Below are 103,169 nucleotides of genomic sequence, written 5' to 3' on the forward strand. Positions count from 1 at the left end.
CCTGATCGCAGCGCACTCCTAGGACCTTTCGTAACAAACGTGGCTGAGGGCCGGCACCGAAGCACTCCGGCGTCCGGCCCTCAGGCATAAATCACGTAGAATTAAGGCACTATGGCGAATTCCCCTGATTCCAGCAAACCGACTCCGGCAGCCTCCGACGCCCCGAAGCGCGGCCTCTTTTCCCGCAAGCCGAAAGAAGCCAAGGTCAAGAAGCCCAGCCGGCTGAAGCAGATCAACGAAGTCTTCCAGATGACTCGCCGCCACGACCCCATGGTGGTCTGGCTGATGCTGCTGGCGTTCCTCGGAGTCGTAGCCGTCAGCTTCCTGGTGGGCTTCCTCCTCGAAAACTGGATCACGGGCCTGATCATCGGCATTCCGCTGGGACTGCTTGCCGCCACCCTCATCCTTTCGCGCCGCGCTGAGCGCGCTGCCTTCGCCCAGATCGAGAACCAGCCCGGCGCTTCCGGTGCCGCTCTCGGCACGCTGAAGCGCGGCTGGATCACCGAAGACCAGCCGGTCGCCGTCAACCCCCGGACCCAGGACGCCGTTTTCCGCGCCATCGGCCGTCCCGGCGTCGTCCTGGTCAGTGAAGGCCCCACCCACCGTGTCCGGCCGCTCGTTGACGCCGAACGCAAGCGCCTCGCGCGCATCCTGCCCAACGTCACCATCCACGTGATCGAGAGCGGCCGCGGTGAAGGCCAGGTTCCCATCAGCCAGGTTGCCAAGAAGATGAACAAGCTGGACAAGGAACTCACCAAGCTTGAGGTAAGTGCGGTATCGAAGCGCATTTCCTCGCTGGGAACCCGCCTCCCCATTCCGAAGGGAATCGATCCCTACAAGGCACGGCCGGACCGCAAAGCAGCCCGCGGCCGCTAACCGCACCGTCAACGCCCCGGAGACCGGCCATCTGGCCGGCGACCGGGGCGTTTGCTTTGGCCCGTCCGCCTGCACCTTTGGCCTGCCACCACAAACTGCACCGCAATCAGAAACCGGAGTACCGTGAAACTGCCCTCGAAATCCGCCGTCATCCGCCTCTTCCGCGTCCTCGCCATCGCCGAAGCGTTCAGCTGGGCCACCCTGCTGACTGGGATGTACTTCAAATGGGTGGCGCAGACGACGGAGCTCGGTGTGGAGATTGCCGGACCGGTCCACGGTGTGCTGTTCATCGCCTACGGAGTCGTGGCCCTGGCGCTCTGGCGGACGCAGCGCTGGCCGTTCCGTGTGGCACTCTTCGCGGGGCTCGCTGCGGTGTTTCCCTTCGCCACGATCCTGTTCGAGCGCTGGGCAGGGAAGCGCGGCCATCTGACACCGGCCGACGGCGGCATGCGCCGGGCCCGCGAACACGAGACCGCGGGCGTATAGGCCCGCCAACAGCTACATGCGGACGAGGATGGTGTTCATCGCCTTATCGTGCAGGCCGCGGTGATCCGGATCAAAGATGACCGCGGGGATGACCAGGCACAGGAGGAGGGTTCGGATCAGCGCGGCCAGCGGCCCGGCGGGAGCGCCGCCGAGGCGGACCACGTGGATGCCAAGGAGCCGGTGTCCGATGCTGTAGCCGAGGGTTCCGATAAGGAGGATCTGCTCCGCCGCAAAGACAGCCAGCGTTGCCCACGGATCGCCGCCGAACGCGAAGTTGCTGATCAGGAGCGCCAGGCCCCAGTCGATGCAGATCGCAAGGATCCTGCGGCCGGCACGGGCCATCGACCCGCGGCCGGACTCCGGCAGGCCCAGCCGCTCCCCCGGGTACTTGGAAATACCGGACGTGTCCGGTCCGCTGAGCCAGGAGCCTATGTCTTTGCGATCTACCACGGATCAAGACTATCCGCTCCGGATACCCGGCAGTGAAGTCCGGAGAGAACTCCCGGCGTGACGTACAAATCCGGGCCGGAGTTCACACTCTGGATGCGGTTCGACCATCCTGTGGACACGGTATAGCTTTTACATATCAGGCGGTTACGTAACCTGCCGGAAACATAGCGGACATGGACGGGAAATCCCGTGTCCCTAGGGTGGTAACAGTTGCTAGCGAGTTAGGAGCGGGGGCACTTTTGTGTTTTCGCGCCGTCGGATTGCGCTGGACCACATGGCTTTCCAGCCAGTTATTACTTATGCGTAAGGAGCATAGATGTTCAAGACTGCGGACGAAGTCCTCAAGTTCATCAAGGACGAAGATATTAAGTTCGTCGATATCCGCTTCACCGACCTTCCTGGCGTGCAGCAGCACTTCAACGTCCCGGCAAAGAGCGTTGATGCGGACTTCTTCATCAACGGCCAGCTCTTCGACGGTTCGTCCATCCGCGGTTTCCAGGGCATCGCCGAGTCCGACATGCAGCTCATTCCGGATGTCACCACGGCATTCCTGGACACGTTCCGCATGGAGAAGACCCTCGCGCTGAACTTCTCCATCGTGAACCCCCGCACCGGTGACCCCTACCACCGCGACCCCCGCGGCGTAGCCGAGAAGGCAGAGGCCTACCTCGCCTCCACCGGCATCGCCGACACCGCGTTCTTCGCACCCGAGGCCGAGTTCTTCGTGTTCGACAACGTCCAGTACCAGTCTTCCCCGCAGGGCAGCTTCTACAAGATCGACTCTGAAGAAGCCCACTGGAACACCGGCCGTGAAGAAGAAGGCGGAAACCTGGGCTACAAGACCCCCGTCAAGGGCGGTTACTTCCCGGTCTCCCCCACCGACAAGCAGGCCGACCTGCGCGATGCCATGTGTGTCGCCCTGGACGAGGCCGGCCTTGAGGTCGAGCGCAGCCACCACGAAGTAGGCTCCGCCGGCCAGGCTGAGATCAACTACAAGTTCACCACGCTGACGCACGCTGCTGACGACCTGCAGAAGTTCAAGTACGTCATCAAGAACACCGCTGACGCCTGGGGCAAGTCGGTCACCTTTATGCCGAAGCCGGTCTTCGGCGACAACGGCTCGGGCATGCACTGCCACCAGTCGCTGTGGAACGGCGGCGAGCCGCTGTTCTACGACGAGAAGGGCTACGCCGGCCTGTCCGACACCGCCCGCTGGTACATCGGCGGCCTGCTGAAGCACTCCAACGCCGTGCTGGCCTTCACCAACCCGACTGTGAACTCCTACCGCCGCCTGGTCAAGGGCTTCGAAGCCCCGGTCAACATGGTCTACTCCCAGGGCAACCGCTCCGCCGGTATCCGTATCCCCATCACGGGTTCCAACCCGAAGGCGAAGCGCATCGAGTTCCGCGCTCCGGACCCCTCCTCCAACCCGTACCTGGCGTTCGCTGCCCAGCTGATGGCCGGCATTGACGGCATCCGCAACCGCATCGAGCCCCCGGCTCCGATCGACAAGGACCTCTACGAGCTCCCCGCCGAGGAAGCCAAGGACATCCCCAAGGCTCCGGGCAGCCTCGAGGAAGCACTCGAAGCACTGGCCGAGGACAACGAGTTCCTCCAGGCCGGCGGCGTGTTCACCCAGGACCTGATCGATACCTGGATCGAGTACAAGTACGAGTACGAGATCCGTCCGCTGTCCCTGCGCCCGAACCCCTACGAGTTCGAGCTCTACTACGGCGTCTAGTCAGGCACGGGCAGTCCCCGCCTGATCGACCCAAAAGTCCGCTTGTGCTGCTTCGGCAGCGCAGGCGGACTTTTTTGTGCCGGCCGTGCCGCGCCGCCCCGGGAAGGACGCGAAACGGCTTCCGCCCGACACCCCTGGCCTTCCGTACTTTGGGTTCATCGCCGCTTAGAAAGCGCGGTACATGGTCCGCTGCGCTCCGGCTCCGCCGCCAAGGTACTGCCCCCGGTCTTCGAAGCCCGCCTTGCGGTAGGCAGCCTGCCCGGCCGGGTTGCGTTCGTTCACTGAAAGGACGACGCCGGCCTCTTCCCCGCCCAGCCGGGCCGTCAGTTTCGCGGCCTCCCGGACAGCAGCCGCGGCCGCGAGGGTGCCCATTCCCTGGCCCTGGCGGTTCCGGTCAATCAGGAACCCCCGCAGGAGCCACACGGAGTCATCGCCCGTCCACCCCGCAAGCGAAGCCGCGCCGCGTTGCAGGGTGAGCACACCCACCGCGCTTCCGCCGGAGTCCACCACATAGGGAAACCGCGAATCCTCCTGCAATGCCACCAGCATCATGCGCAGGGGATCCCCGGCGAACTCCTGTTGCCCCGGCGCTAGTTCCAGTTCCGCAACTTCGCCGAGTTTGACGGCCCTTGCGTCGTCGTCGAGGCTCTTCAGGGCGATGAGCCACACGGAATCAGGCATGGACTGAGCCTATCCGTAGGTAGCGGGGGCAGGCGCTACTCGGCCTCCGCCGGCGCTCCGGCGGGGTCCATCCAGAAGACCTCCCACAGGTGGCCGTCCGGGTCCTGAAAGCTGTGGTTGTACATAAAGCCGTAGTCCTGGGCTTCCTGTGACGGAGTTCCGCCGGCAGCAAGGGCCTTCCGGACTGTCTGGTCCACGGCCTCCCTGCTGTCAACCGAGAAGGCAACGATGGCTTCGGCGGCGTTGCCGGTGTCGGCTAGGCCCTTGGACATGAAGGTCCTGAAGTAGCCTTCCACCAGCAGCATGACGTACGCGTCGTCGTTGACGATCATGCAGGTGGCGTTTTCATCGGTGAAGTCCGGGTTAAAGGAAAAGCCGAGCGCGGTGAAGAACTCGACTGACCGGTTGAGGTCCCTGACGGGAAGATTCAGAAAGAGTTGGGTGGCCATGCGCTCAAACTAGCATCCGCCCCGTTCCGTGTCAGCCCCTCGGAAGGCGTTCGGCCGGCGTCGAAGCAGACTCTACTGGCCGTAGAATACCCGGTCGAAAACGGCTCGGGTCCGCCGGCTCAGCCTCAGGTAGTCCTCTTCGAGCGTTGCCGCGTTGCCCGGCTTGTAGCCGCACCACCTGGCCACAGCCTCAAGGTCCCTGCGGGAGGAGGGCAGGAGGTCGGAAGCGCGGCCCGTCCAGATAACGTTGGCAGAGCGGATGCGGCTCGCCAGCCGCCACGCCTGGAGCAGCAGCTCAGCCTCGTCCGGCGCCAGGTAACCCAAAGAAGCGGCGGCCTCGAGCGCCGGGACCGTGGACGTGGTCCGGAGCTCCGGGTGCTTTCCCGCATGCTGCAGTTGCAGCAGCTGCACAAGCCACTCGACGTCGCTCAGGCCCCCGCGGCCCAGCTTGAGGTGCCGCGCCGGATCCGCTCCACGGGGCAGCCGCTCCGCTTCGACGCGTGCCTTGATACGGCGGATTTCCCGCACGTCCTTCTCGGACAGTTCGGCCGGATAGCGGATCGGGTCGATCAGCTCCACGAAGTCGGCGGCAAGGTCGTCGTCCCCGGCGATGGGCAAGGCCCGCAGCAGTGCCTGGGCTTCCCAGACCAGCGACCACTGGCGGTAATACTCCGCGTAGGAATCCAGGGACCGGACCATGGCGCCGTTCTTGCCTTCGGGCCGCAGATCGGCATCCACCATCAGCACGCGCTCGGCGAGGATCGCCGGTTTCAGCGGCTGGGTCAGGAGCTTGGAAATGTGGCCCACGATCTGGGCTGCCTGGTGCTGCGCCTCCTCCTCGGGAACGCCGGGCAGGCCGCGGTGCACGTACATCACGTCGGCATCCGAGCCGTAGCCGATTTCCCGGCCGCCCTGCCGGCCCATGGCGATCACGAGGACGCGTGTCTTGAGCGGGCCCGATGCGGAGACGATTCCTTCGGCCACCCGGAGGGCGCCCAGGACTGCCGCGCGATCCGTGTCCGCGAGGGCCGCCCCCACCTGGTCCTGCTCCAGCAGGCCGGCGCTGTCCGCAATGGCCACCCGGAGGATCTCCCGGCGCCGGATCAGCCGGATGAGCCGCATGGCACTTTCCGGGTCCTCGTGCCGCGACATCTTTGAGGTGATCTCCAGCCACTGTGCCTCGAACCCCAGCGGGGCAAGATCCTTGTCCGTCCCCAGCCACGCCACCGATTCCGGGGACACTTCGAGGAGGTCCGCGATCAGCCGGGAGTTGGAGAGCACATGGCACAGCCGCTCGGCGGCCGCCGTCGAGTCCCGCAGCATCCCCAGATACCAATGGGTTGTTCCGAGTGCCTCGCTCACCCGGCGAAAACCCAGCAGTCCGGCGTCGGGGTCCACGCCGTCGGCGAGCCATCCCAACAGGATGGGCAGCAGCTGGCGCTGCAGCGCCGCACGCCGGCTTACTCCGGCGGTGAGCGCCTCGATGTGCCGCATGGCCCCTTGCGGATCCAGATACCCCAAGGCGGCCAGGCGCCCCTGTGCAGCCTCCGGCGTCAGCCGCGCGTCTTCACTGCTCAGTTTGGCGGCAGTGTTCAGCAGCGGACGGTAGAAGATGCGCTCGTGCAGTTCACGGACTGACCGCTTGGTTTTCTGCCAGGCCGCCAGCAGGGCATCGGGGTGCGGGCGTTCACGGGCGAACGGTCCAAGCACGGCCTTGGCGAGGGACCGCAGGGCGTCCTCCCTGACCGGCATGAGGTGAGTGCGCCGCAGCTGGAACAGCTGAATCCGGTGCTCAAGGAGCCGCAGGTACCGGTAGGCATGGTCGAATTCCGCGGCGTCGGTGCGCCCGATGTAGCCGCCGGTCGAGAGCGCAGCGATGGCCGAGGTGGTGTCGCGATGCCGGAGGGATTCATCGGCCTTGCCGTGCACCAACTGCAGCAGTTGGACGGTGAATTCGACGTCCCGCAGTCCGCCGCGCCCGAGTTTAATCTGGCGCTGTTCCTCGTCTGCCGGAATATTGTCCGTAACCCGGCGGCGCATGGCCTGCACGGACTCCACAAAGCCATCCCGGTTCGCCGAACCCCAGATCAGGGGCAGGACAGCCGCCTCATAGCGGGCGCCCAGTTCTGCGTCACCGGCAATGGTCCGGGCTTTCAGGAGTGCCTGGAACTCCCAGCTGTCGGCCCAGCGCGCGTAGTAGGTCTGGTGGGATGCGAGCGTCCGCACCAGCGGTCCGGATTTGCCCTCCGGCCGCAGGTTGGCGTCCACTTCCCAGAGGCCAGGCTCCCGGCCGATCGACATGATGGCGCGCGAGATTCCGGTGGCAAGGGCTGTGCCGATGGTATTTGCGCCTGCTTCGTCCAGCCCGTCTGCTTCAATCACGTAGATGACGTCGACGTCGGAGATGTAGTTGAGTTCACGGGCACCGCATTTGCCCATGCCGATGACCGCCAGCCCGACGTCGGCGACTTCCGCCGCGTCGAACTGCTCACCAGCTTCGGCGCGGGAAACGGCCAGGGCCGCCTCGATGGCGGCACCCGCGAGGTCTGCCAGTTCGGCGCCGGCGGCGGGCATGAAGTCCAGGGGGTCGGCTGCGCAGAGGTCCTTGACGGCAAGGTCGACGACGCCCCGGCGGTACGCCGTCCGGAGCGCGGCGTACGCTTCCGGTCCGGACAGCCCGGCCACCGGCCTGCGCGCCTTCGGGTCCGCCTGCACGGACCGCAGGAGGCCGGCCCGGAGTTCCGCGGCGTCGGCGGGCACCGGCTCGGGACTGGCCACCACGTCAAAGGCCTCAAGGTGCTCCGGGTGGCGGATCAGGAATTCGCCCAGGGCTTCGGAGGCCCCCAGGACCCGGTACAGCGGCTCGCTCGTATCGATGTCCGCCGCGGCGAGTTTCCGGAGGTCCGGATGCTTTTCGATCAGGCGCACCAGGGACTGCAGAGCGGTATCGGGGCTGGCGGCAAGGTGGAAGCCCGCGAACAGGACATCCTGGTCGATGCCTTCCAGCTCCGGGGCAGCCAGGAACCGCTCCCCCTTTTCCAGGTCACTGAAACCGGCGGAGATCAGGCGACGGGCAAGGCTCACCGTGGCCGCCTAGAGGATGCCGAGATTGCGCTGCAGTTCGTAGGGAGTCACCTGGAGACGGTAGTCCTGCCATTCGGCGCGCTTGTTGCGCAGGAAGTACTCGAACACCTGCTCGCCGAGGATCTGCGGCATGAGCTCGGAATCCTCCATTGACCTGATGGCGTCGTGGAGGCTGGCGGGCAGCGGGTCGTGGCCCATTGCCCGGCGCTCGGCCGAGCTCAGCGACCAGATGTCGTCCTCGGCCGCGGCGGGAATGTCGTAGCCCTCTTCGATGCCCTTGAGGCCGGCACCGAGCAGGACGGCGTAGGCGAGGTAGGGGTTGGCTGCGGAGTCGATGCCGCGGTACTCAATGCGCGCGGACTGGCCCTTGCCCGGCTTGTACAGCGGGACACGCACCAGTGCCGAGCGGTTGTTGTGGCCCCAGCTCAGGTAGCTGGGGGCCTCGCCGCCGCCCCAGAGCCGCTTGTAGGAGTTCACGAACTGGTTGGTCACGGCGGTGAACTCGGGCGCGTGCTTCAGGATGCCCGCAATAAACTGTTTGGCTGTCTTGGACAGCTGGAATTCCGCGCCGGCTTCGTAGAAGGCATTGGTGTCGCCTTCGAAGAGGGAAAAGTGCGTGTGCATTCCCGAGCCGGGGTGCGCGGTGAACGGTTTCGGCATAAACGTGGCGTAGGTGCCCTGCTGCAGGGCGACCTCCTTGATGACGGTGCGGAACGTCATGATGTTGTCCGCCGTCTGCAGGGCGTCGGCGTAGCGCAGATCGATCTCGTTCTGGCCGGGACCGGCTTCATGATGGCTGAACTCGACGGAAATGCCCACGGACTCGAGCATGGTGACGGCGGTGCGCCGGAAATCCTGGGCGACGCCGCCCGGGACGTGGTCAAAGTAGCCGCCCTCGTCGACGGGGATGGGCGAACCGTCCGGGCCGGGCTCCTGCGACTTCAACAGGTAGAACTCGATCTCGGGGTGCGTGTAGCAGGTGAAGCCCATGTCCGCGGCTTTGGCGAGGGTGCGCTTGAGGACGTTGCGGGGATCCGCCGCGGAGGGCTCGCCGTCGGGCGTCAGGATGTCGCAGTACATCCGCGAGGTCTGTTCCGTCTCCCCGCGCCACGGCAGGATCTGGAACGTGGACGGGTCCGGCTGCGCCAGCATGTCGGATTCAAAGACGCGGGCCAGGCCCTCGATGGCGGAGCCGTCAAAGCCCAGGCCTTCCTCGAAGGCGCCTTCAACCTCGGCTGGGGCAAGCGCAACAGACTTGAGTGAACCTACGACGTCCGTGAACCAAAGACGCACGAACCGCACGTCGCGCTCTTCGATAGTCCGCAGGACAAACTCTTGCTGGCGGTCCATTATGGCCTCTTCTCCGGATCAACATTTTGATGCCCCGGGTCCGTATTCTTAGAGCCGGCGGCAGCTCAAGATTCACTTTACTAAGCATTCCGGCCGAATGTTGGAGCTGGACCTCCGCGTAACACAGCGTTAACACGCGCACCTGTCCGTTGCGCCGGACAACAGCGCTGCGGTGGGCCCCGGCGGCCGCGTTTTGTGACGCGATTCACCGGCAGGGGCCCGTCGTCCGGTAGCTAGGACGCACGGTACCGCACTACGCTCTAGCCATGGCCACAAGCAACAGCTCCGATTCCAGCATGTCCGCCGAAGTACCTGCTCCCTACGGCACCGGCCCCTCCCGCCCGGGCGTCACGCCGTCGGCGACTACCAGCCAATCGGACACGACAAGCCAAACGGACAGCAAGAAGCCGGTGGGGCGCGTGCGGACGCACCACCTGCAGCAGGCCAAAACCAAGGGTGAGCACTTTGCCATGCTCACGGCCTACGAACAGTACACCGCCGAGATCTTCGACGAAGCGGGCATCGAGGTGCTCCTGGTCGGCGACTCCGCCTCCAACAACGTCTTCGGAAACGAAACCAGCCTCCCCGTCACGGTGGACGAACTGCTTCCGCTGTGCCGTGCCGTTGCACGCTCGGCCAAGCGGGCCCTGGTGGTGGCGGACCTTCCGTTCGGAAGCTACGAGGTTTCAGCAGAGCAAGCCGTGGCCACCGGCGTCCGCTTCCTCAAGGAAGGACTCGCCCATGCCGTGAAGATCGAAGGCGGCAGGTTCTACGCGGACACCGTCCGGGCCATGGTTCAAGCCGGCATTCCGGTCATGGCGCACATCGGCTTCACACCGCAGAGCGAACATTCCCTGGGCGGTTACCGGGTGCAGGGCCGCGGCGATGACGCCCAGCGGCTGATTGACGACGCCGTCGCCCTCGCCGATGCCGGTGCCTTCAGCGTGCTGATGGAAATGGTCCCGGCGGCCACGGCCGCGGCGGTCGACGCCGCCATTGCCGTTCCGACCGTCGGCATCGGTGCCGGCAACGCGACCACCGGCCAGGTGCTGGTCTGGCAGGACATGGCCGGGCTCCGCGGAGGAAAGATGGCCAAGTTCGTCAAGCAGTACGCCGACCTGCGGACGTCCCTCAGCAGCGCGGCAAAGGCTTATGGCGATGACGTACGCACGGGCCAGTTCCCGGGGCCGGAGCACTCGTTCTAAGCAGGCCTAAGCAGGCGCCGGATCATCCATGGATGATTCGGGCCGCACCTAGTCTTCGTCGTCCTTTTCCCATGCCTCGTTGCGTGCTTTGACCTTCTCCAGCGCATGCTCGGCGTCGGTACGTGTTTTGTACGGTCCGATGAGCTGGGTCCAGTCGGACAGGGCGTCTTCTTCAACCTCGTGGGTTTTGACGTTGTACCAATACTCGGTCATTGCTTCTCCTCGCATCGTGGCGGCGCGTGCCCGGGCGGGAGTGATCCACGTAACGTAAAGCTCCATCGGGTTCCGATCCGGCTGTCCGTTACATGGGCTTCCACACCGCCTTATATGATCAATCTATGCCTTCTCTCGCCTCGACTGCACCCACCGGCACACTGGTCCCTGGAACCGTCAGCCCGCGACTGCCCGTTCCGGCATCGGTTCCGCGTCCCGAGTATGTAGGCAAGCCGGGGCCGGAGAAATTCACCGGCTCGGAAGTGAAGTCCGCGGAAACCATCGAGAAGATCAGGATCGCCAGCCAGATCGCGGCGCAGGCCATTGTGGAGGTCGGCAAGCACATCGAGCCGGGCGTCACCACGGACCAGCTCGACAGGATCGGCCACGAGTTCCTTCTGGACCACAACGCCTATCCCTCAACACTGGGCTACCGGGGCTTCCCCAAGTCGCTGTGCTCCTCGCTGAACGAAGTGATCTGTCACGGAATACCGGACAGCACCGTGGTCCAGGACGGTGACATCCTTAATATCGACATCACCGCCTTCATCGGCGGCGTCCACGGTGACACCAACTTCACATTCCTGGTGGGCGACGTCGACGAAGAGTCCCGGCTGCTGGTGGAACGCACCAGGGAATCGCTGAGCCGTGCCATTAAAGCAGTTGCTCCCGGACGCGAAATAAACGTCATCGGCCGCGCCATCCAGTCCTACGCCAAGCGTTTCGGCTACGGTGTTGTCCGGGATTTCACGGGACACGGTGTGGGCGAGGCGTTTCACACCGGCCTGATCATTCCGCATTACGATGCGGCTCCGGCCTACAACACGGTCATGGAGACCGGGATGGTCTTCACCATCGAGCCCATGCTGACGCTGGGCACGGTTGAGTGGGACATGTGGGCCGACGAGTGGACCGTGGTGACACGGGATCGCAAACGCACCGCCCAGTTCGAGCACACCCTGCTGGTCACAGAGTCCGGCGCCGAGATCCTGACGCTTCCCTGATTTCCCGCCCGGCCCCACCGGGATTTTTATCACCCTGCCCATTTCCCGCCCACAGCACGAACGGAATCACATTGGCCAAGAAGGACGACAAGTCAACCAAGAACGCACCGCTGATCGGCATTGATATTGGCGGCACCGGAATCAAGGGCGGCATCGTCGACCTCAAAAAAGGCAAGCTCGTGGGCGACCGCTTCCGCGTTCCCACCCCGCAGCCGGCCACTCCGGAGTCCGTTGCCGAAACGGTGGCCGCTGTCGTCGAGGAGCTCAACGCACGGCCGGACGCTCCAGCCTTCGATTCCCCGATCGGAGTGACCTTCCCGGGCATCATTCAGCACGGTGTGGTTCACTCGGCAGCCAACGTCGACAAGTCCTGGCTCAACACGGACATCGACACCCTCCTGACGAAGCGCCTGGGCCGTCCAGTGGAGGTCATCAACGACGCCGATGCCGCCGGCCTCGCCGAAGCCCGCTACGGCGCCGGTGAGGGAGTCTCCGGGACGGTCCTGGTGATCACGCTCGGCACCGGCATCGGTTCGGCCTTCATCTTCAACGGCAAGCTCGTGCCGAACGCGGAACTCGGGCACCTCGAGATCGACGGCTTCGACGCCGAGAGCAAGGCTTCGGCGGTTGCCCGCGAACGTGACGGCCTGAGCTGGACGGAATACAGCGTGCTCCTGCAGCGCTACTTCTCCCACGTCGAGTTCCTGTTCTCCCCCGAACTGTTCATCGTCGGCGGCGGCATCTCGAAGCGCGCGGACGAGTACCTGCCGCACATGAAGCTGCGTACGCGGATCGTTCCGGCCGAGCTCAAGAACGACGCCGGCATTGTCGGTGCCGCGATCGAGGTCGCGCTGACGCACAAACTGGCCAAGTAGCAGGAACGGCCGGCGGTGACCGCCGGCCGTTCCTCGGACTTGGTGCCGGTGGCGGCCTCGGCTTCCCCTCCGCTGCCACCACCGGAGTCTAGAGCGGGCTCTTCTCGGAGTTCTGGCCCTTGGCCGCTTTGGCTTCCACTTCCGCCTCATGGCGAAGGATGGAAATTGCCGTCTCAAAATCCTCGAGCGACTCGAACGCCTGGTACACGCTTGCGAAGCGCAGGTAAGCCACTTCATCCAGTTTCTGGAGCGGGCTGAGAATGGCAAGGCCCACTTCATGGGCATCGATTTCGGCAGCGCCGGACGCTCGGATTGTTTCCTCGACCTCCTGCGCCAGCATCGCGAGGTCGTCCTCGGTCACAGGGCGGCCCTGGCATGCTTTGCGGACGCCGTTGATTACTTTGCTCCGGCTGAAAGGCTCGCCTACGCCCGACCTCTTAATGACGGAGAGGCTGGTGGTTTCCACGGTCGTGAAGCGGCGGCCGCATTCGGGGCACTGCCGGCGACGGCGGATGGCCGAACCGTCGTCGGCCATCCGGCTGTCCACGACGCGGGAATCAGGGTTGCGGCAGAACGGGCAATGCACGTTGTTTCCTTCCCCTGGCCGGAACACTGGCCGGAATACATTTTTCCAACCTCAGTTTACGACTACATGTAGCCGAATAACAATCCTGTAATTACTACATGTAGTGGTCAGTCGTTTCCGGCGAAGCGGGCCGTCACAGCTTCACCGTGGGCCGGCAGGTCCTCGGCCCCGGCGAGGCTGACGATGTGCCCGCTGACTTTTTCGAGCGCCGGCTTGCTGTAGTTGACCACCTGGATGGCACGAAGGAACGTTGTCACGTTCAAGCCTGACGAGAAGGCGGCCGTGCCGCTGGTGGGCAGCACGTGGTTGGACCCGGCGCAGTAGTCCCCCAGGCTGACGGGGCTGTAGTCACCCACGAAGATCGCCCCCGCGTTGCGGATCCGGGCCGCTACAGCCGGCGCGTCGGCTGTCATGATCTCCAGGTGCTCCGCGGCGTAGGCATCGCACGCTGCGATTCCCTGTTCCAGGTCGTCCACCAGCACCACGCCGGACTGCGGGCCGGACAGCGCCTCCTTCACCCGCGCGGAGTGCTTGGTCAGGCCAGCCTGCACGTCGAGCTCGGCCCGCACGGCCTCGGCGAGGTCCACTGAATCCGTGATGAGAACGGACGCCGCCTTCGGATCGTGTTCAGCCTGGCTGATGAGGTCGGCGGCCACGAGCGACGGGCGGGCGCTGCTGTCCGCAAGGATGGCAATCTCCGTGGTGCCGGCCTCGGAATCGATGCCGACAACACCCTTGACCAGACGCTTCGCGGTGGAGACAAAGATGTTCCCGGGTCCGGTTACGACATCCACCGGTTCCAGGGCTTCATCCGGATCCGCCGCGGGAACACCGTAGGCGAAGGCCGCGATGGCCTGGGCGCCCCCGATGGCGTAGACCTCGTCGATGCCCAGCAGGGCCGCCGCGGCCAGGATGGTGGGGTGCGGAAGTCCCCCAAAGTCTTTTTGGGGCGGCGACGCCAAGGCAATGGAAGCCACGCCGGCGGCCAGCGCCGGGACAACGTTCATGACGACCGACGACGGGTAGACCGCCAGCCCGCCCGGGACGTACAGCCCGACGCGGCTCACGGGCACCCAGTTCTGGCTGACGACGGCGCCCTCGCCGAGTTCGACGTCGATGTTGGCCGGCCGCTGGCCGTCGGCGAACCTGCGCGCGCGGCTGATGGATTCCTCCAAGGCGGCCCGCACCCCGGGATCCAGGTTTTCCAGCGCCGCGCGCAGCGCGTCGCCGGGCACCCTCGGGTGTTCCTGCTCGACGCCGTCGAACGCCCTCGCAAACTCGCTCAGCGCCGCGAAGCCGCGGGAGCGGACGGCCGTGATGATGTCGGTAACCTTCTGCTCGGCATCGGCAACGGTCTGGTGCCGGGCACGGGGCACCGCGGCGCGGAGCCCGGCCAGGGAGAGCCGCTGGCCGCGCAGATCAATGGTGCGGTAGCTGATGGCCGGGTCGGTGTTCTGGGCGGGGCTGTCCGAAGAAATGGTCACCAGCCCATTTTACGTGCCGCACGGAGCGCTTCTTTCCGTGTTAAGCCAGCGCCTGGTCCGCCGGGGCCTAGCCGTCGTGTGACGGCGGCGTGCCCAGGAGGCTGAGCAGGTTCACCACGAAGACCGCTATGGCCACGGCTGCCGGCCAGACCGCCAGCACAGCGAAGGCACGGAGCGAGAACGCAATGCTGGCATTCGGGGCGGTGTCCTCCGCTGCACCCCACCATTGGCCTGCCAGCATGCCGGCCTGCCAAGCAACAACGGCGCCCACGGCTCCGGCAGCCACAGCGAGGACCACCGTTCGGGGCGCCACAGCGCCGCTTCGCTTTCCGTTGAGCAGGAACCCCGTCAGGCATCCCGCCAGCAGGAACAGGCCGGCAAGGACCAGGTCCCGGGGAAGCCAGCCCTCCGGGTTCGTACCGGTAGCCAGGGCGGGGTCGCCGCTTAAAAGGTTCTGTCCGCCCGGGGCAAGCAGCCACCAAAGAAGCCCCACCGGGATCCCTGCCGCGGCAATGACCGCCAGTGCCCGCCACGGTGCCCGGTGGCCGTCCCCGTGGTGTGGTTTGCCCTCCGTCAACGCCTCGGATCGCTGGCTTCCCGGCGCTGTATCCCCGTCAGCGCGGTAAAGTTCACCATAGGCGGGAATGCGTCCGGCGGCCGCGGAAGGCTTCGGATTCTGCGGAACCGGGCCGGCGCCTGATGGCTGTGTCATGAAACAAACATTAACAAACGTTCACCGGCGTCAAACAAATGACGCAGCAGGTAACCATGTCACCGGCAGCGCAGGACGCCCCATACGCTGGCAGGCAGGACCCAACCAGGATCAGGTTTCAGCAGGGAGTTAGAGCACAGTGACCTCAGACAACGCAGCCTTCGAAGGCACGTTCAAGGAGATGTTCCGCCGGCATGCGGCCGGCGTGGCAATTATCACGGTGAACTATAACGGCACCCCGTTCGGATTCACGGCCACGTCGGTGGCCTCATTGTCGGCCCAGCCGCCCCGCTTCACCTTCAACATGGCCCGCAGCTCGAGTTCATGGCCCGCCGTGGCAAACACCACGCACATCGGCGTGCACATGCTGGGGCTGGACAACCAGGAACTCGCTGACCGCTTCGCCCGCACCAAGAACCGTTTCGAGGGCGATCACTGGGCACTCGGACCCCACGACGTGCCCATCCTCAAAGACGTGGCCGGCTGGCTGATCGGCAAAATCCAGATGCGCCTGTCTTTTGAGAACAACGCCGTCGTGGTGGTGGAGGTCGTGGAAGGCGAGGTGGGCGAGGACGGCACGCCGCTCCTGTACCACTCCGGCTCCTACAGCCAGCCCGTCCCCCTCGATTACGAAATCTGAGGACCGGACCCTGCCGGGGCTAGTTGTCCAGGCAGGTCGGGCCCAGGAGCACCTTGAGGTCGCCGAAAAGTGACGGGCTGGGGTTGACCCTCAGGTGCACCGGCAGGCCCATGACCTCCACCCGCGTGTCTCCCTGCAGGTGCAGGCGCACTTCGGAGTTGCCGCGGTGCGTCCGCAGCACGTCGCCGAGCTCCGTGACAACCGCTTCGGTGGCCTTGTGCGTCTGCATGGTGATCACCAACGGACCGTTCAGTCCCTCGCTCAGGTCCGGTACGGAAAGTTCCATGCAGTTCAGGGCAATAGCGCCGTCGTCGCGGCGCTGAAGCCGGCCCTTGACCACTACGATGAGGTCTTCGGCCAGCACGGAGGCAATCGGCCCGTAGACCTGGCCGAAGAACATGACCTCCATGGAGCCGCCGAGGTCTTCGATCTCGGCGCGGGCATAGGCGTTGCCGCTGGCTTTAGCGATCCGCCGGCTCAGCGAAGTGATCATCCCTGCGATGGTGACGATGGCGCCGTCGTGCGGGCCGTCCTCGGCGATGATGGAGGTGATCGACTGGTCGGCATGCTGGCTCAGCAGCCCTTCGAGCCCCTGCAGCGGGTGGTCCGACACGTAGAGGCCCAGCATGTCGCGTTCGAAGGAGAGTTTGTCCTTCTTCTCCCATTCGGGAAGGTCGGGGATCTCGATGCTCAGGGACGCCTCCGATTCCGCCTCTTCGAAGCCGGCAAAGAGGTCGAACTGGCCGATCGCTTCATTGCGCTTGAGCGTAATGACGGAGTCGATGGCTTCTTCGTGGATCATCGCCAGGGCTCGCCGGTGGTGTCCCAGGGAGTCGAAGGCCCCGGCCTTGATGAGGGATTCGATCGTGCGCTTGTTGCACACCACCGCGGGCACCTTCATCAGGTAGTCCTTGAACGAGGTGTAGGAGCCTTCCTTTTCGCGCGCGGCCACCATGGCTTCGACGACGTTGACGCCGACGTTGCGGATCGCGCCCATGCCGAAGCGGATGTCGTTCCCCACGGGAGTGAAGTTGAGCGCAGACTCGTTGACGTCCGGCGGCAGCACGGTGATGCCCATGCGGCGGCATTCGTTGAGGTAGATCGCCGACTTGTCCTTGTCGTCGCCCACGGAGGTCAGCAGGGCGGCCATGTACTCCGGCGCGTAGTGCGCCTTCAGGTAGGCGGTCCAGTAGGAGATGACGCCGTAGGCGGCCGAGTGCGCCTTGTTGAAGGCGTAGTCGGAGAACGGGAGCAGGATGTCCCAGAGGGTCTTGACCGCGGCCATGGAGTAGCCGTTGTCCTGCATGCCCTGGGAGAACCCGGCAAACTGCTTGTCCAGCTCGGATTTCTTCTTTTTGCCCATGGCGCGGCGCAGGATGTCGGCCTGGCCCAGGGTATAGCCGGCCAGTTTCTGCGCCACGGCCATAACCTGTTCCTGGTAGACGATCAGGCCGTAGGTGGTGCCCAGGATCTCCTTCAGCGGCTCCTCGAGCTCGGGATGGATCGGAATGACTTCCTGGATTTTGTTCTTGCGCAGGGCGTAGTCGGTGTGCGCGTTCGCGCCCATCGGTCCCGGCCGGTACAGGGCCAGCACGGCGGAGATGTCTTCGAAGTTGTCAGGCTTCATCAGCTTGAGCAGCGAACGCATGGGGCCGCCGTCGAGCTGGAACACACCAAGGGTGTCGCCGCGGGCCAGCAGTTCATAGGAGGCGGCGTCGTCAAGGGCCAGGGTTTCGAGGTCAAGGTCCACGCCGCGGTTCATCTTGATGTTTTCCAGGGCGTCGGAAATGATCGTCAGGTTCCGCAGGCCCAGGAAGTCCATCTTGATCAGGCCGAGGCCTTCACACGTGGGGTAGTCGAACTGCGTAATGACCTGGCCGTCCTGGATGCGGCGCATGATCGGGATGACATCGATGATCGGGTCCGAGGACATGATCACGCCTGCGGCGTGCACGCCCCACTGCCGCTTCAGGCCTTCAATGCCGAGCGCCGTCTCGAAGACCTTCGCCGCTTCGGGGTCGGTGGCGATGAGCTGGCGGAAGTCCCCTGCCTCGCTGTAACGCTTGGACTCGGGGTTCTGGATGTCAGCTAGCGGAATGTCCTTGGCCATCACGGCCGGCGGCAGGGCCTTGGTCAGCTGTTCACCCATGCTGAAGGGGTATCCCAGCACGCGCGAGGAGTCCTTGAGCGCCTGTTTGGTCTTGATCGTGCCGTAGGTGACGATCATGGCGACGCGTTCGTCGCCGTACTTGCGCGTCACGTAGTCGATCACTTCGGAGCGGCGCCGGTCATCGAAGTCGACGTCGAAGTCAGGCATCGAGACGCGGTCCGGGTTCAGGAAGCGCTCGAAGATGAGGCCGTGCTCCAGCGGGTCCAGGTCGGTGATGCGCATGGCGTATGCCACCATGGAGCCTGCACCGGATCCACGTCCCGGACCCACGCGGATGCCGTTGTTCTTGGCCCAGTTGATGAAGTCGGCCACCACCAGGAAGTAGCCGGGGAAGCCCATGGACGTGATGACGCCGAGCTCGTAGTCCGCCTGCGTCCGCACCTTGTCCGGCACCCCGCCGGGGTAACGGTATTCGAGGCCCTTGGCCACCTCCTTGACCAGCCAGGAGGTCTCGTCCTCACCGGGCGGACAAGGGAAGCGCGGCATGTAGTTGGCGCCGGTGTTGAAGGACACCTCGCAGCGTTCGGCGATCAGGAGGGTGTTGTCGCACGCCTCAGGATGGTCGCGGAAAAGCTCCCGCATTTCCTGCGGCGACTTCAGGTAGTAGCCGCTGCCCGAGAAGGCGAACCGGGAGCCGCCGTTGTCGTAGGTCGGCTCCAGGAGCGTCGAGCCGGACTGGATGGCCAGCAGGGCCTCGTGGGCCTTGGCGTCGTGCTCGTGGGTGTAATGAAGGTCGTTGGTGGCCACCAAGGGCAGGTTGAGTTCCTTGGCCAGGCGCAGCAGGTCGCCGGTGACCCGCCGTTCGATGTCCAGGCCGTGGTCCATGAGTTCGCAGAAGTAGTTTTCCGCGCCGAAGATGTCGCGGAACTCGGCCGCGGCCTCAAGGGCCTCCCGGTACTGCCCCAGCCGGAGCCTGGTCTGGACTTCACCGGACGGGCAGCCCGTGGTGGCTATCAGGCCTGCGGAATAGGTGTTCAGCAGTTCCCGGTCCAGCCGCGGCCACTTGCCGAAGACAGCGTCCAGGGAAGCGATGGAAGAGGCCCGGAAGAGGTTCCGCATGCCCACGTTGTTGTAGCTGAGCAGGGTCATGTGGGTGTAGGAGCCACCGCCGGAGATGTCGTCCTTGCGCTGGTTCTCCTCGCCCCAGCGGACACGGCTCTTGTCGGTGCGGGCCGTTCCGGGGGTTACGTAGGCTTCGACGCCGATGATCGGCTTGATGCCCTGGTCCGTGGCCCGCTTCCAGAAGTCGAAGGCGCCAAAGAGGTAACCGTGGTCGGTGGTGGCCAGTGCGGGCATGCCCAGCCGCTCGGTTTCCTGGAACAGCTCGCCGAGCCGGGCGGCGCCGTCCAGCATCGAGTACTCGGTGTGGTTGTGGAGATGGACAAACGAGTCGTTGCTGGAAGTCACCGGACCATTCTAGTGCCGCCCGCCGACAGTTCAGGCTCAGGCCTGCCCGGAGCCGAGGATTTCCAATGCGTACGCCAGGTCCTGCGGGTACTCGCTGGTCACGGTCACGCGCTCCCCCGTGCGGGGGTTGTCGAACGCGAGCTGCCGGGCGTGGAGCCACTGCCGGGTGAGGCCCAGCGTTGCGGCCAGGCGGGGGTCCGCACCGTAGGTCAGGTCTCCGGCGCACGGGTGCCGCAGCGCGGAAAAGTGGACGCGGATCTGGTGGGTGCGGCCCGTTTCCAGGTGCACTTCCACGAGCGACGCCTTGCCGAAGGCCTCCAGGACCTCGTAGTGGGTCACCGAGTCGCGGCCGTCCTCCAGGACAGCGAAGCGCCAGTCGTGGCCCGGGTGTCGGCCGATGGGGGCGTCAATGGTGCCCGCGAGCGGATCCGGCAGTCCCTGCACCACTGCGTGGTAGACCTTGTCCACCGTGCGGTCCTTGAAGGCACGTTTGAGGGCCGTATAGGCACGTTCCGACTTGGCCACCACCATCACTCCGGAGGTGCCGACGTCGAGCCGGTGCACGATTCCGGCACGTTCGGGGGCACCCGACGTCGAAATCCGGTAGCCCAAGCCGGCCAGGCCGCCTACGACGGTGGGCCCCACCCAGCCCGGGGACGGGTGGGCGGCGACACCGACCGGCTTGTCGATGACCACAAAGTCTTCGTCGTCCAGCAGTACCTTCAGGCCTTCCACAACTTCCTCCACGACTTCCAGGGGGTCCCGCCGTTCGGGAACAACAACATCCAGCACGGCGCCGGAGGCAAGCTTCAAGGATTTCCCCACGGCCTTGCCCGCGGAACTGACGTTGCCTTCGGCGATCAGCGTGGCCGCCTGGGAGCGCGATATTCCCATCAGCCTGGCGAGCCCGGCGTCCACGCGCAAACCTGCCAGTTCTTCCGGGACGGTGAGTCTCTCAGGCATCCTGGCCCCCCGCCTGCTTCTGGAGGCGTGAACCGTCGAGGGAGATGCCTCGCAGGGTCAGCAGGCAAATGATCGCGACGGCGCAGACCACAGCCGAATCGGCAATGTTGAAGATGGCAAAATTGGGCAGCTGGATGAAGTCCACCACGTGGCCCTGGGCGAAGGACGGCTCGCGGAACAGCCGGTCGGTAAGGTTGCCCAGCGCACCGCCCAGGAGCAGGCCAAGCGCCAGCGCCCACCAGGCCGACCCAAGCTTGCGCAGCTGGAGGAGAATGGCGATCGAGACGCCGGCCATGATGATGGTGAACACCCAGGTCACGTTTTCGCCGATGGAAAACGCCGCTCCCGAGTTCCGGATGTAGTACCAGTGCAGCAGCGGCGGCAGCACCGGGATCCGCTCCCCCTCAACCATGGTACTGGTGACCCACAGTTTGGTGAGCTGGTCGAAGACGTAGGCGAACACCGCGAAGCCTGTGAAGAGCGTCAGCAGGAACGCCTTTCGCGGCAGGGCTTGCGTCGGTGCTGGCTGCGCTGCGGCAGGTGCTGAGTCGTCAGTCATAAAGCTTTCATTCAGGAGCCAGTCCCGGGACTGGAAGGAAGTTGCTCTTGCCGGCCACTAACCGCGCGGGCGGCTGGTCCCGCCGGCGGCTGTTAATGGCAAAAGCCGGCGGCCGAGGAGTCCTCAGCCACCGGCTTTCAGAATACTTGCTAAACGGCGGGGCTGCCGTCGGTAACCTCCGGCGCAGCCACGGAACCGCGTGCATCCAGGTCGCGGAGCTGGCCTTCGATGTAGGCCTTCAGGCGCGAACGGTAGTCGCGCTCGAAGCCGCGCAGTTGCTCTACCTTGCGCTCCAGCACGGACCGCTGCTGCTCCAGGGCGCCCAGGATCTTGCGGGACTTCTCCTGCGCGTCGTTGACAAGGCTGCTGGCTTCGATCTGCGCCTCGGCGATGATCTTGTCCTTTTGCTGCTGGCCGTCGGCCACGTGCTTGTCGTGCATCTGCTGTGCCATGGCCAGAAGGCCGGCAGCGGACTCGGCGGTCGGGTTGACCGCGGCAGGTGAAGCCGGTGCGGGAACAGCTGCAACCGCGGTTGCCGGCTCAGCAGCCTTCTTCTTCGCTTCAGCGGCCTTGGCCTCGGCTTCCGCCGCCTTGGCGCGGGACTCGTCCTTTTCAGCCTTGACCGGCGCGGGGACCTTTTCCACTACCGGCGCCGCTACTGCGGAGCTGGCAGGCGTACCTGAGCCGCTCTCGGCAAGCTTCTTGCGAAGCTCATCGTTCTCCTGGTTCAGGCGGCGCAGTTCAACGACGATTTCGTCCAGGAAGTCGTCAACTTCGTCCTGGTCGTAGCCTTCGCGGAACTTGGTCGGCTGAAAGCGCTTGTTGACAACGTCTTCTGGCGTCAAAGCCATCTGGTCACCTCGTTGGTCTAGTTAGTCAGTAGGCCTTCCGGCCGTCAAAACTACGGTACCTAAATATGGTCTGGTTCCTCTAATTCAACACTGAGGTGTCAAACCGAGTTTCTGCGCGACGCCTCGGGTGGCGGTTCCCCGCCCCGCTGCTGCCCCGCAAGCTCTAATGCAAGTTACGCGAAGGACCTCACGATTGTCATTGCCACGCTGATAGCGATGAACAACAGCAAAAACCCGAGATCCAGCGAAACCCCGCCCAGCCGAAGCGGCGGGATCCGGCGCCTCAGCACCTTCAGGGGCGGATCCGTGACGGAGTAGACAGCGTGCGCGGTCACGAGTGCGGCCCCCCTGGGCCTCCACTCATGGGCAAACATCTGCACCCAGTCGAAGACCAAACGGATGATCAGGGCCACAAATACAAACAATAAAGCCAAATAGATGAGTCCGAAAACAATTCCCATGAGTTATCTCATATCTCCATGTTCATTCCGGATACCGCAGTGTCCTGTTGCCGTTCTCATCTATTTCAGCACAGATGCCAGACAGGTGTCCTGCCTGGCATTTGGGGTCCCGGGCTAGCTCTGGTTGAAGAAGCTTGCCTGGGTCTCGCTGGCCTTCTTGTCATCGCCGATGACCTCAACATAGGACGGCGAGAGCAGGAACACTTTGTTCGTCACCCGCTCGATGCTGCCGCGGAGGCCAAACACCAGTCCGGCCGAGAAATCCACCAAGCGTTTGGCGTCGGCTTCACCCATGTCCGTGACGTTCATGATGACGGGGATGCCGTCACGGAAGCTCTCGCCGATCAGCTTGGCATCGTTGTAGGACCGCGGATGGATCGTGGTGATCTGGCGGAGTCCGGTGGTCTCTTCGCGGCTCGAGGCCGCGCGCTTGATAGGTGTCACAGGTGCGCGATATTCCTCTTCGGCGGCGTGTGGAGTCGGTGTCTCCCGGCTGACCTCGCGGACGGGCGCCGGCGCCCGGCGTTCCTCGCGGTCATGCTCCATTGAATCGTCCTCGTCCTTGTGCGGTGTGTGGTGCTCAGACTCGTAATGTTCATCGCCGTCGGCGAGCCCAAGATAGATCATTGTCTTGCGCAGAGCGCCAGCCATGGTCGACTCCCTAATCGTGTCCGTAAGCGGGCCGCTGAGTTGACTTGACAGCATTGGAATCCCCGCCATTCTCTTCCAATGCTTTGACGCTACCGCAACGCAGGACGCGATCCCAATATATCGGAGCCAATTCTCAGGTGTGTCGCACCCGCCATAATGGCGGATTCCAGGTCCTGGCTCATTCCCGCGGAGATCGCCGAAGCGGACGGGTGGTCCTTGAGCAACTGCGCCGAAATTTCCGCCAGCCTGCCAAAGGCGGCATCGGGATCGGAACCGAGCGGAGCCACCGCCATCAGGCCGGCAAGGAGCAGTCCGGGCGATCCGGCCAGCTGGTCAGCCAGGGCCGGCACATCCAGCCGGCTGGCGCCGCCCCGGTGGCTGCCGGCGTCGTCGTCCAGGCTCACCTGGATGAAGCATTCCAGCGGGCCCCGCCCTGTCTTCTCTTGCTCGGCCGCGATTGACCGGGCGAGTGCTGCTGCCAGCTGCGGCCGGTCCACGGAGTGGATGGCTTGGGCGTACCGGACCACCGACTTTGCCTTGTTGCTCTGCAGCTGACCGACAAAGTGCCAGCGAAGTCCGAGTTCGCTGAGCTTGGCGGCCTTGTCCGAAGCTTCCTGGTCCCTGTTCTCACCCACATCGGTGATGCCGAGCGTTGCCAGCCGACGCACGTCATCGGCAGGGTGGAATTTGGTCACCACGATCAGCTCCGGCGGGGTGCCTTGACGGCCGGCGGCTTCCGTAGCGGCCGCAATCCTGCTCCGGACGGCACTGAGGCGCTGCTGCATTTCCTGCAGACGAGGGTCATCCGCCCCGGTTGCGTTGTGGTGCTCACTCATTGGTCCACACCAGCCCGGCGAACCTGCCCGTGTCCGGGTTGCGGCGGTAGGAGAACAGATCCTGGCTTTCAAGCGTGCAGGGCCCGGAATACTCCACTGTGGCGCCGCCTGCTTCAAGCTGGCTGCGGGCGCCGGCCGGAAGGTCAAGGCCGGGGGTGCCCCTGGATGTAGTGGACCAGGTTGCCGGCACCGCTTCCGCCACCTCAGCCCGCATGCCCTCGGGCACCTCGTAGCAGGCTCCGCAGATCGACGGGCCGATCCAGGCACGGATGTCTTCCGCACCGTCGCCGCGCATGCGCTCCAGCGTCGCGGGGATGACCCCGCCGGCCACTCCCGGCCGGCCGGCATGCGCCACCCCCAGGACAGGACAACCCGCGCGCGTTGACCCCGCCAGCACCACGGGAACGCAGTCCGCCACCATCACGGCAAGCGGACGCCCCGAGGAAACCATGGCGTCCGCCGTGGGGCCGCCGGCAGCACTTTCAGCGGCATCACCGATGTAGGCCACGGCGTTGCCGTGAACCTGGCTCATGTACTGGAAGCTGCCCGCCGCGAGGCCGGCTTCGGCTTCAACGAGCTGCCGCCGGCGTCGCACTTCGGCCGGATCGTCCCCCACGTGGAGGGCGAGGTTTCCAGCCCGGGCATCAGTGAATGCCACCCAGACGCCAGGACGGACCTCGGTTCGCCACCAAAACAATCAAAACACCGCTAACTGACTAGCTGACAAAAAGCCGGGCCGATCCCTACTTCAGGAAGTCGGGGACATCCAGGTCGTCCGAGCGGCTGCCGGACAGGTCCGGCTCCACCACGGACGGAAGGTCGACGTCGAATCCCGAGTCGGCGGGAACGGCGGAGGGGCGCTGCTGTCCCCAGTTGCTCAGGCCCGAAGCACCGATGCCGGCGTGCACGGGCTGAACGTGCTGGGCGGGCGCCTGCGCGGGGGCCGGAACTGCGGCGGGCGCGGCAGGACGCTGCGGGGCAGCCTGCGGCTGGGACTGGTCCATGGACGGAGACGTTGCTTTGACGTCGTCGAAGCCGGCAGCGATCACTGTTACGCGGGCTTCGTCGCCGAGGGCGTCGTCGATGACGGCACCGAAGATGATGTTGGCCTCGGGGTGGGCGACTTCCTGGACCAGGCGGGCTGCCTCGTTGATCTCGAAGAGGCCGAGGTCCGAACCGCCCTGGATCGAGAGGAGTACGCCGTGGGCGCCGTCGATCGACGCTTCCAGCAGCGGCGAAGCGATGGCCAGTTCGGCGGCCTTGACCGCACGGTCTTCACCGCGTGCCGAGCCGATGCCCATCAGCGCCGAGCCCGCACCCTGCATGACGGACTTAACATCCGCGAAGTCGAGGTTGATCAGGCCCGGAGTGGTGATGAGGTCGGTGATGCCCTGGACACCGGACAGCAGCACCTGGTCGGCGGAGCGGAAGGCGTCCAACACTGAGACGTTGCGGTCGCTGATGGACAGCAGCCGGTCGTTGGGGATCACGATCAGGGTGTCCACTTCGTCGCGGAGGGCGTCGATGCCGGCCTCCGCGGAGCCGGCGCGGCGGCGGCCCTCGAACGTGAACGGACGGGTGACGACGCCGATGGTCAGGGCGCCGAGTGAACGGGCAATGCGGGCCACCACAGGGGCGCCGCCGGTGCCGGTGCCGCCACCTTCGCCGGCGGTCACGAAGACCATGTCAGCGCCGCGCAGAACCTCTTCGATTTCGTCGGCGTGGTCTTCGGCGGCCTGCTTTCCGACTTCCGGGTTTGCACCGGCGCCAAGGCCACGGGTCAGCTCACGGCCAACGTCAAGTTTGACGTCGGCGTCGCTCATGAGCAGAGCCTGGGCATCGGTGTTGATTGCGATGAATTCGACACCGCGGAGACCGACTTCGATCATGCGGTTGACTGCGTTCACGCCACCGCCGCCGATGCCGACGACCTTGATGACGGCCAAGTAATTCTGCGGAGCTGCCACGTTACGTGTCCCTTGTTCGTGTCCTATTGCGAAAACTGATGGAGTCGCGCTTGAAAGTTGCAACCTTAACCCTCGACTTGAGGGTTACAGTTATGTCAAGTAACTCATGCTGTGACGCTATTTCCTATGCCTGAGACATTCAACGACCTGCTCCGCGTGTCGTGCGAATACCCGCTAAATGGAGCGGAAATCATCTTACAAGACGGCCGTCGGCCCACCGGATTGACGGCGTGCCTGAATGTCTGTCCCGGGGCCGGCAGTGATGCCCATCCGGGTGCCCGTCCACTATCGTGTCACGGGATGCCGCGGCACGCTGACATCGTAGACCTGGACGGGGTTTTTCGGGTCGGCCGGCGCCTTGAGCAGGGCCGCGAGCACCCGGGCTTTGAGCTCCTTCTCCCCCGCGTTGCCCCACACGATGGTCTGTCCGTCCACCAGCTTGAGTTCGACGGCGTCGACCGACTTAGCGGAGGCGTCGGACAGTTTGGCGAGGACGTCGGCCGGCAACGCCGCCAGCACCGAAGTGATTGCTTTGAAGAGATCCTTGCCCACTACCCCTGCCCCGCCGTCGATCACCGGCAGCTGGACGCTGGCGGCATCCTCGGTGGTGCCAAGCTGCACGCCGTCGACGTCAACCAGTTGGAAGACTTCCCCCTGCTTCACCAGTGCGACGGGTGTGCGTTCGTGAATGTGGACCACAAGTACTGATGGCGGCCGTGCCTCGGTGGTGACTTCCTTGATCTGGACGAGGGGTTCAAGCAGCTGCTTTACCTCGTCGTCATTCACCTGGGGCAGGGGTTTGCCGTGTACCGGTTCCAGGGCGTCCTGGACCTGCCCGGGCGTCAGCATTTTCGTGCCGTCCACCGCAACCGTCCGGACCGCGAACAGTGGCGAGTAGACAACCGCCGCCAGCAGCCCGGCGACCAGCGCCGCTATTATGCAGGCCGCCAGGATGAGGTTCCGCCGGGTCCGCCTGCCCTTGGGCTCCGGAAAGGACAGCACATTGTCGGGGGCGCCCCCGGCAGGATTGGGGGGTCCGGCGGGCGCGGCCTTGGAAGCGGAGATGACGTCCGTGCTGCCGTTGCCCGGCCCGGGCCTCCTTTTGGCGGCAGGGGCGCTCGTCCTGTAGCTCGGCCGGCGTGTACTAGCCACTTGGCGCCTCTGCCTGCAGTGCCTCCACAATCAGGGGACCGTAGGCAGTGACGTCGCCCGCGCCCGCCGTGAGCACAATGTCGCCCGCTGCCGCATTGGCCACCACGGCCTGCACTGCTTCGCCGGCCGGAACAAGCCGCCCGCCGCCGGAGAGGCGGTCCCCGATCAATTGGCTTGTGACTCCCGGAATGGGATCTTCCCGGGCCGGGTAGATGTCCAGGACCAGGGCGGTATCTGCGGTGTTGAGTGCATCGGCGAACTCAGCCGCGAACTCGCGGGTGCGGGAGAACAGGTGCGGCTGGAACAGCACGTGCACCTTATGGTTTCCGGCCACGGAGCGAGCGGCAGCCAAGGCGGCCCGCACTTCGGTGGGGTGGTGCGCATAGTCGTCGTAAACCCGCACGCCGCGGCCGGCCCCTTTGAATTCAAAACGGCGCGAGGCTCCGGAGAAGTTGGCCAGGGCCGCGGCCGCCGCTTCAGGCGCAACGCCGAGCTCCAGGGCCACGGCAACGGCTGCGGCCGCGTTGAGCGCATTGTGCCGGCCGGGCACCTGGAGTTCCAGTGCGAACTTCCCGGCGGATGTGGACACCCACACGTCACCGGGTCCGCCGTCGTGCAGCCGCAGCTGCGAGTCCTCGGCGGTGCCGTAGAGGACCACCCTGGTGTTGCCCCGGGCGCCGGTGCGCTCAGCCAGGGCACGCGCGCCGGGGTCGTCCGCGCAGGCGACCAGGACGCCATCGGCCGGGAGGAGTTCGGTGAAGCGGTCAAATGACTGGTAGACGGCTTCTGCGGTGCCGTAGTAGTCAAGGTGGTCGGGTTCAACGTTGGTGACGACGGCGATCCGCGGACGGTAATTGAGGAAGGACCCGTCGGACTCGTCGGCCTCTGCCACAAAGACATCGGAGGTGCCGCTGGCCGCATTGACGCCGAGGGCCGGCACGTTGGCCCCGATGGCAAAAGTGGGATCCAGGCCGGCGCCTTGCAGCAGCACGGTGATCATCGACGTCGTGGTCGATTTTCCGTGCGTTCCGGCCACGGTGACCACCCGGTCGCCGGCCATGGTGGCGGCCAGCGCCTCCGAGCGGTGCAGCACGGGCAGCCCGGCCGCGCGGGCTTCCTCAAGTTCCGGATTGTCGGCGCGGATGGCCGAGCCTGCCACCACCGTCTGGGCATCTCCCAGGTTGCCGGCCGCATAGCCAACCGAGATGCCCGCACCGGCGGCCGCCAGGTCTGCCATCACGGGCAGGTCCTTGGCGTCCGATCCGGTCACCGGGACACCGCGGGCCACCATGATACGGGCCACCGCGGACATGCCCACGCCGCCTATGCCGATGAAGTGCACACGGCCCAGGGACTCCTGGCTCCGCACGCCGTTTCCTGCTGCAGACGTGGTCATTTGCAGACCGCTTCCAGGACAAGATCGGCCATTCGGCGATCGGCGTTTCGGATACCCAGGGCTTCGGCGCTCGACGCCATCTTCGCCAGCCGGGCCGGATCGGACAGCAGCGGAATGATTTCCCTGCCGACCCATCCGGGCGTGAAGGCGGCGTCGTCCACGGTCAGCGCCCCTCCCGCTGCCACCTGGCCGGCGGCATTCAGGGCCTGTTCGCCGTTGCCGATCGGAAGCGGTACGAACACGGCCGGAACGCCCACTGCCGCGGTCTCGCAGACCGTGGCTGCTCCGGCGCGCCCCAGCAGAAGGTCGGCAGCGGCGTAGATGGTCTCCATGCCGTCGACGTACTCCACCTGGCGGTAGCCGTCCGCGGCGAGGGGCTTGCCATCGGCGCCGAGGACGGATTTGCCTCTGCCGGTGATGTGAAGGGTTTGGATGCCGGCCTGGGCCAGCGCTTCCAGGGAAGCCGCAATGGTCCGGTTGATGCTCTGCGCCCCGGATGAACCGCCGGTGACGATCAGCGTGGGCCTGTCCTGGTCAAGGCCCAGCAGCTCGCGCGCCGCACGGCGGGAGCCGGGGCGGTCCAGCCCGGATACTTCCTTGCGCATCGGCATGCCGACGTGCCGCGCCCCGCGGAGCTTTGTGCCGGCGAAGGCCACGGCAACGTGGCGGCTGAACCGGGCGCCCACCTTGTTGGCCAGGCCCGCCCGCGTGTTGGCTTCGTGGATCACGATGGGGATTTTCCGTTGCCAGGCGGCCAGGTACAGCGGAGTGCAGACGTAGCCGCCAACTCCCACCAGGACGTCCGCCTGTGCGTCCTCGAGAATTTTTCCGGCCTGCTTGACCGCGCCGGCCAGCCGGACCGGGAGCCGGAGCAGGTCCAGGGAAGGCTTGCGCGGAAACGGCACACGGCTGATGGTTGCCAGCTCAAGGCCGGCCGCCGGTACGAGCCGGGTCTCCATTCCGGCCGGCGTCCCCACGGCGAGGAGCCTGGCGTCCGGGCGGACGTCCCGCACGGCCGCGGCGATGGCGAGCAGGGGGCTGATGTGCCCGGCCGTTCCGCCGCCGGCAAGGACTACTGACAAAGACTCGGCATTCATTAAGTGCTATTTACGCTTTCGTGTGGAGGTTGGGCGCCCGCCCTTGGTGCGGAACTTGGGCAGCCGTTTGGGCTGGACGCTTGGCGCAATCTGTTCCCGTGCCAACGACAACACTACGCCGACGGCACACAGGGACATCAGCAGCGCGGAACCGCCATAGGAAATGAACGGCAGCGGGACGCCGATGACCGGCACGAGGCCCGTGACCACGGACATGTTGACGGTGGCCTGGCCGAGCAACCACACCATGATGGTGCCTGCGAGGACACGGTGGAAAAGGTCCTCCTGGGCCACCACCACCCGGTAGATGGCGGCACCGAGGATGGCGAAGAGGATGAGTACGACGACGGTGCCCACCAGTCCGAGTTCCTCGCCGATGATCGCGAAGATGAAGTCGTTGTGGGCTTCCGGGATCCAGCTGTACTTCTGCCGGCTTTGACCCAGGCCTACCCCGAACCAGCCGCCCGACGCCAGGCCGTACAAACCGTTCGTCGCCTGGTAGTTGGCGTCGGTGCCGTTGGCGCAGGACTCGCCCGTCCACCAGGAGGTGATGCGGCACATCCGGTTTGAACTGGTCACGGCCATTACGGCGGTTCCAGCCGCAGCCACCAGTCCCGCGATGCCGAAGAAGTAGAGGGGAACACCGGCGAAGAACAGCGCTGCGGCGGTGATCATCATGATGATCATGGCGGTGCCAAGGTCGTTGCCGATCAGGACCAGCCCAATGACCACTGCCGCCATGGGTATGACCGGAACGAACACGTGCTGCCACCGGTGGAGCAGCTTTCCCTTCACGGCAAGGACCGTTGCCATCCAGAGCGCCAAGGCAAGCTTTGAAGCCTCGGACGGCTGGAAGGTGATGCCGCCCAGGTCGATCCAGTTCTTGTTGCCGTTGACCTCGTCGCCCACCACCTGCACGAGGACCAGGAGGACCACCGCCGCGCCAATGAGCGGCCAGGCGAGGCGCTTCAGCCACACCACGTTGACCCGTGACAGCACGAACATGGTGAAGATGCCCATGCCGGCAAAGACGCCCTGCTTAAGTGCCGCCGTGTAGGGCGACTCCCCCGCGGCAATGGCTTCAACGCTGGACGCCGAGAGCACCATCATGATGCCGATGGCGGTGAGCGCGAGGGTGGAGCCCAGGATCAGGTAGTAGGTGGAACCGTTGCGGGATTTCCCGGTTCCCTCCAGCTTGGCCCAAAAAGTGCGGTACCAGACCCGAAGCCCGGCCAGCGGAGGCACGTGGCCCGTCCGGGCACGTGTGGGCGTGCTGACCATTGTTACTCCTCGCCGGTCTGAGCCTGCCCTTCCACGAGCCCCCGGACAGCTTCAATGAAGGCGTCGCCACGGTGAGCATAGGAAGAGAACTGATCCATGGATGCAGCCGCCGGGGCCATGAGCACAGTGTCCCCGGGAGAGGCCAGCTGTGCGGCTGCGGCAACGGCCTGCGCCATCACAGTTTCACCGTAGATCGGCGAGGGCACTGCGTCGGCACCGCCCGTTTCTGCGGACTGCACCGTTTCAGTGTCGCCCTTGGTGGGTCCGATAACGGGGACATCCGGCGCGTGTCGCCGAAGGGCGTCCGAGAGCGCCGTGGGGTCCGTTCCGATCAGGACTACGGCTTTGAGCCGCGGAGCCTGTGCCTGGACCAGTTCGTCGTAGCTGACGCCCTTGGAGAGGCCGCCCGCAATCCAGATGACGTTGCTGAAGGCGGACAGCGACGCGGCCGCAGCGTGGGGGTTGGTGGCCTTCGAGTCGTTGATCCACAGCACATCGTTGTGGCGGGCCACGAGCTGGATGCGGTGCTCGCCGGGGATGTAGGTCTTGAGCCCCTGGCGTACAGCCTGCGGTTCCACGCCGTATGCACGCACCAGTGCTGCTGCGGCAAGGGCGTTGGCCACCATATGGCGAGGTGCCACCGGGCCCAGGTCAGCCATGGCGGCAAGTTCCGCTGCGCTGTCCTTGCGTTCGGCGATAAAGGCACGGTCCACCAGGAGGCCTTCGACTACCCCGAGCATGCTGACGGCGGGAGTCACCGTCGTGAAACCCACCGCGCGGCAACCTTCCACCACGTCCGCGTTCTCCACCATGCGTTCGGTTTCAATCTGCTCGGCATTATAGATGCAGGCTTTCTGCGTCTGTTCGTAGATCTTCGCCTTGTCCGCCAGGTAGGAGGCGTAGGATCCGTGCCAGTCCACGTGGTCTTCGGCGACATTGAGGCAGACGCTGGCGACCGGCGAGACAGAATGGCTCCAGTGCAGCTGGAAGCTCGACAGCTCGACGGCAAGGACGTCGTACTCCACCGGGTCCCGCAGGGCGTCGAGGATGGGTGTTCCCACGTTCCCGACCGCAATGGCCTTGAGCCCGGCAGCCTGCAGCATGGATTCGGTCAGGCCCACCGTTGTGGTCTTCCCGTTCGTTCCGGTGATGGTCAGCCAGTCCGCGGTCTTGCGGCCCTCGCGCTCACGGACCCGCCAGGCAAGCTCCACATCGCCCCAGACCGGAATGTGCGTCCGTGCGGCCAAGGCGAGCAGGGCCTGGTCCGGGCGCCACCCCGGAGAGGTGACAATCAGTTCCGGCTTCTGGCCGTCGATTTTCGGCATGGTGTGCACGGCATCCTCGCCAAGGAGGACGTCCACGGCACCGACGATTTTCAGGGTGTCGGCCTGCGCACGGGCTTTCGGACTCGTGGCTGCGTCAACCACCACCACGCGGGCGCCGAGCTCGATCAGGGTGTCTGCAGCGGCGAAGCCGGACACTCCGATTCCCGTGACCACCACCCGGAGTCCGGCCCACTCGGAGTCCCAGCTCACCAGGTTCTCGAGCCGGGGCGATGTTGCCAATGGCGAAGGTATAGGGCTGCTCACAGCAGGACCACCCATTCTGCGTAGAAGATACCCAGACCCGCGGCGACGAAGAGTCCGCCGAGGATCCAGAAACGGACCACTACGGTGACTTCCGCCCAGCCTTTGAGTTCAAAGTGGTGCTGGAGCGGGGCCATCTTGAAGAAACGCTTGCCCCGGGTGACCTTGAAGTAGCCCACCTGGATGATCACCGAGAGGGTGATCAGGACAAAGAGGCCGCCGATGAAAGCCAGCAGTAGCTCGGTCCGGGACAGGATGGCGAAACCGGCCACGGCACCGCCGATGGCGAGCGAGCCGGTGTCCCCCATGAAGATCTTTGCCGGGGAGGTGTTCCACCACAGGAACCCGACCAGGGCTGCGCTCAGGATCGCGGCCAGGAGTGCGAGGTCCAGCGGGTCGCGGACGGAGTAGCAGCCTCCGCCTGCCTGCCGCGGCGAGCCGCAGGCCTGGTTGTTCTGCCAGATTCCCATCAGCGTGTACGCGCCGAACACCATGACCGAGGCGCCGGCCGCGAGCCCGTCCAGGCCGTCAGTCAGGTTCACGCCATTGGTGGCAGCCGTCACGATCAGGTTGGACCACAGCACGAACAGTATGGCGCCGAGCACGGTGCCGCCGAAGGCGAGGTTCAGCCACGGGATGTCCCGCACCAGGGAGATCTGCGTGGATGCGGGCGTTACGCCGTCCGAATTGGGAAAGTTCAAGGCCAGGATGGCGAAAATAACGCCGACGGCGCCCTGGAGTATCAGCTTGGCCTTGGCGTTCAGGCCAAGGCTGCGCTGCTTGGAGATCTTGATGAAGTCGTCCAGGAATCCCACCAGGCCCATTCCCACCATCAGGAAGAGCAGCAGGAGGGCGGAGACCGATGGCCCGGCCGACCCCGGATTCATCATCCACATGATCAGGTGGGTCAGCGCATAGCTCATCAGCACCGCGAAAACCACCACGGTGCCGCCCATGGTCGGCGTGCCGCGCTTCGTGTGGTGGGACGTGGGGCCGTCATCCCGGATGAACTGGCCGTAGCTCTTCCGTACAAGCAAACGGATGAACAACGGGGTTCCCACCAATGCAAACAGCAGGGCCAGGCCAGCGCCGATCAGCAGTGCAATCACAGCGACTCGCTCCCTTCATTGGCGCTTGCTCCGGTTTGTGGGGGTAATGCTATCCGATCCCCTAAGTGCCTCAGTCCCACGCTGTTGGAGGACTTGAACAGCACCAGGTCGCCGGGTTCCAGCTCGTTTTGGAGGAGGTCGTAGGCTTCTTCCGCTGTCTCCGTGAAGACGCATTCCTCCCCCCAGGAGCCTTCCTGGATGGCGGACACATAAAGCGAACGGGCCTCGCGGCCGACCACCACCAGGCGGGAAATGTTGAGGCGCACCACCTGGGTGCCGACGGCGGTGTGCTCGCGGATGGAATCGGGACCGAGCTCCAGCATGGCGCCAAGGACGGCCCAGGTGCGGCGGCCGCGGCCGAGGTCAGCCAGCGTCCGCAGCGCTGCGCGCATTGATTCAGGGTTGGCGTTGTAGGCGTCGTTGATGACCGTCACGCCGTCCGGCCGTTCGGTGCGCTCCATCCGCCAGCGGCTGGCGGCAGTTTGCGCGCTGAGCGACGCGGCGATCCGTTCACCGGGCACTCCCGCGGCGTGTGCGGCTGCGGCTGCTGCCAGGAGGTTGGCCACGTGGTGGGCACCGATGAGCTGGCTGCTGACCCGGTGTCCCGTGGTCCCGCCGGGAAGGAAGAGCTCAAACTCGGGGTTGCCGGCCGGATTGGTTTCCACGTTGACGGCGAGTACATCGGCCGCCGCGCCGTCGTCCGCAGCCTGTGCGGAGAAGCCGAGGATGTTGGCCGTTGTCCTGCTCCGCATCGCGGCTACGCGGCCGTCATCGAGATTGATCACGGCTGTTCCGTTGTCAGGGAGTGCTTCAAGCAGCTCCCCCTTCGCTACGGCGATGTTGTCAACCCCGCCGAATTCACCGGCATGGGCCGTTCCGATCCCCAGGACCACTCCGATCGTGGGCCGGACCATGTCCGCGAGGTAGCGGATGTGGCCGATTCCGGTGGCACCCATCTCGATCACCAGGTAGCGGGTGTCGAAGCCTGCCTTAAAAACGGTCAGCGGTACGCCCACTTCACCGTTGTAGGAGCCTTGGGGAGAGATGGTGCTGCCTTCGGTGGAGAGGATACCGGCGAGCAGGTCCTTGGTGGTGGTTTTGCCGGCGGAGCCGGTGATGCCGATCACCGTCAGGTCCGAGCCCTCGGCCTCCCGGCGGGCGCGGATGCGGCGCACGGATTCCGCTGCCAGGGCACCCATGGCGAGCACGGCGTCCTCCACCACGATGACGGGATGGGGAAGGCCGGAGCCGTTCGGGACATCACGTTCCACCAGGGCCAGGACGGCACCCCGTTCGAAGGCGGAGCCGATGAAGTCGTGGCCGTCAGCGGTTTCGCCGGGCTTGGCCACGTAGAGGGACCCCTCCGTGGCCTCCCGGGAATCCGTGACCACCGCCGAGGGGGTAATGGTCGGATCGGCGGCAAGGCGGCCATTAGTAATTTCGGCAATTTCCGCCGCAGTAAATGCAATCATCTCGGTCTAGGACTCTATCCGCTGCTCAGTCAGAACGGTGAATCCGCGTGCTGTCAAGGCCTCGCGGAGCTCCACCCTGTCATCAAGCGCCAGGTTGACGCCTTTGACTTCCTGCCACACCTCGTGGCCGCGCCCGGCAACCAGGATCGTGTCCTGCGGGTTTGCCATGTCCACAGCCTGCCGGATGGCTGCGTCGCGCGGGTACGACTCCAGGATCTCGCAGCCGAGGCCGCCGGTTTCCTTGGCCTCGCGTGCGCCGGCCAGGACGTCGGCGCGGATGGCAGCGGCGTCCTCGTCATGGGGGTCGTCGTCGCTGATAATGACCACGTCTGCCAGGCGCGCGGCAATGGCACCCATGGCCGGCCGTTTGCCCTGATCCCTCTGCCCTGTCGCACCGAACACCACGATCACCCTCGAGCCCGGCTCGGGTGAACGCACCGCTTCCAGCGCCCGCTGGAGGGCATCGGGGTTGTGCGCAAAGTCGACGACGGCGGCCGGCGCCGTGGAGACCAGCTGCATCCGCCCCGGTACGGCGACGGTGAACGGGTCTGCCGCGTCAAGGGCAGACTGCAGCGTTGCCGCGTCCACTCCGCTCGCCAGCACCATGATGGTCGCCAGGGCGGCATTGGACACGTTGAAGCTTCCGGGAAGACCCGTGTGGATGCACAGTTCGGTGCCGTCGCGGTGCAGCAGCCGGAATTCCGTGCCAAGGCCCCGCGGGGCGGGGGACGTGACGGTCCAGTCCGCTCCGGAAGCGCCCGGAACATTGCCTGGGTCACTGCCCGTGTCATTGCTTGCAGCTGTCGCCAAGGTGGTAACAGGAATGTCGACGCCGGCAGCGAGGCGCCGGCCCCAAAAGTCGTCGACCGTGACCACCGCTGATTTGGCCCGCGGTGGAGTAAAGAGCTCCGCCTTGGTCTGGAAATATTCGTCCATGGTGCCGTGCAGGTCCAGATGATCCTGCGTCAGGTTGGTGAACCCGGCAACATCAAACTGCACGCCGTCCACACGGTGGAACGATACGGCGTGCGAGGAAACCTCCATGGAGGCGGCATCCAGGCCGCGTTCGCGCATCAGTGCCAGCAGTGCGTGGATGTCGGTCGATTCGGGCGTTGTCAGCAGGCTGGGAATCGGATCACCGCCGGCCACGATCTCGATTGTTCCGATCAGTCCGGTCCGGCGGCCCAATGCCTGCAGGAGCGCGTTGATGAAGTAGGTGGTGGTCGTCTTGCCGTTCGTGCCGGTGACGCCGAACAGCGCGGGAGCTGCACCCTCGTCCGGCCGGCTCCGGTAGATCAGCGCGGCGAGTCCGCCCACAACACTGCGGGGCTCGTCAATCACCAGCACGGGCACGGCACTGTCGGCGGACAGCGCAAGGAGCCTGGCGCCGTCGTCGTCGGTCAGCACCGCAACAGCCCCTGCGGCGACCGCCTGCGGCACGAAGTCAGCGCCGTGCCGTGCGGCACCCGGCAGGGCGACGTAGAGGTCGCCTGGCTGGACGGTCCGTGAATTGAGTGAAATCCCGGTGACGGCGACGGCACCGGATGCCGCGGGAATTACGACGCCGACCGCCTCGCCGATGGTGCTGAGCGGCACCGCGGCAACGGCAGTCGGCCGGAACCCGGTACCGGAAACCGCGGCGTTTGCTGCGTCTGTACTGCCGGGGGCATAGTGCTCTGACAAGTGGATCTCCGTTGGCGCTAGTGGATCACACCGGGCGTAGAGGTAGCTTCCCTGCTGCGTTCGGTGTTGTGGACGTGCTACTTGGCGTACTGGGGCAGCCTGACCGGCTCGCCCGTTGACGGCGGGACGTTGTATGTCCGCAGGGTCTGGCTCATCACGGAACGGAACACCGGACCATTGGTGATTCCGTAGATGCTGCCTTTGGGACGCTGCAGGACAACTTCCACAATAAACCGCGGATCGTCCATCGGCGCCATTCCCACCATGGACGCCGTGTACCCGCAGTACCCCGACTTGCCGTCGTCGCAGGGTGATTCGGACGTTCCGGTCTTGGCTCCGACCCGGTAGCCGTCAATGGCGGCGTCCTTGATCTGGCCTTCGGTCACGGCGCTCTCGAGGATGTCCTGCACCTGCTGGGCGGTCTCCTTTGAGACAACCTGCCGGTTTTCCTTCGCCGGAACCTTTTCTTCGGTCCCGTCCGGGCTGATGTAGCTGTCGATCAGGCGCGGCTGGAGCATCACACCGTCGTTGGCAATCGACTGATAGGCGCGGACAGTCTGCAGGGTGGATTGCGAAACGCCCTGCCCGAAGAGCACCGTGTACTCCTGGCGGCCGTCCCACTGATCGGCCGGCGTGAGGATTCCGCTTGCTTCAGCCGGCAGCCCGATGTCCGGGGCTTCGCCAATGCCGAACTTCTCCAGCCAGTCGTGGCGCTGGTCCTTGCTGAGGCGCTGGCCGGCCATTACGGTTCCGGTGTTCATGGACCAGCCCAGGATCCCGGCCAGGGTCCGTTCTTCGGTTCCGTGGTCGAAGGAATCCGTAAAGACCTGGCCGTCCACCACGTAGGACGGCGGGATGGTGAACTTGTCCAGCGGGCTGGATTTGCCTTCCTGGATGACGGCGGCGGCGGTGATCATTTTCTCCACGGAACCCGGCTCGTAGGCTGCCGTTACGGAACGTACGCCGCGGTCCTTGGCGTCCACTTTGCCGGGATCGTTGGGGTCCGGGGCGTTGGTGTCCGCCATAGCGATGATGTTGCCGGTTTTGATGTCCTGGACGATGATGACGCCCCACTCGGCGCTCAGCTTGTCCGCCTGGCTCTGGATGGCCTGCTGGGCGAAATACTGGAGGTCGGAGTTGAGGGTCAGCCGGATGTCCTTGCCATCCACTGCGGGGGTCAGTTCGTCCACGCCTACGGGGATGCGCAGGCCGTCGGCACCGATTTCGAAGACCCGCTTGCCCGGGGTGCCCCTCAGGACCTCATCCTGGGTCTGTTCCAACCCTGCCTGGCCGGTGGTCCCGTCCTGCAGGAAGCCGACAATCCCGCCCGCCACCGAGCCGTTGGGGTAAACGCGCTTGCTGGTGCCGACGGTGACTATTCCCGGAATCTGCAGTTTGGAGATCCGGTCCTCCATGTCCGGTTTGAGGTCCTTCGCCACGATGTAGTAGGGCTTCTCCCCCGTCAGGGCGTCCTTGACGTCCTCGAAGTCCTGTCCCAGCAACGCGGCGAGCTCCTCGATGCCTTTGTCCCTCGAAACCGTGACAAGCTCTTCCTTGTCCCCGACGGTGTCCAGCCGCCTGAACGATTCCGTCTTGGTGTTGACGCGCTGATCCACCACCACGTTGTAGCGGATGACACTGTTGGCCAGCACCGTCCCGTCCGAATCCAGGATGCTGCCGCGCTCGGCAGGAAGCTCAATCGGGGTCAGGCGGTTGTTCAGCGCAGCCTCGGCCATGCCGCCGATATCCAGCCCCTGGACCATAAACAGCTTGCCGCCGACCACCAGCAGCAAAGCCAGCATCATGCCCAGACCCAGGCGGAGCCTTCTTGTGGCGTTCGGCACTTTTGCGGTCGTCTTCTTGCCGGTGCTCTGCGCCACGGTGAGTCCTTGCTGCTTGCGATCTGGTGGTCAGTCCTGCCGATTACTGTCCCGGCGTCTTTTGCTTCGGCGCCGGAACGGATCCTCCGTGCAGATCCACCGCCGGCTTCGGAGCAGCCGCGGCCGGCGCCGGTGCTGCTGCAGCAGGTGCCGCTGCGGCTTCGGCGGGCTTACGGACGGCCAGCGGTTCCTTGGTGGTGGCGGGGGGAACCACCGTCAACTGTCCGGCAACGGCCGGTGCCGCGATGACAGCACCGGGCTTGTCACCCTTGACTGCCGGCTTCGGGGTGCCGCTGACCGTCAAGGTGGACAAATCGATCTGGCCCTTGCCGGTGGAAGCCACCATGCCCAGCTCCATGGCCTTGGCGGCCAGGTTCTGCGGAGCATCATAGTTTTGGACCTGCTGCGTCAGATCTTGGTTCTGCTTCGTCAGCGTGGACTGGTCGCTGCGCAGCTGAACCAGCTGGTACTGGGCCGTGGAAACCGAAATATTCAGGACCAGGACGGCCATCAGCGCGAGGGCCAGCATGGCGAAGCAGAGCACCACGAAGGGAGCCCTGCGCTTGCGGGGAGTGGAGCGGACCACCGACAGCGGGGTCCGCAGCTTCCGCTCCGAACCGCCGGACGGCTTGAGCCCCGTCAAGGCACGGGCTGCCGTGCCGGACACGACTGGGAAGTTCTTGGCAGCGGCGGTGCTCATGCGGCCCTCCTGGCTCTGATTCGTTCGACTGCGCGCAACCGGGCGGACGCTGCGCGTGGGTTTTCGGCGATTTCATCGGCAGTAGGCACCTCAGTGCCTTTGGTCAGGGTCTTGAGATCGGGTTTGTGTTCTTCCAGTTCCACCGGGAAGCCCAGCGGCGCGGAGGACTTCGAGCCTGCCTGGAAGACCTTCTTGACGATCTTGTCTTCCAGCGAGTGATAGGACATCACCACAACGCGGCCACCCATGGCCAAGGCATCCACCGCAGCCGGCACCGCGCGTTCCAGGACGTCGAGTTCCTCGTTGACTTCGATCCGGAGGGCCTGGAACGTCCGCTTGGCCGGATGCCCGCCGGTCTTGGCAGCCCCGGCCGGAACCACGGCCCGGATCGTGTCCACCAGTTCACCCGTGGTGGTGAACGGCCTGGCTTCGCGCGCGGCCACGATGCGGTTGGCGATTCTGCCGGCGAACTTCTCCTCGCCCCATTTGCGGATAATGCGGACCAGGTCTTCTTCGCTGTAGTTGTTCACAACATCCGCGGCCGTTTGACCCCGGCTGGTGTCCATCCGCATGTCCAGGGGTGCATCGAAGGAGTAGGCGAACCCGCGGTCGCGCTCGTCGAGCTGCAGGGAGGAAACCCCGAGGTCCATGAGGACGCCGTGCACCTCCGTTACGCCAAGGTCCTCGAGGACGTCGGGGATCTCGTCGTAGACAGCATGGACCAGGTCCGTCCGGTCCTCGAACGGCTTCAGACGCTCGCCGGCGAGGGCGAGCGCTTCTTCGTCGCGGTCGATGCCGATCAGGTGGAGGTCCGGAAAACGCTGGAGCAGCGCTTCGGAATGGCCGCCCATGCCGAGGGTGGAGTCGATGACCACCGGGGTCTCGCCGCGGCGGCGGGCTGCCTCAATACCCGGGGCCAACAAATTGATGCACCGGTCCTTGAGAACCGGTACATGGCGTTCGGACGTGGGTTTTGGCTGGTTGGGATCGCTCATACCTTCGTCCTTTCGTGCCTGTTTGTGCCTCGGTAGGCAACGGTGGTCCTCGGTGCGCTTCTTGAGCCAGATCCCCATCCGCGCCTATCCGGGCGTCCGCCTGGCTCCGGGGAAGTGAGTCAGGAAAACGTTCGGATGGGCGGCTGGAGATCTCGTTCAAGAAGCCCTTCCGCCGTCGCCTCCGGGATTCAGAAGATTCCCGGGATGGCGTCGTCGGTTTCAGAGAAGGAGGTTTCCTTCTCTGCCAGGTACTCATTCCAGGCCTGGGCATCCCAGATCTCCGCCCGGGAACCGGCGCCGATGACGGCGAGTTCCCTGCCGAGACCTGCGTAAGCCCGGAGTGCGGGAGGAATAGTCACGCGCCCCTGCTTGTCAGGTACCTCGTCCGAGGCTCCAGAGAGGAAAACCCGGATGTAGTCACGAGTCTGCTTGGAGGAAATGGGCGCCTCCCGCATTTGCTCGTGAATCCTTTCGAATTCCCGCTCACTGAAGACGTAGATGCAGCGTTCCTGGCCCCTTGTGAGTACCAAGCCGCTGGCAAGTTCCTCACGGAACTTCGCTGGGAGGATGATCCGCCCCTTTTCGTCCAAACGCGGCGAGTGAGTGCCAAGAAACATGGCCACCCGCCTGTCTGTCGTCAGGAGCTGCACGTCCCCTGTGCTGCCACTACCCTCTTACTCGCTCCACTTTACTCCACATCGCTCCACAGTCAACGCGACACGGGCTATTCCTCCCGGGATTGGACGAACAGTCCCGCGGAAATGCGCGGATCCGGCCCGGTGGTGGAAAGTGGAGGAGTTTTCGCGGCAGGTGGGGCCCCGGCGGCCAGCAGAAAAAGTACGACGCCGGGCGGGCGGACCGCCGTGCTGTCGCGGGCCCGGAATGTCGGGGTTTTAAACGCAAAAAGACCCGCCGGCAGCGGGTCTTCGTGCAGGCCTGCCCAGGGCAGGTGGTGCAAAGTGGAGCGTTAGCGTGCGGCTGTTACGGTTCGCCGCGGCGGCGTTCGTCCCAGCGCTCTTCCAGGCCGCTCATGAATGAACTGCGCTTGCCGGTTTTCCTGCCGCCGGCCGCCGAGCTGCGCATAGTCGCGAAATATACTCCGGCTCCCATGACGATAAAGCCAAGAACCCCGACGAAAATGCTCTGAAGGGACACTCCCACCAGCAGGAGGAGGACACCGGCCAACGTGGCCAGCACGCCGATAACGATGTGGCGCGTGGACCAGTTGCGGCCCGGGTCCGATCCCATGGAATTGGCAAACTTAGGATCGTCCTCGTGCAGCTGCTTCTCCAACTGCTCAAGCAACTTCTGTTCGTGCTCCGAGAGCGGCATCACGACCTCCTTAAGTCGGCCAACGTCCTGACCTGCCGTGGCCTCTGTTCTCAATCCCCTAACGTCCGGCATGCGTGGGAGGTTCCCGTCCTCCGAATATCGGAGAATCGTGGTACCACGCATTCAGACGACGGGCTGATCCAGCTGCCATTTCAGTGCTTGCTTTGAAGCATGCCCAGACGTTCGAAATCTATGTATATCTAAGGATAGTTTGTTGCGCCCTGTTCTGAAAGACACTCCGGCGCCGCCCGGCAGGGCAGAAACGCAGCCATTCCAAGAGCCGTCAGTCGGCGTCCTGGTGCGGGTCCAGCAGCCTGGCCGGGAGCACCGACTTCGAGCCAAATTTCTCCGCCACCCTGTCCAGGGCTTGTTCAGCAGCCCGCCAGTTATCGTCGCGGCGGTCCAGGCTCAGCTGCAGCGAGGTCTGGGCCGCATCCTCAAGTTGTTCGGCCCGGACGCCAACAAGCCGCACCGTCATGGCACGCGGCCCCAGCGATTCGAGAAGCTGGACGGCAACGCCGTAGATAAGCTGTGCACTGTCGACCGGCGCATGCACGGTCCTGCTGCGGGTGATGGTCGAGAAGTCGGTGTAACGGAGTTTGAGGGAGACAGTCCTGGTAACCAGCCCGGCGCTGCGTAGCCGCTCCGCCGTCCGGTGGGAAAGACGCAGGAGCTCCCGGTGGAGTAACGCGTCGTCTGCCGTATCCACCGCGAATGTTTCCTCGGCCCCAATGCTTTTCTCAACGCGGACCGGAGTCACCGGCCGTGGATCAATCCCCCAGGACAGCCTGTAGACGTGCTCCCCCGACGCACCAAGCAACTTCTTGAGCGAGGAAAGCGGCGTCGCGGCAACATCCGCGACCGTCCGGATGCCCATCCGGGCCAGGACCTCGCCAGTCTTGGCCCCCACGCCCCACAGTGCGTTGACCGGAAGGCTGTGCAGATAGGGCACAGTCTCATCCGGACCGATCAGCAGGAGGCCGTCCGGCTTGCAGCGGGTGGAGGCTATCTTGGCCACAAACTTGCTCGCAGCGATGCCGACGGAGGCGGTAATGCCGAGTTCGTCCCGCACGCGCCGGCGGATGATCCCGCCGATCTCCTCCGGACTTCCGAGCCGCCGGATGGCTCCGCCGACGTCAAGGAAGGCCTCGTCAACGCTCAGCGGTTCCACCAGGTCCGTGATCGAACCGAAGATGGCCATCAGCTGGGCGGAAACTTCGTAGTAGAGCTTGTGCCGGGGTTCGATTATCACTGCCGAGGGGCACATCCGCGCCGCAATCGCCATGGGCATGGCGGACTTGACCCCGAATTTCCGGGCCTCGTAGGAAGCGGACAGCACCACCGAACGGTCGGCAGGGTAGCCCACGATCACAGGCTTGCCACGAAGCCCGGGCCGGCTCCGGAGCTCAACGGAGACGAAAAAAGCGTCCATGTCCACATGCATGATGCTGCTTCGGCGGAGCTCCCTGAGGGTCGCTTCGAGCTGCTGTTTATCCTGTTCCGACCCCACGCCTTCAATCCTATGCCGCGGTACTGACTAAACTGGAGGCTGAATCCGGCATCAACACCAGGAGGACTGTCCCTGTGAAGGTAATTGGAAAGCTCAAGCCTGCGGGCTGCGCTGCAATCGTGGCTGGCGCCGTGCTGGCCCTGGCGGCATGCACCCCGTCCGCTCCCGGCCCCACGGCTTCCGGGACCGCAAGCGCTTCAGCTTCCGCCACTGAGCAGGCTTCCGCATCCGGGCAGGCATCCTCCGGGCAGCCGTCCACCACCGCACCGGCCAGCCCTTCGGCTTCGCCCGGAACCACGGCGACCGTCGGGGCACTCGTTCCCGGCTTCCCGGAAAAGCTGCTGCCCGTCATGCCGGGGGCCAAGGTGGTTTCAAGCAGTTTTGACAAGACGTCCACTCCGGCGACCGCAGCAATGGTGGGAAGCATCACCTCCCCGGCCGCCGCCGTCGTCGACTTCTACACAAAACAGCTGGAGGCCCAGGGCTTCAAGGTAGTACCCGGGGACAACGTGGGCGGCGTTGCGTCAAAGGACTTCCTCCGCGGCGATAACGAGACAGTGAACATAGCGGTGGTGGAAGCCGGCGGCGTCTCCACCTTCACTATCGGAGCCAACGTCGCAGCTGAGTCTGCGAAGTGACGGTCGCAGAGCAGCTGCGCCTGGAACAGACGGCCTTCGTCGCCGCCGTCGCCGGCAGGCTCAATGACTTCCTGGCTACCCGCCAGTCCGTCATGTCCGCCATTTCCCAGGACATCGATCCGCTGATGGGCTCCATCTCCAACTTGGTCACGGGCGGCAAACGGCTGCGGGCACTGATGTGCTACTGGGGCTGGCGCGGCGCCGGCGGCGAGGCCGCAGCCGCTGAGGTGGTGACCGCCGGATCGGCACTGGAGCTTTTCCAGGCCGCGGCACTGATCCACGACGACATCATCGACCGTTCCGATACACGGCGCGGCGGCCCCAGCGTGCACCGCCGGTTCAGCCAGCTGCATGAAGACCAGGGCTGGGCGCTGGACAGTGAGCGCTTCGGCCATGCGGCCGCCATCCTCACCGGCGACCTGTGCCTCTCCTTCAGCGAGGAAACGTTCACCGACATCGGCCAGGCGGCGGCGTCGGGAAGCCAGGCGCGGCTGATCTTCAACCTGATGCGGGCCGAAGTAATGGCAGGCCAGTACCTTGACATCCTCGAAGAAGTGGCGGGGCCGATGCGTGACCGTGCGGGGGCAGTAAGCCGGGCCCAGTCGATCATCAGGTTCAAGTCGGCGAAGTATTCCACCGAGCACCCGCTTGCCCTGGGCGGCGCCCTGGCAGGAGCTTCAGATGAACTGCTCCGGGGTTATTCCGCTTTTGCCCTGCCGCTCGGCGAAGCCTTCCAGCTCCGGGACGACGTGCTTGGAGTCTTCGGAGATCCGGTGGCCACCGGAAAGCCCGCGGGCGACGACCTTAAGGAAGGAAAGCGGACGGTCCTGGTGGCGTTCGCCCTCGACCAGGCGCCGCCGGACGAATCGCAGTTCCTTGACGCTAAACTCGGAAGCCCTGATCTGTCCGACGCCGACGTGGAAGAGATCCGGCGCATCATTGTGGATTGCGGCGCACTCCAGGCCACCGAAGTCCTGATTGAAGAGTTCGGCCGCGCCGCGTTCACCGAACTTGACCTGCTGCCACTGGAAGATCTTCCCAAGACGGCCTTGCGGAAATTGGCCGAGGCAACCGTCAGCCGCGCCGCCTGAGTCCGGCGGCGCGGCCCGGCGCTTGCAAAGGGAATGGACTACCGGGGAATCCCGCAAGTCCTAAGCCTGCAAAGTACTACCAGGCGAGGGATTGTGCCCTGCGGCGGATCTCCGTCTTCCGGCCCTCGCGCAGTGCGTCGATCGGGCGGCCCCGCAGTGATTCGTCCGGGGTGAAAAGCCACGAAATCAATTCCTCATCCGAGTAGCCCGCATCGGCCAGGACCACGATGGTCCCTTTCAGGCTCTCTACCGGATGGCCGTCCTGCATAAAGTCGGCGGGCACCGACCTGATTCGACGGTCGCCTACCCGGAGGGCAACCAGGGCCTTTTCGTCCAGCAGCCCGTGGACTTTGGTGATGGAAACGTTCATCATTTCTGCGACGTCGGGCAGCGGCAGCCATTCGCCAACGAGGCTCTCTACATTACTCACGGATCAAGATTGCCACGGCGGGCGCTATTGCGCCTAGTCAGCACCATGCTGCGTCAGGAAACCGTCAATCGACACTCCGAAAGAAGGCATTTCTACATTCCCGAACATTTCTTGTGCTATTCCGCAAATCGTGAGAGATTCACATAGATCACATTTGCACCAGCACCAACTTTAGTAACACTAGTACCAGACGTAACAACGGCTTGACCGACAGCATTCGCCGCTGAGAAGAGGATCACTCCCATGACGACGCCCCGATCGCCTAAGCAGCACCCCAGGCCGAGCCTGCCCTTGATTGCGGCCACAACCGCCGCCCTTCCGGCAGTCGTCCTGTCCTCCTTGGCCATCGCTGAGCCTGCCGCGGCAGAAAGCCGCCCGCGGACGCTGCCGGCCACCCTTGCCGCTGCAATGCAGGCCCAGGAAGCGTCGCTGAGGTCCGGTGTCATTCCTGCCGGATCGGTCTCCACCGCCCTCCCCAGCTCCTTCCGCCCGGCCCAGCCCGCCGCTCCGGCCGAGTACACCATTGCGCGCGGCGACACCATCAGCGGCATCGCGCGCCGCTTCGGCCTCGACACCAACACGGTCCTGAAGCTGAACAACCTGCAGCCGAATACCGTCATCTACCCCGGACAGAAGATCAAGCTGACCGGCTCTGCCGCGGCACCTTCCGCCCCTGCAGCCAAGCAAGAGGCTCCTGCCCCCTCCAACTCCGGGGGCAGCACCTACACGGTCAAGGCCGGTGACACGCTTGGCGCCATTGCAGCACGGCACGGCGTCAAGCTCTCCGAGGTACTGGGCTGGAACGGGCTCAACATGAGCTCCATCATCTATCCCGGCCAGAAAATCAAGATCGGCGGCGGGCAGGCCTCCGCTCCGGCGCCGGCGTCAGCGCCCTCGCCGGCACCTGCTGCGACCGCAAACACCGGTTCGGGCTCGTACACGGTCAAGGCAGGCGACACCTTGTCCGGCATCGCCGCAAAGCACGGGGTCAAGCTGTCGGACATCCTGTCGGCGAACAAGCTGAGCATGACCAGCGTGATCTACCCCGGGAACAAGCTGGCGATCCCGGGAGGCTCGATCCAGCCGGCCGCCAGCGTCACTCCCCTGGTGCCCAGCTCGTTCCTCGGCTTCACGTACCCCTCAGCAGTGGTGTCCTCTGCCAACCAGAACAAGGCCCTCCTCAACGCGTCGCCAGTGCCCAGCAGGGAACAGATGAAGTCGATCGTCGCGGACACGGCGCGGCGGATGGGTGTCGATCCCTCCCTCGCGCTGGCTTTCGCCTACCAGGAGTCCGGCTTCGACCAGCGGGCCGTCTCGCCGGCGAATGCCATCGGCACCATGCAGGTGATCCCCACGTCGGGCGAATGGGCTTCGGACCTTGTGGGACGCAAGCTGAACCTGCTCGATCCCTATGACAATGCAACGGCCGGTGTGGCCATCATCCGCCAGCTGATCAACACCAGCAAGGACCTGGACCACGCCATCGCCGGCTACTACCAGGGCCAGTACTCCGTCAGCAAAAACGGCATGTTCGACGACACCAAGGCGTATGTAGCTGCTATCAAGGCGCACAAGAAGAATTTCGGCTAAAGCCGTCGCCTCGCCCGCTGTACGGTGGAGGTCCCGCTGTACGGTGGAGGTGAGGGTGCCGATGCGCGCAGCGCAAGGGTAACGATACGGGTCCGGATTGCATGTCGATTCGGACCCGTTTCCGTGTAGCACTTAGGATCGTAGGGTGCAGGAAAAAGTGTCGGACTCCCTTGTTGGAACCCTGGTGGACAACCGGTACCTGGTCCAGTCCAGGCTGGCGCGCGGCGGAATGTCCACCGTCTACTTGGCAACGGATCAGCGGCTCGAACGTGAGGTGGCACTCAAGGTCCTCCACCCGCACCTCGCCAATGACGAACACTTCCTGGACAGGCTGGGCCGGGAAGCCAAGGCCGCGGCCAGGCTGTCCCACCCGCATGTCGTAGGCGTCCTGGACCAGGGCATCGACGGGCACACAGCCTATCTGGTGATGGAATACATCAAGGGCCACACCCTGCGGGACGTTCTCAAGGAGAAGGGGGCGTTGTCCCCCCGGCTTGCCCTGGCGTTGATCGACCCCGTGGTCGAAGGGCTGGGCGCGGCACACGCCGCCGGCCTGATCCACCGGGACATCAAGCCTGAGAACGTCCTGATCGCCGACGACGGACGGATCAAGGTGGGTGACTTCGGCCTGGCGCGGGCTGTCACCACGTCAACGAGCACCGGCGCACTGATCGGCACGGTGGCCTACCTGTCACCTGAACTGGTGCTCGGCAGGCAGGCGGATGCACGCAGTGATATCTACTCGGTAGGCATCATGCTGTATGAGATGATCACCGGCAAGCAGCCTTTCGACGGCGAAGTCCCCATCCAGGTGGCCTATCAGCATGTGAATTCCGCCGTGGAAGCCCCTTCGGCCGAGGTGCCCGGGCTTGCTGCGGAAGTTGATGAACTGGTGCAGTGGTGCACCGCCCGGGACCCGGAGCAGCGTCCCGTTGACGGCAATGCCCTCCTTTCGGAGCTCAGGCACATCCGCACCAACCTGACCGACCCCGAACTGGATCTCCAGCCCCCCGCGGCGATTGCCGCCGTCGCCCATTCCCCGGCCGGACTGCGCCCACCCGCGCAGCCGCCCGCCTCCCCGCCTTTCGGGCCGCCGACCCCTGCCGGGCAGGAACAAACGGAGATCCTGAATCCTGCCGGACAGCATCCGACGGAGGTCATCTCCAGGGAAAGCAATCCCACTACGGTCCTCTCGGCCTCACCGCGGCGCCCCGGGCAGTTCGGAGCCCTGGCACCCCCGCCGGAACCGGATGCCGCTTTCGGCGACGGGGATGACGACGACGCAGTTCCCTTGAGTAAAAGGGCGCAGCGCAAACAGGACCGCGATGCCGCCAGGGCACAGTCCAAGGCAGCCTCAACACCCGTCCGCTCGCTGCGTGAAGGGAACTCCCGCCGCCGCGGCCTACTCTGGATCATCGTCCTGGTGATCGCGGCGCTGCTTGCCACGGGTGCGGGCTGGTTCTTCGGCATGGGCCCCGGCTCCCCCGGGACCATTCCAAGGGTGGCCAACAAGACGGTGGCCGAGGCACAGCAGCTGCTTGCCACCGCGGGGTTCCAATCCAGCACGAAGGACGTTTTCGATGACGACATCCAGGCCGGCCTGGTGGTGGGCACCGAACCTGAAGCGGGGCGCGAGATCCGCAAGTTCCAGCCGGTATCGCTGTTTGTTTCCAAGGGTCCACAGCTATTTCCTTTGCCGTCCCTAAGCGGCCTGATGCTGGATGAAGCGAAGAACGAACTCAACGGCGCCGAGATGGCCCTGGGCCCCGTCATCGAGACGTTCAGCGAAACCGAGCCGGCAGGTACGGTGCTCGCGCAGGATCCGCCGGCGGGCACCGCCGCCAGGCGCGGCACGCCAGTCGGCCTTACTGTCTCCAAGGGACCTGAACCGATTCCGGTTCCGGACGTTCGCGGGCAGGAACAGGGGGCGGCGGTCAAGGCGCTTGAGGCCGCAGGCCTCAAGGCCGTGATCTCACCGGAAACTGTCAACGACAAGAAGGTCCCCAAGGGTGCGGTCGTGGCCCAGGAGCCGTCGTCCGGGACGCTTACGCGGGGCGAATCTGTCACCCTCACGGTGTCCAAGGGACCCAAGCTCGTGAACGTGCCGAGCTATATCGGCAAGCAGGCGGACGATGCCCGCAAAGCGCTGGAGAAGCTTGGCTTCGAGGTCCGGGTCAACAACGTCCTTGGCGGCTTCTTTGGAACGGTCCGGGACCAGGACCCGGTAAACACCCAGGTGCCTGAAGGTTCCGTCATCACCCTCACCGTCGTCTAGGAAACCGTCGTTCAGGAAACTGTCGTCCAGGAATACGAGGCCCCTTTAGGAATATGCGGCCTTTGAAACGGCCGCCATCGAAAAGCTCCGCCCGGCCAGAAAAGCTCCGCCCGGCTGATCCAGCCGGGCGGAGCTTTTCTGTTGATCTTTTCTGTCAGTGGACCGGGTCAGCGCTTGGCAAGTGCCCCTGCGACGAGGAAGGCCATTTCGAGCGACTGCATGTGGTTCAGACGGGGATCACAGACCGACTCGTAGCGGTCAAGGAAGGCTTCCTGGTCGATCGGGTCGGCGCCGCCAAGGCATTCCGCGACGTCATCACCCGTCATCTCGACGTGCAGGCCGCCCGGAACGGTTCCCAGAGAGTGGTGGACTTCGAAGAAGCCACGCACTTCGTCGATGACGTCGTCGAAGTTGCGCGTCTTGTAGCCGTTGGGCGAAGTGACCGTGTTCCCGTGCATGGGGTCGGTAACCCAAAGAACCTGGGCGCCGGAAGCCGTGACCTTCTCAACGATGGCGGGCAGCTTCTCGCGGATGTTGCCTGCGCCCATCCTGGTGATGAAGGTCAGGCGGCCGGGCTCGCGGTCCGGATCCAGCCTGTCGATAAGCCGCAGCGCGTCGTCGCCTGACGTCGAGGGTCCCAGCTTCACGCCAATAGGGTTGCGGACCCGTGACAGGAAATCGACGTGGGCGTGATCCAGCTCGCGGGTGCGTTCGCCGATCCAGAGGAAATGTGCCGAGGTGTCGTACGGCAGCCCGGTGCGGGAATCGATGCGGGTCAGCGCGCGCTCGTAGTCGAGCAGCAGCGCCTCGTGGCTCGCGAAGAACTCCACGCGCTTCAAGGCTTCGAAGTCGGCCCCGCAGGAAGCCATGAACTGGATGGCACGGTCAATGTCGCGGGCAAGCGACTCGTAGCGGGCATGCGCCGGGTTCTCGGTAAAGCCCTTGTTCCAGTGGTGCACCAGCCGGAGGTCGGCGAAACCGCCCTGGGTGAAGGCACGGATAAGGTTCAGCGTGGAAGCGGACGTGTGGTAGGCCTTCAGCATCCGGCCGGCGTCGTGGCCGCGGGACTCGGGGGTGAAGTCGTAGCCGTTCACGATGTCGCCGCGGTAGGCCGGGAGCGTCACGCCGTCGCGCGTTTCGTCGTTGGAGGAGCGCGGCTTGGCGAACTGGCCGGCCATGCGGCCCATCTTGATGACCGGCATGGCAGCACCATAAGTCAGGACGACGGCCATCTGCAGGATGGTCTTGACCCTGGCGCTGATCTTGTCCGCGGTTGCCGCCTCAAACGTCTCCGCACAGTCACCGCCCTGGAGCAGGAAGGCCTTTCCCTGGGCGGCGGCGGCGAGCCGTTCGCGCAGGATGTCCACTTCGCCGGCGAACACCAGCGGCGGCAGGACGGACAGTTCCTTCACCGACGCGTCAAAAACTTCTTTGTCTTGCCAGCTGGGCTGCTGCGAAACGGGAAGTTCCCGCCAGCGGTCCAGTCCCGGATAGTTGGCGGCACCGCTCTGGGCAGTACTGGTCAGCAGGGAGGCGGGTTTTGCAGATAGCTCAGTCACACTACAAGACTAGTTCCCGAAACCGGGTTTCCGCACCGCAACCGTCATTCGAACCAAACCGCCGTCACACTTTTCCCGGCTCCGCCGGACCGCCGCCGGCGGAGCCGTCCGAGCCGTCAGTGGGTATGCCCGCCAGCCGCAGTTTGACCACCGCGGCGTATTCGTCAACGTACTCCTGTCCGGACAGGCGCATGAGTTCGTACATGATTTCGTCGGTCACCGCCCGCTGGATCTCGCGGTCCTCCTCCATCCCGTAGTAGCGGCTGAAGTCCATCGGTTCGCCGAAGATCATCCCGATGCGCCTGATGTTCGGCATCCGTTTGCCGATGGGCTGAACTTTGTCCGTTCCGATCATGGCCACGGGAATGACCGGGACCCTTGCCTGCAGGGCCAGTTTCGCGACGCCTACTTTTCCGCGGTAAAGCCGGGAATCGGGGCTCCTGGTTCCTTCGGGATAGATGCCCAGCAGCGAGCCATGGGTGAGGACGTCCATTCCGGCGCCAAGCGAGGCCGCCGAGGCCGCTCCCCCGGACCGGTCCATGGGCAACTGGTTTGTCAGCCGGAAGAAGAGGGCCGTCAGCCTGCCTTTGACTCCCTTGCCCGTGAAATACTCGGACTTCGCCAAAAAGATCACCGGGCGCGGAACCATCAGGGGCATAAAGATGGAATCGGAGAACGACAGATGGTTCGAAGCCAGGATGGCGGCGCCTTCGGCCGGGACGTTGTCGAGCCCCTTGACCCATGGGCGGAACAGAAGCTTCAGCACCGGTCCCAGAACGAACGTCTTCATGAACCAATAAAACACGTGGTGTCCCTCTCCGGACGGCGTCTGACCGGCCCTTCCCCCGGGCCCGGCCAGGACTTCAATGCAACCCTACTCTAGTGAGATTTGTGCCGAATGGTGACACGATGAGCACATGAGAGAAAGCAGCAAACGGACTGTGCCTGCCGCTTTCAGCTACCCCGGCCACGGCAGGAATGCCGTGATCGGGATTGCCATTTGCCACGGCTTCACCGGGAGTCCCCTGAGCGTCATGCCGTGGGCCCTGCACTTGGCCGAGCAGGGGTTCGCCGTCACCGTCCCGCTGCTGCCCGGACACGGTACCGACTGGCGTCAGCTCGCCCGTTCCGGCTGGCGTGAATGGGCCGGCGCGTTCGAGACCGCCTACCTGGAACTCGCGGCCAGGACTGACACCTGCTACGTGGCCGGCCTCTCCATGGGCGGGGCCGTCGCGCTGCGCACCGCGTCCCGACACCAGGTTGCCGGTGTGGCAATGGTCAACCCCGGACTCAGCTTCTACGACCCCAGGATACGGATCGTCGGCATCCTGAAGTACTTGCAGCCGACCACGCTGCCCATTGTGGAGACCAACCCCACAGCAGCCACCACCGACGATGGCGACTATACGCAGACACCGCTTGCCGCGGTTCACCAGCTGAAAAAGCTGTTTGCCGCGGCCCGCCGCCACCTGCCCCGCGTGACTGCCCCGGTGCTCGTCTTCAAGTCGGCCAGGGACGACGTGGTGCCGCCGTCGTCCCTAGCAATGATCCGGCGGCGGCTGGGGTCTGCGGACCTTAAGGTCGTACCCCTGCCCAACAGCGGCCACGTGGCTACGCTGGACAACGACGCGCCCCTGATCTTCGAGCTTTCAAGCCGCTTTTTTCATGAGCACGCGCCGCACCGCGTATCCTCGGAGACATCATGAGCATCGCCGCCGACCACAGCCCCCTGAGCAGTCCCTTTTCCGGCGACGGCCCGTCGATAGGCGTTGCTGTTTCCCATGGCTTCACCGGCAGCCCGCACGGCGTCCGGGCGTGGGCCCAGTCGCTGGCCGATGCCGGTTTGGCCGTGCGGATGCCCCTTCTGCCGGGGCACGGCACCAGCTGGCAGGAACTCGCGAGGACCCGGTGGCAGGAGTGGCACGCCGCTTATGACGCGGCGTACCTGGAGCTTGAGGCCGAATGCGACCACGTCTTCACCGCCGGCATCTCGATGGGAGGCGCCCTGGCCCTGAGGGTGGCCGCCCTGCGTCCGGTGGCGGGAACAATTGTGGTCAATCCGGGACTTGTCATCGATGATCGCCGCGCGCCGCTCGCCGGCATCCTGAAGCTGGTCCTCAAAAGCACGCCGGCGATTGCCAATGACATCCTGAAGCCGGACATTGACGAGGGCGCCTACTCGCGCACGCCGGTGGCCGCGGCCCACGAGCTCAACAGGATGTTCAGGGACACCCTGCGGCTGCTGCCGCGGATCACAGCGCCCGTGCGGGTGTTCCGCTCAACTGTGGACCACGTGGTGTCCGATTCGAGCATCGAGGCGCTGCGCCGGGGCCTCACCAACGCCCCGCTCCAGCTGAGCGCCTTGGAAAACAGCTACCATGTAGCCACCCTGGACAATGATGCCGAGGCGATTTTCAGCGGGACCGCGGACTTCATCCGCGCCGTGGTTCCGGGTCATGTGAACGCTTCGCCCGCCAGCCCTGAAGGAGACGGCCGATGACCAGATCCGACTCCAATTCCTCGGATCAAAGCGCGAACCAGGACGACGCCGTGTGGCTCGACCTGGTCTCCCGGCTCGAGGGCCGCGACACCCAGGCTGCTGCCGGGGAAGGCAGTGAACCGTCCCGGCGGCCCTTCCGCGACTTCGATCCGCTGGGCCTTGCCGGCGCCGCTCCGACTGAGCCTTCGGCATCGGAACGCCAGGGCATTGCGCATAACCGGGGGAACGCCGAGACCCAGGGCAGCGCAGAGACAGGCACCGGGCCCCGGGACTACGAGGCCGACGACGACGAGCCGTTCGTTCCCGAGGAACCTCCGAGCCTGGCCGGCACCGATCCGCTGACCATGCTGGCATGGCTGGGCGCAGTCGGCGGGCCCGTGGCCCTGGTGCTGTCCGCCATGTTCTGGCGTTCGGCTCCGCTGCTGGCCATCCTGGGGATTGTCGCCGCCTTCGTGCTGTCCGTAATCTACCTGATCATGCAGCTGCCGCAGGAAAAGGACGAGCACGACGACGGCGCCCGGGTTTAGCGCCCGGCCCCGGTCTGGCGTTCGGCCCCGGCATGCCCCCCCCGCGGCCGTTCTTCGCTGAATTCCCGTTAGCCGTGCATCCGGCTGCTGACCCGGGACAGGTCGGCGGCGCCGATCAGGCCGGCGTTGGGCCCCAGTGCTGCCAGTGCGATCTCTGCTGCCGGCCGGAATCCGCGGCCGGTCAGGTTCCGGGCAAAAGCCTTCCGGGCCGGAGCCACCAGCAGCTCGCCGGCATCGCACAGGCCTCCGCCGATCACGAACTTGCCGGGATCCAGTGCGGCAGCCAGGTTGGCCAGTCCAAGTCCCAGCCACTCCCCGACGTCCTCCAGCAGTTCCCGCGACGTCGCATCCCCGGCCTCCGCCAGTTCCGTCACGATGACGCCGGTGATCCGGTCCGGCTTCCCGTCCACCGCTTTGAGGATCTCCTGTGCCACCGGGGAATTGGCGGCGGCCAGTTCCCGGGCTTCCCGGCCCAGGGCATTTCCGGAGGCGTACTGTTCCCAGCAGCCGCGGTTGCCGCATTCGCACCGGTGGCCGCCGGGCATGATGATCTGGTGGCCGAATTCGCCTGCAACGCCAAAGCGTCCGCGTTCCAGCCGGCCATCCATCACCATGGCACCGCCGATCCCCGTGCCCAGGGTGATGCAGACGAGCCTGTTCTGGCCCTGGCCCGCGCCGAAGCGCCATTCCGCCCAGGCGGCGGCATCGGCGTCGTTCGTCAGCAGGACAGGCCGGCGCAGCAGGCGCTGGAGGTTGTCCCGCAGCGGTTCGTTGCGCCAGGCGAGGTGCGGGCTGAAGAGCACCGTCCCGCCGTCGAGGTCCATCCAGCCGGCGGCGCCGATTCCCACTGACCAGATGCGGTGGCCGTGGCTCAGCTCTTCCACGAGTTCCACGATCACCTGTTCCACCGCGCGGGGGTCATTTCCCGGGGTGGAGCGCCTGGCCTGGCTGAGGATCCGGCCTTCGGCGTCGACTACGCCGGCCGCGACTTTTGTACCCCCGATGTCCACACCGATGGCGAGGCCTTTGCGCCCCAGCCGGAGGTGCTCGCGAAAGTTCTGGCTTGCGGCCAGCGCGTCCTGCGCGGCGGTCCTCCTGCGCCGCCAGGCCGCCTGCCGTCGGTAGGGTGCGGGCAGGTCGCCGGGCGAAGGTGTATGCATGGTTCCTCATTCTATTGCCCGGCCCCTTTTCCGGCGCCGCAGGCCCTCCAGGACGCGGCTGCCGAGGGGCCCTGGTGGCGGTTACGGGCATTCGACCCGTAAAGTTACTCGCCAGTAGGTTTATCACGAGACACCTGTGCAAAGAGCGTACTAGTGTTAGCAGTACCCCCCTGTGGGTCTATGGATAACAAAGGAGCTATCGTGCGCGAATTCAATGTTCCGCCGTTGGTCAACGTACCCCCGGAAACCAACATCACCGACCTGGTGCTGCGGCAGGCCGCCAAGGCCTCGAACCCTGCCCTGTATTCGCGCCTGGATGGCTCCGGACAATGGCAGGACGTTTCGGCCTCCGATTTCCTTGCCGACGTCCGGACCCTGGCCAAGGGCCTCATCGCCAGCGGCGTGGCTGCAGGCGACCGCGTCGGCATCATGTCGCGCACGCGGTACGAGTGGGCCTTGGTGGACTTTGCCATCTGGTTCGCGGGCGGCATCTCTGTCCCGATCTACGAAACGTCCTCCCCTTCCCAGGTGGCCTGGAACCTGGGCGACTCAGGGGCAGTTGCGGCGTTTGGCGAGGCCGCGCACCACGAGGACATCATCCGGCAGGCCGCCGCGTCCGAAGGCCTCTCCGCCCTCGCCCACGTCTGGCAGCTTGAAGGGCCGGGGCTTGACGAGCTCCGGGCCGGAGGCATCGCCGTCACCGATGAAGAACTGGAAGCCCGCAGGAGCCAGGCTTCCCTGACTGACGTCGCAACGATCATCTACACCTCCGGGACCACGGGCAGGCCCAAAGGCTGCGAACTGACCCACGGCAACTTCGTGGAGCTTTCCGAGAATGCGCTGGCCACGTCACTGTCCGGCATCGTGAACGAGAACGCCAGGACCATCATGTTCCTGCCGCTGGCCCATGTGTTTGCCCGGTTCATCTCCGTCCTTGCGGTGGCGGCCGGCGTCACCGTGGCGCATACCCCGGACATCAAACACCTCCTGCCGGACCTGCAGAGCTACAAGCCCACGTTTATCCTCGCCGTGCCGCGCGTGTTCGAGAAGGTGTACAACTCCGCGCTCACCAAGGCCGAAGACGGCGGCAAGGGTGCCATCTTCCACAAGGCAGCCGAAACCGCCATCGCCTACTCCCGGGCGCGGCAGGCAGGTTCTGTCGGCTTGGGCCTCAAAGTCCGCCACGCCCTCTTCGACAAGCTTGTCTACGGCAAACTCCGCGCGGCCATGGGCGGCCAGGTGGCCCACGCCGTCTCCGGCGGAGGCCCGCTGGGCGAACGGCTGGGGCACTTTTTCCAGGGCATCGGCCTGCAGATCCTCGAAGGCTACGGCCTGACCGAGACCACCGCCCCCATTACCGTCAACACGCCTTCGCTGATTCGGATCGGCACGGTGGGCGCACCCCTGCCGGGGAATGCGGTACGGATAGCGGACGACGGCGAGATCCTCACCAAGGGCGTCTGCGTGATGCGCGGCTACTACAAGCGCGACGACCTGGCGGCGGACACCTTCGTGGACGGCTGGCTGCGGACCGGCGACGTCGGGCAGATGGACGAGGACGGATTCCTCACTATCACCGGCCGGAAGAAGGAAATCATCGTGACCGCGGGCGGCAAGAACGTGGTGCCGGCACTGCTCGAAGACCAGATCCGCGCTGACGCCCTCGTCTCCCAGGTCCTGGTGGTCGGTGACAACCGGCCGTTCATCGGTGCGCTGGTCACTGTTGATGAGGAGGCCCTGCCGGGATGGCTGCAGCGCCACGGACTGCCGGCTTCGATCACTGTTGCCGAGGCGGCGGAGCATCCGGTGGTCAAGGCAGCCGTCCAGGACCTGATTACGCACGCGAACCAGTCCGTGTCCCAGGCGGAAGCCATCAAGTCGTTCCGGATCGTGCCGTCCGACTTCACTGAGGCATCCGGCCACCTCACGCCGTCGATGAAGGTCAAGCGGGCCCAGGTGATGAAGGACTTCGAATCCGTCATCGAGGAAATGTATGCCGCGCCGCGCCAGGCCCGCAGCACGGCGTCCGGACAGCACTAGCTACTTGCAGGCTAAGGGTTAAAACGAAAGGGGGGCTTCCCGGCGAATTGCCGGGAAGCCCCCTTTCATGTGTGTCCTATTACGCCGTGTCCTACTCGATGACCAGCAGCAGGTCTCCGCCCTGGACCTGTTCCACTGCGCCCACGGCGAGCCGTGCAACAGTGCCGGCCACCGGCGTCGTGATTGACGCCTCCATCTTCATGGCCTCAATGGTGGCAACGGTGTCACCGGCGTTGACAGCGTCGCCCACCTTGGCGGTGAGGGTGACGGCCCCGGCGAAGGGTGCGGCCACCTGGCCCGGCTGGCCGGGATCCGCTTTTTCCGCTGCCTTGACATTGCTGACCACGGCGCGGTCGCGGACCACTACCGGCCTGGACTGCCCGTTGAGCGTGCACATGACGGTGCGCATGCCCTTCTCGTCGGGCTCCGAAACGGCTTCGAGGGACGCGATCAGGCGGACGCCCTTCTCGAGTTCGATCTCGTGTTCCGCGCCGCGCTGGAGACCGAAGAGGTAGTCGCGGGTGTCCAGGACCGAGAGGTTTCCGTAGGTCTCCACACTCTTCTGGTAGTCCTTGGTGGGACCTTCGAACAGCAGGCGGTTGAGCGTCTGCTGGCGGGTCTTGGAATCGCCCTTGAGTGCAGCGCTGTCTTCGGCGCTCAGTTCCGCGTCCCGCACCTTGATGCTGCGGCCCTGCAGGGCCTTGGTGCGGAACGGCTCCGGCCATCCTCCGGGAGGATCACCCAACTCGCCGGACAGGAAGCCGATGACCGAGTCCGGAACGTCGTAGTTCTGCGGGTTTTCGTTGAAGTCGGCGGGGTCGGCATTCAGGCCTACCAGGTGCAGGGCAAGATCGCCCACCACCTTGGAGGACGGAGTGACCTTTACAAGGCGGCCCAGGATGCGGTCGGCCGCCGTGTACATGTCCTCGATGGCCTCGAACCGCTCGCCGAGTCCGAGGGCCATGGCCTGCTGGCGCAGGTTGGAGAGCTGGCCGCCTGGAATCTCGTGCTGGTAGACGCGGCCGGTGGGGCCCGGAAGGCCCGACTCGAACGGCGCGTAGACACGGCGAACTGCTTCCCAGTACGGTTCCAGCGAGCTGACCTTGGCCAGTCCCAGGCCGGTGTCGCGCGGGGTGTTTTCCAATGCGGCCACCAGGGCGGAGGCCGAAGGCTGGCTGGTGGTTCCGGCGAGGGAAGCCGAGGCGACGTCCACTGCGTCCACTCCTGCGTCCACCGCGGCCAGCAGGGTGGCCAGCTGCCCGCCTGCGGTGTCGTGGGTGTGCAGATGGACCGGAAGGTCGAAGCGTTCCCGCAGGGCCGCCACAAGCTTCGCGGCGGCTGCAGGCCGCAACAGTCCCGCCATGTCCTTGATGGCCAGGATATGGGCACCGGCGTCGACGATCTTCTGCGCCAGCTCCAGGTAGTAGTCCAGGGTGTAGAGCTTTTCGTCGGGATTGAGCATGTCGCCGGTGTAACAAAGGGCGACTTCAGCGACGGCGGTGCCCGTGGCCCGGACAGCGCGGATGGCCGGGGCCATCTGGTTGACGTCGTTGAGGGCGTCGAAAATCCGGAAGATGTCTATTCCGGTGGCTGCAGCCTCGTTGACGAAGGCTTCAGTGACTTCCTCCGGGTACGGCGTGTAGCCCACGGTGTTCCGGCCGCGGAGCAGCATCTGCAGGCAGATGTTCGGCAGTGCCTTCCGCAGCGCCGCCAGCCTGTCCCAGGGGTCTTCGCCGAGGAACCGCAGGGCAACGTCGTAGGTGGCACCGCCCCAGGCTTCCACGGACAGCAGTTCGGGAAGCAGCTGGGACACGGCCGGCCCGGCAGCCACGAGGTCGCGGGTGCGGACACGGGTGGCCAGCAGTGACTGGTGGGCGTCACGGAACGTGGTGTCGGTGACTGCAACGGCGTCCTGGGCGCGCAGGGCCCTGGCGAAGCCTTCAGGGCCCAGCTCCAGCAACCGCTGGCGTGAACCACTGGCCGCCGGAGCATCCCCCACTGCGGGAAGCTTTGCTGCCGGGTCCGAGTGGACCGTGAGTTCGCCATTGGGCTTGTTCACGGTGACCTCGGCCAGCCAGGTCAGCAGCTTGGTGCCGCGGTCCGCGGAGACGCGGGCCCTGAGCAGCTCCGGGCGCTGGTCGATGAAGTTGGTGGCCACATCGCCCGCAACGAAGTCCTTGTCGTCCAGCACGGCCTGGAGGAAGGAGATGTTGGTGGAGACACCGCGGATGCGGAATTCCGCCAGGGCGCGGCGGGCGCGGGCAACGGCTGCGGGGTAGTCGCGGCCGCGGCAGGTCAGCTTGACGAGCATGGAATCGAAGTGCGGGCTGATCTCGGCACCTGAGTAGACGGTGCCGCCGTCGAGCCGGACGCCGGCGCCGCCGGCGGAGCGGTAGCCGGTGATCTTTCCGACGTCGGGCCGGAAGCCGTTGGCCGGATCCTCGGTGGTGATGCGGCACTGCAGGGCTGCGCCCTTGAGCTGGACGGTTTCCTGGGACAGGCCAAGGTCGGCCAGGGTCTCGCCGGAAGCGATGCGCAGCTGCGCCTGGACCAGGTCCACGTCCGTGACTTCCTCGGTGACTGTGTGCTCCACCTGGATGCGCGGGTTCATCTCGATGAAGACGTGCTGGCCCGCGCGCTCACCGACGGTGTCCACGAGGAACTCGACGGTGCCGGCGTTAACGTAGTTGAGCGCCTTGGCGAACTTAACGGCATCGCGGTAGAGCGCCTGCCGGATGCCTTCATCCAGGTTCGGGGCCGGCGCGATCTCGATGACCTTCTGGTGGCGGCGCTGGATGGAGCAGTCGCGTTCGAAGAGGTGCATGATGTTGCCCTCGGCGTCGGCGAGGATCTGGACCTCGATGTGGCGGGGGCGCAGTACTGCCTGTTCCAGGAACATGGTGGGGTCGCCGAAGGCTGCGTCTGCTTCGCGCATGGCGGCCTGCAGCGCCTCGGGCAGGGCCTCCCGGGTGTCAACGCGGCGCATGCCGCGTCCGCCGCCGCCGGCGACGGCCTTGGCGAAGATGGGAAAGCCGATTTCGTCCGCGGCAGCGATCAGCTCATCCAGGTCCTTGGAGGGCTGGCTCGACTTGAGGACGGGAACGCCCGCGGCACGCGCCGCTTCGAGGGCGGCAACCTTGTTGCCGGCCAGTTCGAGGACCTCCGCCGGCGGCCCGACGAAGGTGATGCCGGCCTCCTTTGCTGCCCGGGCCAGGCGCGGGTTCTCGGAGAGGAACCCGTAGCCGGGGTAGATGGCGTCGGCCCCGGCCTCCTTGGCGACCCGCACGACTTCGTCCACGTCGAGATAAGCGCGGACGGGATGCCCCTCTTCGCCGATCAGGTACGCTTCATCAGCCTTCTGGCGGTGGATGGAGTTACGGTCCTCGTTGGGGAACACAGCTACAGTCTTGGCGCCCAGCTCGTAGCCGGCACGGAAGGCGCGGATCGCGATTTCGCCGCGGTTAGCCACCAGAATCTTGGAAAACATACTTCTCCTGCATCATTGCGGGTATATCGGTAAGTGGTCACAGTGTGTAAGACAGGCGCGGGGAAACACAAATCATTGTGTCGACCATCACAGAATTATCCGTCATGTCGGAGGTAATAGGCAGGGCAATTAGGGAATGCCCCCTGCAGCAGAGTGGCCTGCATCGCACACACGCCCGATGAAACGGGATTCATCAGCCCGGCAACATATGATGAGGTGGGTGGCGTTCGCGCGCCCTCCGCTCCGGGGAGCCGGAGCCGGCACTACCCCAACACGGCAACCGGCGTTAGGTATTGGTCTTTCAAGTGCAAGTAGTCAGCATCAGCAGCCTCAAAGGCGGGGTCGGCAAAACTTCCGTCACCACCGGATTGGCATCTGCGGCCCTGGCCGCCGGCATCCCCACCCTTGTGGTGGATCTCGATCCGCACGCGGATGCCAGCACCGCACTGGGCGTCCAGCCGGATGACCAGCTGGATATCGGAAGGATGCTCAAGAATCCCCGCCGTGCCCGCCTGGCCGAAAACGTCGTCACCAGCGGCTGGGTTGCTCGCGAAAACTACAACGGTGCGCGCCCGGCTGTCCTGGACGTGGCGGTCGGTTCGGCCTACACGGGTATTTACGACCGCCCGGACCTCGGCCGCAGGGACCTGCGCCGGCTGTCGGCAGTCCTGGCCGGCACGGATAAGTACCAGCTGATCCTGGTGGACTGCCCGCCGTCGCTGAACGGCCTGACCCGGATGGCGTGGTCCGCCAGCGGCAAGGTTGCCCTCGTGGCGGAACCGGGGCTGTTCTCGGTGGCAGGGACGGAGCGCACCTTGCGCGCCATCCAGCTCTTCCGCCAGGAGTTCGCCCCGAACCTCTCCCCTGCGGGCATCATTGCAAACCGGGTCCGCACCGGCTCGTCCGAGCATGCCTTCCGCCTCGCCGAGATGCAGGCGATGTTCGGCGATCTGCTGCTGAACCCGCACATCCCGGAGCAGGCCAACTGGCAGCAGATCCAGGGCGCCGCCCACTCGGTGCACCATTGGCCGGGCGATTCGGCGAAGCATGCCGCCAGCCTCTTCAACACGCTGCTTGACAACCTCCTGGCTTCCAACGGCGCGGAGTTCGCCGGGGCTATCCGGGAACGCAGCCTGCGGTAGCGCGCCCCGGCCGCCACCGCGGCCACCCACCCACGGAACCTCCCGTGCCGCCGTCGTTACCAGGCAACCCGCGGTAACCGGCAAAAAGGTATTGAATGCAGAAAGGCCGCCTTCCTGATGGAAGGCGGCCTTTCTGTTGGTGTGTTGGTGCTCTCAGCCGGTCTTGCGTGCGGCCCGGCGCTTGCTGAGTTCGTCATCCGGAAACGACTGCTCGATGGCGTGCTCGCTGGGAAGCGCTGCCAGGCTGCCTTCCACTTCGCGCCACACGCGGCCGACGGCGATCCCGAAGACGCCCTGGCCGCCCTGGACGAGATCAATGACTTCGTCCGCGGACGTGCACTCGTAGACGCTGGCGCCGTCGCTCATCAGGGTGATCTGTGCCAGGTCTTCCACGCCGCGTTCCCGCAAATGCTCGACGGCGGAACGGATCTGCTGCAAGGAGACGCCTGTGTCCAGCAGCCTCTTGACCACTTTTAGCACCAGGATGTCGCGGAAGCCATAGAGCCGCTGCGAGCCGGAGCCGGCGGCACCCCGCACGGCAGGCTCGACCAAGCCGGTGCGTGCCCAGTAGTCGAGCTGGCGGTAAGTGATGCCGGCCGCCTTGCAGGCAGTCGGTCCGCGGTAGCCTGCGTCCTCATCCAGGACGGGTAGGTCTTCCGTGAAGAGGAGGCCCTGAGCACCGCTCGCAGGCAGGGCGACGCCTGCCGTTGAAGCCTGCTTTAGCTCGCCTGCTTCGCCTTTCGGACTCACGTGGACCCTCCTCGTCGTATGCTCCCCTAAGGAAGTTGCAGCATCAGCGAACACAGACGAGAAATTCATCCGTGTAATTCAGCCGGGGCTGCACATTCCAGTGTGACTTGCGCCGCTGTCGTATGCAATGGGAACTTGATATCTTCGACGTTAGGCCTGCCGCGCCCCAAGGTCAAAGACGTTGGCCCATTTCAGGGGCGTGTCGAAACTTTCAGGCTCGACTTTAACCTTAACGTGACCTCAGCCGTCGAAGTCTTCGGGCTCCACGTCGTCCAGGAACTCCCGGAAGCGCCGGAGTTCGCGCTCCTCATCGACTGTGGGACCCGGCTCGGTGTCCTCACCCTCGTCGTGCTCGGTGATCCGGACGCCGGCCTCATCCATGACCGAATCGGCGCACCAGATCCGGCATTTGGCGCGCAGAGCCAGCGCAAGGGCGTCCGAAGCCCTGGAACTCACGGTGGTGCCATTATCGAACTGCAGCTGCCCGTAGAAAATGTTGTCCTCGACGGCGACGATGTTGACGCTGACGATGGAGTGGCCCAGCGACTCCACGACATCGATCAACAGGTCATGGGTCATGGGACGGGGCGGCACGACACCCTGCTGGGCGAGGGCAATGGCACTTGCTTCCGGTGTACCGATCCAGATGGGCACGTGCCGTTCGCCATGGATCTCCCGGAGCAGGACCAGCGGCTGGTTCGAGGGCAGTTCAATCCTCACACCCACGATCTCGACTTCAATCATCAGATGTCCATTCGCGATATACGGTCCTGCACCAGGGCGCGGTGAAGGGTCAGGCAGAGATCACTGATTTCGCGGGCTGCCTCCGCGGCCCGCGCGTGGGATGCAGCGTCCTTGCGGGAGGTCAACGGCGCCACGGCACGCTCCACCAGCCCGAACTCCCGATCCGCCGCGGCTTGGAACGGCCGCAGGTGCCGCGGCTCGAGGCCGTGGCTTTCCAGCTGCACGCACGCACGGGCCACCTGCAGGGCGTGTTCGTCGAACTGCCCGTTGACGTGGCCGATCAGGCCGAAATCGAGGAGGGACTGCAGCAGCGGGACGCTGGCGCCGGACTCGGCGCGCAGTTGATCCTCGCTGAGCCTGCGCACTTTGTTCTGCAGTTCAGCGGCGAGGTCCTCCGAGACGATCCGCGGCGACACGGTGACGCCAGGCGGGAGGTTTTCGGGGCGTTCGCCGCGGTCAATGGCGTCGAGGTAGTCCTTGATGACCTTCAAGGGAAGGTACTGGTCGCGCTGGAGGGCCAGCACGAACCGCAGCCGCTCCACATCGGTGTCGGCGTACTGCCGGTAGCCGGCAGGAGTGCGCCGCGGGTTGATCAGGCCCTTTTCTTCGAGGAACCTGATTTTGGACGCAGTCATTCCAGGAAAGTCGTCGCTCAACTGCGCCAGTACTTCCCCGATGTTCAGGACCTGGGGTCCGCGCCGTTCCGGTTGGGCCAGTGCCACAGGCAACTACCCCGGGATCAGACGTTGCCTGCTGCGCGGGCAGGACTGAGGTAGAAAGTGAGGCGGAACTTGCCGATCTGGACTTCGTTTCCGGACCTGAGCTCCACGCTGTCCACGCGGTCGTGGTTTACGTAGGTTCCGTTGAGGCTGCCGGTGTCAACGACTTCGAAGCTCCGTGCGGTCCGGCGGAACTCGACGTGACGGCGGGACACCGTGACGTCGTCAAGGAAGATGTCCGCGTCCGGGTGCCGGCCGGCAGTGGTGACGTCCGAATCCAGCAGGAAGCGCGCTCCCGTGTTGGGACCGCTGTGGGCAACCAGGAGTGCAGAACCGAACGGGAGGGCCTCGACAGCAACCCGCTCCTCAGGAGAGAGCTTGGGAGCGATCGTCGGCTCGTCACGGATTGGCGTGAGGTGGATCGAGGTGGTCTCCGAAGACTTCGATCCGCCCGTGCCGTAATCACCACCGCTGCGGCTATTTTCGTGACCAACCATGGATTCCTCCTGTTCCGTTGCAGATGTCCCCCTGCAAACAACGCGTACCTCCGGAAAAGCCTGGCAGATCCGGTTCTGCGGCTTGTCGTCCGGCTGTCGATTCCTCAACAGCCGGACCGCCATGCCGGTTGTCTTTAGCCTACCTGTTGTTCGTACTCCGATGCACTGAGCAGGGACTCCACTGCATCTGCCTCTGCAAGCTTGACTTCAATCAGCCAGCCGTCGCCGTAAGGATCGCTGTTAATCAGCGCCGAATCTGTGTCCAGGGCTTCGTTCCGGGCAACAATTTCGCCGCTCACGGGAGCGTAAATGTCACTCACGCTCTTGGTGGACTCAACTTCGCCCACAACCTCGTTCGCGCTCACTTTGGTGCCGACCTCGGGCATCTGTGCGTAAACGACGTCGCCGAGGGCGTCCTGGGCAAAATCGGTGATGCCCACCCGCACCACGCCGTCGGCGCTCGGGGCGGACACCCACTCGTGTTCGGCAGTATAGGACAGGTCTTCGGGAATGTTGCTCATCAGGGGCCTTTCATCGGGTCAACCAGCAGTGTCGGTCAATCAGCAATGTCAACGGAGGTCTGCAGAACAAGCCGCCGCTGAAAGTATATGCATATCAACTGCCGCGGCAGCGAGCACCTTGTCGGGCCCTTGTGGCACAGTGGTGACATGCCAGAACTTCCCGAAGTGGCCGGGCTGAGCGCTTTCCTGGGCACCCAGCTTCGCGGAGCCGTGCTGACGAAAATCGAGATCGTCTCGTTTGCGGTGCTCAAGACCGCAGTCCCGCCGTATACGGCTTTGGAGGGCCGGACTGTCACCGGCGTGGAGCGGCGGGGCAAGTTCATCATCGTGGATGCCGACGGACTTTACCTGGGGTTCCATCTGGCCAAGGCCGGCTGGGTACGCTACACGGAATCGCCGTCGAACGCTGTTCTGGCGCGCGGCAAGGGGTATATCGCTGCCAGGCTGGAATTCGCCAGGCGCCAGCCGGAGTCCGACGGCGGCGAGACGCATCTGGGGATTGACCTGACAGAGGCAGGGACGAAGAAAAGCCTCGCCCTCTATGTGGTCAGGGATCCGCAGGAGATCCCCGGTGTCGCCTCGCTGGGTCCCGAGCCGCTGAGCGAGTCCTTCGGCCCGGAGGCGTTCGCCGGGATACTTTCCGGCAGCAGCCAGCAGATTAAGGGACTGTTACGCAATCAGGGCGTGATCGCCGGCATCGGCAACGCCTACAGCGACGAAATCCTCCATGCAGCCCGCATCTCCCCGTTCGCCATCGCGAAGTCCCTCGATCCGCAGGCGGTCCGCGTGCTCTATCACGCCGTCCACAGTGTTCTGGGGGCAGCGGTGGAAGAAGCCGTGGGCAAGGCGCCGAATGAACTGAAGGACGCGAAGCGGAGCACCATGCGGGTCCACGGCCGGACCGGGCAGCCCTGCCCGGTCTGCGGGGACACCGTCCGGGAAGTGTCCTTTGCCGACCGTGCGCTCCAGTACTGCCCGGCGTGCCAGACCGGCGGCAAGATCCTCGCCGACCGGCGGACGTCCCGCTTCCTTAAGTAGGCGCTGTCCTTAAGTAGGGGCGGCCCGGAGTAGGGGCGCAAGAAGCGCGGCCGGATCCAGCCCCGGCAGGAAAAATAACCAGCAAAAGAAAAACCGCCCCTCCCCCGGGATATTTCCCGGAGAAGGAGCGGTTTCTTTGGTCGGGCTGACAGGATTTGAACCTGCGACCCCTTGACCCCCAGTCAAGTGCGCTACCAAGCTGCGCTACAGCCCGTTAGTTCCGCCGTTCTCCGCCTCGGTGTGTTCCAGGTTTCCCTGGCTTTTCACCTCAGCAGTCCGGCCGAACCACCTCCAAAAGCTTACACGACTTCGGAGGGTGCTTGTGACACTTTGCGGGTGTCACGGGCAAGGTGTGTCGGAATTAACGCTTCTTGCCCCGCTTTTCGCGGACGCGCATGTTGACCTCGATGGGTGTGCCCTCGAAGCCGAAAGTTTCGCGGAGCCGCCGGGTGATGAAGCGGCGGTATCCGGGGTCCAGGAAGCCGGTGGTGAACAGCACGAACTTCGGCGGACGGCTGGAGGCCTGGGTGCCGAACAGGATGCGGGGCTGCTTGCCGCCGCGGACCGGGTGCGGGTGAGCTGCGACGAGTTCGCCGAGGAAGGCGTTGAGGCGGCCGGTGGGGATGCGCTTGTCCCAGCTTTCCAGTGCCGTATCCAGGGCAGGAACCAAACGGTCCTTGTGCCAGCCGGTCAGCGCCGAAATGTTGACCCGCGGTGCCCAGGCCACGTGGGCCAGGTCCTGCTCGATTTCACGTTCCAGGTAGGTGCGGCGCTCATCGTCCAGCAGGTCCCACTTGTTGAAGGCGAGAACCAGGGCGCGGCCCGATTCGATGGCCAGTTGCAGGATGCGGACGTCCTGCTCGCTGAGCACCTCGTCCACGGCAAGGAGCACGACGGCGACCTCCGCCTTTTCGAGGGCGCTCTGCGTCCGCAGGGACGCATAGAAGTCGGCGCCCTGTGCCATGTGCTGGCGGCGTCGGATGCCGGCGGTGTCCACGAACCGCCAGGTGCGTCCGCCGAGCTCGATGAACTCGTCGACGGGGTCGCGGGTGGTGCCGGCGGTGTTGTCCACCACTACCCGCTCGGAGCCGGCCAACTTGTTCAGCAGCGAGGATTTGCCGACGTTTGGGCGTCCGATCAGGGCGATACGGCGCGGACCGCCGGACCTTTCCAGGCCTTCGATGGTGGAGAACTCAGGCAGGGTGTCAATGACGTGGTCGAGCAGGTCCGCCACGCCGCGGCCGTGGAGGGCGGACACGGGGTACGGCTCGCCGAAGCCGAGGCCCCAGAGGGTGGCCGAATCAGCTTCCTGGGCGAAGTCGTCTACCTTGTTGGCCACCATGATGACCGGTTTCTTGCTCTTGCGCAGCATTTTGACGACTGCTTCGTCCGTGGCGGTGGCGCCGACGGCGGAGTCGACGACGAACAGCACGGCGTCGGCAAGTTCCACGGCCATCTCGGCCTGTTCGGCTACGCGGAGGTGGATGCCGCGGGCATCGTGCTCCCAGCCGCCGGTGTCTACAACGGTGAAGTTCCGGCCGTTCCAGGTGGCCGAGTACATCACACGGTCCCGGGTCACGCCGGGGGTGTCTTCCACCACGGCTTCGCGGCGGCCGAGGATACGGTTCACCAGCGTCGATTTGCCCACGTTGGGCCGGCCGATGATGGCCAGGACCGGGTCCAGTTTGACCGGGCCGTCGTAATCCTCGTCGTCGTAATGCCCGCTCAGGAGGGCGGCGTCGTCCTCGTCCAGTTCGTAGTCATCCAGGCCTGCCCGGAGGGAGGCAGCACGAAGCTCGGCCTCGTCATCGTCCAGGGCAGCAAGGTGCTCCGCCACCTGGTCCGTGCCGGTGGGCGTGTATTCGTCTTCGCCGGCGCCGAATTTGCCGGAGGTTTGAGTCGTATCGCTCATTGCACTTTCCTTAGTGGTGATCTGCCGGCGTCCCGGCTACTTCTTCATGACGTTCTTGCGGCGAATCCGCGCCGGGCAAAGGCTGCCCGCTAAGTTGAATGGTTTGCTGGACATGCCGTGCCAGTGCAGCGCGGATCTCATTTCCCGCCCTGTCCATTGAAACACGCCCGGTCTCGCCGGGCCTGCGGCTGACAGAAACGGCTTCGCCGAAGCTGACGTGCAGCTTACGGCCCGGCCTGGGGACGGCGTCGAGGTGCTCACCGGCGATCCTGGTGCCCAGGATCGCGACCGGAACAACCGCCGCGGCTGAGTTCAGCGCGAGCCAGGCCACCCCGTTGTTGATGGTGCCTGCGTCGCCGCTCCCCCGTGTTCCTTCGGGCAGGATACCGACGCACCGGCCGGCGTCGAGCGCGGCTTTGCTGAGCTGCAACGCGGCCCGGTCCCCGGACCGGTCAACGGGCAGCTGGCCGGATGCCTTCAGCACGCGTCCGAGGAACCCCTTGAACATCTCCTTCTTCACGAGGATGTGCATGGGCCGCGGGGACGCCCCGAACAGGACCGGCCCGTCCAGGAAGCTGATGTGGTTCCCGGCGAAGATCACGGGGCCGTTGGCCGGAACGTTCCCGCGTCCGTGGACAGTTGTCCGGTAGACAACGTGGTCCAGGATCCAGCCGACCGGCCTGCTCCAGGCCATGGTCCAGGTTCCGGGCACGGCGGGGCTGCCGGGCTGCCGTGCCTGAAGTGGTGGGTGGCCTCCGGCGTCAGGCACGGTTGACGACCTTGTTGACAATGCCCAGTGCCGCGTCAACGGTGCGGTCGAAGTCCAAATCGGAAGAATCCAAAGTGACAACGCCGTCGGCGGCCGTCGTGAAGTTCACAACGGTGGAATCCTTGGCATCGCGCTGCGTGACCTGGGCCGCGAGCTGTTCAGCGCTCTGCGTCCCGCCCAGCTGGACACCGCGGCGGCGAAGCCGGGCCTCCTCGCTGGCGGTCAGCAGCATGCGGACTTCTGCGCCGGGCGCGACGACGGTGGTGATGTCGCGGCCTTCCACCACAATGCGGCGGTGGTGGGTTTCGATCAGCTCACGCTGCCGGCGCACCAGCTCGCGACGGGCACCGAGTGTGGTGGCGATGGCACTGACAGCAGAAGAAATGGCCGGCTCCCGGATTTCCTGTGTCACGTCCGTCCCGCCGACCCGCACGTATTCCTCGTGCGGGGTGGTGCTGATCTCCAGCGGAAGGTCCTCGGCGGCCTGTTCGATGGCTGCGGCATCCCCCAGGTCAATGCCCTGGTCGAGGCAGTACCAGGTAAGCGCGCGGTACATGGCGCCGGTGTCCAGATAGGCGAGGCGCAGGCGCCGTGCCACTTCCCTGCTCACGCTGGACTTTCCCGAACCGGAAGGCCCGTCGATGGCGACGACCAGCGGCCGGCCCTGGCGGAGCATGGGCATGGTTTCGATGAGTTCCTGTGTCATTACTGCAGTACCCGCCATCCACGGTCGTTGAGTGCTTCGATCAGCAGATCGTGCTTGTTGGGCAGAACGGACAGTTCCACCATGCCTACATTCTGCCCGGAAGAGTGATCCAGCCGCAGGTCTTCGAGGTTGACCCCGATTTCGCCGATCTCGGTGAGGAGCCGGGCGATCTGCCCCGGCCGGTCGTCCACCAGGACGGTCAGCCAGGAATAGGCCTGCGGAGGTCCGCCGTGCTTGCCCGGAATCCGGGACTGCCCGGCATTTCCTTCGCTCATCAGCTGGGCCAGATCGAGGCGGGCACCGGGGGCGGTGGGGTCCTCCAGGGTACCGATGAGGCGGTTCAGGTCCTCGCGCACCCCGTGCAGGATGTCAACCACCTGCCCGGCGTTGGCGCCCAGGATCTGCACCCACAGGGTGGGGTCGCTGGCGGCGATCCGCGTGACGTCGCGGAGGCCGTTGCCGGCAAGCGACAACGCATGCATCTGCGTACCCTGCAGCCGGCTGGCAACCAGGGAAGACATCACCTGGGGCAAATGCGAAACCAGGGCAACTGCCTGGTCGTGTTCCTCGGCGTTGAACTGCGTTACCAGGGCGCCGAGATCCGTTGCCAGGGCGCGGGCGGCCTGCAAGGCGCCGGGCGACGTTTCCTCGGACGGGCAAACCACCCACGGCATGGAGGTGAACAGCTCACCGCGGGCCGCAACGGGGCCGGACTTTTCCCGGCCTGCCATCGGATGTGTCCCCACGTAGCGGGCAAGGTCCACGCCGCGCCGGCGAAGGTCAGCCAGGATGCCGGCCTTGACGCTGGCGATGTCCACCACGGTTGCGGCGGGGTAATCGGCCAGCGACCGTTCCACCACGTCTGCCGTTACGTCCGGCGGCGCAGCCACCACAACGAGTTCAGGCTGCTCGCCGCCAAGGCGCGCCAACGGAAGGCCTGCCCCGATATCGACGGCGACGGCCTGGTTGGTGGGTGACGGATCGGACAGGAACACGGACACGCCGCGGCCCCGGAGCCCGAGGCCGATGCTGGTGCCCAGCAGTCCTGTTCCGATAACAACCACCGGGCCGTTAAGGTGCCCGCGGCCGTGGGTGCGAAAGGCAGACATGCCCTACAGCCCTACGGATGCCAGCAGGTGGCCGACTTCCTGCTTGCCGAGGTTGCGGATGCTGCCCTGGCGCTGGTCTCCCAGTCCGATGGGGCCCACCTTGACGCGCACGAGCCGCAGGACGGGGAAGCCCACGGCGTCGAAGAGCCGGCGGACGATGCGGTTCTTCCCGGAGTGCAGCACCACCTCAATCAGCACGTGGCCAGGCGTGGAGTCGACCAGCTTGAAGGAGTCCACCGACGCGAATCCGTCCTCGAGTTCCACACCGGCCTTGAGCTGCGCGCCGATTCCCTGCGGGAACGGGCCGCGCACCTGGACCAGGTAAGTTTTGGGGACTTCGTAGGAAGGGTGCGTCAGTCGGTTGGCGAGTTCGCCGTCGTTGGTCAGCAGGAGCAGCCCCTCGGTGGCGACATCGAGCCGGCCCACGTGGAAGAGGCGTTCGCCGTGCGTGTTCCGGACGAAGTCGCTGATGCACGGACGTCCGTCCGGATCCTCCATGGTGGACACCACGCCCTTGGGCTTGTTGAACACCATGTAGACCATGTTTTCGTCCAGCTGGATGCGCAGGCCGTCGACGTGGATCACTGCGGTCTTGGGATCGACGCGGACGCCGAGCTCGGTGACAACCTTGCCGTCGACCTCAACGCGGCCTTCAGAGATCATTTCCTCGCAAACACGCCGTGAAGCGACGCCGGCCGAGGCCATGACCTTCTGCAGGCGGACGCCGTCCGCGTCGTGAAGCTCGGACTGAGGAACGTCTTCGCGGGGACCGCGCTTGCGCGAAGGCCTGCGGACGGCGCCGAGGTTCTGGCCGAACCGCTCGCCGCCGAAGGCGCGGGTGCCGAAGGTCTTCGCTGCAGCGGCCCGCGGCTTGGGCTTGAGGGCGCCGGGTGTTCCGGGCGCCTTGCCGGCGCCGGGCTTGCGTGAACCGGGCTTTCGGGCGGCCGGCCTTCCCTGCTTCCAGTCACCGGACTGCCGCTCAGACGGCGCGCCGCCGGGACCCTGCAGGTCCGGATCGACGAAGGCCTCTTCGCGGGGCTTGGGGCGCTTGAAGGGACGGTCGCCACCGCCTTGGTGACCGGCCCCGCCGGCACCCTTGAAGCCCGCGCCACTGGCCCCGCCTGCACGACTGCTGCCGCCCTGTGCCGGATTGCGTCCGGCCCTGCCTTGTCCGGCGCTGTTGCCTCCGGCGCTGTTGCGTCCGGCACTGTTGCGTCCCGAACTGTTACGTGGTGAACCCTGGCGTCCCGCCTGTGTCATGACCCGTCCTTCGTTATGTTGGCTGGCGATCGCTGTCTCCCGACAACGCCGGCCAGCCGGGCAGATAGGTTCCGCCCTGGTGGATACTCGTGCGCAGGCAGGGATACTGCCTACATTCTTCCGGCGTCGTAAAACTCTTCGATGCCTTCAAGCCCCGGAAGATGGGGTGAAAGCTGCGGCAACTCAGCCACCGAGCCGATTCCCATGCGCTCCAGGAAATACGACGTCGTGCGGTAAAGGATGGCTCCGGACTCGGGATCGGTACCCGAATCTTCGATCAGTCCCCGCTGCATAAGCGTCCGCACGACAGAGTCAACATTAACCCCTCGAATTGCAGACACCCTGGCCCTTGATACGGGCTGGCGGTATGCGATGACGGCGAGCGTTTCGAGCGCCGCCTGCGTCAGCCTGGCTGTCTGTCCTTCCAGCACGAACCCGCCGACGATTTCGGCAAAGTCCGCACGGGAATAGATGCGCCAGCCTCCGGCGATATTCCGCAATTCAAAACCCCGGGGGCTGGATCCGTGGCCGGTTTTGCTGGCAACGTCCGTGTCCGGGGCATTAACAGTATAACCGTTATAATCCTGCTGAAGTTCCGCCAGCAGCTGCTCGACGGCGTCGACCGTCAGGTTCAGCCCGGCCGCCAGTTCCATGGCGGTGGCCGGCTGGTCGATCACCATCAGCACTGCTTCAAGGGCGGCGCGCGCGCCGCCGGGAAGTTCCGCTACGTTCAGGCCGCCCCCGGTGTCCTGATCGGGGGCTGGTTCCGGTACGCTTCCGCTCAATGCTGCTCCTCATATTCCTCACTGAGATGTTCGCTGCTCCAGTCATCGTCTCCTGCGGTCCAGCGCACCGTGAGATCGCCCAGCGGCTGGAGCTGGTCGAACCCCACTGCCTTGTCGCGGAACATTTCCAGGAGCGCCAGGAAGCGCACCACCACCACCAGGGTGGACTCGGCGTCGGCGATGAGCGTCCGGAACGACATCGGCCGTCCATGCTGCAGCTTCCGCCCCAGGATTTCGGCCTGCTCCTTGACGGTGACCGCGCTGCCGTGAAGGTGGGCCAGGCCGACCTCGTTCGAGGGTGCTTCCTTGGGCTTCAGGGCCGATTCCGCCAGGGCCGCGAACTGCTCAGGAGTGTGACGCCACACCAGTTCCGGGAGAAGCGCGGCGAAATGGCCCTCAAGGGCAACCTGCCGCGGGAAGCTGCGGGCTTCGAGTTCCAGGGTGGTGTTGATCAGGCCGGCCACCTGCTTGAAGGCCTTGTACTGAAGCAGCCGTGCAAAAAGGAGGTCGCGCGCTTCGAGGAGCGCGATGTCTTCGTCGTCCTCCACCTCGCCTGCCGGCAGGAGGCGGGCGGCTTTGAGGTCCAGGAGCGTGGCTGCGATCACCAGGAATTCGCTGGCCTCATCAAGTGCCCATTCCTCGCCGAGCTGCTGGAGGTTCTTGATGTACTTGATGAATTCGTCGGTCACGGTAGCCAGGGCCACCTCCGTGATGTCCAGCTGGTGTTTGGTGATCAGGCCGAGCAGCAGGTCGAACGGACCGGTGAAGTTGGCAAGCCGTACTTCGAAGCCGGTCTTTTTAGCCGGTTCCGCCGCCGTGCCTGCCGGCCGGAGGGCTGGTGCGAGCGGAGTGCCTGCCAATGCCACGATGCTGGTTACGGCGCGCCGCCGCGCGAGATCAGCTCCTTGGCCAGGCGGCGGTAGGCGTCAGCCCCGATGTGGGTGGCAGCGAAGCTGGTGATGGGCTCAGCGGCAACGGTGGCGTCGGCAAACTTGATGGACCGCTTGATGACGGTCTCGAAGACCTTGTCACCGAAGGCCTCCACAAGCCTGCTGATGACCTCGCGGCTGTGCAGGGTTCGGGCGTCGTACATCGTGGCCAGCACGCCGTCCACCTGGAGCCTGGGATTCAGGCGGTCCTGGACTTTGTCGATGGTCTCCACCAGCAGCGCCACCGCACGGAGCGCGAAGAACTCGCAGATCAGCGGGATGATGACGCCGTGGGCGGCCGTAAGGGCGTTGACGGTGAGCAGGCCAAGCGACGGCTGGCAGTCGATGAGGACGACGTCGTACTCGTCCTCGACCTTCTTCAGCGCCCGGTCCAGCACCTGTTCCCGGGCAACCTCGTTGACCAGCTGGACTTCGGCAGCCGAGAGGTCGATGTTCGCCGGCAGCAGGTCCACGTTCTCGACGCCTGTCTGCTGGATGGCATCCCGGATGTCCACTTTGCGGTCCATCAGGACGTTGTAGACGGTGAGGTCCAGTTCATGGGGATTGGCACCAAGGCCCGCGGACAGCGCGCCCTGGGGATCGAAGTCCACCAGCAGGACCCGGCGCCCGTATTCGGCGAGCGCGGCGGCGAGATTGATGGTGGAAGTCGTCTTACCGACGCCGCCCTTCTGGTTCACCATGGCGATCACGCGGGCAGGGCCGTGGGAAGACAGCGGCGCAGGCTCGGGGAATTCGCGGTAGGGACGCCCGGTGGGACCCATAACGGCGTCTTCCAGGTCAAGTTCGGTGCCTTCCAGAGTTGCTGAACCGTACTCGCTGCTCACGTATCTATCCACACTTTCGATGACGTTGATGTCCTGCCGCTGAATGTTCAGCGCCGATCCTTCTTCCCACCAAGGTTACAGCGCACTTTCCGCGATTCAACGGAACTTGACACGCGCCCTTGCCTGAGCCTTTACCTTCTGGTAAAGGTCGAAGGTTAGCCCCGGAGGAACGAAAAAACCGCCCGTGCAGGATGATCCTGCACGGGCGGTTTTTTGCGCTGCTGTACTGGGGTGGAGCCTCGGGTTAGGCGCGTGCGGGCGCCGCCTGGGCCGGGGCTTCCTGCTCCACATGGTGGTGGGCGACCATGGTCTGCTCGTCGAAGGGCTCTTCGCCGGACAGTACGCGTTCCACCTGTCCGCCGTCGATCTCCTTGACCCAGGTGCCGATCAGGACCGTTGCCACGGCGTTGCCGGTGAAGTTGGTCAGGGCACGGGCCTCCGACATGAAGCGGTCGATGCCGACGATCATGCCGACGCCGCCGAGCAGTTCGGGCTTGTGGGCCTGCAGGCCGGCAGCGAGCGTGGCCAGGCCGGCGCCGGTGACGCCCGCGGCGCCCTTGGAGGCAATGATCATGAAGATCAGGAGTGATACCTGCGCGCCCAGGTCGAGCGGAGTGCCCATGGCGTTGGCCACGAACAGGGACGCCATGGTCAGGTAGATGGCCGTGCCGTCCAGGTTGAAGGAGTAACCGGTGGGAACCGTGACGCCGACAACCGGCTTTGAGACACCCAGGTGCTCCATCTTGGCGATCAGTCGCGGCAGGGCTGCTTCGGAGGAAGACGTGGAGAAGATCAGGAGGTATTCGCGGGCCAGGTACCTCATGAGCCGGAAGATGTTGACGCCGGCCACAACCTGCAGCAGACCGCCCAGGATGACCACGATGAACAGGGCGCAGGTGATGTAGAAGGCAATCATCAGGGTGAACATGCTCACGATTGCGGCGAAACCGGTGGCGCCTACGACCGCTGCGATGGCACCGAATGCACCCACCGGAGCCAGCCACATGATCATGATGAGGATCCTGAACACAACTGCCTGGCCGTAACCGATGGCCTTGAGGATGGGAGCACCCTGGGTGCCCATCTTCTGCAGCGCGAAACCGACGAGGATGGCGGCAAGGAGCGTGGGCAGGACGGGAATGTCCCCGGGAATGATTCCCAGCAGGAAGTCAACGGTGCTGTCCGTGGCAGCCTTCTTGTTGGGATCGTACGGCGCCAGCTTCAGGCCCTCGCCCGGGTGGATGATGTTACCGACCACAAGGCCGATGGCCAGGGCGAAAGTTGACATGATCACGAAGTAGCCGAGAGCCAGGCCGCCCACTTTGCCGACCGTTGCTGCCTTCGCAATGGAACCGATGCCCAACACGATGGTGCAGAAGATGATGGGTGCGATCATCATCTTGATCAGCTTGATGAATCCGTCGCCGAGGGGCTTGAGCGATTTGCCGACCTCAGGGAACAGCAGTCCTACTGCTGCGCCCAGGATGACGGCGACGATGACGGCGATGTAGAGGTAGTGGGATTTGTCCAGCCCTTTGCGTGCGGCCTTGGCCGGCGCGGCTGACTCTCCTCGTTGAGAAGCCATGATGTGTCTCCTTATGGATAATCTGGAAGACGTTGCGGCACAGTCTCTGGGCTCTTCACGTCCGTCCGGTGTGATATCCATCATTGGGCATGGCGTGACCTGGCTCACCGTTGCGTTCATATTGGTCACGGGAGGTAGGAATGATCCACCGCTGGAGCATCGCCCGCAGGCTGTTCGTGGCCAACCTGCTGATAGTGGTGGCCTTCATTGCGATCGTCGGAACTGCCACCTTCATCGACGCCCGGGACCGCGCCTACGAAGAAGCGGGACGGCGGATGGCCGGAGTGGCTGCTGCCATCGCCGCCAATCCCCTGGTGCTCCAGGCGGCCGGGGGGCCGGACCCGTCGGCCGTGCTGCAGCCGTATGCCCTTCGGGTGATGGCGGGAGCCGGCGCGGACTTTGTGACCATCATGGCGCCGGACCGGACCCGGTGGACGCACCCGCGGAACGAGGAACTCGGCAAGCCCTATATCGGCACGATCGAACCGGCGCTCCGCGGCGAGGTGTTCACCGAAGTCACGGCCGGGACCCTGGGGCCCTCCGTGCGTACCATCGCACCGGTCAAGGACGCGGGCGGCAACGTCAAGGCGCTGGTAGCCGCCGGGGTCACCGTGAGGACACTTGATGTGGCCTTTTCGGGCCGCTTGCCGGCTTTGCTGGCCATCGGCATGGCATTGTTGGTCGGCGGGTCCACGGCTTCATGGCTGCTGGGCCGCTACCTCCGCAGGGTCACCAGGGGCTGGGGCCCGGAGCAGCTCGCGCAGCTTTTTGCCTACTACGAGTCCGTCCTGCATTCCGTCCGCGAGGGTGTCATCCTCATCGATCCGAAGGGCCGGGTGGTGATGTACAACGACCAGGCCGCTGAACTCCTGGAGCTGACGCCGCGCGTTGCCGGAGGCGGCCCCGGCGACGCCGCCCTGCTGGGCGACCTGGCCCTGGCGCCCAGCCTGAAGGAGCTGTTTATCTCGGGCCGGACCGCCCACGATGAAATCCATGTGGCCGGGCCCAGGGTCCTGGTGATTAATCAGGGGCCCGCGGTGGGTCCGCAATCGTCAGCCGGGCGGCAGCGCCCGGCGGTGTTCGGCACGGTGGCAACCATCCGTGACCGGACGGAGATCGAGTCCCTGGGCAGCGAGCTGGAAACGATGCGCACTCTTTCGGACGCTTTACGGGCCCAGACCCATGAGCACGCAAACCGGCTTCACACCATCGTTTCGCTGATGGAACTGGGCCGGGCGGACGAAGCCCTGGACTTCGCCACCAAGGACCTGGAGCTCAGCCAGCAGTTCACGGATGAAATGGTGGGCTCCCTGGAAGAACCTGTTCTCAGTGCGCTCCTGATGGGCAAGGCAGCGGAAGCCCATGAGCGCGGCGTTGAACTGGGCCTGCAGGCGAGCAGCACAGCCGGCACGGCCGGGGTGGCGGTCCAGGACCTGGTGACCATTGTTGGCAACCTGCTGGACAATGCCATTGACGCAGCAGCTGACGCGCCGGCCCCCAAGTGGGTCGAACTGTCGGTTGAATCCACTGCCCGGGGCGTGGACATCACCGTGGAGGACTCCGGACGGGGAATCGATCCCGACGCGGTGGAGGACGTGTTCCGGTACGGTTTCAGCACCAAGACTGCCGGGCCGCATGGACGGGGGCTTGGCCTGGCACTGGTGCGGCAGGCCGTCCACCGGCTCGGCGGGACCATGACCATTACCAATCCCCGGGGGGCGCATTTCCACGTTTTCCTCCCTGCCGCGAGCGCGTCGGGCGCGCCCGACGCGCCACGCGCAGCCACCGGCACCACTACAGGCACGGCCCCCGGCACCACCAAGGAGACTTCATGAGCGATATCCGGGTCCTCGTCGTCGAGGACGAACCTGTAGCCGCGGCAGCGCACGGCGCCTATGTGGGCAGGCTCCCGGGATTCTCCCTGGCAGGCACAGCTCCTGACGGCCAGTCCGCGCTGCGCCTGCTGACGGAATTCGCGGCTGCCGGAAAACCCGTGGAGCTGGTCCTGCTGGACATGAACCTCCCCGACCTCCACGGCCTGGACATTGCCCGGCGGATGCGGGCCTCAGGCCTGCTGGCGGACATCATTGCCATTACCGCCGTGCGGGAGCTGACCATCGTGCGCAGCGCGGTGTCCATCGGGGTTGTCCAGTACCTCATCAAGCCCTTCACCTACGCCAGCTTTGCCGACAAGCTGACCAGCTACCGGCAGTTCCGTGACCAGCTCGCCGCCGGATCGGGCGGGACAAAGTCAGGGGCGTCGCAGAGCGACGTCGATCAGGCTTTTGCCAGCCTGCGGGCACCCACCGAGCTGCCGCTTCCCAAGGGCCTGTCGACGTCGACCCTCGACGCCGTGCAGGAGTTTATGAAGCAGCAGGCCGACGCAGTTTCCGCCACGGAGGTGATGGACGCGCTCGGGATGTCCCGCGTGACGGCCCGGCGGTACCTCGAGTACCTGGCCGACGCCGGTACCGTCTCCCGGACGGCCCGCTACGGCGCGCCGGGCAGGCCGGAGAACGAATACCGCTGGAGCCGGAGCTGACTACCGCCGGTCGACCGGGCGAAGGGTCCCGATCAGCTGGTCGATCACACCGGCGTCCTCGATCGTTGACGGCACCGTGTACTCCTCGCCGTCGGCAATCTGCCGCATCGTCTTGCGGAGGATCTTTCCCGAACGTGTCTTGGGCAGGGCCTCCACCACTGCGACGTGCTTGAAGTCCGCAACGGCTCCGATGTCCCGCCGGACCAGCGCGACCAACTCCTTCACCAGAGTCTCCTCCGGCACCTCCACTCCCGACTTGAGCACCACGTAGCCGCTTGGCCGCTGGCCCTTCAGCGGATCCGCGAGGCCGATCACCGCGCACTCGGCAACCGCCGGGTGCTGTCCGATGACCTGCTCCATCGCACCGGTCGAGAGCCGGTGCCCCGCCACGTTGATGATGTCGTCCGTCCGGCCCATGACGAACACGTAGCCGTCTTCGTCGCGGTAGCCGGAATCGCCGGTGGCGTAGCAGCCCTCGAATGCCTGCAGGTAGGAGGAGATATAGCGCTCGTCATTGCCCCAGAGGGTGGTCAGCGTTCCGGGCGGCAACGGCAGCCCGAGCACAATGTTTCCTTCGGTCCCGGTTTCGACGTCCTGCCCTAGGCCGTCAACGATCCTCAGCTTGAACCCCGGCATCGGAACGCTCGGGGAGCCCGCCTTGATGGGCAGCTCCTCGAGTCCGCGCGGGTTGGCGCAGATGGCCCAGCCCGTTTCCGTCTGCCACCAGTGGTCCACCACGGGAACGTTCAAGGCCTGCGACGCCCAATGGAAAGTATCAGTGTCCAGCCGCTCCCCCGCGGCGAACAAGGAGCGCAGGCTGGAGATGTCGTATTCCGCCAGGAGTTTCGCCTCCGGGTCGGCCTTCCGGATCGCGCGCAGCGCGGTGGGCGCGGTGAACAGGACGTTGACGCGGTGATCCTGGATCACGCGCCAGAACGCGCCGGCGTCCGGAGTGCCGACAGGCTTGCCCTCATAGAGGACGGTGGTGGCGCCGGCCAGCAGCGGGCCGTAAACGATGTAGGAGTGGCCCACCACCCAGCCGACGTCGGAGGCGGTCCACATGACATCCCCCGGACCGATGTCGTAGACGTTTTCCAGGGTCCAGCTGAGCGCCACCGCATGACCGCCGTTGTCCCGCACCACTCCCTTGGGAGTCCCTGTGGTCCCGGAGGTGTAGAGGATGTACAGCGGGTCCGTGGCTTTGACGTCGACGGGCGCTGCCGGCGCCGCGCCAGCCATCTCGGTTTCCCAGTCCAGCCACCCTGGGGCTGCAGGGGAAAACCCGTCCCGGGCCCTGACAATCACCGGGAGCTCCGGAGTGCCGGCCAGGCGGAGGGCTTCCTCAACGGCGGGAAGGTATTCTATCCGGCGCGAGGGCTCGAGTCCGCCTGATGCCGTGACGACTACGGCGGGATCAGCGTCACGGATGCGGGCAGCCAGCTCCTTGGGCGCGAATCCGCCGAAGACCACCGAATGGACAGCGCCAAGCCGTGCCGTCGCCAGCATCGCGATGGCGGCTTCGGGGATCATGGGCATATAGATCACCACCCGGTCTCCCTTACCCACGCCGCGCCCGCGGAGCACTCCTGCAAAGCGTGCCACGAGCCCTGTGAGCTCCGCGTAGCTGAACCGCTGCTGGACCCCGAGCATGGCGGAATCGTAGATCAGCGCGTCCTGGTCTCCCCGCCCCGCCTCCACATGGCGGTCGAGGGCGTTGTAGGAAGTGTTCAGGACGCCGTCCGGAAACCAGCCGTAAAGCGGTGCCCTGCCTGCATCCAGGGCCTGACGCGGCGGCTCCGTCCAGGAGATCTTTGCGGCAGCGCCGAGCCAGAAGTCATCGGGCTCTGCCAGGCTCCGGGCGTAGTTGTCCTGATAGCTCTTACCAACCATGAAATGCATCCCGTCCACGACGTTGTGATGGTGCCCATGGTAGTCCGGGCCGGACAGGACGCACAAGGAGCGTGTATACAAATCCAGAACATTTTTCGCCGGTTCTCCTCACATGCTGGGCAGATTGGTGCTCTGTGTATACACTGAAGGAGGTCAACCACCGAAAGGAGGTGTGGATGCGCGCCAGCGACAGAGCCTATGCGGCGTTGCGCGATGACATTATCGAATGGCGGCTGCTGCCCGGCACGGTACTCGCCGAAGTCGAGCAATCCGAGCGCCTTGGCGTCTCACGCACTCCCCTCCGGGAGGCGCTGGGCCGGCTCACGGCGGAAGGCCTGACGACGACGGCGGGCAGCCGCGGCGTCGTCGTCACCGATATTTCACTCGACGATATTGACGAGCTCTTCGAACTCCGTGAAACCCTCGAAGGCAAGGCGGCCGCGCTGGCCGCCGAACGCGGCGACGCGGCAACGTTTGAGCATCTGCTGACCGAACTGCTGCATGCCCCGGAGTTGATCAACGGCAGCGCTCCCGGCCGGCACGCCTACTACGAGCTCGCCGGCCGCCTCGACGCAGCGATCGACGCGGCGATCTCAAACTCCTACCTGGCCCAGGCAATGCGCGGCCTGCGCGTGCACCTGGTCCGGATCCGCCGACTGGCCGCCGACGACGCCCAGCGGCTCACTGCCGCGGCGGCCGAGCACGCCGCGATTGCCGAAGCGATCGCCGCCGGCAATCCCAGGCTGGCCGAAGCGGCCACCATCCTGCATCTGCACCGAAGTCTCTCCCACGTCAAAGCCACGCATACACCTCATCACAAGGAGCACCATGGTTAAGGAACACCACGTCCGCGTTTACAAGAGCGAGGAAAACCTGCCCCGCGAGGACCAGCTCGCCTTCAAGATCGCCAAGGTTGCCACGGATCCCGTCGCCGTCACGGACGAGGTCACGGACATGGTGATCAACCGCGTGATCGACAACGCCTCGGTGGCCATCGCCTCGCTGAACCGCGCCCCCATCGTAGCGGCCCGCGCCCAGGCCCTCACTCACGGACCCACCACGGGCGGAAAGGGATCGAAGGTCTTCGGCATCGGCGAACGCGTCTCCCCGGAGTGGGCGGCGTGGGCCAACGGTGTGGCGGTCCGTGAACTGGACTACCACGACACGTTCCTCGCTGCCGATTACTCCCACCCGGGCGACAATATCCCGCCGATCCTGGCCGTTGCCCAGCACGCCGGTTCCAGCGGGCAGGACCTGATCCGAGGCATCGCCACGGGCTACGAGATCCAGGTGAACCTGGTCAAGGCCATCTGCCTGCACAAGCACAAGATCGACCACGTGGCCCACCTCGGCCCCTCCGCCGCAGCCGGGATCGGCACGCTGCTGGGGCTCGACGCCGAGACCATCTTCCAGTCCGTCGGCCAGGCCCTGCACACCACCACCGCCACCCGGCAGTCGCGCAAGGGCGAGATCTCCACCTGGAAGGCGCACGCCCCGGCGTTCGCCGGCAAGATGGCCGTCGAAGCCGTGGACCGTGCCATGCGCGGACAGACCTCCCCGGTACCGATCTACGAAGGCGAAGACGGCGTGATCGCCTGGATGCTGGACGGCCCGGACGCGTCCTACATGGTTCCGCTGCCCACGCCCGGTGAGGCCAAGCGCGCCATCCTGGACACCTACACCAAGGAACACTCCGCCGAATACCAGGCGCAGGCCTGGATCGACCTCGCCCGCAAGCTCCACGGCGCGCACCCCGAGGTCACCGATCCGGCCAACGTGAAATCGGTGCTGATCAAGACCAGCCACCACACGCACTACGTGATCGGCTCGGGCGCGAACGACCCCCAGAAGTACAGCCCCACCGCCAGCCGTGAAACCCTGGACCACTCCATCCCGTACATCTTCACCGTCGCGCTGCAGGACGGCGCCTGGCACCACGTGGACTCCTACTCCCCCGAGCGCGCCGCACGGCCGGACACCGTGGAACTCTGGCACAAGGTCAGCACGGTCGAGGACCCGGAATGGACCCGGCGCTACCACTCCCTCGACATCGCCGAGAAGGCCTTCGGCGGCTCCGTGGAAATCACGCTCACCGACGGCACCGTCATCACCGACGAAATCGCCGTAGCCGATGCCCACCCCCTCGGCGCCCGGCCGTTCGCCCGCGAACAATATGTGAACAAGTTCCGCACCCTGGCCGCCGGACTGGTCGAAGAAGCCGAGATCGAACGGTTCCTCGACGCCGCGGCCCGTCTCCCCGAACTTGCCGCCGGCGAGCTGGACCAGCTCAACATCACCGCCGCTCCCGGCGTCATCGACTTCGGCGCCGCACCCAAGGGGCTGTTCTAGATGCTGTACTCCAAGGTCACGCCGGAACAAAAGCGGATCCGGTTCCGCGAGCTCCTGGCCTCCGGGACCATCGCCCAGTTCCCCGGCGCGTTCAACCCCCTCTCGGCGCGGCTCATCGAAGAAAAGGGCTTCGCCGGCGTCTACATTTCCGGCGCCGTCCTCGCCAACGACCTCGGCCTGCCGGACATCGGCCTGACCACACTCACCGAGGTGGCCACCCGGGCCGGGCAGATCGCCCGCATGACCGACCTGCCGGCGATCGTCGACGCCGACACGGGCTTCGGCGAGCCGATGAACGTGGCGCGCAGCGTCCAGGAAATCGAAAACGCCGGCCTGGCCGGGCTCCACATCGAGGACCAGTTCAACCCCAAACGCTGCGGCCACCTGGACGGCAAAAACGTGGTGGACCTGGACACTGCCACCAAACGCATCCGGGCCGCAGCCGACGCCCGCCGTGACCCCAACTTCCTGATCATGGCCCGCACCGACATCCGCGCCACCGAGGGGCTCGAAGCGGCGCAGGAACGTGCCAGGGCGCTGGTTGAGGCCGGGGCCGACGCGATTTTCCCGGAAGCCATGAAGGACCTCAGCGAGTTCCAGGCTATCCGCGACGCCGTGGACGTGCCGATCCTGGCCAACATGACTGAATTCGGGAAGAGCGACCTCTTCACCGTGGACCAGCTCCAGGCAGTCGGCGTGAACATGGTCATCTACCCCGTCACGCTGCTCCGTAGTGCCATGGGCGCCGCGGAGCGTACTCTGGAATCGATTAGGTCCGACGGCACCCAGGAGGCACAGGTAAGGAGCATGCTGACCCGTGCGCGGCTGTACGACCTCGTGGACTACGAAGCCTACAACCGCTTCGACACCGGAGTCTTCAATTTCAAGATTCCCGGCACCAACTGACCGTCCAACCATCCAGGATTTCCGGCCTCGGCCGGCACGCAGCATAAGGAACGAAGGAGTTTCAGCATGGCTGAAAATGAGATCAAAAAGGGCCTCGCCGGCGTCGTGGTGGACTACACCGCGGTGTCCAAGGTCAATTCCGACACCAACTCTCTGCTGTACCGCGGCTACCCTGTCCAGGAACTCGCCGCCCGGTGCAGTTTCGAGGAAGTGGCCTACCTGCTCTGGAACGGCGAGCTGCCCACCGCGGAGCAGCTGGCCGCGTTCACGGCACGGGAACGGGCGGGCCGGCCGCTGGATCCGGTGGTCAAGCAGGTCATCGACGCGCTGCCCACCAGCGCCCATCCCATGGATGTGTGCCGGACGGCGGCCTCGGTCATGGGGGCACGGCACGAGCTTGCCGAGGATTCATCGCGCGAGGCCAACATGAAGAAGGCCATTGATCTCTTCGCGGCCATGCCGGCAGTGGTGGCGTACGACCAGCGCCGCCGGCGGGGCCAGGAGCCCGTGCAGCCCCGCGAGGATCTGGACTATTCGGCCAACTTCCTCTGGATGACTTTTGGCGAGGAGCAGGTTCCGGAAGTCGTCGAGGCTTTCAACGTGTCCATGATTCTGTACGCTGAGCACTCCTTCAACGCTTCGACTTTCACGGCCCGTGTGATCACGTCCACGCTCGCGGACCTGCATTCGGCCGTGACCGGTGCCATCGGCGCGCTCAAGGGTGCGCTCCATGGCGGTGCCAACGAGGCAGTGATGCACACCTTCGATGAGATCGGCATCCGTCCCGAAGAGTCCCTCGAGGACGCGGCAGCGCGGGCGAAGACCTGGATGGAAGACGCCCTGGCCCAGAAGAAGAAGGTCATGGGCTTCGGCCACCGGGTTTACAAGCACGGCGACTCGCGGGTCCCCACCATGAAGGCCGCGCTGGACAAGATGATCGCGCACTACGGCCGTCCCGAGCTACTGGGTCTGTACAGCGGGCTGGAGACCGCCATGGACGAGGCCAAGGGCATCAAGCCGAACCTCGACTACCCCACCGGCCCCACCTACCACCTCATGGGCTTCGACACAGCAACGTTCACTCCCCTGTTCGTCGCCAGCCGCATCACCGGCTGGACCGCGCACATCATGGAGCAGTTGGACTCGAACTCCCTGATCCGTCCGTTGAGCGAATACAACGGCGAGGAGGAACGGCACCTTTCATAGTCCTTGCGTTCCCGGAACTACGACGGCGGGGCCGGCCACCTTAGGTGACCGGCCCCGCCGTCGTACTCGGGCCTCTTAGCCGTGGATCTTCAGGGACATGACGATGCGCTTGAGCGTCTTGAATTCTTCGGATTCCATGTAGGCCCGCGCCTCGTCCATTGAATAGAACTTCAGGTCCGTCGCGGCGCCGCTGTTGTAGTTCTGGGCGAAGAAGTACTCTCCTGATGGGAGACCGCTCACCACATTCTGCGGGTCGCAGGTGGTGCCGTCCACGCCCCAGCTCTCATCAGCAATGCCGAGGTTGGCGACGAAGGGCGCTGAGTCACGGGCGAAATATGTCACATCCCAAACCCGGAAAATGAACTGCGGCGGGATGGCGCGCTCACCTTGGCGGTTGCTCGGGAAGGACATCGGTGCGCTGTCCAGGACAGTGAAGGGCGTGCACGGAGAAATGAGGTTCGGCATGTTCCGGGTCTGGTTGAAGCCGAGGGTGAGCAGCGTCCGGCCCTGGTCGTTGACGACATCCGAGTAGCGGCCATCTTCCCGGCCTGCGATGGTCCAGTTGTCGGGGTACTCAAAACTGCCCAGTCCGTTGCCGCTGGTGTAGCTCTTCCACTCCACCGGCTTCTTGACGGGCCGCAGTTCCAGGGAGATCAGCATCCGCTTCATGTCCCGGTACTCCTGGGTCTGCATGTAGGCCTCGGCTTCGGCCACGGAGCCGAACGTCAGTGGAGCGTCCTTGCCATCCTGTTGCAGGGACCAGGTATCCCCGAAGCTGACAGTGGGAGTGTCTTCGGGTCCCAGGATGCTGTTGTAGAGGACACAGGTCGTGGTTCCGGGAGCCAGTTCAGCGTCATTCAAGGCCATGCTTCCGTAAACTTTGTCGGACTGAATGACCCGGAACACGAACTCTGATGGACCACGTGGAAGTTCCTTCAGCTTCGCCGCCTTTTGGGGAATGTCCAAGGCCACCGCGTCGAGGGTGTTGTAGGGCTTGGGGACGGGGCAGGTGTAGCCAGCCGCACGGTCGTAAATCAGGTCCAGGGTCGCTACCTTCTTGCCAGCAGAATTGTTGACGCCAATAACGTTGTAGCCGGCCCCTTGGATGGTCTGGGGTTCCTCCGTCACGGTCCAGCCCACAGGGTGCTCGAACGTCGCCTGGCCGGTGGCGTCGGTAAATTTCGTCCAGGCGGCAGGCGCCGCACTGGGTGTGGCAGTGGGCGTAGGAGTCGGCGTGGGCGTGGCGGTGGCAGATGTCGTCGGCGTCGCAGTGGCGGTTTCCGTGGCCGCCGCCACTGTGCTGGCGGGTTCGGGGGCCGAAGTCAGTGCGCCGAGGTTTCCGGCCACCAGGACGCCGGCGGCGACGGCCGCCACCGCGATCGTCAGCAGTGCTGCAACCTTGGCGCGGCGCCGCCGTCGGGCGTCATCCAGGGAAGCCACCCCGGTGGCGACGTTGTCGCTAAAGGCGGCCGGTTCAGACAGCATCCGGCGCAGCTCGGTTTCACCGTCGGGGACACCGAAAGGATCGGAGTGGAGCGGGTCCGTGCCTGCGATCAGGTTCTTGATCGGATCCATGGTTATGCACCCATTTTCTGTGTGATCGATTCAGAGTGGGCCGGCAGATGCTTTCGGAAGGCCGCCCGTGCCCGGTGCAGCCGGACTTTGGCGGCCGATTCGCTGCATTGCAGCACGCCGGCTATTTCTGCCATGGTCAGCCCGTCCCAGTACGCCAGCTGCAGGATGTCCCGGTCCTTGTCGCGGAGTGCCGCCATGGCATCGTCCACGGTGGAGCCCTCGTCGCTGCTGTTCGACGGCGACGCCCCGGTCAGGCGGAGCTTCTCATGGAGCGCCTGCTGCCGGTCCCTGGCCCGGTAGGCGTTGCCCACCAGGTTGCGGGCGATCGTCAGCAGCCGGGCAATTTCCACCGGACCTGTGGCCTGCGGTTTCTGCCAGACCACCCGAAAGACATCGGCCGCCAGCTCCTGGGCGAGCTCGCGATCATTGACTCGGCGCTGGATGTACGAGTACACGCGCGGATAGTTGTCTTTGTGAAGGGCGATGAACGCCAGTTCGCGCTCAGAAAGCACGATGTCCCCCTAGTAAGTAGTGCCCTGATCTGCAGGCTAACTGTGTAGTTTCCGGCAGGCGGTGGTGCCGTTACATCCGGTTCAAAAATCTTTATGCAGGCGGAGTGAGACGAAAGCAGTCTCATCGAACACCTGCCTACGGCAACCGGGACCATGCCTCGCTGTGGACCTCTGCGACGTTCTCGTTGTCCGCGGCGAGGACGACCCTCACAGCGATGCGCTCGCCGGAAATCATGGCCGGGAGCCAGTGTTCGGCGTCTGCCCACATGTGCTGCACCGGAAGTTTCTGCACGGGATACCATTGCGGAGCGATCTCCTCGCTCTCACGCGGTTCCCCGGCCCAGCGTTCGCTGAGGTAGACGGTGGTGAACATATTCCATTCCGGTCTCGCCGGAAACACAAAGTCCACGGTGCCGGCAGTGACCAGGTCGTGCTCGGCCACATGGACATGGATTTCTTCCTGGACCTCCCGGCAGGCGGCTTCCGGAGCCCGTTCCCCCGCTTCGACGTGTCCGCCCACGCCAACGACCTTTCCGACGCCGAACCCCGTCTTCTTCCGGCCAAGCAAGACTTCCTGCCCCGCGACGCCGTCGCGGAGCAGGAAGCAAAGGGTAACGAGGGCTGCGCTCATTGACTCAGCCTAACGGGAGGACACCCGCTGTGCTGTCAGCTTTGCCCCGGTGCTACCTGCAGGGTCGCCAGCACGGTGGCAATCTGGTGGTACTCCGCGCTGGCAATCCAACCTCTTGCCACTTCAAGGTTGTCGAACCTCAAGTCAATCGCGCCGGCTTCACTCGGCTGGGCAAGACCGGTATCAAAATTCAGCGCCAGACCGTCCACCCGGACCGGAGTGAGGGCGCATGTTTGCTCACCCGCGGCTTGGACATGGGCCACCAGCAGCGCCCCGTGCAACTGTTCGCCCTTGAAGACCCCGTAGACCATCCTGGCCGACGGATCGGGAATTCCTTGAAGGGGGACCGATTCAAGGATTTCAAACCCGCCCTGCGGTCCGCAGGAGATTTCAAAGTCAGCAGCCGCCGGCGCGCCAAATGCCAGGCTCGCAACACGCGTCCCAAAGCCGTCCTCGACCATCAGGGCCAGCGATCCGTCAGCCGGGCCGGCAGTTCCGGGCCGGACCGCGAAGGCGGCAGGATGCTCGAATGTCACAACATGCCCCTGGGAGGCCTGCTGGAAAGTCGTGCCTCCGGTGTCGGCAGAAGTCGGACCCTCGCCCACCAGCTGCGGACGCAGTTCAACCGGAATTCCCTTGTCCGTGAACTCCTTGTCCATGGCCTGCTGCGGGGTGACCTGCTGGCCGTTCTGCGCGACGTCGTTGTTCAGCGTCTGGAACTTCCAGTTGAAGACGCTGGACCACTGCTGCTTGAAGTCCGTGAGGAAGCGGCCATTCTCAAGCTTGGCAATCAGGAACCAGGCGTTGCCGCCGTCAAGCTGCAGAGCACGGACTCCGTCATCGGAGATGGCGTACGCGAGCCAGCCGTCCGCGCAACCCAGCACCGTGTAGTACTTCTGCTCGTCGGCGGGAATCGGTTTGATGGCGTGTTCCTGGTCGTTGCGCTGCTGGTCGATGTTGGCGAGCGTGCACTCCACTCCGTTGCTGCTCAGCGCGGCCGGTGCGCTTCCGGTCGCAGTCGGAACGGCGGAGGATGTCGGAGTCGGGGCCGCCGTCACCGTCGGAGTGCCAGTCTGAGCAGGAGCAGGCACCGGTTGCGGTACGAGGTTGCCGCCGACAATCACGGCACCAGCGACGGCTGCGGCGGCCAGGACGGTGGCGGCAGCTGCCCGAACGGCGGTGCGGCGTGCAGGCTTGCGCCCCGCCAAGGAGACGACGTTCGGATCCGTGGAGAACACGGCCGAACCTGCCGCGTCGAATCCCTGAGTTGCCTTGGGGTCTCCTACGCGTGGTTTGGCATCCTTCATGAGCTGCTCGATGCGGTCCATGGTTAGCCCTTCCGTTCTGTCATGAGGTGCGCGGGTGCGGCTTTCGCGAAGGCCTTCCTGGCCCGGTGCAGCCTGACGGCGGCGGCCGAAGGAGAGCATTCCAGGCTCTCGGATAATTCGCCGGTGGTGAGGTCGTCCCAGTAGCTGAGCATGAGGACCTCCCGGTCCCGGTCATTGAGGCTCATGAGCACTTCGGCAACGGCGGCGCGCTGCCCGTCGTCCGCAGCAGTTCCCCGCGTACGGGCTTCCTCTTCCAGCCGTTCGATCAGTTGCTGCCGACGGCGGCGGCCCTTGTACTCGTTGCCGAGAACATTCCTGGCCGTGGCGATCAGCCAGCCGATGCCGGGCGGCTCGTCGGACCGTTTTTCCCAGGCAATCCGGAAAACGTCGGCGGCAAGCTCTTCCGCGCGGGTCTGGTCGTTAATGCGGTATGCGATGTAGTGATAAACGCGAGTGAAATGCTGAGTGTGCAAGGCAATGAACTCGTGTTCCCTGGCAGCCAACATAGTGCCTCCCCCGGCCTCGGATGACTTTGGACTTTAATCACTAAGTGTCCTGGGTGAGGCCGTTTCTTACACCGCCGGAAAAATTCTTTCCGGCTTTGAGCCGGTCACTTTCTTGAGCCGGAAACTTGCCAGGTTAGGCGGCGCTTAGCCGAGTGCCCGGGGATGCGCGGCGGCATAGATCTCCCGCAGGGTGTCTGCGGTGACCAGGGTGTAGACCTGCGTAGTGGTGACTGACGCGTGGCCGAGGAGTTCCTGGACCACCCGCACGTCGGCGCCGCCTTCGAGCAAGTGCGTTGCAAAGGAATGCCGCAGCGTGTGCGGGGAGACGTCCTTGGTGATGTTCGCTTTGTCCGCCGCGGCCTTGAGGATGGTCCAGGCGCTCTGCCGGCTGATCCTGCCCCCGCGGGCGTTAAGGAAGAGCGCCGGGGTGCCCTTGCCCTTGGCCGCAAGCAGGGGTCGCCCGCGCACCAGGTACGCATCCAGGGCCCGGGCGCCATAGGATCCGAGGGGCACCAGCCGCTCCTTGGACCCCTTGCCGAACAGCCTGACGATTGCCGGGCCGGCCAGCTCTGTCTGCAGCGAAATATCGTCGACGTCCAAGCCAACTGCCTCGCTGATGCGGGCACCGGTGGAATACAGGAATTCCAGCAGGGCGCGGTCCCTCAGGCCTGTTGCCGTGTCAGTGCCGGCCGCTTCGAGGATCCTGGTGACCTCATCGACGCTGATGGCCTTGGGCAGCCGCTTGCCGGGCATCGGCGGGTGGACGTCGCCGGCGGGGTCCGCCGTCGTAATTCCCTCCAGCGCCCAGAACTTATGCAGGCCGCGGACGGCCACCACGGTCCTGGCGGCGGACCGGACACCGAGTGCCGTGCCGCCGTCCGAACCGTCTGAGAGCGCCTGCACAAACCCGGTCACGTGACGGCGGGTGACGTCAGCGGGATGCGCCGGGCCTGACGCCGCGAGGTAGTTTGCGTACCGGGCGAGGTCCCGGCGGTAGGCCGAGAGTGTGTTGGCCGCGAGGCCCCGTTCAACCCCCATGTGCTGGAGGTAGTCGTTGACGGCACGGTCGATGGCGTTCCGCGGCCGCTCCGGTGGGGCTTCCTTTGCCGGGGCGTCCTCTGCCGGTGCCTCCTGTACCGTGGCCTCCCGGGCGGGGACGGGCGCAGCACCGGCGCGTTCCGGCGCGGGAGTGGCCGTGCTGCCCATCAGCGCTGACTGGGATGGGCCGGCCAGGGAGCGTTTGCCGGACGAAGGTGCTCGAATCCGTCTGCGCGGGCCGCAGCGGCGGCAAGAATTCCGACGACGGCGGATGGGTTGTGCAGCCGGCCTTCCAGCACGGCAGCCACGGCGTCCTCCAACGGCGTCCAGTGCAGTTCGATCTCCGCTTCCTCGTCGGTGCGTGTGTGGAGCTCGTGGTGCGGGACGGCGGTGAGGTCCCGCGCGAGATAGATGCGGATGGCCTCGCTGGAGGATCCCGGTGAGTTGAAGAAGTCGGCCAGCACATTCCAGGTCCCGGCAATAAGGTCCGCTTCCTCGGCGAGCTCGCGGGCAGCGCCTACGACGAAGTCCTCGCCTTCAATGTCCAGCAGCCCGGCGGGGATCTCCCACAGGTCCATGCCCACCGGGTGCCGGTACTGCTTGACCAGCAGCACTTCGCCCGCGTCATTCATCGGCAGAACCGCCACCGCCCCCGGGTGGTCGATGTAGTCCCGGACCAGCTCGTCCCCGTGATCGCTGAGCTGGAAGCTGTCACTGACAACGTCCCAGATCCGGCCTTCGTACACCTTCCGGGACGACAAAAGACGGCGCGGGCTCGGCGCATCCGAAACCTGCCGTGCAGCATTGGGGGTTTCAGGAATACCGGGCATCGCGCCGTCCTTTAATTTAGTTTTGGTTACTTTGCCGAAACCGTGCGGGCGGACCCGCTGGCGTCGGCCGGTGCTTCGGCACCGTTGGCTACTTCGGCGGCAGGAACGGGGTCCCCGCCCTTCTGGTGGTCCAGGGCAGCCTTGACCAGGCCTGCGAACAGCGGGTGCGGGCGCGTGGGCCGGGAGCTCAGCTCGGGGTGTGCCTGGGTGGCCACGTAGTACGGGTGGACTTCGCGGGGAAGCTCCACGTACTCCACGAGCTTGCCGTCGGGGGACGTTCCGGAGAACACGAGCCCCTTCGAGGCAATCTGGTCACGGTATTTGTTGTTGACCTCGTAGCGGTGACGGTGCCGTTCGCTGACCGTGGTCTTTCCGTAGGTTTCAGCGATGACGGAACCTTCGTCCAGCCTGGCCTCGTAGAGGCCCAAGCGCATGGTGCCGCCAAGGTCGCCGCGGCCCTCCACGAATTCGAGCTGCTCCTCCATGGTGGCGATCACCGGGTACTTGGACTCCGGCTCGAACTCGCTGGACGATGCGCCTTCGAGGCCCACCACGTTGCGCGCGTATTCGATGACCATGCACTGAAGGCCAAGGCAGAGCCCCAGGACCGGCATCCGGGTTTCGCGGGCATACTTCAGTGCGCCCAGCTTGCCTTCCAGGCCGCGGATGCCGAAGCCGCCGGGCACGCAGATGGCGTCCACCCCGGAGAGCGAGTTGAGCGCGCCCTCGAGGGTTTCGCACTCGTCCGAGGGGACCCAGCGGATCTTGACCTTGGTGTCGTTGGCGAAGCCGCCGGCACGCAGCGCCTCGGTGACGGAGAGGTAGGCGTCCGGCAGGTCGATGTACTTGCCGACCAGGGCGATTTCAACCTCGTGCTTGGGGTTGTGGACCGCTTCGAGCAGCTTGTCCCAGCTGGTCCAGTCAACGTCCTTGAACGGCAGGTCCAGGGCGCGGACAATGTAGGAATCCAGGCCCTGGCTGTGCAGGGTCTTCGGGATGTCGTAGATGCTTGGCGCGTCGGGGCACCCGATGACGGCTTCGATGTCGACGTCGCACATGCGGCCGATCTTGGCGCGCATGGCTTCGGGGACTTCACGGTCCGAGCGGATCACGATTGCCTCGGGCTGGATGCCGATGGAGCGCAGGGCGGCTACGGAGTGCTGGGTCGGCTTGGTCTTCAGTTCCTGCGAGGGTCCGATGTACGGCACCAGGGAAACGTGGACGAAGAACACGTTTCCGCGGCCGACGTCCTGGCGGACCTGCCGTGCTGATTCCAGGAAGGGCTGCGACTCGATGTCGCCGACAGTGCCGCCGATCTCGGTGATGATGACGTCCGGCGCGTTCTTGCCCTCGGCCGGAAGACGCATCCGGCGCTTGATCTCATCGGTGATGTGCGGGATGACCTGGACGGTGTCGCCGAGGTACTCGCCGCGGCGTTCCTTCGCGATGACAGTGGAATAGACTTGGCCGGTGGTGACGTTGGCTGAACCCTCGAGATTTTCGTCGAGGAAGCGCTCGTAGTGGCCGATGTCCAGGTCGGTTTCGGCGCCGTCGTCAGTGACGAAGACTTCGCCGTGCTGGAAGGGGTTCATCGTGCCCGGATCCACGTTCAGGTAGGGATCGAGCTTCTGCATAGTTACAGACAAACCGCGTGCCCGCAGCAGGTGGCCGAGGCTCGAAGCCGTCAGTCCCTTGCCTAGCGAGGACGCCACACCGCCGGTGACGAAGATGTGTTTGGTCGTCTTGGACGAGCCCGGGAACCGGGAATTTACACGGGAATTTGATCGCTGCACCACGGAATTCGAGCCTATCATCAAATGAGCCTTCCACGGGTCGAAAATCGGATTCCCCAAATGACTCAGTCTCCCCCGCCGCGCGGCCCTGATCAAGGGATGGAGGCCCCCAACAGCTTTGCGGGCCGCCGGGATGTGATGGTTCTCGCAGTCCCGGTCCTCAAGGCGCGGGCGAACCTAAGCCCGCTGGGGCAGCAGCTTGGCGTCGTCCAGCAGCTCCTGGGCGTGCGCCTGCGCCGATTCCGAGTCCTCCTGACCGGCCAGCATCCGGGCGAGTTCCCGCACCCTCTCCGGGCCGTCAAGCAGCCGGACGTCGCTGGACGTGAAGCCTGTGGCGGTGCCGCCGTCGGCTCCCCGGACTGAAGTCTTGGTCACCGTGATGTGCTGGTCCGCGAAGGCTGCCACCTGCGGCAGGTGGGTGACCACAAGCACCTGGACGTGGCGTGCCAGCATGGCCAGCCGGCGGCCGATCTCCACGGCGGCGCGCCCGCCGACGCCCGCGTCGACCTCGTCGAAGACGAAGGTCGGTACCGGATCGACTGCTGCCAGCACCACTTCGATGGCCAGCATGACGCGGGAAAGCTCACCGCCGGAAGCTCCCTTGCCCAGCGGACGGGCGGGTGCGCCGGAGTGCGGCTGGAGCAGGAAGGAAATTTCGTCAGCGCCGTACGGCATGAGCTGCTCGGCGGGATCGACGGTGATCACCAGCGTGGCGTCTGCCATGGCAAGGGCCTTGAGCTCGGCGCTGACCCGCGCGGAAAGATCCTTGGCGGCCTTGGCCCGGATTTTGCTGATGGCGGCGGCCAGCTTCCTCAGCTCCGCTTCGGTCCGGGCCACGTCCGCTTCCAGCGCCTCGATCCGGGTGGAGTCGTCCTGCAGCTCGTCGAAGCGGACGCGCGCATTCTCCGCCCACTCCAGCACTTCGTCGATGCTGGGAGCGTATTTGCGGACGAGTTTGGCTAAAGCAGCCCGCCGGTCCTCGATTTCAGCAAGCCGCTCCGGGCCCTCCGAATCGAGCCCGGCCTGATAGCTGGCGAGTTCCGTGGCGATGTCGTTGAGCAGGAAGCCGACTTCGGCCAGGCGTGCGGCGGCGGCTCCGAGTTCGGCGTCATGCTCGGCCACGTGCTCCAGGGTCCGCCTGGCCGCATCGACCAGGGTGGTGGCGTCGCCGGCGTCGCCGTAGTCTTCCGCGATGAGCGCCTGGTGTGCCGTGTTGGCCGCAATCCTGAGCTCTTCGACGTTGGCGAGCTTGACTGCCTCCGCCTTCAGGGATTCGTCCTCCCCCGGCTGCGGATCAACGTCGTCGATCTCGGCCAGCGCGGTCTCCAGCGACTCTGCCTCCCGCAACCGGTCCCGTGCCGCGCCGCGCAGGCTGGCCAGCTCACTCTGGCTGGCTTTCCAGTGCGAATACAGCGCCTGGTACGTTTCCAGTTGCCCTGCCAAGGCGTCGCCGGCGAATTTGTCCAGGGCGCCGCGCTGGGCTACGGCCCCTTTCAGCCTGATCTGGTCCGACTGGCCGTGGACCACGACCAGGGTCTCGCCGATCTCCGCGAGGACCCCTACGGGGGCTGCCCGGCCGCCAAGGTAGGCGCGGCTGCGTCCGTCTGCCCCCAGGCGACGGGCGAGGATGAGCTCGGCACCGCCGTCGAACTCCTCCACCTCGGCGCCGGCCTCCAGCGCCCGCCCGACCGCGGCATGGCCGGAATCGAGTTTCAGGACGGCCTCCGCGGAGGCACTCTTAGCGCCGCTCCGAACCGCGCCTGCGTCGGAACGGGCACCCAGCAGGAGCCCGACGGCGGTGACCACCATGGTTTTGCCGGCACCGGTTTCGCCGGTCACCACGCTGAGGCCCGGGCCTAGCGGCAGGGTTGCGTCGGTGATGACGCCGAGGTCGCGGATTCTCAGTTCTTCAAGCATGGTTCACTTCGCAGTCGTCGGGTCAGTCTCGGACGTCCCGGGGTGCCGGGGACCCGCAGGCGGCGCAATGGGCCTGGGGGTACGGATGATGGGGATCGGCCCCGTGTGCACGGATTCGGACTGGGGCATGGGGCCGCGCCAGCCATGGATCGGGAGCTGGAATTTGCGGACCAGCCGGCCTGAAAACGGGGTCAGATGCGTCCGGGCGAGCCGCACCGGCGTGGCCGAGCGCGTCACTTCCACGCGGGCGCCCGGCGGCAGGTCCACCGAGCGTCGGCCGTCGCACCACAGCACTCCCCGGGCATCGGTCCGGTTCAGGACTTCCACGGCCAGCCTGGACCGGGGCGACACCACCAGCGGCTTGGCGAACAGCGCGTGGGCGCTGATGGGAACAATAACCAGGGCTTCGACTTCCGGCCACACCACCGGGCCGCCCGCCGAGAAGGCGTACGCCGTTGAGCCTGTAGGCGTCGCCATCACCACGCCGTCGCAGCCGAACGATGTCAGCGGACGCTCATCCACCTCGGTGACCACCTCAAGCATCCGTTCCCGGTTGCCTTTTTCGATGGCGGCCTCGTTCAGTGCCCACGTATGCCAGATCTTCTGTCCCCGGACCCAGACCTGGACGTCGATGGTCATCCGTTCTTCCACGACGTAGTCGCGGCTCGCAATCCATTCGACGGTCTGCGCCAAGTCCGCCCGCTCGCTTTCGGCTAGGAATCCGACGTGGCCAAGATTGACCCCCAGCAGCGGGACATCAACGTCCCTGACAAGTTCAGCCGCGCGAAGGATGGTCCCGTCACCGCCGAGGACCATGACCAGTTCAACGTCGGGGAGCTGGATGTGGTCGTGGAGGATTTCCACGGGGTCTTCGAGCCGGCCGAAAAAGCCTTCCATGTCTTCGAGTTCGGACTTCTGCATCACCGGGACTATGCCTGAGGCGTGCAGTTGGATGCACGCCTCCCAGGCAGCCTTTAGTGATTCCTCGCGGCCGGTGTGGGCAAGGACCAGTACACGCCTGCTCATCGGGTTCCGCTTTCTAGTGGTTCGGCCAGATTGTTCCGAGCAACGCAGCAACGGCTGCGTCCCGCTCTTCGATCTTAGGCAAGTCTGTGGTGATCCTGCGCTTTATCCACAGGAAGTATTCAACGTTTCCGTCCTGGCCGGGCAGCGGGCTGGCCGCAAGGCCGTGCAGTTCGAGCCCTGCAACCACGGCGGCGGCGGCCACTTTGCCCACTGCCTTGCGCCGTTCCAGTTCGGAACTGACGACGCCGGTGCGGCCAAGCCGGTCTTTGCCGATCTCGAACTGCGGTTTCACCATCAGGACGAGGTCGCCGCCGGGATCCGTGCACGCCGCCAGCGGCTCCAGGACCAGGGTCAGCGAGATGAACGACAGGTCAGCGACTGTCAGCGCTGCTGGGCCGCCGATCTCATCCGGCGTCATGTAACGCACGTTGAGGCCTTCGTGCACGGACACGCGTGCGTGGTTCCGCAGCTGGGGGACCAACTGGCCGTGCCCGACGTCGACCGCCACCACATGTTCCGCTCCTCGCCTCAGCAGGACTTCCGTGAATCCGCCGGTGGAAGCGCCGGCGTCCAGGCAGCGCTTTCCGTCCGCACTGACTTCCGGAAAAGCGTCGAGTGCGCCGGCCAGTTTATGGCCGGCCCGGCTGACGTAGGTGTCCTGCCCGTCGTCGGCAACGTCCAGTGGTGTGAGGTCGTCCACCTGGCTGGAGGCCTTGGCCAAAACTGCGCCGTCCGAGCTGACTTTGCCGTCGGCAATCAGCCGCGCGGCATGGGTGCGTGATCTCGCCAGTCCCCTGGTGACGAGCATCTGGTCAAGCCTGGCCATTCTCAGGCGTCACCCGCAGTCGACGGGTCCTCTTCGTTCAGGGCGTGGAGAAGTGCATCGTGAAGGGCTGAGTAGGCGTCCGCATGGCCGGCAACGGGAAGCCCCGGAATGTCTGCGAGACGTTCCAGCACGGCTGCGACGGAAGCGTCCGCGACGGCGGAGCCGGCGGCGGGAGCGGCGGGCCAGCCGGCCCCGGGCCGACCTGAGCCCGTTTCCAGGAAAGTGTTCAGCTCGGTCATGTTCCCAGTCTAGTGACCGCGGGTCAGCCACTCGACGGCGGGCGCCGCGGCGGTGTCTGCCTGCGGGTTGGCCGTCCACCACGCCGAGCAAGCCGCACGCCATGAATCCAGGTCGCCCTCACCGCCGCTGATGTGGACCGTGTCTCCCCGCACAACCGCGGAGGCAGCACCGCAGCGGAACGTGCCGCCGTCGTGCTTCTCTACCGTCGGGTACGGGCGGTACAGATCGCTGAGGTCATTGATGAGGTAGTCCGGGCGCTCGTCGGTACGGGCAGCGAGGATCGATTCCCGCGTGTCGACGCCGGTGAGCACCGCCACCGTGGCGAATCCCGCGTTGTTCCCGCCGAGGATGTCCGTGTCCAGCCTGTCGCCCACCACGAGGGGCCGTTCTGAGGAAAGCCGCTTGGCCGCGGTGCGGAACAGCGGCGCCTCGGGCTTGCCGGCGACCAGGGGCCGCTGGCCGGTGGCCGCCGCAACGGCAGCTACCAGCGTTCCGTTGCCGGGAGCAATGCCGCGGGCCTGCGGGATGGACATGTCCGTGTTCGTGGCTACCCAGAGGGCGCCGGCGGCAATCACGTACGAGGCTTCGGCGAGATCCTTCCAGCCGATCTCCGGATTGAATCCCTGGACCACTGCCACCGGATTGTCCGCGGCGCTGTGGACCGGGGTCAGTCCCACCAGCTCCACTTCGTGCGCCAGCGCGGGGCTGCCCGTCACCAGGACGCGGGCCCCGGCAGGAAGAAGGCCGGCCAGCAGCTCGCCGGCAGCCTGCGAGGAGCTGACCACCTGCTCGTCGGCGGCGGGCGCGCCAATATCGCGCAAGTGCGCGGCGACCTGGGCGGGAGTCCGCGACGCGTTATTGGTCACGTAGCCCAGCCCGACGTCGATGCCCGCCAGCTCCCGGAGCGCCTCAACGGCACCCGGAATGGCATGCGGCCCGGCGTAGACAACGCCGTCGAGGTCCGACAGCAGGGCGTCGAATCGTGAGATCAGTGAGGCACCGGTCATGCGCAGTTATTCCCTCTCGCGGTCCGGCTGACCGGAATCAGCATCGCCGGTTTCAGGTGAGTCAATGTCCGCGGAATCGAATTCCTCGGCAGCGCCGTCTTCAAGAGCGCCGTCTTCGAGTTCGTCCACTTCGACGGAGTCTTCGTCGGATTCAGCGTCGTCGGACTCAAAGTAGTCCGACTCCACGTCGTCGGTGCCTTCGACCAGGGCGGCTGCATCGGACGCGGCGGCTTCCACCACGGGCGATTGGCGATCCTCCTGGACATCAGGAGACGTAGGCGCGCTGTCAGCCTTCTGCTTGGCAAGCACGCGGCGCCGCGCTTCCTCTTCGCGGGCTTCCTCTTCCTCGTCCCAGCCGAGGTCGATGATGTCAGGTTCCTCGTCTTCTCCGAGGCCGAGGGCGTTCTCGGCTACAACGGCCTGGCGCTGCCATTTGTCGGCTTCCTCGGTCCTTCCTACGGCTGCCAGGGCATCTGCGTAGGCACGGAAGAGGCGGGGGCTGTACGAGAAGGCCCGGTTCATGTCCAGCTGGGCGATTTCCAGTTCGGCAACTGCCGCGTCCAGCTGGCCCAAATCGGTGCGGGCTCCGGCGGCGACGATGGCCAGTTCTACCTTGCCGGGTGCGTCGAGGTCATTGGCCTCCTCTGAGCGTGCGACGTCGAGGGCGCGGTCGGGCCGTCCCAGTCCGCGTTCGCAGTCGGCCATGACGGGCAGGTGCACGTTGGACCCGCTGATCCGGCGGTACGTGCGGAACTCGCGCAGGGCTTCGCCGTAGTGGCCAGCGGCGTAGGCTGTCAGGCCCACGGCCTCGCGCACCGCGGAGAGGCGTCCGCCGCGGCGGCTGGCAGCAAGCGCGTGCTGGAAGGCCAGTTCCGGTTCTTCGTCGATGAGGCGGCCGGCCATCACCAGGTGGCGGGAAACCCACTCTGCGCTCTTGGCCTCGAGGGTCTTGATCTCGTGCTTGGTGGCGCGGTCCAGTTCCTGGCCTGTGACGTCTTCGTCGATCTCGGGAGATCGCTCACGGTCCGGGCGGTTGGCGCTGCGCAGGTCACGCGCGTTCGGGACACGTGCGGGACGGTCCTCGGGGCGGTCGCGGCCGAAGTCCCGGGGGCCGGAGTCGCCGCGGTCAAAGCTGCGGGGTGCGCGCTCCGGGCGGTCACCGAACGGCTTGCGGTTGTCTCCGCCGCCGAAGGTGCGGCGTTCGCCGTCGCCTTCACGGCGCGGACGGTCGCCGTAGGGCTTGCGGTCACGATCGCGGTCACCAAACGGCTTGCGGTCACGGTCGCGGTCGCCGCCGAAGGTGCGGCGTTCGCCGTCGCCCTCGCGGCGCGGACGGTCACCAAACGGCTTCCGGTCACGATCGCCGAACGGCTTCCTGTCGCGGTCGCCGGCTCCGGCACCAAAAAGCTTTCGGTCGCGCTCCCGGCCAGCGCCTTCCCGCGAGGGACGGTCGCCGTACGGCTTCCGGTCGCGGTCGCCGCCGAAGGTGCGGCGTTCGCCGTCGCCCTCGCGGCGCGGACGGTCACCAAACGGCTTACGATCACGGTCACCGGCGCCGAAAGGCTTCCGGTCGCGGTCAGCGAACGGCTTCCGGTCGCGATCGCCGGCACCGGCACCAAACGGCTTACGGTCGCGGTCTCCGCCAGCGCCTTCCCGCGAGGGACGGTCGCCGTACGGCTTGCGGTCACGGTCACCGCCAAAGGTGCGGCGTTCGCCGTCGCCCTCACGGCGCGGACGGTCACCAAACGGCTTACGGTCACGGTCACCGGCACCAAAAGGCTTACGGTCACGGTCACCGCCGAAGGTGCGGCGTTCGCCGTCGCCCTCCCGCGACGGACGCTCGCCGCGGTCATCCCTGGCGCGGAATCCGCGGGGATCACCGCCTGAATTATTCGACGCGCGGTACGGACCGCCGCCTGACGGCCGGCCCCCTCCGTAACTGCCGCGGTCCTTGCCGCTTCGACTTCCGCCGTTGTGCTCAGCCATGTTGGATTCCTCCCGTTATGAGCTGACCACTGGCGCGATTGCAGCCGCTCTTATTCGTGCTTCGTTATGCCACGCAACCCGAAATCAAGCGCTTCAGAGTCCGTACATCTCACTCAATTCTAGGCGAGGCACAGCACAGCAGGCACCGGCCCGGCGGCACGGGGCGGCAACAGTGACCATCATCATAGGCGCAGCGTCAGAGGCCGGCTTTCTTGCCCAGTGCCAAAAGCTTCTGCTTGACGTTTGCGTAGTCCGGGGTCTCCGGGCCGGACGGAAGAGAGACGAGCAACTTCGTGGAAACCGTATCCTGCACTGAAACAAGCACGTACTCGGTGCTGCCGGTCAGCGAGTTCATCCCGTACTTCGCGTCACCGCGAAAGTCAGTTACCGGTTCCGCCGACATCAGCAGGCCAAAGGGGTCGCTGTCGGCCAGCTTTTGCGCTGTTTCGAATCTTCGCTGTTCGACGACCACGCTGTGGTCGGTTCCGGCCCCTGATTCAAGCGCATAAACGCACGAATCGACAGCCGTGCCGTCACGGTCCGTCGACACCACTCCCTGCCCTGATTGGAGTCCCTCGGCCCATTCGCCAAGTTCCGCCTTGATATCCGATTCAGGCAGCAGGGAGCAGGATTCAGCCTTGGCGGTGGGATCGATCGTCCGCCCGTCCCGGCCCACTTGCGGTGTGTTCGCGCTTTGGCTCGGGCTGGACGATGATTCCGACGGACTGGTCTGGGTGCCGGACGGGGAACTTCCCCCGTCCGGTGATGAGCCTTGCGGGGTGCAGCCCATGAGCACGGAGCTGCCAAGGACCAAGGCTGTCAGGGTGGCTAGCGCATTTCTGCGGACATGTGACCTATTCGAATACATCGTTGCTCACACCCATGATGAGTCGGTCCCCATAGCTGGCTGACTGGAGGTATCTGATCACGTTGGCCTCGCTCAGGGAAATGCATCCCCAGGTGGGAACGGGATTTGCGTGAAGGAAAATAGCGAATCCTGCGTCCATCACAATATTGGAATCCGGGGGCCTGTTGTAGTTGATGACAGCACCTTGGCGGTAATCGCCGGACGGCCGCGTGGCGTAGTACCACATGTTTTCATCCGGGAAGATGTCCGCGCTTGACTCGAAGTATTTGTTGTAGTTCGAGTTGAGGCGGCCGCCCCAGCGCGAATAGGCGTTGAGTGTCTGGTAGGGCAGCGACGTTCCGGGATTGGAGAGGCCGAAAGCCAACGTGATCGAATAGGACCCGGTCGGTGAGTATTTGCCGGTGGTCGGGCCAGTTGCCACGCCCGGCCGTGCGAAACCGCTCTCGCCGGCGTATCCTCCCGCTGTCCACTCGTGAACGTACCTGCCGTCACGCTTGACGCAGTTGGTAAAGGTCACGGGGGTGGTGCCGTATGCCTGGGATACCGCGAAGGACACCCGAGCCGCGCCGGCCCCTGAGTATTTGGTGGCTCCCACGTTCAAGGCCCGGCAGTATCCCCACTCCGAATAGCGAAGTGAAGTTCCCTGGCCCGCTGTCCATTGGATGTAGCCGCCTTCGAACCGCTGGACACAGGTGCTGCTCTGGCAGGACTCCTCGGTAACGGGGTAGCCCAAGGCCCCATCCTGCGCCCTCTTGGAGCCCCACATTTGCGCGTAGACGCCATAGACGGCATGGAACCCAATTCCTTGGGCCCAATAGACGTATCCGCCTTGGAATACCTGGACGCACCCCGAACCGGACAGGCCGCACTGCTCGTTGGACAGCGGATAACCCAGTCGGCCTGCTTCCTTGCCGTACTGGCTCCACATCTGCGCATAACCGCTATACACCGCGTACGCGCCGTTGCCTGCACTCCAGTAAATGGAGCCGCCACTAAACTGCTGGAAGCATCCGCGGTTCACGAGCCCGCAAACTTCCGGCGCGGTGGGGAGACCCAGGCGGCCGGACTCGCCACCGTAGTTTGTCCAGACTGACGCGTAGATCCCGGCCACCAGGGTAGTGCCGACGCCGGGGGTCCATGCGACGTATCCGCGCTGGAACTGCTGCACACAGCCGGTGCCGCTGGCCGTGCAGCGTTCGTTGGAAATCGGGTAGCCGAGCTTCCCGGCTCCCATGCCGGTCGCGGCCCACATGCTGTAGTACGGATCGTAGAGTGCAACAGTTCCGTGGCCAGCCGCCCATACAATCGAGCCGCCCTGGAACCTCTGCGTACAGCCGCCACCTCCGGCGTCGCACTTTTCGGCCGCCGAAGGTAGGCCCAACCTCCCGGCTGCAGCGCCGTACGCAGTCCACACCGAAGAATACGGTGCATAGACAGCGAAGGTTCCAACGTTGGTGGCCGAAGCGATAAAGCCTCCTTGGAAGCTCTGCTGGCAGGTGGAGGCATTCTGGTTGCAGGAGACGCTTCCCACGGGGTAACCAAGTCGGCCAGCCTCTTCTTTGTGGCTTGCCCAGACAGTTCCGATGTTTCCGGACGTGGCGACCGCTCCGGTGGACGCCGTCCAGTGAATCTTTCCATTCTGGAAGAGACGCCGGCAGCCGTCCTGGCTGAGTCCGCATTCAGCGGCGCTCAGCGCATTGCCCAGTGCGCCCCCGGCTCCGCCGAGTCGCTGCCATTCCGCTTCAATTGCGTCCGGCCCTGGAGCAGACGCTTCAACAACAGCGGTTCCCGATGCTGCCGGAGATTCCTGAGCGGTCGTCGCGGAGGTCGTAGGAGCCTCAGTGCTATCAGGAGATGCGCTCGACGGCGAGGGAGTCGCAGTCACCGTGGCCGGAGCGCTGGAAGAATCAACCGGGGCGGTGGACTCCGCAGGCTGCATTGTGGAGGGGGCTGCAGATTCAGACGGCGACTCAGTCGGATCCGCTTTCTGGCTCCAGCTGTTCCCGCCAAACGACGCCGGACCAGCCCCCGAGGCTGCCGGCGGAACCGCCAGCGCTAAAGCCAGCGCAAATGTTGCCGCCGTAGACCAAATAACCCGACGTTTCATCGAACCACATCCCCCATTTGTAGTCAGGATCCCTGGCCGGCGCAATTAAAGCCGGTCAGCATTCCGAACCTGAGGATACCTTAAACATCCCTATTACGGCGCTAAATATTGGGCCTGAAAGTTCCGCGTCGTTCTCTCATTACCTGCCGGCTTTTCCGGGACGCTCTCTCACTACCTACGGTTTTTTCACGACGCTCCCTCAGTAGCCCGGATTGTTGGCGACGGCGGTGTGCCCGGGTCCGGGGGCAGGGCACCATTCCAGGAGGTGCGTGAGGATCCGAAAAAAGGGGGGCCGTTAGTGAAAGATGGTTTGGTCAAAAGCGGCATGAAGTGGGAGAGCGTTGTTGCCTTGCTGCAGGTAGTGCGGGAGGTTTTGGGTTTTGTGGTTTTAAATGCGGGAGGCCCCGAACCGTTGTCTGGTTCGGGGCCTCGACCTAATGTGTGTCCGGCGGTGACCTACTCTCCCACACCCTCCCGGGTGCAGTACCATCGGCGCTGTGGGTCTTAGCTTCCGGGTTCGGAATGGGACCGGGCGTTTCCCCCACGCTATGACCGCCGTAACCCTTTTTACCCGTTCCTCCGGG

Annotated in this window: 92 protein-coding genes, 1 tRNA gene and 1 rRNA gene; 24 read left to right on the forward strand and 70 right to left on the reverse strand. The window is 65.3% G+C overall.

Annotated elements, in window-relative coordinates:
• Positions 1–111: 111 nt before the first annotated feature.
• Positions 112–876, forward strand: a complete 765-nt coding sequence (locus tag J7I92_RS21175; protein ID WP_214843721.1) for a DUF4191 domain-containing protein — start codon at positions 112–114, stop codon at positions 874–876.
• A gap of 123 nt (positions 877–999) precedes the next feature.
• Complete coding sequence (locus J7I92_RS21180) at positions 1,000–1,362, forward strand: DUF3817 domain-containing protein (protein WP_396020439.1); 363 nt, start codon at positions 1,000–1,002, stop codon at positions 1,360–1,362.
• Between the two features lie 12 nt (positions 1,363–1,374).
• On the opposite strand, the gene J7I92_RS21185 is transcribed toward J7I92_RS21180, so the two are convergent.
• Positions 1,375–1,812, reverse strand: coding sequence for an RDD family protein (locus J7I92_RS21185; protein WP_214843722.1), 438 nt, complete (start codon positions 1,810–1,812; stop codon positions 1,375–1,377).
• 316 nt (positions 1,813–2,128) lie between these two features.
• Between J7I92_RS21185 and glnA (J7I92_RS21190) the strand changes: the two genes are divergently transcribed.
• The gene (gene glnA, locus J7I92_RS21190; protein ID WP_214843723.1) at positions 2,129–3,553 is read left to right on the forward strand and encodes a type I glutamate--ammonia ligase; all 1,425 of its coding nucleotides are present in this window, start codon (positions 2,129–2,131) and stop codon (positions 3,551–3,553) included.
• 165 nt (positions 3,554–3,718) lie between these two features.
• Here glnA (J7I92_RS21190) and J7I92_RS21195 read toward each other — a convergent pair whose 3' ends face one another.
• From J7I92_RS21195 to glnA (J7I92_RS21210), 4 genes are all read right to left on the reverse strand, one after another.
• Positions 3,719–4,234 carry a GNAT family N-acetyltransferase gene (locus J7I92_RS21195; protein WP_214843725.1) on the reverse strand — a complete coding sequence of 172 codons (516 nt, stop codon included), beginning with the start codon at positions 4,232–4,234 and terminating at the stop codon, positions 3,719–3,721.
• A gap of 35 nt (positions 4,235–4,269) precedes the next feature.
• Positions 4,270–4,683 (reverse strand): VOC family protein, encoded by a 414-nt coding sequence (locus J7I92_RS21200; protein ID WP_214843727.1) that lies wholly within the window; start codon positions 4,681–4,683, stop codon positions 4,270–4,272.
• 72 nt (positions 4,684–4,755) lie between these two features.
• Positions 4,756–7,767, reverse strand: coding sequence for a bifunctional [glutamine synthetase] adenylyltransferase/[glutamine synthetase]-adenylyl-L-tyrosine phosphorylase (locus tag J7I92_RS21205; RefSeq protein WP_214843729.1), 3,012 nt, complete (start codon positions 7,765–7,767; stop codon positions 4,756–4,758).
• Between the two features lie 9 nt (positions 7,768–7,776).
• Positions 7,777–9,117, reverse strand: coding sequence for a type I glutamate--ammonia ligase (glnA, locus tag J7I92_RS21210; protein WP_214843731.1), 1,341 nt, complete (start codon positions 9,115–9,117; stop codon positions 7,777–7,779).
• A gap of 266 nt (positions 9,118–9,383) precedes the next feature.
• On the opposite strand from glnA (J7I92_RS21210), the gene panB reads away from it, so the two are divergent.
• Positions 9,384–10,322: a 3-methyl-2-oxobutanoate hydroxymethyltransferase gene (gene panB / locus J7I92_RS21215; protein WP_214843733.1), complete on the forward strand. Its 939-nt coding sequence runs from the start codon at positions 9,384–9,386 to the stop codon at positions 10,320–10,322.
• A 48-nt stretch (positions 10,323–10,370) separates the two neighbouring features.
• Here panB and J7I92_RS21220 read toward each other — a convergent pair whose 3' ends face one another.
• The gene (locus J7I92_RS21220) at positions 10,371–10,535 is read right to left on the reverse strand and encodes an SPOR domain-containing protein (RefSeq protein ID WP_214843735.1); all 165 of its coding nucleotides are present in this window, start codon (positions 10,533–10,535) and stop codon (positions 10,371–10,373) included.
• A 125-nt stretch (positions 10,536–10,660) separates the two neighbouring features.
• On the opposite strand from J7I92_RS21220, the gene map reads away from it, so the two are divergent.
• Both map and ppgK read left to right on the forward strand, forming a co-directional pair.
• Positions 10,661–11,539: a type I methionyl aminopeptidase gene (map, locus tag J7I92_RS21225; protein WP_214843737.1), complete on the forward strand. Its 879-nt coding sequence runs from the start codon at positions 10,661–10,663 to the stop codon at positions 11,537–11,539.
• 71 nt (positions 11,540–11,610) lie between these two features.
• Entirely contained in the window at positions 11,611–12,414 is an 804-nt protein-coding gene (gene ppgK, locus J7I92_RS21230; RefSeq protein ID WP_214843739.1) for a polyphosphate--glucose phosphotransferase, read from the forward strand.
• Positions 12,415–12,502: 88 nt separating this feature from the next.
• Here ppgK and nrdR read toward each other — a convergent pair whose 3' ends face one another.
• The 3 genes from nrdR to J7I92_RS21245 form a co-directional block, all read right to left on the reverse strand.
• The gene (gene nrdR, locus J7I92_RS21235; RefSeq protein ID WP_214843741.1) at positions 12,503–13,000 is read right to left on the reverse strand and encodes a transcriptional regulator NrdR; all 498 of its coding nucleotides are present in this window, start codon (positions 12,998–13,000) and stop codon (positions 12,503–12,505) included.
• A 107-nt stretch (positions 13,001–13,107) separates the two neighbouring features.
• Complete coding sequence (hisD, locus tag J7I92_RS21240) at positions 13,108–14,484, reverse strand: histidinol dehydrogenase (protein WP_214843743.1); 1,377 nt, start codon at positions 14,482–14,484, stop codon at positions 13,108–13,110.
• A 67-nt stretch (positions 14,485–14,551) separates the two neighbouring features.
• Positions 14,552–15,196, reverse strand: a complete 645-nt coding sequence (locus J7I92_RS21245) for a hypothetical protein (protein WP_214843745.1) — start codon at positions 15,194–15,196, stop codon at positions 14,552–14,554.
• Between the two features lie 181 nt (positions 15,197–15,377).
• Between J7I92_RS21245 and J7I92_RS21250 the strand changes: the two genes are divergently transcribed.
• Positions 15,378–15,836, forward strand: coding sequence for a flavin reductase family protein (locus J7I92_RS21250; RefSeq protein ID WP_251040287.1), 459 nt, complete (start codon positions 15,378–15,380; stop codon positions 15,834–15,836).
• A 19-nt stretch (positions 15,837–15,855) separates the two neighbouring features.
• On the opposite strand, the gene dnaE is transcribed toward J7I92_RS21250, so the two are convergent.
• The 23 genes from dnaE to dinB form a co-directional block, all read right to left on the reverse strand.
• Positions 15,856–19,413, reverse strand: a complete 3,558-nt coding sequence (gene dnaE, locus J7I92_RS21255; RefSeq protein ID WP_214843749.1) for a DNA polymerase III subunit alpha — start codon at positions 19,411–19,413, stop codon at positions 15,856–15,858.
• A 36-nt stretch (positions 19,414–19,449) separates the two neighbouring features.
• Entirely contained in the window at positions 19,450–20,376 is a 927-nt protein-coding gene (locus tag J7I92_RS21260; RefSeq protein ID WP_214843751.1) for an RluA family pseudouridine synthase, read from the reverse strand.
• A complete protein-coding gene (gene lspA / locus J7I92_RS21265; RefSeq protein WP_214843753.1) occupies positions 20,369–20,935 on the reverse strand; it encodes a signal peptidase II in 567 nt (188 codons plus the stop codon). Before lspA ends, J7I92_RS21260 begins: the two co-directional genes overlap by 8 nt.
• A gap of 149 nt (positions 20,936–21,084) precedes the next feature.
• Complete coding sequence (locus J7I92_RS21270) at positions 21,085–21,786, reverse strand: DivIVA domain-containing protein (RefSeq protein ID WP_214843755.1); 702 nt, start codon at positions 21,784–21,786, stop codon at positions 21,085–21,087.
• Positions 21,787–21,959: 173 nt separating this feature from the next.
• Positions 21,960–22,247, reverse strand: coding sequence for a YggT family protein (locus J7I92_RS21275; protein ID WP_214843756.1), 288 nt, complete (start codon positions 22,245–22,247; stop codon positions 21,960–21,962).
• A gap of 114 nt (positions 22,248–22,361) precedes the next feature.
• Positions 22,362–22,898, reverse strand: coding sequence for a cell division protein SepF (locus J7I92_RS21280; protein WP_214843758.1), 537 nt, complete (start codon positions 22,896–22,898; stop codon positions 22,362–22,364).
• Positions 22,899–22,987: 89 nt separating this feature from the next.
• Complete coding sequence (locus tag J7I92_RS21285; protein WP_214843760.1) at positions 22,988–23,734, reverse strand: YggS family pyridoxal phosphate-dependent enzyme; 747 nt, start codon at positions 23,732–23,734, stop codon at positions 22,988–22,990.
• Positions 23,727–24,431 (reverse strand): polyphenol oxidase family protein, encoded by a 705-nt coding sequence (locus J7I92_RS21290; protein WP_214843762.1) that lies wholly within the window; start codon positions 24,429–24,431, stop codon positions 23,727–23,729. The genes J7I92_RS21285 and J7I92_RS21290 overlap by 8 nt, the downstream gene beginning before the upstream one ends.
• A gap of 46 nt (positions 24,432–24,477) precedes the next feature.
• Positions 24,478–25,701: a cell division protein FtsZ gene (gene ftsZ, locus J7I92_RS21295; protein WP_214843764.1), complete on the reverse strand. Its 1,224-nt coding sequence runs from the start codon at positions 25,699–25,701 to the stop codon at positions 24,478–24,480.
• A 285-nt stretch (positions 25,702–25,986) separates the two neighbouring features.
• The gene (locus J7I92_RS21300; RefSeq protein WP_214843766.1) at positions 25,987–26,853 is read right to left on the reverse strand and encodes an FtsQ-type POTRA domain-containing protein; all 867 of its coding nucleotides are present in this window, start codon (positions 26,851–26,853) and stop codon (positions 25,987–25,989) included.
• A complete protein-coding gene (gene murC / locus J7I92_RS21305) occupies positions 26,846–28,249 on the reverse strand; it encodes a UDP-N-acetylmuramate--L-alanine ligase (RefSeq protein WP_214843768.1) in 1,404 nt (467 codons plus the stop codon). The genes J7I92_RS21300 and murC overlap by 8 nt, the downstream gene beginning before the upstream one ends.
• The gene (gene murG / locus J7I92_RS21310) at positions 28,246–29,346 is read right to left on the reverse strand and encodes an undecaprenyldiphospho-muramoylpentapeptide beta-N-acetylglucosaminyltransferase (protein WP_214843770.1); all 1,101 of its coding nucleotides are present in this window, start codon (positions 29,344–29,346) and stop codon (positions 28,246–28,248) included. The genes murC and murG overlap by 4 nt, the downstream gene beginning before the upstream one ends.
• A gap of 6 nt (positions 29,347–29,352) precedes the next feature.
• The gene (gene ftsW, locus J7I92_RS21315) at positions 29,353–30,627 is read right to left on the reverse strand and encodes a putative lipid II flippase FtsW (RefSeq protein ID WP_214843772.1); all 1,275 of its coding nucleotides are present in this window, start codon (positions 30,625–30,627) and stop codon (positions 29,353–29,355) included.
• 2 nt (positions 30,628–30,629) lie between these two features.
• Positions 30,630–32,231, reverse strand: coding sequence for a UDP-N-acetylmuramoyl-L-alanine--D-glutamate ligase (gene murD, locus J7I92_RS21320; RefSeq protein WP_214843774.1), 1,602 nt, complete (start codon positions 32,229–32,231; stop codon positions 30,630–30,632).
• Positions 32,213–33,322: a phospho-N-acetylmuramoyl-pentapeptide-transferase gene (mraY, locus tag J7I92_RS21325; RefSeq protein WP_214843776.1), complete on the reverse strand. Its 1,110-nt coding sequence runs from the start codon at positions 33,320–33,322 to the stop codon at positions 32,213–32,215. Before mraY ends, murD begins: the two co-directional genes overlap by 19 nt.
• Entirely contained in the window at positions 33,319–34,794 is a 1,476-nt protein-coding gene (murF, locus tag J7I92_RS21330; RefSeq protein ID WP_214843778.1) for a UDP-N-acetylmuramoyl-tripeptide--D-alanyl-D-alanine ligase, read from the reverse strand. The genes mraY and murF overlap by 4 nt, the downstream gene beginning before the upstream one ends.
• 6 nt (positions 34,795–34,800) lie before the next feature.
• Complete coding sequence (locus tag J7I92_RS21335; RefSeq protein WP_214843780.1) at positions 34,801–36,477, reverse strand: UDP-N-acetylmuramoyl-L-alanyl-D-glutamate--2,6-diaminopimelate ligase; 1,677 nt, start codon at positions 36,475–36,477, stop codon at positions 34,801–34,803.
• 77 nt (positions 36,478–36,554) lie between these two features.
• Positions 36,555–38,357 carry a penicillin-binding protein 2 gene (locus J7I92_RS21340; protein WP_214843782.1) on the reverse strand — a complete coding sequence of 601 codons (1,803 nt, stop codon included), beginning with the start codon at positions 38,355–38,357 and terminating at the stop codon, positions 36,555–36,557.
• Positions 38,358–38,400: 43 nt separating this feature from the next.
• Entirely contained in the window at positions 38,401–39,057 is a 657-nt protein-coding gene (locus tag J7I92_RS21345) for a hypothetical protein (RefSeq protein WP_214843784.1), read from the reverse strand.
• On the reverse strand, positions 39,054–40,052 hold the full coding sequence (gene rsmH, locus J7I92_RS21350; protein ID WP_214843786.1) for a 16S rRNA (cytosine(1402)-N(4))-methyltransferase RsmH: 999 nt from the start codon (positions 40,050–40,052) through the stop codon (positions 39,054–39,056). The genes J7I92_RS21345 and rsmH overlap by 4 nt, the downstream gene beginning before the upstream one ends.
• Positions 40,053–40,240: 188 nt before the next feature.
• On the reverse strand, positions 40,241–40,669 hold the full coding sequence (gene mraZ, locus J7I92_RS21355) for a division/cell wall cluster transcriptional repressor MraZ (protein WP_028271726.1): 429 nt from the start codon (positions 40,667–40,669) through the stop codon (positions 40,241–40,243).
• A gap of 364 nt (positions 40,670–41,033) precedes the next feature.
• Positions 41,034–41,384: a DUF3040 domain-containing protein gene (locus J7I92_RS21360; protein WP_214843787.1), complete on the reverse strand. Its 351-nt coding sequence runs from the start codon at positions 41,382–41,384 to the stop codon at positions 41,034–41,036.
• Between the two features lie 283 nt (positions 41,385–41,667).
• Positions 41,668–42,828 carry a DNA polymerase IV gene (gene dinB, locus J7I92_RS21365; protein WP_214843848.1) on the reverse strand — a complete coding sequence of 387 codons (1,161 nt, stop codon included), beginning with the start codon at positions 42,826–42,828 and terminating at the stop codon, positions 41,668–41,670.
• A 140-nt stretch (positions 42,829–42,968) separates the two neighbouring features.
• Between dinB and J7I92_RS21370 the strand changes: the two genes are divergently transcribed.
• Positions 42,969–43,532, forward strand: coding sequence for a hypothetical protein (locus tag J7I92_RS21370; RefSeq protein ID WP_214843788.1), 564 nt, complete (start codon positions 42,969–42,971; stop codon positions 43,530–43,532).
• A complete protein-coding gene (locus tag J7I92_RS21375; RefSeq protein ID WP_214843789.1) occupies positions 43,529–44,623 on the forward strand; it encodes a polyprenyl synthetase family protein in 1,095 nt (364 codons plus the stop codon). The genes J7I92_RS21370 and J7I92_RS21375 overlap by 4 nt, the downstream gene beginning before the upstream one ends.
• Positions 44,624–44,699: 76 nt before the next feature.
• On the opposite strand, the gene J7I92_RS21380 is transcribed toward J7I92_RS21375, so the two are convergent.
• The gene (locus tag J7I92_RS21380) at positions 44,700–45,053 is read right to left on the reverse strand and encodes an Rv2175c family DNA-binding protein (protein ID WP_214843790.1); all 354 of its coding nucleotides are present in this window, start codon (positions 45,051–45,053) and stop codon (positions 44,700–44,702) included.
• Positions 45,054–45,296: 243 nt separating this feature from the next.
• Here J7I92_RS21380 and J7I92_RS21385 point away from each other — a divergent pair, with 243 nt between their 5' ends.
• Together J7I92_RS21385 and J7I92_RS21390 are read left to right on the forward strand one after the other, a co-directional pair.
• The gene (locus tag J7I92_RS21385) at positions 45,297–46,643 is read left to right on the forward strand and encodes a LysM peptidoglycan-binding domain-containing protein (RefSeq protein WP_214843791.1); all 1,347 of its coding nucleotides are present in this window, start codon (positions 45,297–45,299) and stop codon (positions 46,641–46,643) included.
• A 145-nt stretch (positions 46,644–46,788) separates the two neighbouring features.
• The gene (locus tag J7I92_RS21390; protein ID WP_214843792.1) at positions 46,789–48,918 is read left to right on the forward strand and encodes a Stk1 family PASTA domain-containing Ser/Thr kinase; all 2,130 of its coding nucleotides are present in this window, start codon (positions 46,789–46,791) and stop codon (positions 48,916–48,918) included.
• Positions 48,919–49,085: 167 nt separating this feature from the next.
• On the opposite strand, the gene J7I92_RS21395 is transcribed toward J7I92_RS21390, so the two are convergent.
• Positions 49,086–50,477, reverse strand: a complete 1,392-nt coding sequence (locus tag J7I92_RS21395) for a class II 3-deoxy-7-phosphoheptulonate synthase (RefSeq protein ID WP_214843794.1) — start codon at positions 50,475–50,477, stop codon at positions 49,086–49,088.
• A 64-nt stretch (positions 50,478–50,541) separates the two neighbouring features.
• Positions 50,542–51,282: a 1-acyl-sn-glycerol-3-phosphate acyltransferase gene (locus tag J7I92_RS21400; RefSeq protein ID WP_214843796.1), complete on the reverse strand. Its 741-nt coding sequence runs from the start codon at positions 51,280–51,282 to the stop codon at positions 50,542–50,544.
• A 112-nt stretch (positions 51,283–51,394) separates the two neighbouring features.
• Between J7I92_RS21400 and J7I92_RS21405 the strand changes: the two genes are divergently transcribed.
• The 3 genes from J7I92_RS21405 to J7I92_RS21415 are packed head-to-tail and all read left to right on the forward strand — an operon-like array spanning position 51,395 to position 53,504.
• On the forward strand, positions 51,395–52,183 hold the full coding sequence (locus J7I92_RS21405) for a carboxylesterase (protein ID WP_214843797.1): 789 nt from the start codon (positions 51,395–51,397) through the stop codon (positions 52,181–52,183).
• Complete coding sequence (locus tag J7I92_RS21410; RefSeq protein ID WP_214843798.1) at positions 52,180–52,977, forward strand: carboxylesterase; 798 nt, start codon at positions 52,180–52,182, stop codon at positions 52,975–52,977. The genes J7I92_RS21405 and J7I92_RS21410 overlap by 4 nt, the downstream gene beginning before the upstream one ends.
• A complete protein-coding gene (locus tag J7I92_RS21415; RefSeq protein ID WP_214843799.1) occupies positions 52,974–53,504 on the forward strand; it encodes a hypothetical protein in 531 nt (176 codons plus the stop codon). The genes J7I92_RS21410 and J7I92_RS21415 overlap by 4 nt, the downstream gene beginning before the upstream one ends.
• A 68-nt stretch (positions 53,505–53,572) precedes the next feature.
• Here J7I92_RS21415 and J7I92_RS21420 read toward each other — a convergent pair whose 3' ends face one another.
• A complete protein-coding gene (locus tag J7I92_RS21420) occupies positions 53,573–54,664 on the reverse strand; it encodes an ROK family glucokinase (protein WP_214843800.1) in 1,092 nt (363 codons plus the stop codon).
• Positions 54,665–54,865: 201 nt separating this feature from the next.
• On the opposite strand from J7I92_RS21420, the gene J7I92_RS21425 reads away from it, so the two are divergent.
• Positions 54,866–56,704 (forward strand): long-chain fatty acid--CoA ligase, encoded by a 1,839-nt coding sequence (locus J7I92_RS21425; protein WP_214843801.1) that lies wholly within the window; start codon positions 54,866–54,868, stop codon positions 56,702–56,704.
• Between the two features lie 91 nt (positions 56,705–56,795).
• Here J7I92_RS21425 and J7I92_RS21430 read toward each other — a convergent pair whose 3' ends face one another.
• Positions 56,796–60,191, reverse strand: coding sequence for a pyruvate carboxylase (locus J7I92_RS21430; protein ID WP_214843802.1), 3,396 nt, complete (start codon positions 60,189–60,191; stop codon positions 56,796–56,798).
• Between the two features lie 305 nt (positions 60,192–60,496).
• Between J7I92_RS21430 and J7I92_RS21435 the strand changes: the two genes are divergently transcribed.
• Positions 60,497–61,333 carry a ParA family protein gene (locus J7I92_RS21435; protein ID WP_214843803.1) on the forward strand — a complete coding sequence of 279 codons (837 nt, stop codon included), beginning with the start codon at positions 60,497–60,499 and terminating at the stop codon, positions 61,331–61,333.
• Between the two features lie 153 nt (positions 61,334–61,486).
• Here the strand turns inward: J7I92_RS21435 and J7I92_RS21440 are convergent, their stop codons facing one another.
• The 5 genes from J7I92_RS21440 to gcvH all read right to left on the reverse strand — a co-directional run bounded on the left by J7I92_RS21440 (position 61,487) and on the right by gcvH (position 64,564).
• The gene (locus J7I92_RS21440) at positions 61,487–62,083 is read right to left on the reverse strand and encodes a MerR family transcriptional regulator (RefSeq protein ID WP_214843804.1); all 597 of its coding nucleotides are present in this window, start codon (positions 62,081–62,083) and stop codon (positions 61,487–61,489) included.
• 240 nt (positions 62,084–62,323) lie between these two features.
• Positions 62,324–62,827, reverse strand: coding sequence for a bifunctional nuclease family protein (locus J7I92_RS21445; protein ID WP_214843806.1), 504 nt, complete (start codon positions 62,825–62,827; stop codon positions 62,324–62,326).
• Entirely contained in the window at positions 62,827–63,543 is a 717-nt protein-coding gene (locus J7I92_RS21450; RefSeq protein WP_214843849.1) for a MerR family transcriptional regulator, read from the reverse strand. Before J7I92_RS21450 ends, J7I92_RS21445 begins: the two co-directional genes overlap by 1 nt.
• A 23-nt stretch (positions 63,544–63,566) precedes the next feature.
• Positions 63,567–64,043 (reverse strand): FHA domain-containing protein, encoded by a 477-nt coding sequence (locus tag J7I92_RS21455; RefSeq protein ID WP_214843808.1) that lies wholly within the window; start codon positions 64,041–64,043, stop codon positions 63,567–63,569.
• A gap of 134 nt (positions 64,044–64,177) precedes the next feature.
• Positions 64,178–64,564, reverse strand: coding sequence for a glycine cleavage system protein GcvH (gene gcvH / locus J7I92_RS21460; RefSeq protein ID WP_214843810.1), 387 nt, complete (start codon positions 64,562–64,564; stop codon positions 64,178–64,180).
• A 147-nt stretch (positions 64,565–64,711) separates the two neighbouring features.
• Between gcvH and J7I92_RS21465 the strand changes: the two genes are divergently transcribed.
• Entirely contained in the window at positions 64,712–65,602 is an 891-nt protein-coding gene (locus tag J7I92_RS21465; protein ID WP_214843812.1) for an Fpg/Nei family DNA glycosylase, read from the forward strand.
• Positions 65,603–65,739: 137 nt separating this feature from the next.
• Here J7I92_RS21465 and J7I92_RS21470 read toward each other — a convergent pair.
• From J7I92_RS21470 to J7I92_RS21515, 10 genes are all read right to left on the reverse strand, one after another.
• Positions 65,740–65,816 (reverse strand) — tRNA-Pro (locus J7I92_RS21470).
• A gap of 147 nt (positions 65,817–65,963) precedes the next feature.
• The gene (gene der, locus J7I92_RS21475; RefSeq protein ID WP_214843813.1) at positions 65,964–67,514 is read right to left on the reverse strand and encodes a ribosome biogenesis GTPase Der; all 1,551 of its coding nucleotides are present in this window, start codon (positions 67,512–67,514) and stop codon (positions 65,964–65,966) included.
• Between the two features lie 10 nt (positions 67,515–67,524).
• Positions 67,525–68,208 (reverse strand): 1-acyl-sn-glycerol-3-phosphate acyltransferase, encoded by a 684-nt coding sequence (locus J7I92_RS21480; protein WP_214843850.1) that lies wholly within the window; start codon positions 68,206–68,208, stop codon positions 67,525–67,527.
• 67 nt (positions 68,209–68,275) lie between these two features.
• The gene (gene cmk / locus J7I92_RS21485; protein ID WP_214843814.1) at positions 68,276–68,989 is read right to left on the reverse strand and encodes a (d)CMP kinase; all 714 of its coding nucleotides are present in this window, start codon (positions 68,987–68,989) and stop codon (positions 68,276–68,278) included.
• A complete protein-coding gene (locus J7I92_RS21490; RefSeq protein ID WP_214843815.1) occupies positions 68,989–70,098 on the reverse strand; it encodes a prephenate dehydrogenase in 1,110 nt (369 codons plus the stop codon). Before J7I92_RS21490 ends, cmk begins: the two co-directional genes overlap by 1 nt.
• Before the next feature lie 3 nt (positions 70,099–70,101).
• Positions 70,102–71,358 (reverse strand): pseudouridine synthase, encoded by a 1,257-nt coding sequence (locus J7I92_RS21495; RefSeq protein ID WP_214843816.1) that lies wholly within the window; start codon positions 71,356–71,358, stop codon positions 70,102–70,104.
• 110 nt (positions 71,359–71,468) lie between these two features.
• Positions 71,469–72,092 (reverse strand): SMC-Scp complex subunit ScpB, encoded by a 624-nt coding sequence (locus J7I92_RS21500; RefSeq protein WP_214843851.1) that lies wholly within the window; start codon positions 72,090–72,092, stop codon positions 71,469–71,471.
• A gap of 47 nt (positions 72,093–72,139) precedes the next feature.
• Positions 72,140–73,009 carry a ScpA family protein gene (locus tag J7I92_RS21505; RefSeq protein WP_214843817.1) on the reverse strand — a complete coding sequence of 290 codons (870 nt, stop codon included), beginning with the start codon at positions 73,007–73,009 and terminating at the stop codon, positions 72,140–72,142.
• Positions 73,010–73,017: 8 nt separating this feature from the next.
• Positions 73,018–73,917: a ParA family protein gene (locus J7I92_RS21510; RefSeq protein ID WP_214843819.1), complete on the reverse strand. Its 900-nt coding sequence runs from the start codon at positions 73,915–73,917 to the stop codon at positions 73,018–73,020.
• A 244-nt stretch (positions 73,918–74,161) separates the two neighbouring features.
• Positions 74,162–75,502 (reverse strand): cation:dicarboxylate symporter family transporter, encoded by a 1,341-nt coding sequence (locus J7I92_RS21515; protein ID WP_214843821.1) that lies wholly within the window; start codon positions 75,500–75,502, stop codon positions 74,162–74,164.
• Positions 75,503–75,642: 140 nt separating this feature from the next.
• On the opposite strand from J7I92_RS21515, the gene J7I92_RS21520 reads away from it, so the two are divergent.
• Together J7I92_RS21520 and J7I92_RS21525 are read left to right on the forward strand one after the other, a co-directional pair.
• Positions 75,643–77,337 carry a sensor histidine kinase gene (locus J7I92_RS21520; protein ID WP_214843822.1) on the forward strand — a complete coding sequence of 565 codons (1,695 nt, stop codon included), beginning with the start codon at positions 75,643–75,645 and terminating at the stop codon, positions 77,335–77,337.
• Entirely contained in the window at positions 77,334–78,044 is a 711-nt protein-coding gene (locus tag J7I92_RS21525; protein ID WP_214843825.1) for a response regulator, read from the forward strand. The genes J7I92_RS21520 and J7I92_RS21525 overlap by 4 nt, the downstream gene beginning before the upstream one ends.
• Here J7I92_RS21525 and J7I92_RS21530 read toward each other — a convergent pair whose 3' ends face one another.
• Positions 78,045–79,934, reverse strand: coding sequence for an AMP-binding protein (locus tag J7I92_RS21530; RefSeq protein ID WP_214843852.1), 1,890 nt, complete (start codon positions 79,932–79,934; stop codon positions 78,045–78,047).
• A gap of 176 nt (positions 79,935–80,110) precedes the next feature.
• Between J7I92_RS21530 and J7I92_RS21535 the strand changes: the two genes are divergently transcribed.
• The 4 genes from J7I92_RS21535 to J7I92_RS21550 all read left to right on the forward strand — a co-directional run bounded on the left by J7I92_RS21535 (position 80,111) and on the right by J7I92_RS21550 (position 84,395).
• The gene (locus J7I92_RS21535) at positions 80,111–80,770 is read left to right on the forward strand and encodes a GntR family transcriptional regulator (RefSeq protein ID WP_214843827.1); all 660 of its coding nucleotides are present in this window, start codon (positions 80,111–80,113) and stop codon (positions 80,768–80,770) included.
• Positions 80,763–82,283: an MmgE/PrpD family protein gene (locus J7I92_RS21540; RefSeq protein WP_214843828.1), complete on the forward strand. Its 1,521-nt coding sequence runs from the start codon at positions 80,763–80,765 to the stop codon at positions 82,281–82,283. The genes J7I92_RS21535 and J7I92_RS21540 overlap by 8 nt, the downstream gene beginning before the upstream one ends.
• Complete coding sequence (gene prpB, locus J7I92_RS21545) at positions 82,284–83,189, forward strand: methylisocitrate lyase (protein WP_214843829.1); 906 nt, start codon at positions 82,284–82,286, stop codon at positions 83,187–83,189.
• A 66-nt stretch (positions 83,190–83,255) separates the two neighbouring features.
• A complete protein-coding gene (locus J7I92_RS21550; RefSeq protein WP_214843830.1) occupies positions 83,256–84,395 on the forward strand; it encodes a bifunctional 2-methylcitrate synthase/citrate synthase in 1,140 nt (379 codons plus the stop codon).
• Positions 84,396–84,470: 75 nt separating this feature from the next.
• Here the strand turns inward: J7I92_RS21550 and J7I92_RS21555 are convergent, their stop codons facing one another.
• The 16 genes from J7I92_RS21555 to J7I92_RS24260 all read right to left on the reverse strand — a co-directional run bounded on the left by J7I92_RS21555 (position 84,471) and on the right by J7I92_RS24260 (position 102,417).
• Positions 84,471–85,970 carry a hypothetical protein gene (locus J7I92_RS21555; protein ID WP_214843831.1) on the reverse strand — a complete coding sequence of 500 codons (1,500 nt, stop codon included), beginning with the start codon at positions 85,968–85,970 and terminating at the stop codon, positions 84,471–84,473.
• 2 nt (positions 85,971–85,972) lie between these two features.
• Positions 85,973–86,482 (reverse strand): RNA polymerase sigma factor, encoded by a 510-nt coding sequence (locus J7I92_RS21560; RefSeq protein WP_214843832.1) that lies wholly within the window; start codon positions 86,480–86,482, stop codon positions 85,973–85,975.
• Between the two features lie 136 nt (positions 86,483–86,618).
• The gene (locus tag J7I92_RS21565; protein ID WP_214843833.1) at positions 86,619–87,113 is read right to left on the reverse strand and encodes an 8-oxo-dGTP diphosphatase; all 495 of its coding nucleotides are present in this window, start codon (positions 87,111–87,113) and stop codon (positions 86,619–86,621) included.
• Between the two features lie 35 nt (positions 87,114–87,148).
• The gene (locus J7I92_RS21570; protein ID WP_214843834.1) at positions 87,149–88,441 is read right to left on the reverse strand and encodes a hypothetical protein; all 1,293 of its coding nucleotides are present in this window, start codon (positions 88,439–88,441) and stop codon (positions 87,149–87,151) included.
• 2 nt (positions 88,442–88,443) lie between these two features.
• On the reverse strand, positions 88,444–88,947 hold the full coding sequence (locus tag J7I92_RS21575; protein WP_214843835.1) for an RNA polymerase sigma factor: 504 nt from the start codon (positions 88,945–88,947) through the stop codon (positions 88,444–88,446).
• A 144-nt stretch (positions 88,948–89,091) separates the two neighbouring features.
• Positions 89,092–90,153, reverse strand: coding sequence for a site-specific tyrosine recombinase XerD (xerD, locus tag J7I92_RS21580; RefSeq protein ID WP_214843836.1), 1,062 nt, complete (start codon positions 90,151–90,153; stop codon positions 89,092–89,094).
• Entirely contained in the window at positions 90,153–90,815 is a 663-nt protein-coding gene (locus J7I92_RS21585) for an NUDIX hydrolase (protein ID WP_214843837.1), read from the reverse strand. The genes xerD and J7I92_RS21585 overlap by 1 nt, the downstream gene beginning before the upstream one ends.
• A gap of 26 nt (positions 90,816–90,841) precedes the next feature.
• The gene (locus tag J7I92_RS21590; protein WP_214843838.1) at positions 90,842–92,629 is read right to left on the reverse strand and encodes a CTP synthase; all 1,788 of its coding nucleotides are present in this window, start codon (positions 92,627–92,629) and stop codon (positions 90,842–90,844) included.
• A 156-nt stretch (positions 92,630–92,785) separates the two neighbouring features.
• A complete protein-coding gene (recN, locus tag J7I92_RS21595; protein ID WP_214843839.1) occupies positions 92,786–94,525 on the reverse strand; it encodes a DNA repair protein RecN in 1,740 nt (579 codons plus the stop codon).
• A gap of 3 nt (positions 94,526–94,528) precedes the next feature.
• Positions 94,529–95,551, reverse strand: a complete 1,023-nt coding sequence (locus J7I92_RS21600) for an NAD kinase (protein WP_214843841.1) — start codon at positions 95,549–95,551, stop codon at positions 94,529–94,531.
• A gap of 13 nt (positions 95,552–95,564) precedes the next feature.
• Positions 95,565–96,377 (reverse strand): TlyA family RNA methyltransferase, encoded by an 813-nt coding sequence (locus J7I92_RS21605; RefSeq protein WP_214843842.1) that lies wholly within the window; start codon positions 96,375–96,377, stop codon positions 95,565–95,567.
• A gap of 2 nt (positions 96,378–96,379) precedes the next feature.
• Positions 96,380–96,616, reverse strand: a complete 237-nt coding sequence (locus J7I92_RS21610) for a hypothetical protein (protein WP_214843843.1) — start codon at positions 96,614–96,616, stop codon at positions 96,380–96,382.
• Positions 96,617–96,625: 9 nt separating this feature from the next.
• Positions 96,626–97,624: an HAD-IIA family hydrolase gene (locus J7I92_RS21615; RefSeq protein WP_214843844.1), complete on the reverse strand. Its 999-nt coding sequence runs from the start codon at positions 97,622–97,624 to the stop codon at positions 96,626–96,628.
• A gap of 6 nt (positions 97,625–97,630) precedes the next feature.
• Positions 97,631–99,610, reverse strand: a complete 1,980-nt coding sequence (locus tag J7I92_RS24065; RefSeq protein ID WP_251040281.1) for a hypothetical protein — start codon at positions 99,608–99,610, stop codon at positions 97,631–97,633.
• Positions 99,611–99,806: 196 nt separating this feature from the next.
• Entirely contained in the window at positions 99,807–100,286 is a 480-nt protein-coding gene (locus J7I92_RS21625; RefSeq protein WP_214843845.1) for a hypothetical protein, read from the reverse strand.
• A 178-nt stretch (positions 100,287–100,464) separates the two neighbouring features.
• The gene (locus tag J7I92_RS24260) at positions 100,465–102,417 is read right to left on the reverse strand and encodes a L,D-transpeptidase family protein (RefSeq protein WP_214843846.1); all 1,953 of its coding nucleotides are present in this window, start codon (positions 102,415–102,417) and stop codon (positions 100,465–100,467) included.
• On the opposite strand from J7I92_RS24260, the gene J7I92_RS21635 reads away from it, so the two are divergent.
• Positions 102,320–102,634, forward strand: a complete 315-nt coding sequence (locus tag J7I92_RS21635) for a hypothetical protein (protein WP_214843854.1) — start codon at positions 102,320–102,322, stop codon at positions 102,632–102,634. The two genes, J7I92_RS24260 and J7I92_RS21635, sit on opposite strands and share 98 nt — an antisense overlap.
• 394 nt (positions 102,635–103,028) lie before the next feature.
• Here J7I92_RS21635 and rrf read toward each other — a convergent pair.
• Positions 103,029–103,145, reverse strand: a 5S ribosomal RNA gene (gene rrf, locus J7I92_RS21640).
• Between the last annotated feature and the right edge of the window lie 24 nt (positions 103,146–103,169).

The organism is Arthrobacter sp. ISL-72 (assembly GCF_018613755.1).
Classification (GTDB): Bacteria; Actinomycetota; Actinomycetes; order Actinomycetales; family Micrococcaceae; genus Arthrobacter.

Coding starts and splice junctions, on each gene's coding strand:
- J7I92_RS21175 (WP_214843721.1), top strand. CDS start 112: ATGGCGAATTCCCCTGATTCCAGCAAACCGACTCCGGCAGCCTCCGAC.
- glnA (WP_214843723.1), top strand. CDS start 2,129: ATGTTCAAGACTGCGGACGAAGTCCTCAAGTTCATCAAGGACGAAGAT.
- J7I92_RS21195 (WP_214843725.1), bottom strand. CDS start 4,234: ATGCCTGATTCCGTGTGGCTCATCGCCCTGAAGAGCCTCGACGACGAC.
- J7I92_RS21200 (WP_214843727.1), bottom strand. CDS start 4,683: ATGGCCACCCAACTCTTTCTGAATCTTCCCGTCAGGGACCTCAACCGG.
- glnA (WP_214843731.1), bottom strand. CDS start 9,117: ATGGACCGCCAGCAAGAGTTTGTCCTGCGGACTATCGAAGAGCGCGAC.
- panB (WP_214843733.1), top strand. CDS start 9,384: ATGGCCACAAGCAACAGCTCCGATTCCAGCATGTCCGCCGAAGTACCT.
- J7I92_RS21220 (WP_214843735.1), bottom strand. CDS start 10,535: ATGACCGAGTATTGGTACAACGTCAAAACCCACGAGGTTGAAGAAGAC.
- map (WP_214843737.1), top strand. CDS start 10,661: ATGCCTTCTCTCGCCTCGACTGCACCCACCGGCACACTGGTCCCTGGA.
- J7I92_RS21245 (WP_214843745.1), bottom strand. CDS start 15,196: ATGACACAGCCATCAGGCGCCGGCCCGGTTCCGCAGAATCCGAAGCCT.
- J7I92_RS21250 (WP_251040287.1), top strand. CDS start 15,378: ATGTTCCGCCGGCATGCGGCCGGCGTGGCAATTATCACGGTGAACTAT.
- J7I92_RS21260 (WP_214843751.1), bottom strand. CDS start 20,376: ATGCCTGAGAGACTCACCGTCCCGGAAGAACTGGCAGGTTTGCGCGTG.
- lspA (WP_214843753.1), bottom strand. CDS start 20,935: ATGACTGACGACTCAGCACCTGCCGCAGCGCAGCCAGCACCGACGCAA.
- J7I92_RS21270 (WP_214843755.1), bottom strand. CDS start 21,786: ATGGCTTTGACGCCAGAAGACGTTGTCAACAAGCGCTTTCAGCCGACC.
- J7I92_RS21275 (WP_214843756.1), bottom strand. CDS start 22,247: ATGGGAATTGTTTTCGGACTCATCTATTTGGCTTTATTGTTTGTATTT.
- J7I92_RS21280 (WP_214843758.1), bottom strand. CDS start 22,898: ATGGCTGGCGCTCTGCGCAAGACAATGATCTATCTTGGGCTCGCCGAC.
- J7I92_RS21285 (WP_214843760.1), bottom strand. CDS start 23,734: ATGAGTGAGCACCACAACGCAACCGGGGCGGATGACCCTCGTCTGCAG.
- murC (WP_214843768.1), bottom strand. CDS start 28,249: ATGACCACGTCTGCAGCAGGAAACGGCGTGCGGAGCCAGGAGTCCCTG.
- murG (WP_214843770.1), bottom strand. CDS start 29,346: ATGAATGCCGAGTCTTTGTCAGTAGTCCTTGCCGGCGGCGGAACGGCC.
- ftsW (WP_214843772.1), bottom strand. CDS start 30,627: ATGGTCAGCACGCCCACACGTGCCCGGACGGGCCACGTGCCTCCGCTG.
- murD (WP_214843774.1), bottom strand. CDS start 32,231: ATGGGTGGTCCTGCTGTGAGCAGCCCTATACCTTCGCCATTGGCAACA.
- murF (WP_214843778.1), bottom strand. CDS start 34,794: ATGATTGCATTTACTGCGGCGGAAATTGCCGAAATTACTAATGGCCGC.
- J7I92_RS21345 (WP_214843784.1), bottom strand. CDS start 39,057: ATGAGCACCGCCGCTGCCAAGAACTTCCCAGTCGTGTCCGGCACGGCA.
- rsmH (WP_214843786.1), bottom strand. CDS start 40,052: ATGAGCGATCCCAACCAGCCAAAACCCACGTCCGAACGCCATGTACCG.
- mraZ (WP_028271726.1), bottom strand. CDS start 40,669: ATGTTTCTTGGCACTCACTCGCCGCGTTTGGACGAAAAGGGGCGGATC.
- J7I92_RS21360 (WP_214843787.1), bottom strand. CDS start 41,384: ATGCCGCTCTCGGAGCACGAACAGAAGTTGCTTGAGCAGTTGGAGAAG.
- dinB (WP_214843848.1), bottom strand. CDS start 42,828: ATGCATGTGGACATGGACGCTTTTTTCGTCTCCGTTGAGCTCCGGAGC.
- J7I92_RS21385 (WP_214843791.1), top strand. CDS start 45,297: ATGACGACGCCCCGATCGCCTAAGCAGCACCCCAGGCCGAGCCTGCCC.
- J7I92_RS21405 (WP_214843797.1), top strand. CDS start 51,395: ATGAGAGAAAGCAGCAAACGGACTGTGCCTGCCGCTTTCAGCTACCCC.
- J7I92_RS21410 (WP_214843798.1), top strand. CDS start 52,180: ATGAGCATCGCCGCCGACCACAGCCCCCTGAGCAGTCCCTTTTCCGGC.
- J7I92_RS21415 (WP_214843799.1), top strand. CDS start 52,974: ATGACCAGATCCGACTCCAATTCCTCGGATCAAAGCGCGAACCAGGAC.
- J7I92_RS21420 (WP_214843800.1), bottom strand. CDS start 54,664: ATGCATACACCTTCGCCCGGCGACCTGCCCGCACCCTACCGACGGCAG.
- J7I92_RS21430 (WP_214843802.1), bottom strand. CDS start 60,191: ATGTTTTCCAAGATTCTGGTGGCTAACCGCGGCGAAATCGCGATCCGC.
- J7I92_RS21445 (WP_214843806.1), bottom strand. CDS start 62,827: ATGATTGAAGTCGAGATCGTGGGTGTGAGGATTGAACTGCCCTCGAAC.
- J7I92_RS21455 (WP_214843808.1), bottom strand. CDS start 64,043: ATGGTTGGTCACGAAAATAGCCGCAGCGGTGGTGATTACGGCACGGGC.
- gcvH (WP_214843810.1), bottom strand. CDS start 64,564: ATGAGCAACATTCCCGAAGACCTGTCCTATACTGCCGAACACGAGTGG.
- J7I92_RS21465 (WP_214843812.1), top strand. CDS start 64,712: ATGCCAGAACTTCCCGAAGTGGCCGGGCTGAGCGCTTTCCTGGGCACC.
- der (WP_214843813.1), bottom strand. CDS start 67,514: ATGAGCGATACGACTCAAACCTCCGGCAAATTCGGCGCCGGCGAAGAC.
- J7I92_RS21480 (WP_214843850.1), bottom strand. CDS start 68,208: ATGGCCTGGAGCAGGCCGGTCGGCTGGATCCTGGACCACGTTGTCTAC.
- cmk (WP_214843814.1), bottom strand. CDS start 68,989: ATGACACAGGAACTCATCGAAACCATGCCCATGCTCCGCCAGGGCCGG.
- J7I92_RS21490 (WP_214843815.1), bottom strand. CDS start 70,098: ATGTCTGCCTTTCGCACCCACGGCCGCGGGCACCTTAACGGCCCGGTG.
- J7I92_RS21495 (WP_214843816.1), bottom strand. CDS start 71,358: ATGACACAGGCGGGACGCCAGGGTTCACCACGTAACAGTTCGGGACGC.
- J7I92_RS21515 (WP_214843821.1), bottom strand. CDS start 75,502: ATGGCTTCTCAACGAGGAGAGTCAGCCGCGCCGGCCAAGGCCGCACGC.
- J7I92_RS21520 (WP_214843822.1), top strand. CDS start 75,643: ATGATCCACCGCTGGAGCATCGCCCGCAGGCTGTTCGTGGCCAACCTG.
- J7I92_RS21525 (WP_214843825.1), top strand. CDS start 77,334: ATGAGCGATATCCGGGTCCTCGTCGTCGAGGACGAACCTGTAGCCGCG.
- J7I92_RS21530 (WP_214843852.1), bottom strand. CDS start 79,934: ATGGTTGGTAAGAGCTATCAGGACAACTACGCCCGGAGCCTGGCAGAG.
- J7I92_RS21535 (WP_214843827.1), top strand. CDS start 80,111: ATGCGCGCCAGCGACAGAGCCTATGCGGCGTTGCGCGATGACATTATC.
- J7I92_RS21540 (WP_214843828.1), top strand. CDS start 80,763: ATGGTTAAGGAACACCACGTCCGCGTTTACAAGAGCGAGGAAAACCTG.
- prpB (WP_214843829.1), top strand. CDS start 82,284: ATGCTGTACTCCAAGGTCACGCCGGAACAAAAGCGGATCCGGTTCCGC.
- J7I92_RS21550 (WP_214843830.1), top strand. CDS start 83,256: ATGGCTGAAAATGAGATCAAAAAGGGCCTCGCCGGCGTCGTGGTGGAC.
- J7I92_RS21555 (WP_214843831.1), bottom strand. CDS start 85,970: ATGGATCCGATCAAGAACCTGATCGCAGGCACGGACCCGCTCCACTCC.
- J7I92_RS21565 (WP_214843833.1), bottom strand. CDS start 87,113: ATGAGCGCAGCCCTCGTTACCCTTTGCTTCCTGCTCCGCGACGGCGTC.
- J7I92_RS21570 (WP_214843834.1), bottom strand. CDS start 88,441: ATGGACCGCATCGAGCAGCTCATGAAGGATGCCAAACCACGCGTAGGA.
- J7I92_RS21575 (WP_214843835.1), bottom strand. CDS start 88,947: ATGTTGGCTGCCAGGGAACACGAGTTCATTGCCTTGCACACTCAGCAT.
- xerD (WP_214843836.1), bottom strand. CDS start 90,153: ATGGGCAGCACGGCCACTCCCGCGCCGGAACGCGCCGGTGCTGCGCCC.
- J7I92_RS21585 (WP_214843837.1), bottom strand. CDS start 90,815: ATGCCCGGTATTCCTGAAACCCCCAATGCTGCACGGCAGGTTTCGGAT.
- J7I92_RS21590 (WP_214843838.1), bottom strand. CDS start 92,629: ATGATAGGCTCGAATTCCGTGGTGCAGCGATCAAATTCCCGTGTAAAT.
- recN (WP_214843839.1), bottom strand. CDS start 94,525: ATGCTTGAAGAACTGAGAATCCGCGACCTCGGCGTCATCACCGACGCA.
- J7I92_RS21600 (WP_214843841.1), bottom strand. CDS start 95,551: ATGAGCAGGCGTGTACTGGTCCTTGCCCACACCGGCCGCGAGGAATCA.
- J7I92_RS21605 (WP_214843842.1), bottom strand. CDS start 96,377: ATGGCCAGGCTTGACCAGATGCTCGTCACCAGGGGACTGGCGAGATCA.
- J7I92_RS21610 (WP_214843843.1), bottom strand. CDS start 96,616: ATGACCGAGCTGAACACTTTCCTGGAAACGGGCTCAGGTCGGCCCGGG.
- J7I92_RS21615 (WP_214843844.1), bottom strand. CDS start 97,624: ATGACCGGTGCCTCACTGATCTCACGATTCGACGCCCTGCTGTCGGAC.
- J7I92_RS24065 (WP_251040281.1), bottom strand. CDS start 99,610: ATGGCTGAGCACAACGGCGGAAGTCGAAGCGGCAAGGACCGCGGCAGT.
- J7I92_RS24260 (WP_214843846.1), bottom strand. CDS start 102,417: ATGCAGCCTGCGGAGTCCACCGCCCCGGTTGATTCTTCCAGCGCTCCG.